121 protein-coding genes and 4 riboswitches (2 of these 125 only partly in view) are annotated in these 115,343 nt (G+C 50.4%); of the genes, 62 read left to right on the top strand and 59 right to left on the bottom strand.

Going from position 1 to position 115,343, the window contains the following annotated elements; all coding sequences use genetic code 11:
- The 7 genes from IZU99_01480 to IZU99_01450 all read right to left on the bottom strand — a co-directional run.
- Window positions 1–759, bottom strand: partial view of a hypothetical protein gene (locus tag IZU99_01480; protein UOO37968.1) — the 5' portion only. It extends 99 nt beyond the left edge of the window; the window shows 759 of its 858 coding nt (coding positions 1–759); the start codon lies at window positions 757–759; the stop codon falls past the left edge of the window.
- Window positions 759–1,733: a hypothetical protein gene (locus IZU99_01475; GenBank protein UOO37967.1), complete on the bottom strand. Its 975-nt coding sequence runs from the start codon at window positions 1,731–1,733 to the stop codon at window positions 759–761. Before IZU99_01475 ends, IZU99_01480 begins: the two co-directional genes overlap by 1 nt.
- Window positions 1,726–2,121 (bottom strand): hypothetical protein, encoded by a 396-nt coding sequence (locus IZU99_01470; protein ID UOO37966.1) that lies wholly within the window; start codon window positions 2,119–2,121, stop codon window positions 1,726–1,728. The genes IZU99_01475 and IZU99_01470 overlap by 8 nt, the downstream gene beginning before the upstream one ends.
- On the bottom strand, window positions 2,118–2,933 hold the full coding sequence (locus tag IZU99_01465) for a hypothetical protein (protein UOO37965.1): 816 nt from the start codon (window positions 2,931–2,933) through the stop codon (window positions 2,118–2,120). The genes IZU99_01470 and IZU99_01465 overlap by 4 nt, the downstream gene beginning before the upstream one ends.
- Entirely contained in the window at window positions 2,926–4,830 is a 1,905-nt protein-coding gene (locus IZU99_01460) for a recombinase family protein (GenBank protein ID UOO37964.1), read from the bottom strand. The genes IZU99_01465 and IZU99_01460 overlap by 8 nt, the downstream gene beginning before the upstream one ends.
- Window positions 4,823–5,425, bottom strand: a complete 603-nt coding sequence (locus IZU99_01455; protein ID UOO37963.1) for a recombinase family protein — start codon at window positions 5,423–5,425, stop codon at window positions 4,823–4,825. The genes IZU99_01460 and IZU99_01455 overlap by 8 nt, the downstream gene beginning before the upstream one ends.
- Window positions 5,426–5,572: 147 nt before the next feature.
- Window positions 5,573–5,929: a helix-turn-helix transcriptional regulator gene (locus IZU99_01450; protein UOO37962.1), complete on the bottom strand. Its 357-nt coding sequence runs from the start codon at window positions 5,927–5,929 to the stop codon at window positions 5,573–5,575.
- Window positions 5,930–6,073: 144 nt separating this feature from the next.
- Here IZU99_01450 and IZU99_01445 point away from each other — a divergent pair, with 144 nt between their 5' ends.
- The 6 genes from IZU99_01445 to IZU99_01420 all read left to right on the top strand — a co-directional run bounded on the left by IZU99_01445 (window position 6,074) and on the right by IZU99_01420 (window position 9,979).
- A complete protein-coding gene (locus IZU99_01445; GenBank protein UOO37961.1) occupies window positions 6,074–6,436 on the top strand; it encodes a helix-turn-helix transcriptional regulator in 363 nt (120 codons plus the stop codon).
- Window positions 6,437–6,614: 178 nt separating this feature from the next.
- Window positions 6,615–7,331 carry a metallophosphatase family protein gene (locus IZU99_01440; protein ID UOO37960.1) on the top strand — a complete coding sequence of 239 codons (717 nt, stop codon included), beginning with the start codon at window positions 6,615–6,617 and terminating at the stop codon, window positions 7,329–7,331.
- Complete coding sequence (locus IZU99_01435; GenBank protein ID UOO37959.1) at window positions 7,328–8,485, top strand: hypothetical protein; 1,158 nt, start codon at window positions 7,328–7,330, stop codon at window positions 8,483–8,485. Before IZU99_01440 ends, IZU99_01435 begins: the two co-directional genes overlap by 4 nt.
- A 21-nt stretch (window positions 8,486–8,506) precedes the next feature.
- The gene (locus IZU99_01430; GenBank protein ID UOO37958.1) at window positions 8,507–8,893 is read left to right on the top strand and encodes a type II toxin-antitoxin system RelB/DinJ family antitoxin; all 387 of its coding nucleotides are present in this window, start codon (window positions 8,507–8,509) and stop codon (window positions 8,891–8,893) included.
- Window positions 8,883–9,215: a hypothetical protein gene (locus IZU99_01425; GenBank protein ID UOO37957.1), complete on the top strand. Its 333-nt coding sequence runs from the start codon at window positions 8,883–8,885 to the stop codon at window positions 9,213–9,215. The genes IZU99_01430 and IZU99_01425 overlap by 11 nt, the downstream gene beginning before the upstream one ends.
- A gap of 128 nt (window positions 9,216–9,343) precedes the next feature.
- Window positions 9,344–9,979: a hypothetical protein gene (locus IZU99_01420; protein UOO37956.1), complete on the top strand. Its 636-nt coding sequence runs from the start codon at window positions 9,344–9,346 to the stop codon at window positions 9,977–9,979.
- A gap of 351 nt (window positions 9,980–10,330) precedes the next feature.
- On the opposite strand, the gene IZU99_01415 is transcribed toward IZU99_01420, so the two are convergent.
- Window positions 10,331–10,702 (bottom strand): helix-turn-helix transcriptional regulator, encoded by a 372-nt coding sequence (locus IZU99_01415; protein ID UOO37955.1) that lies wholly within the window; start codon window positions 10,700–10,702, stop codon window positions 10,331–10,333.
- A gap of 114 nt (window positions 10,703–10,816) precedes the next feature.
- Here IZU99_01415 and IZU99_01410 point away from each other — a divergent pair, with 114 nt between their 5' ends.
- From IZU99_01410 to IZU99_01390, 5 genes are all read left to right on the top strand, one after another.
- Window positions 10,817–11,191: a hypothetical protein gene (locus tag IZU99_01410; protein ID UOO37954.1), complete on the top strand. Its 375-nt coding sequence runs from the start codon at window positions 10,817–10,819 to the stop codon at window positions 11,189–11,191.
- Between the two features lie 83 nt (window positions 11,192–11,274).
- On the top strand, window positions 11,275–11,622 hold the full coding sequence (locus IZU99_01405; GenBank protein ID UOO37953.1) for a hypothetical protein: 348 nt from the start codon (window positions 11,275–11,277) through the stop codon (window positions 11,620–11,622).
- A gap of 546 nt (window positions 11,623–12,168) precedes the next feature.
- Window positions 12,169–12,726: an SLATT domain-containing protein gene (locus IZU99_01400; GenBank protein ID UOO37952.1), complete on the top strand. Its 558-nt coding sequence runs from the start codon at window positions 12,169–12,171 to the stop codon at window positions 12,724–12,726.
- Window positions 12,727–12,728: 2 nt separating this feature from the next.
- Complete coding sequence (locus IZU99_01395) at window positions 12,729–14,036, top strand: nucleotidyltransferase domain-containing protein (protein ID UOO37951.1); 1,308 nt, start codon at window positions 12,729–12,731, stop codon at window positions 14,034–14,036.
- A gap of 45 nt (window positions 14,037–14,081) precedes the next feature.
- Complete coding sequence (locus IZU99_01390; protein UOO37950.1) at window positions 14,082–15,203, top strand: hypothetical protein; 1,122 nt, start codon at window positions 14,082–14,084, stop codon at window positions 15,201–15,203.
- Between the two features lie 285 nt (window positions 15,204–15,488).
- Here the strand turns inward: IZU99_01390 and IZU99_01385 are convergent, their stop codons facing one another.
- Window positions 15,489–15,806, bottom strand: coding sequence for a recombinase zinc beta ribbon domain-containing protein (locus tag IZU99_01385; protein UOO37949.1), 318 nt, complete (start codon window positions 15,804–15,806; stop codon window positions 15,489–15,491).
- Between IZU99_01385 and IZU99_01380 the strand changes: the two genes are divergently transcribed.
- A complete protein-coding gene (locus IZU99_01380; GenBank protein ID UOO37948.1) occupies window positions 15,787–18,441 on the top strand; it encodes an S-layer homology domain-containing protein in 2,655 nt (884 codons plus the stop codon). The genes IZU99_01385 and IZU99_01380 overlap by 20 nt on opposite strands.
- A gap of 160 nt (window positions 18,442–18,601) precedes the next feature.
- Here IZU99_01380 and IZU99_01375 read toward each other — a convergent pair whose 3' ends face one another.
- Window positions 18,602–20,050 (bottom strand): GGDEF domain-containing protein, encoded by a 1,449-nt coding sequence (locus tag IZU99_01375; GenBank protein UOO37947.1) that lies wholly within the window; start codon window positions 20,048–20,050, stop codon window positions 18,602–18,604.
- Window positions 20,051–20,312: 262 nt separating this feature from the next.
- Window positions 20,313–20,552 (bottom strand): hypothetical protein, encoded by a 240-nt coding sequence (locus IZU99_01370; GenBank protein UOO37946.1) that lies wholly within the window; start codon window positions 20,550–20,552, stop codon window positions 20,313–20,315.
- Between the two features lie 142 nt (window positions 20,553–20,694).
- On the opposite strand from IZU99_01370, the gene IZU99_01365 reads away from it, so the two are divergent.
- Together IZU99_01365 and IZU99_01360 are read left to right on the top strand one after the other, a co-directional pair.
- Window positions 20,695–21,012 (top strand): helix-turn-helix transcriptional regulator, encoded by a 318-nt coding sequence (locus IZU99_01365; GenBank protein UOO37945.1) that lies wholly within the window; start codon window positions 20,695–20,697, stop codon window positions 21,010–21,012.
- 778 nt (window positions 21,013–21,790) lie between these two features.
- Window positions 21,791–23,824 (top strand): hypothetical protein, encoded by a 2,034-nt coding sequence (locus IZU99_01360; GenBank protein ID UOO37944.1) that lies wholly within the window; start codon window positions 21,791–21,793, stop codon window positions 23,822–23,824.
- A gap of 725 nt (window positions 23,825–24,549) precedes the next feature.
- Here the strand turns inward: IZU99_01360 and IZU99_01355 are convergent.
- From IZU99_01355 to IZU99_01345, 3 genes are read right to left on the bottom strand one after another with little or no spacing between them, the layout of a single operon-like run.
- Window positions 24,550–25,146, bottom strand: a complete 597-nt coding sequence (locus IZU99_01355; protein UOO37943.1) for a hypothetical protein — start codon at window positions 25,144–25,146, stop codon at window positions 24,550–24,552.
- A 59-nt stretch (window positions 25,147–25,205) separates the two neighbouring features.
- On the bottom strand, window positions 25,206–25,730 hold the full coding sequence (locus tag IZU99_01350; protein ID UOO37942.1) for a TIGR02391 family protein: 525 nt from the start codon (window positions 25,728–25,730) through the stop codon (window positions 25,206–25,208).
- Window position 25,731: 1 nt separating this feature from the next.
- Window positions 25,732–26,457 (bottom strand): DUF5343 domain-containing protein, encoded by a 726-nt coding sequence (locus IZU99_01345; GenBank protein ID UOO37941.1) that lies wholly within the window; start codon window positions 26,455–26,457, stop codon window positions 25,732–25,734.
- Window positions 26,458–26,984: 527 nt separating this feature from the next.
- On the opposite strand from IZU99_01345, the gene IZU99_01340 reads away from it, so the two are divergent.
- The 5 genes from IZU99_01340 (at window position 26,985) to IZU99_01320 (ending at window position 34,351) form a co-directional block, all read left to right on the top strand.
- Window positions 26,985–28,856, top strand: coding sequence for a sulfite exporter TauE/SafE family protein (locus IZU99_01340; protein UOO38708.1), 1,872 nt, complete (start codon window positions 26,985–26,987; stop codon window positions 28,854–28,856).
- A gap of 39 nt (window positions 28,857–28,895) precedes the next feature.
- Window positions 28,896–31,409: a cadmium-translocating P-type ATPase gene (gene cadA, locus IZU99_01335; GenBank protein UOO37940.1), complete on the top strand. Its 2,514-nt coding sequence runs from the start codon at window positions 28,896–28,898 to the stop codon at window positions 31,407–31,409.
- 301 nt (window positions 31,410–31,710) lie between these two features.
- Window positions 31,711–32,403 carry a response regulator transcription factor gene (locus IZU99_01330; GenBank protein ID UOO38707.1) on the top strand — a complete coding sequence of 231 codons (693 nt, stop codon included), beginning with the start codon at window positions 31,711–31,713 and terminating at the stop codon, window positions 32,401–32,403.
- A 1-nt stretch (window position 32,404) separates the two neighbouring features.
- Window positions 32,405–33,796: a HAMP domain-containing histidine kinase gene (locus IZU99_01325; protein ID UOO37939.1), complete on the top strand. Its 1,392-nt coding sequence runs from the start codon at window positions 32,405–32,407 to the stop codon at window positions 33,794–33,796.
- 78 nt (window positions 33,797–33,874) lie between these two features.
- On the top strand, window positions 33,875–34,351 hold the full coding sequence (locus IZU99_01320) for a permease (protein UOO37938.1): 477 nt from the start codon (window positions 33,875–33,877) through the stop codon (window positions 34,349–34,351).
- 140 nt (window positions 34,352–34,491) lie between these two features.
- Here the strand turns inward: IZU99_01320 and IZU99_01315 are convergent, their stop codons facing one another.
- From IZU99_01315 to IZU99_01260, 12 genes are all read right to left on the bottom strand, one after another.
- Window positions 34,492–35,577 (bottom strand): hypothetical protein, encoded by a 1,086-nt coding sequence (locus tag IZU99_01315; GenBank protein UOO37937.1) that lies wholly within the window; start codon window positions 35,575–35,577, stop codon window positions 34,492–34,494.
- 23 nt (window positions 35,578–35,600) lie between these two features.
- Window positions 35,601–36,077, bottom strand: a complete 477-nt coding sequence (locus IZU99_01310; protein UOO37936.1) for a hypothetical protein — start codon at window positions 36,075–36,077, stop codon at window positions 35,601–35,603.
- 24 nt (window positions 36,078–36,101) lie between these two features.
- Window positions 36,102–37,190 (bottom strand): hypothetical protein, encoded by a 1,089-nt coding sequence (locus tag IZU99_01305; protein UOO37935.1) that lies wholly within the window; start codon window positions 37,188–37,190, stop codon window positions 36,102–36,104.
- Window positions 37,191–37,211: 21 nt separating this feature from the next.
- Window positions 37,212–37,538, bottom strand: a complete 327-nt coding sequence (locus tag IZU99_01300) for a DUF192 domain-containing protein (GenBank protein UOO37934.1) — start codon at window positions 37,536–37,538, stop codon at window positions 37,212–37,214.
- A 28-nt stretch (window positions 37,539–37,566) separates the two neighbouring features.
- Window positions 37,567–38,508: a type II secretion system F family protein gene (locus IZU99_01295; protein ID UOO37933.1), complete on the bottom strand. Its 942-nt coding sequence runs from the start codon at window positions 38,506–38,508 to the stop codon at window positions 37,567–37,569.
- 23 nt (window positions 38,509–38,531) lie between these two features.
- Window positions 38,532–39,476 carry a type II secretion system F family protein gene (locus IZU99_01290; GenBank protein UOO37932.1) on the bottom strand — a complete coding sequence of 315 codons (945 nt, stop codon included), beginning with the start codon at window positions 39,474–39,476 and terminating at the stop codon, window positions 38,532–38,534.
- Window positions 39,477–39,485: 9 nt separating this feature from the next.
- Complete coding sequence (locus IZU99_01285) at window positions 39,486–40,841, bottom strand: CpaF family protein (protein ID UOO37931.1); 1,356 nt, start codon at window positions 40,839–40,841, stop codon at window positions 39,486–39,488.
- Between the two features lie 19 nt (window positions 40,842–40,860).
- Window positions 40,861–42,111 carry an AAA family ATPase gene (locus IZU99_01280; protein UOO37930.1) on the bottom strand — a complete coding sequence of 417 codons (1,251 nt, stop codon included), beginning with the start codon at window positions 42,109–42,111 and terminating at the stop codon, window positions 40,861–40,863.
- Between the two features lie 54 nt (window positions 42,112–42,165).
- Entirely contained in the window at window positions 42,166–42,858 is a 693-nt protein-coding gene (cpaB, locus tag IZU99_01275; protein UOO37929.1) for a Flp pilus assembly protein CpaB, read from the bottom strand.
- 125 nt (window positions 42,859–42,983) lie between these two features.
- The gene (locus tag IZU99_01270; GenBank protein ID UOO37928.1) at window positions 42,984–43,397 is read right to left on the bottom strand and encodes a pilus assembly protein; all 414 of its coding nucleotides are present in this window, start codon (window positions 43,395–43,397) and stop codon (window positions 42,984–42,986) included.
- Between the two features lie 220 nt (window positions 43,398–43,617).
- Window positions 43,618–43,788 (bottom strand): Flp family type IVb pilin, encoded by a 171-nt coding sequence (locus IZU99_01265; GenBank protein ID UOO37927.1) that lies wholly within the window; start codon window positions 43,786–43,788, stop codon window positions 43,618–43,620.
- A gap of 141 nt (window positions 43,789–43,929) precedes the next feature.
- On the bottom strand, window positions 43,930–44,592 hold the full coding sequence (locus IZU99_01260) for a prepilin peptidase (GenBank protein ID UOO37926.1): 663 nt from the start codon (window positions 44,590–44,592) through the stop codon (window positions 43,930–43,932).
- 208 nt (window positions 44,593–44,800) lie between these two features.
- Window positions 44,801–44,884, bottom strand: a riboswitch (cyclic di-GMP riboswitch).
- Between the two features lie 224 nt (window positions 44,885–45,108).
- Between IZU99_01260 and IZU99_01255 the strand changes: the two genes are divergently transcribed.
- A complete protein-coding gene (locus IZU99_01255; protein ID UOO37925.1) occupies window positions 45,109–45,435 on the top strand; it encodes a helix-turn-helix transcriptional regulator in 327 nt (108 codons plus the stop codon).
- Window positions 45,436–45,782: 347 nt separating this feature from the next.
- Here the strand turns inward: IZU99_01255 and IZU99_01250 are convergent, their stop codons facing one another.
- From IZU99_01250 to IZU99_01230, 5 genes are all read right to left on the bottom strand, one after another.
- Window positions 45,783–46,241, bottom strand: coding sequence for a DUF2680 domain-containing protein (locus tag IZU99_01250; protein ID UOO37924.1), 459 nt, complete (start codon window positions 46,239–46,241; stop codon window positions 45,783–45,785).
- A 170-nt stretch (window positions 46,242–46,411) separates the two neighbouring features.
- A complete protein-coding gene (locus tag IZU99_01245) occupies window positions 46,412–47,758 on the bottom strand; it encodes a HAMP domain-containing histidine kinase (protein ID UOO37923.1) in 1,347 nt (448 codons plus the stop codon).
- Window positions 47,755–48,441 carry a response regulator transcription factor gene (locus IZU99_01240; GenBank protein ID UOO37922.1) on the bottom strand — a complete coding sequence of 229 codons (687 nt, stop codon included), beginning with the start codon at window positions 48,439–48,441 and terminating at the stop codon, window positions 47,755–47,757. The genes IZU99_01245 and IZU99_01240 overlap by 4 nt, the downstream gene beginning before the upstream one ends.
- A 62-nt stretch (window positions 48,442–48,503) precedes the next feature.
- Entirely contained in the window at window positions 48,504–48,794 is a 291-nt protein-coding gene (locus IZU99_01235; GenBank protein UOO37921.1) for an SHOCT domain-containing protein, read from the bottom strand.
- A 15-nt stretch (window positions 48,795–48,809) separates the two neighbouring features.
- Window positions 48,810–48,989 (bottom strand): hypothetical protein, encoded by a 180-nt coding sequence (locus tag IZU99_01230; protein ID UOO37920.1) that lies wholly within the window; start codon window positions 48,987–48,989, stop codon window positions 48,810–48,812.
- A 127-nt stretch (window positions 48,990–49,116) separates the two neighbouring features.
- Between IZU99_01230 and IZU99_01225 the strand changes: the two genes are divergently transcribed.
- On the top strand, window positions 49,117–49,587 hold the full coding sequence (locus IZU99_01225; protein ID UOO37919.1) for a cupin domain-containing protein: 471 nt from the start codon (window positions 49,117–49,119) through the stop codon (window positions 49,585–49,587).
- Window positions 49,588–49,700: 113 nt separating this feature from the next.
- On the opposite strand, the gene IZU99_01220 is transcribed toward IZU99_01225, so the two are convergent.
- From IZU99_01220 to cbiD, 7 genes are read right to left on the bottom strand one after another with little or no spacing between them, the layout of a single operon-like run.
- Window positions 49,701–50,333: a precorrin-8X methylmutase gene (locus IZU99_01220; GenBank protein ID UOO37918.1), complete on the bottom strand. Its 633-nt coding sequence runs from the start codon at window positions 50,331–50,333 to the stop codon at window positions 49,701–49,703.
- A gap of 15 nt (window positions 50,334–50,348) precedes the next feature.
- On the bottom strand, window positions 50,349–51,551 hold the full coding sequence (gene cbiE / locus IZU99_01215; GenBank protein UOO37917.1) for a precorrin-6y C5,15-methyltransferase (decarboxylating) subunit CbiE: 1,203 nt from the start codon (window positions 51,549–51,551) through the stop codon (window positions 50,349–50,351).
- Entirely contained in the window at window positions 51,552–52,310 is a 759-nt protein-coding gene (gene cobK / locus IZU99_01210; GenBank protein UOO37916.1) for a precorrin-6A reductase, read from the bottom strand.
- A complete protein-coding gene (gene cobJ / locus IZU99_01205; GenBank protein UOO37915.1) occupies window positions 52,307–53,038 on the bottom strand; it encodes a precorrin-3B C(17)-methyltransferase in 732 nt (243 codons plus the stop codon). Before cobJ ends, cobK begins: the two co-directional genes overlap by 4 nt.
- 2 nt (window positions 53,039–53,040) lie before the next feature.
- Window positions 53,041–54,042, bottom strand: coding sequence for a cobalt-precorrin 5A hydrolase (locus IZU99_01200; protein ID UOO37914.1), 1,002 nt, complete (start codon window positions 54,040–54,042; stop codon window positions 53,041–53,043).
- Entirely contained in the window at window positions 54,039–54,797 is a 759-nt protein-coding gene (gene cobM, locus IZU99_01195) for a precorrin-4 C(11)-methyltransferase (GenBank protein UOO37913.1), read from the bottom strand. The genes IZU99_01200 and cobM overlap by 4 nt, the downstream gene beginning before the upstream one ends.
- Window positions 54,794–55,939 (bottom strand): cobalamin biosynthesis protein CbiD, encoded by a 1,146-nt coding sequence (cbiD, locus tag IZU99_01190; protein UOO37912.1) that lies wholly within the window; start codon window positions 55,937–55,939, stop codon window positions 54,794–54,796. The genes cobM and cbiD overlap by 4 nt, the downstream gene beginning before the upstream one ends.
- 118 nt (window positions 55,940–56,057) lie before the next feature.
- Window positions 56,058–56,247: riboswitch (cobalamin riboswitch) on the bottom strand.
- Window positions 56,248–56,337: 90 nt separating this feature from the next.
- Window positions 56,338–56,518, top strand: a riboswitch (cobalamin riboswitch).
- 107 nt (window positions 56,519–56,625) lie between these two features.
- Window positions 56,626–56,789, top strand: a riboswitch (cobalamin riboswitch).
- Window positions 56,790–56,889: 100 nt separating this feature from the next.
- Between cbiD and IZU99_01185 the strand changes: the two genes are divergently transcribed.
- Genes IZU99_01185 through IZU99_01135 form a run of 11 tightly spaced genes read left to right on the top strand, consistent with a single transcriptional unit; the run spans window position 56,890 to window position 67,073 of the window.
- Window positions 56,890–57,636: an energy-coupling factor ABC transporter permease gene (locus IZU99_01185; protein UOO37911.1), complete on the top strand. Its 747-nt coding sequence runs from the start codon at window positions 56,890–56,892 to the stop codon at window positions 57,634–57,636.
- 16 nt (window positions 57,637–57,652) lie between these two features.
- Window positions 57,653–57,940 (top strand): energy-coupling factor ABC transporter substrate-binding protein, encoded by a 288-nt coding sequence (locus IZU99_01180; protein UOO37910.1) that lies wholly within the window; start codon window positions 57,653–57,655, stop codon window positions 57,938–57,940.
- Entirely contained in the window at window positions 57,937–58,713 is a 777-nt protein-coding gene (gene cbiQ / locus IZU99_01175) for a cobalt ECF transporter T component CbiQ (GenBank protein ID UOO37909.1), read from the top strand. Before IZU99_01180 ends, cbiQ begins: the two co-directional genes overlap by 4 nt.
- Entirely contained in the window at window positions 58,710–59,567 is an 858-nt protein-coding gene (locus IZU99_01170; GenBank protein ID UOO37908.1) for an ATP-binding cassette domain-containing protein, read from the top strand. Before cbiQ ends, IZU99_01170 begins: the two co-directional genes overlap by 4 nt.
- A 9-nt stretch (window positions 59,568–59,576) precedes the next feature.
- Window positions 59,577–60,287 carry a precorrin-2 C(20)-methyltransferase gene (cobI, locus tag IZU99_01165; protein ID UOO37907.1) on the top strand — a complete coding sequence of 237 codons (711 nt, stop codon included), beginning with the start codon at window positions 59,577–59,579 and terminating at the stop codon, window positions 60,285–60,287.
- 3 nt (window positions 60,288–60,290) lie between these two features.
- Window positions 60,291–62,009 carry a glutamyl-tRNA reductase gene (hemA, locus tag IZU99_01160; GenBank protein UOO37906.1) on the top strand — a complete coding sequence of 573 codons (1,719 nt, stop codon included), beginning with the start codon at window positions 60,291–60,293 and terminating at the stop codon, window positions 62,007–62,009.
- Window positions 62,006–62,893, top strand: a complete 888-nt coding sequence (hemC, locus tag IZU99_01155; GenBank protein UOO37905.1) for a hydroxymethylbilane synthase — start codon at window positions 62,006–62,008, stop codon at window positions 62,891–62,893. The genes hemA and hemC overlap by 4 nt, the downstream gene beginning before the upstream one ends.
- 22 nt (window positions 62,894–62,915) lie before the next feature.
- Window positions 62,916–64,427: a uroporphyrinogen-III C-methyltransferase gene (cobA, locus tag IZU99_01150; GenBank protein ID UOO37904.1), complete on the top strand. Its 1,512-nt coding sequence runs from the start codon at window positions 62,916–62,918 to the stop codon at window positions 64,425–64,427.
- Window positions 64,428–65,411 (top strand): porphobilinogen synthase, encoded by a 984-nt coding sequence (gene hemB, locus IZU99_01145; GenBank protein UOO37903.1) that lies wholly within the window; start codon window positions 64,428–64,430, stop codon window positions 65,409–65,411. It begins immediately after the preceding gene.
- Window positions 65,411–66,691 (top strand): glutamate-1-semialdehyde 2,1-aminomutase, encoded by a 1,281-nt coding sequence (gene hemL / locus IZU99_01140; protein UOO37902.1) that lies wholly within the window; start codon window positions 65,411–65,413, stop codon window positions 66,689–66,691. Before hemB ends, hemL begins: the two co-directional genes overlap by 1 nt.
- Before the next feature lie 13 nt (window positions 66,692–66,704).
- Window positions 66,705–67,073, top strand: a complete 369-nt coding sequence (locus IZU99_01135; GenBank protein ID UOO37901.1) for a CbiX/SirB N-terminal domain-containing protein — start codon at window positions 66,705–66,707, stop codon at window positions 67,071–67,073.
- 108 nt (window positions 67,074–67,181) lie between these two features.
- Here IZU99_01135 and IZU99_01130 read toward each other — a convergent pair whose 3' ends face one another.
- The gene (locus IZU99_01130) at window positions 67,182–69,056 is read right to left on the bottom strand and encodes a DUF2207 domain-containing protein (protein UOO37900.1); all 1,875 of its coding nucleotides are present in this window, start codon (window positions 69,054–69,056) and stop codon (window positions 67,182–67,184) included.
- Window positions 69,057–69,161: 105 nt separating this feature from the next.
- Window positions 69,162–69,710 (bottom strand): LemA family protein, encoded by a 549-nt coding sequence (locus tag IZU99_01125; protein UOO37899.1) that lies wholly within the window; start codon window positions 69,708–69,710, stop codon window positions 69,162–69,164.
- 224 nt (window positions 69,711–69,934) lie between these two features.
- On the opposite strand from IZU99_01125, the gene IZU99_01120 reads away from it, so the two are divergent.
- The 11 genes from IZU99_01120 to IZU99_01070 all read left to right on the top strand — a co-directional run bounded on the left by IZU99_01120 (window position 69,935) and on the right by IZU99_01070 (window position 80,925).
- Window positions 69,935–71,584: a DEAD/DEAH box helicase gene (locus tag IZU99_01120; GenBank protein ID UOO37898.1), complete on the top strand. Its 1,650-nt coding sequence runs from the start codon at window positions 69,935–69,937 to the stop codon at window positions 71,582–71,584.
- Window positions 71,585–71,669: 85 nt separating this feature from the next.
- Entirely contained in the window at window positions 71,670–71,996 is a 327-nt protein-coding gene (locus IZU99_01115; protein UOO37897.1) for a winged helix-turn-helix transcriptional regulator, read from the top strand.
- Between the two features lie 54 nt (window positions 71,997–72,050).
- The gene (locus tag IZU99_01110; GenBank protein UOO37896.1) at window positions 72,051–73,064 is read left to right on the top strand and encodes a permease; all 1,014 of its coding nucleotides are present in this window, start codon (window positions 72,051–72,053) and stop codon (window positions 73,062–73,064) included.
- Window positions 73,065–73,075: 11 nt separating this feature from the next.
- Entirely contained in the window at window positions 73,076–73,657 is a 582-nt protein-coding gene (locus IZU99_01105) for a DUF2703 domain-containing protein (GenBank protein UOO37895.1), read from the top strand.
- Between the two features lie 18 nt (window positions 73,658–73,675).
- The gene (locus IZU99_01100) at window positions 73,676–74,029 is read left to right on the top strand and encodes a thioredoxin family protein (protein UOO37894.1); all 354 of its coding nucleotides are present in this window, start codon (window positions 73,676–73,678) and stop codon (window positions 74,027–74,029) included.
- Between the two features lie 21 nt (window positions 74,030–74,050).
- Complete coding sequence (gene arsB, locus IZU99_01095) at window positions 74,051–75,145, top strand: ACR3 family arsenite efflux transporter (protein ID UOO37893.1); 1,095 nt, start codon at window positions 74,051–74,053, stop codon at window positions 75,143–75,145.
- Window positions 75,146–75,150: 5 nt separating this feature from the next.
- A complete protein-coding gene (locus tag IZU99_01090; GenBank protein UOO38706.1) occupies window positions 75,151–75,558 on the top strand; it encodes an arsenate reductase ArsC in 408 nt (135 codons plus the stop codon).
- Window positions 75,559–75,663: 105 nt separating this feature from the next.
- Window positions 75,664–78,006 carry a xanthine dehydrogenase family protein molybdopterin-binding subunit gene (locus IZU99_01085; GenBank protein ID UOO37892.1) on the top strand — a complete coding sequence of 781 codons (2,343 nt, stop codon included), beginning with the start codon at window positions 75,664–75,666 and terminating at the stop codon, window positions 78,004–78,006.
- Entirely contained in the window at window positions 77,993–78,841 is an 849-nt protein-coding gene (locus IZU99_01080; GenBank protein UOO37891.1) for an FAD binding domain-containing protein, read from the top strand. Before IZU99_01085 ends, IZU99_01080 begins: the two co-directional genes overlap by 14 nt.
- A complete protein-coding gene (locus tag IZU99_01075; protein ID UOO37890.1) occupies window positions 78,822–79,295 on the top strand; it encodes a (2Fe-2S)-binding protein in 474 nt (157 codons plus the stop codon). The genes IZU99_01080 and IZU99_01075 overlap by 20 nt, the downstream gene beginning before the upstream one ends.
- A gap of 349 nt (window positions 79,296–79,644) precedes the next feature.
- Entirely contained in the window at window positions 79,645–80,925 is a 1,281-nt protein-coding gene (locus IZU99_01070; GenBank protein ID UOO37889.1) for an HD domain-containing protein, read from the top strand.
- A 147-nt stretch (window positions 80,926–81,072) separates the two neighbouring features.
- Here IZU99_01070 and IZU99_01065 read toward each other — a convergent pair whose 3' ends face one another.
- Window positions 81,073–82,470: a PLP-dependent aminotransferase family protein gene (locus tag IZU99_01065; protein ID UOO37888.1), complete on the bottom strand. Its 1,398-nt coding sequence runs from the start codon at window positions 82,468–82,470 to the stop codon at window positions 81,073–81,075.
- Between the two features lie 111 nt (window positions 82,471–82,581).
- Between IZU99_01065 and pdxS the strand changes: the two genes are divergently transcribed.
- Window positions 82,582–83,457: a pyridoxal 5'-phosphate synthase lyase subunit PdxS gene (gene pdxS, locus IZU99_01060; GenBank protein ID UOO38705.1), complete on the top strand. Its 876-nt coding sequence runs from the start codon at window positions 82,582–82,584 to the stop codon at window positions 83,455–83,457.
- Window positions 83,454–84,032, top strand: coding sequence for a pyridoxal 5'-phosphate synthase glutaminase subunit PdxT (gene pdxT, locus IZU99_01055; protein ID UOO37887.1), 579 nt, complete (start codon window positions 83,454–83,456; stop codon window positions 84,030–84,032). Before pdxS ends, pdxT begins: the two co-directional genes overlap by 4 nt.
- Before the next feature lie 102 nt (window positions 84,033–84,134).
- Here pdxT and IZU99_01050 read toward each other — a convergent pair whose 3' ends face one another.
- From IZU99_01050 to IZU99_01030, 5 genes are read right to left on the bottom strand one after another with little or no spacing between them, the layout of a single operon-like run.
- A complete protein-coding gene (locus tag IZU99_01050; GenBank protein ID UOO37886.1) occupies window positions 84,135–85,199 on the bottom strand; it encodes an ATP-binding cassette domain-containing protein in 1,065 nt (354 codons plus the stop codon).
- On the bottom strand, window positions 85,189–85,887 hold the full coding sequence (gene modB / locus IZU99_01045; GenBank protein ID UOO37885.1) for a molybdate ABC transporter permease subunit: 699 nt from the start codon (window positions 85,885–85,887) through the stop codon (window positions 85,189–85,191). Before modB ends, IZU99_01050 begins: the two co-directional genes overlap by 11 nt.
- 21 nt (window positions 85,888–85,908) lie before the next feature.
- Window positions 85,909–86,721, bottom strand: coding sequence for a molybdate ABC transporter substrate-binding protein (gene modA / locus IZU99_01040; GenBank protein ID UOO37884.1), 813 nt, complete (start codon window positions 86,719–86,721; stop codon window positions 85,909–85,911).
- Window positions 86,718–87,782 carry a hypothetical protein gene (locus IZU99_01035; GenBank protein ID UOO37883.1) on the bottom strand — a complete coding sequence of 355 codons (1,065 nt, stop codon included), beginning with the start codon at window positions 87,780–87,782 and terminating at the stop codon, window positions 86,718–86,720. The genes modA and IZU99_01035 overlap by 4 nt, the downstream gene beginning before the upstream one ends.
- Window positions 87,772–88,395, bottom strand: coding sequence for a hypothetical protein (locus IZU99_01030; protein ID UOO37882.1), 624 nt, complete (start codon window positions 88,393–88,395; stop codon window positions 87,772–87,774). The genes IZU99_01035 and IZU99_01030 overlap by 11 nt, the downstream gene beginning before the upstream one ends.
- A gap of 306 nt (window positions 88,396–88,701) precedes the next feature.
- On the opposite strand from IZU99_01030, the gene nifH reads away from it, so the two are divergent.
- From nifH to IZU99_00980, 10 genes are read left to right on the top strand one after another with little or no spacing between them, the layout of a single operon-like run.
- On the top strand, window positions 88,702–89,523 hold the full coding sequence (nifH, locus tag IZU99_01025) for a nitrogenase iron protein (GenBank protein ID UOO37881.1): 822 nt from the start codon (window positions 88,702–88,704) through the stop codon (window positions 89,521–89,523).
- Between the two features lie 42 nt (window positions 89,524–89,565).
- Window positions 89,566–89,889, top strand: a complete 324-nt coding sequence (locus tag IZU99_01020; protein ID UOO37880.1) for a P-II family nitrogen regulator — start codon at window positions 89,566–89,568, stop codon at window positions 89,887–89,889.
- 14 nt (window positions 89,890–89,903) lie between these two features.
- Window positions 89,904–90,290: a P-II family nitrogen regulator gene (locus IZU99_01015; protein ID UOO37879.1), complete on the top strand. Its 387-nt coding sequence runs from the start codon at window positions 89,904–89,906 to the stop codon at window positions 90,288–90,290.
- A 19-nt stretch (window positions 90,291–90,309) separates the two neighbouring features.
- A complete protein-coding gene (locus IZU99_01010; protein ID UOO37878.1) occupies window positions 90,310–91,905 on the top strand; it encodes a nitrogenase component I subunit alpha in 1,596 nt (531 codons plus the stop codon).
- Complete coding sequence (locus IZU99_01005; GenBank protein ID UOO37877.1) at window positions 91,905–93,269, top strand: nitrogenase molybdenum-iron protein subunit beta; 1,365 nt, start codon at window positions 91,905–91,907, stop codon at window positions 93,267–93,269. Before IZU99_01010 ends, IZU99_01005 begins: the two co-directional genes overlap by 1 nt.
- A gap of 21 nt (window positions 93,270–93,290) precedes the next feature.
- The gene (gene nifE, locus IZU99_01000; protein UOO37876.1) at window positions 93,291–94,646 is read left to right on the top strand and encodes a nitrogenase iron-molybdenum cofactor biosynthesis protein NifE; all 1,356 of its coding nucleotides are present in this window, start codon (window positions 93,291–93,293) and stop codon (window positions 94,644–94,646) included.
- A gap of 5 nt (window positions 94,647–94,651) precedes the next feature.
- Window positions 94,652–97,243, top strand: coding sequence for a nitrogenase cofactor biosynthesis protein NifB (gene nifB, locus IZU99_00995; GenBank protein ID UOO37875.1), 2,592 nt, complete (start codon window positions 94,652–94,654; stop codon window positions 97,241–97,243).
- 17 nt (window positions 97,244–97,260) lie between these two features.
- Complete coding sequence (locus IZU99_00990) at window positions 97,261–97,569, top strand: (2Fe-2S) ferredoxin domain-containing protein (protein UOO37874.1); 309 nt, start codon at window positions 97,261–97,263, stop codon at window positions 97,567–97,569.
- An 18-nt stretch (window positions 97,570–97,587) separates the two neighbouring features.
- Entirely contained in the window at window positions 97,588–98,547 is a 960-nt protein-coding gene (locus tag IZU99_00985; protein ID UOO37873.1) for an isopropylmalate synthase, read from the top strand.
- A gap of 9 nt (window positions 98,548–98,556) precedes the next feature.
- Entirely contained in the window at window positions 98,557–99,357 is an 801-nt protein-coding gene (locus IZU99_00980) for a homocitrate synthase (protein ID UOO37872.1), read from the top strand.
- A 101-nt stretch (window positions 99,358–99,458) separates the two neighbouring features.
- On the opposite strand, the gene IZU99_00975 is transcribed toward IZU99_00980, so the two are convergent.
- Together IZU99_00975 and IZU99_00970 are read right to left on the bottom strand one after the other, a co-directional pair.
- On the bottom strand, window positions 99,459–100,883 hold the full coding sequence (locus IZU99_00975; protein ID UOO37871.1) for a HAMP domain-containing histidine kinase: 1,425 nt from the start codon (window positions 100,881–100,883) through the stop codon (window positions 99,459–99,461).
- On the bottom strand, window positions 100,880–101,563 hold the full coding sequence (locus tag IZU99_00970) for a response regulator transcription factor (protein UOO37870.1): 684 nt from the start codon (window positions 101,561–101,563) through the stop codon (window positions 100,880–100,882). Before IZU99_00970 ends, IZU99_00975 begins: the two co-directional genes overlap by 4 nt.
- A 77-nt stretch (window positions 101,564–101,640) precedes the next feature.
- Here IZU99_00970 and IZU99_00965 point away from each other — a divergent pair, with 77 nt between their 5' ends.
- Genes IZU99_00965 through IZU99_00955 form a run of 3 tightly spaced genes read left to right on the top strand, consistent with a single transcriptional unit; the run spans window position 101,641 to window position 104,441 of the window.
- The gene (locus IZU99_00965; protein ID UOO37869.1) at window positions 101,641–101,781 is read left to right on the top strand and encodes a hypothetical protein; all 141 of its coding nucleotides are present in this window, start codon (window positions 101,641–101,643) and stop codon (window positions 101,779–101,781) included.
- Window positions 101,782–101,796: 15 nt separating this feature from the next.
- Window positions 101,797–103,950: a glycosyltransferase family 39 protein gene (locus IZU99_00960; GenBank protein ID UOO37868.1), complete on the top strand. Its 2,154-nt coding sequence runs from the start codon at window positions 101,797–101,799 to the stop codon at window positions 103,948–103,950.
- 23 nt (window positions 103,951–103,973) lie between these two features.
- Window positions 103,974–104,441 carry a GtrA family protein gene (locus tag IZU99_00955; GenBank protein UOO37867.1) on the top strand — a complete coding sequence of 156 codons (468 nt, stop codon included), beginning with the start codon at window positions 103,974–103,976 and terminating at the stop codon, window positions 104,439–104,441.
- Here IZU99_00955 and IZU99_00950 read toward each other — a convergent pair whose 3' ends face one another.
- From IZU99_00950 to IZU99_00930, 5 genes are all read right to left on the bottom strand, one after another.
- Entirely contained in the window at window positions 104,442–105,875 is a 1,434-nt protein-coding gene (locus tag IZU99_00950; protein ID UOO37866.1) for an MFS transporter, read from the bottom strand.
- A gap of 28 nt (window positions 105,876–105,903) precedes the next feature.
- Window positions 105,904–106,101 carry a hypothetical protein gene (locus IZU99_00945; GenBank protein UOO38704.1) on the bottom strand — a complete coding sequence of 66 codons (198 nt, stop codon included), beginning with the start codon at window positions 106,099–106,101 and terminating at the stop codon, window positions 105,904–105,906.
- A 145-nt stretch (window positions 106,102–106,246) separates the two neighbouring features.
- A complete protein-coding gene (locus IZU99_00940; protein ID UOO37865.1) occupies window positions 106,247–107,233 on the bottom strand; it encodes a WYL domain-containing transcriptional regulator in 987 nt (328 codons plus the stop codon).
- A gap of 63 nt (window positions 107,234–107,296) precedes the next feature.
- A complete protein-coding gene (locus tag IZU99_00935) occupies window positions 107,297–107,485 on the bottom strand; it encodes a hypothetical protein (GenBank protein UOO37864.1) in 189 nt (62 codons plus the stop codon).
- 364 nt (window positions 107,486–107,849) lie between these two features.
- On the bottom strand, window positions 107,850–108,029 hold the full coding sequence (locus IZU99_00930; protein ID UOO37863.1) for a TraY domain-containing protein: 180 nt from the start codon (window positions 108,027–108,029) through the stop codon (window positions 107,850–107,852).
- 111 nt (window positions 108,030–108,140) lie between these two features.
- Between IZU99_00930 and IZU99_00925 the strand changes: the two genes are divergently transcribed.
- The gene (locus IZU99_00925) at window positions 108,141–108,293 is read left to right on the top strand and encodes a hypothetical protein (protein UOO37862.1); all 153 of its coding nucleotides are present in this window, start codon (window positions 108,141–108,143) and stop codon (window positions 108,291–108,293) included.
- 70 nt (window positions 108,294–108,363) lie between these two features.
- Here IZU99_00925 and IZU99_00920 read toward each other — a convergent pair whose 3' ends face one another.
- A complete protein-coding gene (locus IZU99_00920) occupies window positions 108,364–109,200 on the bottom strand; it encodes a deoxyribonuclease IV (GenBank protein ID UOO37861.1) in 837 nt (278 codons plus the stop codon).
- A 139-nt stretch (window positions 109,201–109,339) separates the two neighbouring features.
- Between IZU99_00920 and IZU99_00915 the strand changes: the two genes are divergently transcribed.
- The 3 genes from IZU99_00915 to IZU99_00905 all read left to right on the top strand — a co-directional run bounded on the left by IZU99_00915 (window position 109,340) and on the right by IZU99_00905 (window position 111,666).
- A complete protein-coding gene (locus IZU99_00915) occupies window positions 109,340–110,182 on the top strand; it encodes a fumarate hydratase (GenBank protein ID UOO37860.1) in 843 nt (280 codons plus the stop codon).
- A gap of 94 nt (window positions 110,183–110,276) precedes the next feature.
- On the top strand, window positions 110,277–110,816 hold the full coding sequence (gene raiA / locus IZU99_00910; protein ID UOO37859.1) for a ribosome-associated translation inhibitor RaiA: 540 nt from the start codon (window positions 110,277–110,279) through the stop codon (window positions 110,814–110,816).
- A 112-nt stretch (window positions 110,817–110,928) separates the two neighbouring features.
- Entirely contained in the window at window positions 110,929–111,666 is a 738-nt protein-coding gene (locus IZU99_00905; GenBank protein UOO37858.1) for a MerR family transcriptional regulator, read from the top strand.
- 32 nt (window positions 111,667–111,698) lie between these two features.
- Here IZU99_00905 and IZU99_00900 read toward each other — a convergent pair whose 3' ends face one another.
- From IZU99_00900 to IZU99_00880, 5 genes are all read right to left on the bottom strand, one after another.
- The gene (locus tag IZU99_00900; protein ID UOO37857.1) at window positions 111,699–113,048 is read right to left on the bottom strand and encodes a PAS domain-containing sensor histidine kinase; all 1,350 of its coding nucleotides are present in this window, start codon (window positions 113,046–113,048) and stop codon (window positions 111,699–111,701) included.
- A 24-nt stretch (window positions 113,049–113,072) separates the two neighbouring features.
- Window positions 113,073–113,750 (bottom strand): response regulator transcription factor, encoded by a 678-nt coding sequence (locus tag IZU99_00895; GenBank protein ID UOO37856.1) that lies wholly within the window; start codon window positions 113,748–113,750, stop codon window positions 113,073–113,075.
- Window positions 113,751–113,955: 205 nt separating this feature from the next.
- Window positions 113,956–114,501 (bottom strand): AbrB/MazE/SpoVT family DNA-binding domain-containing protein, encoded by a 546-nt coding sequence (locus tag IZU99_00890; protein ID UOO38703.1) that lies wholly within the window; start codon window positions 114,499–114,501, stop codon window positions 113,956–113,958.
- Between the two features lie 206 nt (window positions 114,502–114,707).
- On the bottom strand, window positions 114,708–115,049 hold the full coding sequence (gene rplQ, locus IZU99_00885) for a 50S ribosomal protein L17 (GenBank protein UOO37855.1): 342 nt from the start codon (window positions 115,047–115,049) through the stop codon (window positions 114,708–114,710).
- Between the two features lie 26 nt (window positions 115,050–115,075).
- Window positions 115,076–115,343: the 3' portion of a DNA-directed RNA polymerase subunit alpha gene (locus IZU99_00880; protein ID UOO37854.1), read on the bottom strand. 683 nt of this gene lie beyond the right edge of the window; 268 of the gene's 951 nt are visible here — the last part of the coding sequence; the start codon falls outside the window, past its right edge; the stop codon is at window positions 115,076–115,078.

The following is a 115,343-nucleotide window of genomic DNA, read 5'->3' as shown; positions in this document are numbered from 1 at the left end:
TGCCAGAGGGTATTTACACTTTCGGTTATATGATACAAGCATGGCTTCGGAAAAGCCGAGAGAACCCGGACGTCGTTCTTTGGCTGTGCGGGTAAGCTGTTTAACGGACATGGAACCGACACGCTCCTTAAACATCTCGTCCCTCAGTTTATCTCCATAGGCATGGACAAGCCGCGCTACCCCATTCAGATAATTGGCGGACAGAGAATTCATGTCCCCCTCCCATGTCCCAGCGCAGAGACGAAGGGTGCGATCTAAGACATGATATCCAAACTTATCATAGATACCTTCCAGAGAGGATACAGCGCATATGACTCCGAAGTTCTTAACCTGACCAATGGTTAGTGAATAGGATTCCACCAAATCCTTTATTATAAGTTGCTTGTCGCTGCCAGCCTCAATGTTTGCCATAAAGACTTCATAGGGTTTCAATGGCTTCACAAACTTCATCTGATTGGCAAAGACATACGCCTCATTTTCATAGTTCAAATCGTCATAGATCATGCACCAGACGGGCGTATCACGGGAACCGGAAACGAGTGCGACAATCTCTATGGTATGCTGCCCATTAAAGACATAATTCGCTCCCTCGCGGCAGCTTACCTTCACGGGGTTAATCTGATAAAGGTCAAAATGCTCGGCCGCATTTTTCACATGGCCCCAAGAGAGGGTGCGTTGGTACTCCTGATTGGAAACCAAGTTTTTTATTGGAATCAGCTCAAAATGAACATTTGGGACGAACCTGCTGTAGTCTGGCATCAGGAGTCCTCCTTTATTGAGCGGATCATTTCCTGAACTTTGCTCTGCAGCAGTCCCAAAGCTGATTCAAGCTGATCCTTTGCAGCCAATGAAACAGTACTCAAGTCTGCCGTGACTCTTGTCCGCTCAATAGAACTCGTCCAAGAGGGGATCGTAAGGGTCAATCTGGTAACCTCCGCGTCGGGATCAAAAGCGGGCATGATTTTGATGACAGGTATTTCTGGAGGCTTTGGCCCTGGCTTCATTGCAGGTTCATCAGAGAAATCCTTCCTCGACTCGCTGTATCGAATGAATGGGGTGGCTCCATGCCCTATCTTTGTACTCAGTTTCTGCACTTCCTCCGCCTCCATCATTGACAGCGCAACAACATTGTTATGCGAAATCTTATAATTGCCGGACAGGATCTGTGGGACCAAATCCGGCGCTTTTTCCGCAATCGTATCCAGAGCCTCGCTGTACTTCCCATACTTTTGGACAGCCCCAGAGGAAACATGATATTTTTTACCGAGACGGTTTGCGGTGCGCCGGCCGCTTTCCCTGTACTCTTTGCCGCTCATATCATGGGGATCATCTATCTCGTCAAGATCGTCTGATCTCGTGTACTGATTATGCCCATCAGTGTTTCTGCGATAGCCGACGAGCTTCTCAGCTTCATATTGCCGGCCAATCAGATACTTGCGGGTTTCCTCCGTAATGTTACGGCGGCCGAGCTGATTATTGCATATCCAGACGATTGCCTCTTCCCGACTGTCGAACTCGATTTCCTGAACAGCATACGGAATATGAAGACGGTTGCATATCTCATAGCGATTATGACCATCGACTATGGTTTCATGCCATGTGATGATAGGTTCTCGGCATCCACCCAATACGAGATTTGCCTCAAGCTGTGCATATTCATCCCGGCGCAGCGGCCTTATCAACGTCTTAAACTCGGCGTCTATATTGAGTCGCTTATACCCCTTGTCAGTCATTGAGTTTCCTCCGCTCGATTCGCTTGAGTGTTTGCATAGAGAAATACGCAACCCTGTTGATCTGATCAATCTCACCAGTAAGGCAGTAGTTATACTGATGATCCAGCACCCCAAACACGTTATAAATGCCATCAAGCAGAGCGGCGCTGTAAAACTCTACAGATAGCTTCCCATCCAGGCGCGTGCTTGGTATCTTTACCCTGTTTGCAGTCCCCCCGGACAACGGTATCTCTGAACCAAGGATGGCGATGTAAAGGTCTTCCGGATTTATCAGGAACTGAATATATGTAGGATCACCAAGAGCGCGAAGCGTTGATCTATATATGCGAACCCTGTTTCGCTTCATATCAAGGGTGAGATTCGCTACCAGTTCTTTCTTGTCACTCATACATCTGATCCTCCCGGAGCATCGTTGTTTGCCGCTTCGTCTGGTCGGTTATCAGATGACCCACCCTCGTTATCAGCAGTTGGAGTGACACTGTTTTCCTTAATGCCATATACGGCGTATCCCTCAAAGATATTGACCTGCATCGAATTGCGATGCTCCTTGAACGGCAACCCGAACTGATTCTGCCAGCCCTCGGGGAAAACAGGTGTGCGGGAGGTCTTCGGCTTTTCACCATCCTTGAACACGCGCTGATATACCTCTGTGGCCGACAGGTCAAAGGCAATTAAGTATTCATCGTTTGCGTGGATGACCTTTCCAAGCAGCTTGTATCGGTAATCTGTGTTCCAGTCCATGAGAGAAAACACCTTTGCAAAGAACAAACGGCAGGTGATCTGCCGGGGCTTTCTCCGTGCAGAACCTGGAGCACACCAGGAAAAGGCATCGCGCTCCTCCTCCCTGCACGGACGGATAGCAAGGATCTTGCTGTCGCTGTTTACCAGAACCTGCACATAATCAACTGCTGAAAACCTGTTCAGACATGCGGCATTGACATACACCTTGAAATTATTGAATGTGATAGACGGCTCATTGGTGTGTGCAAAGTACTCGCGGCGAACCACCTGATATCCCTCATAATCGAACTCGCCGCCCAGTTCAATCACTTCGCCGTCAGCGGGGGCAGAGTCGACAGACTGATCGTCAGCATCTTCCCTCAAGGAGAATGCCGTGTCGCTGTCTGGCGCAGCTTCTTGAAGATGCTGAAGCATATTCGCAAGAATTCCTTGCGTCTGACCATTATTCAAATCATCCATTTACTTTCTCCTCCATTTCACCTCGACTCAGTTCCTGCGTGATGAAGCTCTTGAGCTCATCAAATCCCGTTACATTGATTTTTTCGCCTGTGTCATAGAGCTGACCCTCCAAGCGGATTTTCCAGTCGGTTTCGCTTTGCAATTCTACGGGTGGGAAAATGTGCTGGTGCAGATAGTATTGATTCCCAAAGGAACTCATCCACTCCTGCGGCACAGCTCTCACTCTCGTGCCGGATACCGAGAGAGGCTTTACCTCTTCCTCCGGAGAAGCTGCTTCCGCGCTGCCCGTCATCAGATACGGTTTAATAAAGGCCTCGGCATCGTTTATGTTGAACAAATAAACGGCCTCGTTTTCCTTCTGAAAGAAAGTTCCGGCAACGCGATACTTGAAATCCGAGTTCCATCTAAATATCTGGAACAGCGTAGCTATATAAGCCGCGCTGGGGATGGTCTTTGGATAGTAGATACCATTTGAAACCCGTGAACAGGGTACGGCGTGGCGGCTGTCCTTTGCGGCTGTTCTGACGGCAAACTTCATCTCTCGCGGGTTTACAAGAAACTCCACCATATTATTTTTGCCAAGCTTCCGAACACAGTCGGTGCTGAATTTGATTTGTTTATCTTGGAAGGTCACATATGGGCGGCGGTGGGAGTCGAAAAACTCAGAACGAGCGATTTCAAACCCGCGCATATCAAAGTCGCCGGCCTCCACAGTAACATGGATCTCCGGCTCCTCTTCAATATAGCCCCCGGTATCGTTCTCGACATTGGCCGGATTCAAGCTGGCAGCAGCTTGGAAGTAGTCAGGAGCTTTAAACCCCGCCCAACGCGGATTGACCGTGACATAACCTCGCAGAAGGCCGCTGTCAATGACCCGCAGCTCGGGGAGAATGGACTTGTTCCCGTATTTCGCATTGTTCAGCAGGTGTTGAACCGCTATGTAATCATCCCTCGACACAATAGCCTCGTGGTGATTGCGATAGATGCTCTGCATTCTGTCCCCGCGGTTCTTCTTGGATAAGTGATTTAAGTAGTTTGGAGTAAAGGTCTTCCTCGTCAGGACATCCCCACAATGCCGTTCATTGCGAAGAACCTGAACAACAGCTCCGGCTGTCCAAGTGACATTGCCAAGGTAGGTCTTTCGCCCCAGCTCCGTAAGAGCTTCCGCGATTTCAGCGGTCGAATAGCCGTAGAGGTACATGTAGAAGATGAGCTTCACCGTTGGCGATTCGTCCGGATTGACAATGAGATTGCCATTCGAGTCGTGGGAATAGCCCAGCAATTTGGGCGTCAGCGGAAGCCCGCCGTCGAGCCTCATATGAAGTGAGGTCTCCATACTTCGGCTCCTGATGTGAGACTCCTCCTGGGCCATGGTTGCTTGAAACGACAGTGCCATCTGAGAGTCATCCTTCAAGGAGAAGATGCATTCGCTTTCAAAGAAGATTCCGACCGGATGCGGCAGCTCTGCCAAGGATTGAACCATACGGAGGAAGTCGACCACATTACGGGCAAAGCGCGAAACGCTCTTGGTAATGATCATGTCAATTTTGCCGGCTCTACTGTCGGCAATCATTGCAAGGAACTCGTCCCGGTGAGCCATTGAAGTCCCGCTTATGCCCTCATCTGCGTAGATTTTCACCAGAGTCCAGTTGGGGTGGTGAATCACAAACTCCTCGTAATACTTCTTTTGGAGCTCGTATGAGGAAGTCTGCTGAACATTGTCCGTCGAAACACGAGCGTAGACTGCCACTCTTTGCGGAATATCGTTGTCGTAATAATCGATCTGCTTTTTCGCGGGGATGAACTCATAATTCTCCGGATCAATTTTGGTATATACCCGTCGATGGATTCTCTGCTTCTGCTCGGTTTCCTTTTGCTTTTTGGACTGATTAATCATGAAGCACACCTCTTAACTCGAGGTCATCATCGGGAAGAAGCTGCCAATCAGGTGATGGATAGAAAAAGGGATCTTTCAAGTCTTCCTGATAGTATGAGGCAAGTGTGAAGATGTCCTCAGAAATGAAATAGATTCCCACCTGATGCGCCGCCAGTATTCGGGCGCAGAAGGTGATCTCGGACTGCTTCTTCGATACATTGCTTACCTTTTGCGTGATAATCAGATCGACCTTCCCGTCAAAACAGTCCTGAAGCAGCCGAGTCCATTCCTTCGCATTTTCCATGTTGGGAGCAGTTCCGCCCTCGTCAATGTAAAAACCGACGAACTGCCAATTGGGACATAGACCAATGGTGTCAAGAAACTGCTGCTTGTGATATGAAAGGTAATCCTCGTACTTCGTCTGGTTGAAGTAGCGGATATAGACTGCAACCTTGTAGTGGTGCTTCGGCAGAGGGCGCTCATGCTTGATGCTTTTGAGCCAGGCGCGATGCTCCGCTACTTGCGTCTGCTGCTCGGCCTCCTTTTCTAATACGAAGTTGAAGGACGGCATGACCTCCAGATCAGCGTCCTCGCTCTTTTTTATCAAATCAGACATGAAACCCCTCCGGAAGAAAATACTTACCCCGAAATTATATAAACCGACCGCTAAGAATGAAATAAACCAGAAGTCAAGTAGTTGACCTCTGGTTTAGATTTGAAATAAAAAAGCGGGTTGGACCACTCCAACCCGCTTTGATAGATTCTATTCTTCGCCTTTTTTACACATGGTTTGCTTCAGTTCCCGAACGATTTTCAGGATGGAGTCCATCTGCGAAGGCGTACAGTCGTTGAGGATCTCGGAAAACTCGCTCCCATAGAGGCTTGTCACACCCGGCACATTCGGGCGGAGCAGCGAGTCAGAGGATACCTGTAAGGCTTCAGCAATCCGAATGAACGAGGGGAGCATCATATTGCTTTTCCCAAGCTCTATATCGCTGATATGCGGGAGGGAGATGCTGGACTTAACAGCAAGATCAGCTTGGCTCATGCCGTTCTTGATTCGTGCCTCTCTGATCCGTGAGCCGATTGCCTGACTCTCCGTAGTATCTCGCCCTGCCATCGTCTCACTCCTCTTTACTTAATCCGCAGGCTATTTTATAATCTGAATTATATCAACTGCGTGCTAAATTGATATAATGAGAGGATTATCATTTAGCCTTGACTTTATAATGGAATCGACAATATTTTTTTGGAGGTTCTTATTATGAGTCTAAACTATCAAGCAATCGGGCATCGCATCATGGTCATCAGGAAACGAAACCGTATTTCCCAGTTGGATTTCTCGGAGCGGATCGACAAGTCGCCCACCTATGTCAGCTACATAGAAAACGGCAAAAAGAGAATGAGCCTTGAAACCTTCGTGCAGATTGCAAATGCTCTGGATATACCGGCAGACATCCTTCTCGCTGAGCAGCTCACCGGCTCCGTCATGGCGGCAAGTCAAGAGGTCACCATGCTGCTGGAAGATTGCAGCGGTTATGAGAGAATGGTCATAACCGACACAGTAAAAGCGATCAAGGCGTCACTCCGCGACCGCAAGTCAGCGCTGCCACACACGAACCGATAACAATTTTACTGCGCTTTGTATGGAAAACAATCTACCGGGAGTCATTGCTTTGACTGCTGGTTTAATTTTGTGCGGTTTTAAAGTGAATATGATTTCGGAAAAGTGATTATGTTTTCTGTGTGTCCAACTATTCGGGCAGATAGGCTGATATAATGATCGCGGAAAGGTGGATATCCAAATGGTTTACTTTACTGGGGACACTCACGGTTCGGCATTCGAGGTCGTGCGGTTCTGCAAACGGTTCAAATTAACGGCTGACGATACCATCGTGATCCTCGGCGATGTTGGAGCCAACTTCTGCCTCGACGAGCGTGACACGGCGATGAAGTCGGTGCTGCAGAGGCTCAAACCGACCATCCTCTGTATCCACGGGAATCATGAAATAAGACCGGCCAACATCCCGTCCTATATCACGAAGGACTGGAACGGCGGCACGGTCTGGTTTGAGGAAGCGTTTCCCAGTATCCTGTTTGCGCGGGATGGCGATATTTATATGCTGGAAGGGCTTGAATACATGGTCATCGGCGGAGCATACAGCGTGGACAAGTTCTACCGGCTTTCACGCGGGTACGGATGGTGGGAAGATGAGCAGCCCTCCGACGAGATCAAGGCGTATGTGGAACGACTGATTGCAGAGAAGCACTTTGATGTGATCCTCTCGCATACCTGCCCTTTCAAGTATGAGCCGACAGAGATGTTCCTCCCTATGATTGACCAGAGCACCGTGGATGCCAGCACAGAACACTGGCTTGACAAGATTGAAGAAGTGGCCGAATACAAGGCGTGGTTCTGCGGACACTGGCACATCGATAAGCGCATCGACAAGATGCACTTCCTGTTCCACGGCTATGAATCCGCCGAACAGTTCGATTCGGGGGGTGAGCATAGCTCATGAGGGACAGATTCAAGAATCCACTCTACACCAGAGAAATAAAGGCGTACAGAGATCATCGCTTCTGCTATGTCGAGAGCGATGACGGTACCCTGTACTCCGGACACAACAGGACGAAGATTCTGGCGCAGGATCTGCCGGAATGGTATGTCTTCGGGCGGTACTATAAGTGCTGGGGCTATATGTCCACAAAAGGCATCACCGATCTGCTCTACGTCCCGAATAAGTGCTTCAATCACTTTCTGAAGGACGATTTCCTGTACGTTTCATACAGCGGCAAGATAACAGAAACGGTGCCGCCGGAGGACGGTTCCTTCTATGACCGATGCACGGGCTACGATGAGGTCGTATGGGGCTCGGAGATCATCGACATCTTACAGGGCGCTCGGCTCTACTCAGACTACGATATAAGCGATATCGTCCGGCAGATCAAAGAAAAGAAGGAATGGCTGATCCGCGAATACCCGGATGAATTCGGCCCGGAGCGCTGGAGCTTTGATGTGGACAAGCGGTTTGCCACGCCGTTGGAGAACGGTCATCCGCCGAAGTTCTATGCGCTGACGCTGGACAACTACTTCAGCCCGAGCTTCGTCTCCGGCACAAAGCGCTATTACGGCACGCTGGATATGATCAAGGCGTTTATCGAATCACTGGACTATGAGCAGCACAAGCCCACTGTCGACGCATTTCGTGAGTTCAACGAGGGCAATGACGCTGCGCTTCACTATGTGGCGTATGTTGAACAGCCGCTGCTCCAGCCCGTGACGGTGATAAAGAGCCGCTTCCTCTACCTCGCAAACGAGGAATGGGAGTTTAAAAACATCTGGGACTGCGTTTACAGGATGCGCGTCAAGGACGCCACAGCATCGGCCTATCTGATAAAGGACGGAGAGAAGTACATTCGGTGCACCTGCCCCCGAATAGAAGGGCTGTGCTACCAGAGTGAGCTGATCGACGGCGACCGTTGGAATCCTGTACGCGGCTCATGGGGACATCCCGGCATTCTCCAGTTTGATAAGGAGAAAGAAGATGTCATCCACAGCGCGCTCTACTTCCCGGAACGGCAATATGACGATGTGAAGAAAGCAGTCGCCGCGCTTGACAGCGAGAAAATCAGCTTGGATATGGTCTGCGAGGACATCTTCGCAGACGGTTAATAACGGATTGGAGGAACAAACGTGGAACAGTTCAAATACTTACAACCCCTTGACCAGATGGAGCGAATCAGCCGCATAGAACTTGGCGAAAAGCTCGACGAGATACTGGACAAGGTCGATAAGGACAATGTGGGCTTCGTTATCACCGATGAGGGGAAGGACGATTTAGTCCTCTGTCCGATACGGTGGATTGAGTGTGCCTATGAGACAGTTAAATTTACGATTGACTACGATTTATATGAGCAAGTCGGGGAAGTCCTCAAGCGTTATGGCCTGACCCATGAGGAAGCAATCCGGCTCTTTTTCAAAGAAACTGTCCGGCTTGGCCGAATCCCATTTGAGCACACACAAGAAGATCTTGAGGCAGCTAAGCGACTCGGCGATGAGGTAGACATCGGTGGAGAATAAGCCCGCTTTGCTGACAAAGACCACCTTTTGCCAAGCTCTGCGGATGATTAGAGAGCAGGACGCTATCAATGAAGAAGTCGCGGCAGCGCTCGGCAAGGTCTCAGACGGTTGTTGCACGTTCGGCTGTGATAACAAATGGCTTGATGCCCTGCTGATGGTTCTCAAGGAAGCAGTCAACGATCAGTACAATTACATTGAATGGTGGCTTTACGAGGCCACAGATGACTTTAAAGTGTGGGAAAACGATGAGGGAGGCAGGGAATGGTGCCTGAAGGAACCCGAAGCACTCTATGATTACATCGTTATGGAATGCCAGGGCTGAACCATCAAATCTCGTGTATTGTGTATGGATAAAGAGGTCGAACCCAATTAAACCAGCGGTTCAATGACACCAGGCGCACCCCGCGCTACAATATGATCAGATCATATGAAACGACAGGAGGGGAAAATATGAACCTGAAAGAGGCGTTCAGATACCAGAACAAGCTGCAGGCCCTCATGGAGGAGGCGCAGAATCTGCTGGGCAGAGATTCCAATGTGACCCGTGTGCAGAACACCTATCTTCGCAAGAAGGTTATGGCCGAGGCCGAAGATGAAACCACGGTCGATGTTCCCGCCACTGAATACTGTGAGCAGATCACCGATGTGGTCGGATTTCTGCTGTATCTCCTTGATCAGCACGAAGCACTTGCCAAGAGCATCCGCACCGCCAAGAATGGCCTTCCCATTGATATGGACAGCGAGGTCAGCCTGAACAGCAGGCGGCAGCGCATCGCCTCCACTCTCCAGCATATGTCCGAGCTTAGAAGCTCCGAGGTGATCGTGCCCCACGGCGGGGTGGGCTACCGCTTCAACACCGATGGCAATCAGGTTTCCTACAAGTGTGACTTAAGGCGCGTGACCACCATCAACTTTGATCGGAACGCGGTTCGTAAGCATCTGGCAGGGATGAATCGGAAAGCCGACGCCGTCTCCGCGGAGTTGGATCGCTACATGGTTAACGCTGAAGTGGACTTCGAGTCGCCCTTCGGTGTCAACGACAGCTTCGCGGATGTTTTCGCCGCGTACCTCGGGAAGCGGGAATAACCTGCTCCCGTGGTGCAGACCGACTGTTTTGGGTACGGCAGGATCAGGATGCGCTTAAGATCGGTTCAGGTGCAGATGAACTATAACGCTGCATAATGCGTATTGCTCCATCTACGGAGCTTCAACTACAAGGATGAAAACTGATTCTTGTCAAATCAGATATACGATCAGGCATCCTTCGTTTTGAGCTTCAACCGACGCTCCGTCACGCTTTCGCTTTTCGTGAATCCGTTTTCCCCACCTGCCAAACATACATCTCCATAAATGGCCTAATAAGCCGATATGAGATATTTTCTATTGCCTTCGGGCAAACATTCTGGGTAACTGCCACTGCGGGCCGCGTCATCGGACTTACGCCTTAAGCGCAGTTGTCCGAAAAATGGTCGAAGCAATTTCGGACCTCTGCCGTATCCAAAACAGCCGGTCTATATAAATAACTGAGCAGCAGGCGTCAGCCTGCTGCTCAAGAACGATCATGTTCAGTTGCGGCCTTGCTGATATCAGGATCTCATCCATGGGCACATCCAGCAAAGCACCAAGAGCGTACAGGTTATCAACAGAAGGAAGGCTTTTGCCGCGTTGCCACTTGTAAATTGCTTGCGGCTCTTCAAAGCCAAAGAACGCTTGCAGATCCCGAACAGACAGGCCGCGCTCCTGTCGGAGCCTGACGATGTTCTCGCCGGTCGCCACGGGATCAATAACGGGGTATTGATTCTCTTGCATCGCTTTCGCCTCCAAAATTGTAGTTTCCCAAAGGAAGTATTTCAGAATAACGGAAACCAGTCGAAAAATCAAGCCCTTTTGGAGATTTGTAACATAATTGTTGGGGGAGCCGCCATGCAGGAAGAACTGAAGAACTGTCTGAGACTTGAACGCTTTTCCCTCTGGCACAAGTATTTTGCGTTTCTTGATGTCGGCGACTACCTTGCAGACAGCCTGTTCATCAAGCATCAGGTGACCGTAAAATTCATGCAGGAATATGGCCGGGAGGCCTTGCCGTGCCGCATGATCTTCTGCCGAATCAGAAAGCAGGATGAGAGCGCATTTCTTGAAGCCCTGCGAGAATTGCCGGACAAGATGCTCCTGTGCGGTTACCCTGACTACCCGGCGCGGTGCAGGGATTTTATGGAGAAGGTCGAACACCAAAAACCAAAGGAAAGGATGTGTTCACATGATGCGGATGACACCGCTGCGAAAACAAAACAAGCGTGAGCAAAAGGAATACCACGCAAAACAGCGCGGCAGTTGGAATGGCCTGTGCCCTGTGACGCGGACCGTTCCAAACGGAAAGGAATATGACAGAAACAGAGATAAACGATGCCTTGCAGAGGATCGAGCAGCTTCCGTTGCCCCCCAAGCGCAGAACCGGCGCTCAATACCGGCGTCAAATGCGCTTCCACAAGAATGACCAGCTGATGGAGATCGTCACCCGGCACTATATCCCTCATGCCGGATATATCGATTGGGGCTTCGACGGCAGGACACTTCTTCATTCTGGCAAGTACATCAAGTATCCGAAGAACAGCAACTGCCAGAAGTGGATGAAACGGGAAACGGGCCACCGTATCCGGAAATGCGAATACGCGCCAAGGAAAGGCAACTTCTACCGTCGCCTTTTTGATTACTGGTGGACACTGTACTGAATTACCAGAGTACCTTCTATGCGTGTGTACATCTTCGTATATAGAAAGCACTATATATCCAGTGTCTACACCATTGGATACGCGATATATAGTGATGTCCTCTTGCATACCACTATAAATTGCAGTATAATGGATAATAAACATAAAAAATACAGAAGTGTAGGGAATGACTTATAGTGAGCGCCAAAACGATATCCTGAAAACTGCATCATCTTTAGATATATTACCTTCAATGTTCGCGGACGTAAAAGATAAATATCAGAATACCACGACTATTATATGCTCGCACTGAGTAAACCGGCCATCAGTTCCCTTGTGTTGCTGGATAGCATCAGTGGCAAAAATGATCAAATCGGACAAGCTGTCCAATTCACTACAGGGGTGTCTTAGTAGCGGTGTAAAGAAGGTCTGGTTTCCGATGGCTTCTGCAGCTGATTTCGGTAGTGTGCCTGTAGAACTGGTTGGGTGTTTCAGCGTGATTTCCTATCAAACTGCAGAATACGCAGCGGTTAAGACACTGGAGATGGAAAATTGGAGGCACAGAGTATGGATAAAACATATTCAATTCTCGAATCGTCCGTGAGGGAAACACTCGCAAGCGTGGTGTGGTCCCATAAAATTCAAGAGAAGCAGGCTGACATTTGTTCAGGCCAGTTTAAAATCATGGAAACAGCGAAGGTCGTTTCTGCCTCTATGACATCTGTGGGCATCGTTTCCTTGATTTTTACAGATCAGTTGTGGCTTAAAATTGTGTCTGCTTTACTATCATTCATTTCCATCTTTGTAAGTGCCTTTTTCAAATCATTTGATCTGCAGACGATGGTCAGCCAACATAAAGCTGCGGCAAATAATTTGTTGGCAATACGAGATGAACTCAAACTAATTATATTACAGATACACCTTGAGAAAGATGAGCCAACAGCTCTCTACGAAAAATATGAGGACACTGTTCATCAACTTGACAAGATCTATGCAGATGCACCGAACACTTCCGATAAGGCAGTCGCTATGGCACGGATTGCGCTGAACATCACCCAGGATAATACATTTTCTGATGAGGAAATCGACCGTCTTCTTCCAGATGAATTAAAGAAAGGAGTTTAATCTTGTCTCTCAAACAGGATTTCGAAACATTTTGCGATGACATTCAGCTTGACAACAAAGCAGATATGGAATCAACTGCAGGAGAAATCGCAAAAAAGTTAAATGCTCACTATTATGGCCTCGATAAGGATACTTCCTCACACATGTACATAGTTGGCTCCGTTGGCAGAGAAACTGCAATTAAAAACAGCAGTGATCTTGATCTCCTTTTCGATTTGCCACAAAGTGTATATAAAAAATACGATGATTATCAAAGCAATGGCCAGTCAGCACTTTTGCAAGACGTAAAGGATGTTCTAAAAGAGAGGTATCCAAACACGAAAATGCGGGGCGATGGGCAAGTGGTCGTGATCGAATTCACGAAATACACAGTTGAACTTGTTCCGGCATTTATTCAGTCGGATAACCGTTTTAAGTATCCAGATACACATGATGACGGCAAATGGAAATATACCGATCCGTTAAGCGAACAAGAGGAATGTAAAAAATGCAACGATAATTCGGATGGCATATATTTTAATTTTTGCCATATCATACGGAGCTGGAAAAATACGATTGGTTTTGAATTTGGTGGCCTGCTGATAGACACTTTGATCTATAATCACTTTTCAGAAAATGATGATTATAGCGATTACGGATACGGCGATTACTTGAATATTCTCCAAAATGTTTTCGAATATCTAAAATCTCAAGATAAAAATCGAAGTTATTGGTTTGCAGTCGGAAGCAATCAGCAAGTCGATAATTCCGGGGGCGGAGTTTTTGTATCAAAGGCCAATAAGGCATTCAAGAGGATCGCCGATGCCTTGGAATCCGGCGACGACATTAATTCCGTTCTAAGAGAGCTGCTTGGAAATAGCTTCCCTGCGAGTGCAACCACAGCTAAAAACTCTTTTTCTACGGCAAGCTACAGCTATCGAAATACGGAACAGTTCATAGAGAACCTGTTCCCCGTTGATATCCGGTACGCACTACAGCTTGACTGCCGAATATCTCAGGATGGTTGGCGCGATTTCTTTCTCCGGGCGTTCCTGAAAGATAATGGAATTTTGCGTCGCAACAAGAGCTTGGACTTCTTTATTTATAAAACGGATTGCCCTGGTCCATATTCAATTTATTGGAAGGTTAGAAATGTCGGCCATGTGGCTGAGGAGAGGGACAATATTCGAGGGCAAATTAAAAAGACAGATTCCACGCACCAAAAAGAACATACAGATTTTCAGGGTTCGCACTTTGTAGAATGTTATCTGGTTAAAAACGGTGTGTGTGTTGCCAAGGACAGGATAGACGTTCCTATTGGTACGATATAACGTTAAGATATTTGTGATACTGCTTGTTTTTGGAGGGGGTGCTGTGTGGAACTGAAAAACCCTTTTGCATTGAGGAGCGGCGTAATCATTACAATAGCCGATCTCACGCCGGATGAGCGTGGACGCAATTGCCAGTGTATATGTCCTGAATGTAAAGGCCATTTTATAGCGGCAATGGGTAAAATCAGGCAGCCGCACTTCAGACACGATGGTGAATCGTGCGACTCCATAAAAGCCCTTATGACTGCCCTTTATCGCCTTCTCGGTGAAGCTATTGATGAGCGCCCCTGCTTCGCTTTTTCGGCTTGCTATGGTTTGTATTATGGAGTTCCCATTCAGCGACAAGCCACAATTGAGGATATACGCAAGGCCGTAAAACTGATGGATAACGATTTTGAAGACTCCGAATTGATTATCAAGGCAAAGACCTTTGATGTAGAAAAATACGAAATTCACAGCAATACAAAGGGAATCCCGGATGCAATTCTCCTTACGGATAATGTCAAACACCACCAACTTGCAGTATCCCTTGTGCCGCCACCAACGTTTTGCAAAATATCAGAGCCAAAGCCGTTTCAGGATATCCCAACAATTGCAATCCATATGGGTGCCGATTTTGATTTGCATCACATGAAGTCGGATGAAGTGAAGATTCGCTTGCGTGATAAGGCTGATGACAAGAAGTGGATCAGCAGTCCCGCAATTGAAGCTTGGCTACTGAAAAACCTTGCGCGTCAGCATGAATATTACGAGAAACACCTTGCAGAGGAGCAAACTCGCAAACAAGCTTTGGCAAAGGAAAACGCAGGACGCGAAAAGATACGCGCAAAGGCCATGTTGTTACAGGATGAGCGGCAAAAAGCCGATAACGCTCAAATCACGCACCTGCATCAGATAATGACCGAATATCGTAATCGCAAGCAGATAGAACATCCCCAATCTGCACTTCAATTAGTAAGCGAAGAACTACAAAAGATATCTCAGATGCTGGAAGCAAAGTATCCCATTATCCCCAATGAAATGGTTGTCGATGATGGTGGCAGACGATGGTGTTTTTGCGATACATGTCATTGTTGGAAGCCTGATGTTTTTATGGCGTCCTACGGCGGTACTGGTGATAGAGTGAATCGCGGGCTTTGCAGCGAGTGCTCACGAAAACAGAGTTAAACTATGTGCTTTCAGAATAAGAGGTATATCTTTTCTGCCCAGACTTGTTTTCCCTTCAACTTTGTTTTCTGCTCAGAAATAACAGCAAAATTAGGAGAGCCAAAACCCGAAAACCATTCTGTTCTCGTTCAAAGGGACAAATTGTGAACCGGGGTTGTTATGTATGAGGCGGATGGCGCAAGCTGTCCGCCTTGTGCTGTTATGCGATGTTTTCGTGTTCCACATTTTCCGCATCTTCTGTGTTGACCTGCGCTACGCAGGTCGTCAAGGATAATCTGAACCAGATCACACTCCCGGATGTAGTGGGATGAGCAGACCTCCTTGCCCCTTTTTCTTGTAGGTATAGCACATGAAGTCGTTTTTGACCGCCTCCATCGTGTGCGCCCGGTGCAGGACAAGGGGCTTTCCACAGTCGGTGCAGAAGACCAGTCCAGAGAATAAATTGGGTTCCTCCATCTGCTTCGGCACGCGCTTTTTCCGCTGGCGGAGCTCCTGCACCAGATCCCACTGCTCCTGCGTGATCAGCGCTTCGTGGGTGTCCTTTACCAGAATCTGCTCGGACTCATCATGGTGAACAGTTTTCTTGGTCTGCCAACTCGCCAAGGTAATTCCGCAGTACAGCTATAGAATCGGCATTTTTTTCTGCCCCATATGTCTTTTCGCCAATGATACTTTTCAGGAAATCCCAGAATGCGGCGGTCATATTACTTTCGTTTATAGCCAGCACAACCGGCGGCTGAGAGGTCTTTGCCACAATGACACCGAACTCCTCCCGCGCATAGACAGTGTAACGATCTTCCGTTGGTTTATCGATCAAATGAATGTGATAATTTTTAAAGGATTCAAGCAGCGCAAGAATGTGCTTCAGATGGGCGACAAACTCCTCCGGTGTGTAGTATGGATTGACCGGCCGGTACATGTCAAAGGGCTTGGTGATGATGTAAACCTTTCAAGGCACTCCTCCCTTACCGAATACGGGAATACGACAACTACGATCACTGCACCGATCGTTACCCTTGAAAAACTTAATTTCAGTAATGGAGATATGGGCATTACGTTTGATAAATTTTCAAAATACGCGTATTCCAGCTATCCGGATTTTTATAAGATATTGGGCTGCAACTTTACCAACTTTACTCAGATCGCTATCTATGAACCGGGATATACAATTGATGGTTACGAAACCGTTCCCGGCAGTACCACCGAAATACGAAACAATATTATTTCGAGAACGACAGATGCGCCAAACGGTTCGGGGGTACATCTTATCAATCAGTCGGAAAACCTTTATTTTTCCAACAATACACTTTCTGGAGATTACAATTATGGAATCACCCTAAATGGGCAAAATATTTATACAACAGATAATAGCATCTCTGTCAACAGCCAATATAATGAGTTTGCATTTGAGATTAATAACACGAAAAACCTGGAATGCGCCGATAATGTAATCTCTAATAGCGGTGTCGTTGCAGACGGATCAGGTACCTCAGGATTAATCTTATATTTTAATGACACAGAGGGTTCCTCAAGTAAAGAAATTTATCAAAATCATATCCACGGATTTAACTCTGGAGCTATACTTATTGGAAACGAGATCTCAGAAATTTATGATGTCACAATCGGTGGGACTGCTTCCAATGCAAATGATTTCAGTGACAATGAATTTGGGCTGACGAGTTCATTGAGTAATTTCAATTCATCACCCACTAATGCCAGCTACAATATATGGGGGCGAGCAGATGATTTGCTTCCTGGTTATATTAAAGGCAGCCACTATAGCGCGGATTATCAACCTGTAACTTATTTGCCTACTGCATCCATGACGCTTTCAGATGATGCAACCTTATCCGGACTATCAGCTTCAGGCATTACACTCTCACCCGTCTTTGACAGCGCAACAACCGGCTATACTGCAAATGTCAGCAATAGTACCAGCAGCACAACCGTCAGCGTTGTTACGTCTGATGATTCAGCTACAGTAACCATCAACGGCACGGCTGGTTCAAGCAAGGCGGTTGCGCTGAATGTCGGAAGCAATACCATAACAGTGCAAGTGACTGCTGAAGATGATACGACAACCACCTATACAATCGACATTAGCAGGGCTGTCAGCGATGGCGGTGGTGAAAATGGCGGTGGTGGTGGCACACCGACTGACACAGGTACTAAGGTCACCGTCACAACCACCGACGGTCAAGTCTCTGTCACAGGCACCCTGACTCAAACAAACGGAGGTACACAGGTTGTTATTAAGAACGATGATTTCAATAAAGTAAATACTGCCGACAAACCAGTTGCTGTCAATGCACATTTAGCCACAGTAGCCTTTGATAAAAAGGCTATGGATACCATCGGCACGGCGGCCGGCTCCGGCGATGTGATACTGACGGTGCGTCAGGTGCCTGCCACCGAGCTGTCGGCAGCCCAGAAGGCGCTGGTCGGTTCCCGACCCGTTTATGACTTTACGGTTACCGGAGGTGGCAAGACAATTTCTAATTTCAACGGCGGACACGCAACGGTCAGCATTCCGTATACCTTAGGAACGGGTGAACATCCCCACGCCATCGTCATCTGGTATCTCAGCGACAGCGGTAAGCTTGTTGGGATGCGCGGGCACTACGATGCCGCAACAAAATCTGTGGTCTTTAGGACACCGCACTTCTCAAGCTTTGTCGTTGGATACAATCCTATCGGCTTTCAGGATGTACCTGCAGGCGCTTGGTATGAGAGCGCAGTGACCTTCCTTGCGGCACGGGACATCACCACAGGCACCGGGGATGGGAATTTTAGTCCTGATGCAGCTTTAACCCGCGGTCAGTTTATCGTGATGCTGATGCGGGCATACGGCATCGAGCCGGACGCAAACCCTGTAGATAATTTTGCAGACGCAGGTAACACCTATTATACGAATTTTATAGCGACAGCTAAGCGGCTTGGCATTACAAATGGCATTGGAAATAACCTGTTCGCTCCCGACAGGGAAATCACCCGACAGGAGATGTTCACCCTGCTCTACAATGCGCTGACGGTAATTGGTGAGCCCCCTGAAGGAAATGCCGGCAAGGAGCTTTCGGACTTCAGTGATGCAGACAGAGTTGCTTCCTGGGCTAAGAATGCAATGACATTGCTTATTGAAACAGGTTCCATCAGCGGCAGTAGTGGAAAACTCTTTCCTACCGAAAGTACAACTCGAGCGGAAATGGCACAGGTGCTATATAATTTATTGATAAAGTAACTTCGACATAAAAAAGAAGAACCAGAAGCAGAAAGTCAGTCACTATAAAAGGTGACTGACTTTCTGCTTCTGGTTTGCCCCGTGCCGGTTGCCCCTCGGTCCAATGAATATTCCTGTGATCAATAGCCCTTAACGAAAACCTTTATGCTGAATCTCACATTTATAGTTCATGCGCTTTATTTCTGCCCCCGGCTTTTGATTGATACATGGCACGATCCGCCCGGTTGATCGCATCAATAAAGTCCCGGTCATCCTCATTGAAATAGGATATGCCAACGGATATGGTTGGATTTATCGTTTCTGCGCCAACTTCAATCGTCTGATCCGATACAGTATTCAGCAGTTTTTTTGCAAAGGGCAGGGCACTTTCCTTGCTTAGTCCGCCAAAGATTCCGATAAACTCATCTCCGCCCCAGCGCAGCAGCATATCTCCGCTGCGGATATTCGTCTGTACTGCTTCCGCGATAGAGCGAATAACCCGATCTCCCACGGAATGTCCATAGGTATCGTTGACTTTTTTGAGGTTGTCAATATCAAACAGCAAAATGGCAGGAGATGGTTCTCCTTGCCTAAAACGCTCAAAGGCTGATGTGAGAAATTCGTCTCCAAACCTCCTGGAACCCGCCTTTGTAAGGGGATCCAAGTTCGCTTCCGTCACGGCATCTTTTAACGAACGGCGGATATCCTCAAGATTGACCAGCTCGCCTTTTGCGTATCGAGCGACAAAAATGTAAACTGCAATCGTAAAAGCGAGCAGAATGCTGATTCCGGCCAGCAAGGTCTGAAAGCTCAGTCGGTAAACCGGTTCTAATAAAGAAGCTCCACTTTGCTTGGAAATAAAATAAGCACTGTCTCGCATGCAAAATGCTTGGTAATAAAAGTCCTCTTTATAAAAAAGAGAGGAAATGGCATCGCTTCGCACCGTGTTTGCGGTTGAGGACAAACTCTCAAATTCATCTTGATAAATAATCTCCAATTTAATTGTATCAGTAGAGAGCGTCTGAATCTGGTCACTCAAGTCAAAAACAAGCTTGTCATAGCCAATCACCCGTCCTTCCGAAAGAATGGGTGATAGCATGGCGAAAAAGGTATGTTCATCCGTCAGGCAAAGAGCGGAAGAAACCTCGCTGTTTTCCGCCAGCCGGTCTTCCGTTGTGCAAAAATGATCTTTATAATCCGCAGAGAGATACTCGGCGATGATCGTGTCGTCTACAAAACGCTCAGCCCTGATTAAGTGCTCGAGCGCCTTGGCCCCATCTTGATACTTTGGCTGCGTATATGCAATAAGCTCAGCCATGTCTATTTCGCCGTTTTCATATTCGAGAATTGCGTTTCGTATCACGGTTCTGCTGGACATACTCCTTGCCCCTTCAATCCCGCGGTCGATGCTATTTTGCAGGGAAGCATAGCTGATATAAGACATCCGGTCAAAATTATCTATCAAGCTTTGTTGCAGCTCGGTTTTTAACGGCAGATAGATGAGAAGAATAACAGCAACCGAAGAAACGGCAACTAACGCAGTAAGCGTTATGATGACCCGCTTAATAAATATTTGTATTGAGTAGGTGCGGTTACCCATCCCCGGCGTTTTCTTTGAACCAGGCTGCATATTATTTCCTCCGAGCTATCCTGCATACTTAGTAAAGTGCCGCACAAAAGAAAATGCTTCACGCTGTACGGCACCCGAATAGATTTATATCACCATCGACACACCGTATTTTGCGCTGTAGGAATCAATATTCATCCTGCGGCAACTCGATAATATAGTACTGCAAATATTATACCACCATATGGAGATTTTGCATCCGCTTACCGACATTCTATGAGGCTTTTTATCGAACGCTGTAACACAATGTCGCCTGTTCCTATTGTCATGTCGCACCGCGATGCCTCACTGTTTCGGCGAGATGCACTATCAATTCTTCCGGGGTTGGAACTTCACCCTCGCATGGGATGCTATTCCAATACATTTTAACTTGAGGGTCGGTACTGCACAAACCGTTCAGCATGGCCAATTGCATATGCTTTCTCACATAATCAACACTCACACCGTCTCGTTCGGCAAGCTTCTTAATCGTATTTCGCGCATTTATAAGATCGGGTTTATTCATAACGACTGCCTCCAACAGTATAATTCCTGATAATTATACCACTGATGGCGGCATATATCAACATATATAGACACCATCCGCGTGCGGATTCATGCTGTAAAAAGTATAGAATTATATTTGCACAGATAGCGAGGTGGAATCTATGGACTATAACTTTATCCGGCGGAGAATAACAGAATTGCGCCTTAAGAAGGGTGTATCGGAATATCAGATGAGCCTTGATCTTGGTCATAGCAGAAGCTACATACAAAATATAGCCTCAGGACGTTCAAAACCTTCTATTGAGGAATTTCTGTATATGTGCGAATATTTAAGCGTAACCCCTAAGGCCTTTTTTGATGAAAGCGAAGCGGAACCCATTTTGATACAGAAGGCACTTGATGGTATGCGCACTCTTTCTGACAAGGACATGCTCACCCTGATTGGATTGATTGACAGACTCAAAGAAGAAAAACGATAGAATTGTATAACGGTGCAACAACAACGGCTGATTAAATAATCGGTCGTTGCTTTTACTACCACCATTTTTTCACAGATGTTTTTATTGGGAAAGCTACTGTGCAGCCAATGTTCAAACTCTTCTTCAGAACACCCATTCCTGCCCGGCGGGCACACACGGCGCGGCCGAAAAGTACTATATCATTGCATATAAACAGAGATTAACTCTACGATGTCATTTCCTCTGATATCTGTTGTTCAGTATCCGCAGATATTAAAACAACGAAACCACAAGCATTGATAAGAGCATAGCCGGACAGGATTTTCTCCTGTCCGGCTATGCTCTTCCGTACCTGTTTGCCATAGGGGTTCACATCATATCCCTATGAATGCTATCCCTTGATAATAAAGGATTTTCAGCCATTATCTTAATCACTGCAACCCGCCACAGTAAAATCAAGGCTTTGAGACACTTCTCGAAGCCTTGATTTTTTGCGTTTTCCTTCATATTTTCCTTAATACGGCGCTTGTTATTGGGTACTATCACGTATTGATACACAGTAATAAAAATGAATTCAATAACATCAAATATATGAATTTCGAAAGAAAATATTGACAGGAGGTTACTCCTGTAGTATTTTGTTTCTATAAGACATCTTGACTCAGGTGACGAACTTCGAAAACGTCGCTGTTTTGCCAAGTTGGATTGGCCTCTTCGGACAGGCTGAAATACACTCCAAATATTGTTGGGGCGTGGCCTGCGGGGCTGCGCCCCAATTTTTATTTTTGGAGGATAAAAAATGGCAGAGTTTTTTGAAAGTATGATGAAAGACCCAAAGTTAGTAGATGCATTGTTTCACAGACAGCAAAGTGCAGATACTATCGCCCTTATGGGACCCACTAGTAGCGCAAAGTCAACTGTGCTCACTGAACTTCTTCCGCCAGCAAGCAACAAACTCTTAGGTCTCAATGTAGGAGACACAGCACAAACGACTCTTATTCCACCGTTCCTTATGCTTAATAGTCGTTTGAAGGAGAATCAGGTCATTATCAGGTGCATACCCAGGCAGAGGGAGTTATACCCGGATTTTGTTGATCAGATCAAATTTATACTTGCCGAAGTGTTATATGCAGAACGCGATGAATTAGAAGATTTCGAAATATCAGAAGGAATTATAAGAAAAGTGCTCGATCCTATTGATCGCCGATTCCATGCCTTTGAATTTGCAAAACATAACAAGCTTATAGATTCGTTTGCTGACATATTAAATAGGATGTCTGAAAAGATAATTGAGGAGCCAGAGCCACTTGCAGAAGCAGCTAATGCCCGTTATAAGCAGATTAAAGGTAAAGATCAACGTGTTAAAAAGTATGATGCTTTTGAACAGTTGATTGACGAACGATTCTCAACTAATTTAGAAGAAGAACAGATTATAAAAAAATGGTATGATGAACTTGTTGAAGCAGTAAAAAATGATCTTTCTCACCTCTGGACTTACCCAGATAGACTAGTACTGCTTGGGAACCCGACTAGTCAAGATATTTCAGAGCTAATAGGAAAACTTTACTCGAAAACCAGTGCCTGCTCCCTTGCATTTGAAGAAGTCCAGTATATGACTTGTCCATCTGAAGCAGTCAAAAATGAATACATATATTTAGACGATAAATATATGGATAGAACCATCAAACTTTCAGTTCGCGACAGTATAGGATTGACACAAAGTTCTCAGGAGCGAGATGAAATTAGCACTAACATCGATGCTGTTCTTGCAAATGACAGTGATGCCATTTTATTCTTATGTGCATCAGATGAACAACCCATCATATATGATATGTGCGTAGAGCTTTTGAAAGAAAAGACAAAGAAGTTAGATGATAAGCCGTTAACCATTTGTAGAACTAAAGCGGATGTTCGTATACGTAACATCATGGTTGACAATTGGCGTCAAGAGCATGGTACTAACTCAGTGGATCCAGATAAATATGACGAATACATAAATCGAGCTTTTTATACTTTTTGCGAAATATTAGAACAAGACAGAGAGAAAGCGCCTGAGAATACAAAAATGGAGTTCCTCAGTTTAGCAACGGATAATACCGAAAAAATGAATGCTCACTTGGATAACGAATTGCGAAACACGCGTATCATACAGATTTTATTTGATTTAAGTATGAGGGTTGATAAGGCGTTCGATGGAGGCCGCCCATGGTTGCAAAGCCATAGTTGGGTAGAATATCCTATAAAGGTTGATGGGACGCTAGGTGATTTGGGCCAGACAATTGCGATTGCTATGGTTGGAAAAAATCATGAACAAAAGAAGCAATATGTTCAGTATATTGCTCAAGACGGGACATATCATGGACGTTCGGTAAATTGCTTCCGGAGTAAGTTGAGTTACGGTGAAGGGCATGAAACCAACGCTTCAATATATCTAAATTTTAGACTTTTCCTTACAAATATGGTCGCTCGCTGGTTACGTGAGACGCTTCCAATTCATGATATAATGAGAGACATCTCAATAGATTTTGGTAACTTGGAAGAGTCTCCTAGTGCAGAAATCGCAAGGCGAGAATTTTTGGAAAAGCTTGAAGAACGGTTACGTAAAAATTGGTCTAGTATTATTGATCAATTAGCTCGTGCACTTTCATACAATTGTTTACGTAAACCATTTGCTAATGCTTTCAATTACAAAACTTGGAGCGATGGATTTCGCGAAGCCCTCAAGGTAATCGAAGGTAAGTTTTCCTCGGTCGACTATTGGAACGAGAATATCCCTAAGTTGCTAATGTTCTTGGCCGACAAACAACTTCAAAGTATGTATATATTTGATTAATTACTATTTATTTAAGGGCATTTCATTTGATGAAATGCCCTTAAATAATTTATGTTTTGAACCGCAGAAAATTCAGGCTTTGAGCAATTTTAAAATTAATTAATTCGACTTTTTAAAAAATTATAATAGTAACATTTTGAATTTAAAGTGTTACATTGGAAATTTGCAGAATATTTGAGCGCATAAACAGTGGGACACTCTAAACGAGTGTCCAAATAACTACCGTTAAAACGTAATTGAGGCTTTTTTTCAAATTTGAGACGGCAAGGTTGCCACCCATTTTGCCGTTGAATAGGAACAACGCTATTTGTTATTACAAACGTCCCTAAATTTTTCAATCATGTCTCCAACGGCCTTTTCGCCATTTTCGTATTCAATTCCAATCGTTATTCCGTCAATAACCTTTTCTGACGATTCAAATGACAGCAATACGTCAAGGCTCATATCACAGAAAAAATAGAATTCTTCAACGAATTTTGTTATTTCCGATCTTTTAACAGTATTGGCAGTTGCATAAATACACACAAGGCCGCAAGTCATAGCTGCATAAGGGTGCTTCCTTTGTAATCTGAATTGACTATTCCGCCAAAACCGAATCTCTCACAATCAAAAACATTACGAAGGATAAGTTCAATACTCACAGCATTACTTTGTGCATGTGCTCCTATCATACAAGTACCTACTTTCTTATAATATTCTTCTTTTTCATTGATTGTTCCGATATACTAAGAAATCAAGTTTTCGCCGGAGTATTGACTAATTTCATTAAAAATATTCGCAACATAGTCTTTTGCTTCAGGCTCATTTGCATACCACATATATCTTCCTATGCCAAAACCATGCGAACGGCTTTTAGGTACACCCCATTTTGGACTTATTATCTCAGCGAATGGAAAATGTACACAGGTTGTCTTTACTGCTACAACGTTATAAACATAACCGTTTTCCGGACTGCCTCTACCCGGGATTTCTCCGAACGGCAAGACCTTCACCCTGCGGAACACCTCGGCATTTGTATACCAACCAACAATCGCAGTTCTTCCAAGCGGCTTTATTGAAGAACACCATACTACAGTTAAACCTGTGGCAGAATTTACGTTTTTAAATGCATCATCGATTTTCTCAATATGTACATGACGGGATTTGCCGTGTTTATTTCCACCTTGTGTATAACCGGCTTCAAAAAAGCCCAGACAAACTTTTTTGCCATCTACTAATAATGGGTCAAAATTGTATTTTTCGCACGCATCGCCTGTTTCGCGTACATACTTAAAGTAACCTTGCAGTTCACCGTTGAAACGGTAGGAAATATTTGCAAACAATACTCTATGGCTTATTTACATCACCGCTTAACTTCAAATAAGAGAATTATTTTACTTTCTTAGGGAGCTGTTTTCTTAGGAATACACTCTGCTAAATGAATTCTTTCAACAAGATGATTTGCTAATACTAATAACTGCAGCGCTCTTTGCTCAGCATCTTCCCAATCACATTCATGCGCACGAGGGTTTCGTATTCCAATCATGCATCCAGATATTATTTGCATATAACCATTCTGTTCATCAATCTCCGAGGTAGTTCCACCTGAATTAAGTTTGAGAATAGGTGAACTCGGACTAAAGGCAAAATTCATCAGTTTTGCTCCGGTTAATCCTTCATTCTCTGGTTTTGACAATTTTTTCACTAAATTATCAATGTACTTGTAAGCCTCTTCAACAGCTCGTGCATGATGCCCATCTCGAAATAGCTGTTGAACAACTTTTCTTAGTCCCACGTCTGTGACTAACTCATCAAACAAATCGTGTTTAGGTTGCTCATCGGCCCGCTTATCAGGTACAGAATTAACCGCTGGATTAGAGGATAATTCTTTACTAAGCACCTTTATTTTACCAAAAATATTGTTCATATTAGTTTTTACTATATAAATGCTTTGAAATACTGGAAAAAATACTATCTATTTGTTGAGGAGAAGCATCCGGAGAGATATGTATTTGTAAATCAATATGTAATGATGGTTGAACCAATGAAGCTGTGTTTCCCAAAGGATCTGAATTCAAATTGTTGTTTTTGTCCACATCTTGCGTATTGTTATTTGCATTATTTTCAGAGCCGCTATTTTGAACTGTTTTTACGCTTGATAGCTTGGGCTTAATTACTTTTTTGTCAGAAGCATTTTTTGTAGGTTTCGTTGATTTTGATAATTCGTCGGTACTTTTTACATTCCCATCTTTAAGCAGAAGAAATGTCGCAGTTACCTTTTTTGCTGCGCTGTCGCCTAATTGGCCAGTATGCATAAACCAATCAGTAGCCTTTTTTGCGTCGACTGTTTTATCTGGAAACAAATCTTTAAGTTCGACTGGATATAATTCATCAACAATTGACGAACACACATTTGTGTATTGAGCATCTGTTCTCCAATCGTTTGCTCTGGACGTTGGTTTGTTATTCTCATCAACAATTTTCATTTGTCTTAAAGGAGCAAGAATATTTCTTGCAGATTGGTCGGAAGTAAGACTTAATAAAGATTTCAAATAGCTAATACTTACAACAGATGGTACAGTTTTTTTAAACTGCTCTCTTAATGTCCACCAGCTAGTCTCAGCAATCATAGGATAATACTGCTTTTCTGCCAATTCTGTCACTCCCCTAATCATTTTAGAAAATTATAACTCTATTTGGCAAAGATTGCAATATTATGGGGTTGCTAACATGTTCTCATTAATATCTTCCTTCATATTAAGCAAAAACATAATAGCAAACAGTATAACATAACTTCAAATTACAGCGATATAATGCTGTTATTAAAGCGAAATAACACATAATAGCGCACGTTACCATATATTGTCAGTAACGCATAACCCGAAGGTCGTAGGTTCAAATTCTGCCTCCGAAACCAGGAATAGACGTCACTTTGAGACAATTTTAAAGAACAAAAAACCCCTTATTCAAGGGGTTTTTTCTATTGAACTGCCGTCAAATAATCGGTTAATGATTTTTGAGTCAACACCGTTACTGGCTCAGGAAATATGACGGATTTGTAAATTTAAAATTTTGTCGGCAATCTTCATCAAATCTTCAAATCCAGCGGATAGACTTTGACCATCGATACCCAACCGAAATAGGACTCGAGCAAAGGAGATATTTCATGGCAAAACAATGGATTTCTGAAGAGATGAAAATTGATGGCATGTCCTGTCCAAGCTGTGAGATGAAGATCGAGAACAGTCTGAAGAAAAAGGCAGGCATCCGTGACGTTAAGGCTAGTTATGCTAAATCTTCTGTGACGTTTTCTTACGATCCCGACATAATATCTTTGAATGAAATAAGGGATTCGATCGAGAAACTGGATTACAAAGTCAGTAAAAGTTCTGAAAACGTAAACCTGACAACCGGCATAGCGGCGCGCGAGTCCAGTAAGTTCAGCGCGACGCAGCTCGTTGCCATCGGCCTTATCATATTCGCGCTGTACTTTATCATCCAGAATACAGTCGGCTTTAACTTTATCCCGCAGGTCTCTCAAAATATGGGCTACGGCCTCCTGTTTGTCGTCGGCCTCATCACGTCATTGCATTGCGTTGCGATGTGCGGCGGGATTAACCTTTCGCAGTGCGTGTCATATAAAGAACCTGAAACCGACTCCAAGGCGTCAAAGCTGAAGCCGAGCCTTCTGTACAACACGGGTCGCGTCATCTCTTATACTGTTATCGGCGGGATCGTCGGCGGAATCGGCTCTATCATCAGCTTCTCCAATACTGCCAAAGGCATCGTCGCTATCCTGGCCGGTTTATTTATGCTGATCATGGGTCTTAATATGACGGGTCTTTTCCCGGGGCTGCGGAAATTCGTTCCTCATATGCCTAAGCGGCTTGCAAACAAAGTGCAAACTAGCGGAACTTATGGCCCGTTCATCGTTGGCCTTCTGAATGGTCTCATGCCTTGCGGTCCCCTTCAGGCCATGCAGATTTATGCCCTCGGTACGGGAAGTGCCCTGGCCGGCGCGGCGTCAATGCTATTTTTCAGCCTCGGAACAGTCCCTCTGATGTTCGGGTTTGGAGCCGCCAGCTCCTTCTTGAGCAGCAAATTTACAAAGAAAATGATGAAAATTAGCGCCGTCCTCGTCATATTCTTGGGCGTCATTATGCTCACCCGCGGCTTCGCGCTCTCCGGCTTCACTGTGCCGAGTATCGGCTCGGCGAATGTGGCAGGTTCCGCAAACAAAGCCACCATCAGCGGCTCAGAGCAGGTTATTACGACAACGCTCCAATCGGGCAGATACACACCGATTACCGTCCAAGAGGGGATTCCCGTTAACTGGACAATTAAAGCTGACACCAATTCATTGAACGGCTGCAACGAGACAATTAAGATTCCACAATACAATATCACGCAGAAGCTGCACCCGGGTGACAACGTCATCCGCTTTACACCGGATAAGGAAGGTACGATTCCGTATTCCTGTTGGATGGGTATGATTCGCAGTACCATCACGGTCGTTTCAGACCTTGGGGCAGCAACAGCTTCGACAGGCAGCCAAGCATCTTCTGGCTCTTCTTCCTCCGGCTCCAGTGTGTTGGGGGGTGGCTGCTGCGGAAACACACCGGCTGCTTTTGCGGGCGGCAAGATTCCAACAGATAACATCGGTATTGCGAAGATCAATGGGGACGAGCAGGATGTGACGATTGACGTTGGCGCCCAAGGTTATTCCCCGGCGGTGGTCGTTGTACAAAAGGGGATTCCTGTTAAAATTACCTTCACGACAAGCGGCCTCAATTCCTGCAATAGCACGGTATTTTTCCCCGACTACGGCGGCGGATTGAATCTCCGCACAGATAAGGTAACGCCGCTCCTTCCAGTGACAAAGGATTTCACATTCCAGTGCGGCATGAATATGATTCACGGATATGTAAAGGTCGTGGACGACATCACCAAGGTTGACATGAACGCAGTCAGGCAGGCCGTCCAGAACTACAGGCCCGCTCCCGGCAGTGGCATCAGCGGTGCCGGATGTTGTGGCGGCGGCACGGTGCGCTGACAATCTTCATTTTGCTAAGTTTAGATATAGGAGGAAACTATGACTCGTAAAGAAACGATCCGACTATCGGGTATGTCCTGCGCGGCTTGCGCGGCCCGGATTGAGAAGGGGCTTGGCGCGCTCGCCGGGATTAGCTCGGCAAATGTCAATTTTGCATTGGAGCGCGCAACATTTGAAATAGATGATACCGTCACAAACCTTCAGAAAATCGAAGAGTCCATCAAGAAGCTGGGTTACGGCGTTATTAAAGAGGATTTCAACGGCGAAGACAGGGAAAAAGCGGCCCGTGAAAAGGAGATTAGAAAACTCCGGCTAACGCTGATAATTTCAATTCTTCTGAGCTTTCCTCTCGTCCTGTCGATGCTCCTGTCACTTGTCGGCATTAACATGCCCCTCCTGCACAATCCATTCCTGCAGCTGGCTATTGCAACGCCGATACAATTTATCATCGGTTTCAGGTTTTATAAGCACGCTTTTCTGGCGCTCCGGGCCAAAAGCACGAACATGGACGTCCTCATTTCACTCGGTACGTCGGCGGCCTATTTCTACAGCCTGTACAACGTTTTCTTCGAGCCGGCGAAAATGGGCGGCATGAAAGACCTTTACTTTGAGGCCGCTGCCGTGATTATCACGCTGATCCTATTGGGCAAGTATCTTGAAGCTGTCGCTAAAGGCAAGACCTCGGAGGCTATTAAAAAGCTGATGGGCCTCCAGGCCAAAACGGCTAGGGTGATCCGAAGCGGCGCTGAAATTGATATCCCGATTGAAGAGGTCGAGACGGGAGACATCGTCGTTGTTCGCCCCGGAGAAAAGGTTCCGGTGGACGGGAAGATTATAGAGGGTAATTCATCCATCGACGAATCCATGCTGACGGGCGAGAGCCTCCCTGTCGAAAAGAAGCCCGGCGATCTCTGCATCGGCGCCACCATTAATAAATTCGGCACATTTAAATTTGAAGCCACGAAAATTGGCAAAGACACAGTCCTCTCCCAGATCGTCAAGATGGTAGAGGACGCCCAGGGTTCTAAAGCGCCCATTCAAAAAATCGCAGACAAAGTCGCAGGTATCTTTGTTCCGGTCGTGGTCGGAATTGCTCTTACAACATTTTTCATATGGTTCTTTGCGACCGGCGATGTGACAAAAGCCATTATCAGCGCCGTTGCTGTCCTTGTCATCGCCTGCCCGTGTGCCCTCGGGCTGGCCACGCCGACGGCCATCATGGTTGGGACCGGCAAAGGTGCCGAAAACGGCATCCTCATCAAGGGCGGCGAGCACTTGGAGACGGCCTACAAGCTCAATACCGTCGTTTTGGACAAAACGGGCACCGTCACAAAGGGTCAGCCCGAGGTGACAGACATCATTCCGTTTGGCAAAATGAACCCTTCCGATATCCTGAAGTTGGCCGCCGTCACGGAGAAGACGTCAGAGCATCCGCTGGGCTGTGCCATTTATGAGCGCGGCAAAATGGACTTCGGTCCAATAGCAGACCCCGATAAATTTGAAGCGATCCCAGGAAGAGGGGTGAAAGCGCTCATCAACGGCAACGCAGTCCTCATCGGCACCAGAAAGCTGATGCAGGAGACAGGGCTCGAAACCGCGCAAATCAATCAGACCCTTGAAACGCTCGAGGATAACGGTAAGACCGCCATGATCATGGCGGTGGGCGACAGAATCGAGGCCATTATTGCCGTTGCCGACACCTTGAAGGAAACCTCGAAAGAAGCAATCGACGATCTCAAGCAAATGGGCGTTGACGTGTATATGATTACCGGCGATAACAAACGGACAGCAAGCGCCATCGCGCGGCAGGTCGGCATTACGAATGTTTTGGCGGAGGTCCTGCCGGAACACAAGGCCGAAGAGGTCGAAAACCTCAAAAGAGCCGGCAAGGTTGTGGCCATGGTGGGCGACGGCATCAATGACGCCCCGGCGCTGGCCACGGCGGATATCGGCATGGCTATCGGCACCGGCACGGACGTCGCCATTGAAGCGGCAGACATTACGCTGATGCGCGGTGACCTGAGGACAATTCCGGCGGCCATTCGCTTGTCCAAAAAAACCATGCGCAAAATCAAGCAGAATCTGTTCTGGGCGTTTTTCTACAACATAATCGGCATTCCGTTCGCCGCACTGGGCTTTTTGAACCCGATGATCGCCGGTGGCGCGATGGCATTTTCCTCCGTCTCCGTTGTCTCGAACTCCCTGAGCCTTAAAGGCTATAACCCGAGTAATGTCCGCTCGGCAACCCTTCATCCCGAATGGATTCTAGAAAAGCCGAAAGATAAATTGAAGAAGTCTGTTGCTCCAATTGCGTCTAAAATGAATTGCGGAGAGAAATCTATGTCACGAGTACAAGAGATACTAAGCGTTAACGGCATGTCCTGCAGCCACTGCGAGCGGGCGGTCATTAAGCACGTCGGCGCGATTGACGGTGTGGAAAACGTTCTCGTCGATCTGGCTGGGAAGAAGGTCACAGTCGTTTATGAATCTGGCAAGGTCTCGCTCGATCAGATCAAAGAAACCATTGCAGAACAAGGATACGAAGTTGCATGATTGCCTCCATGATGGGTTTTATAATATTCAAATAATCTTCATATAATCTTCACGGTTTCATGATACGATAAAATCAATAAAGCAGGAGGTGATTTCGTGCTCGGCCAACTTATTTCAAGCTGTATTCATGAATGCGGCGTCCATGGGCAAAATCTTGCCGGTTGCATTTTGATGATGCTGGGGCATTAACATTATACAAATACACCGCAGCAAGAGAGTCCGGACACGGACTTTCTTGCTTTTGACAGAACTGCGCATGGATGGCATAATGGACGAAGGAAAACAGCGAGGGGTGACAGCCTTGAAGCAAAGCACAAAAAGAATCCTTGTCGTCGACGATGAGATCAAAATAGTTGAAGTGGTGAAATCTTATCTCGAAAAAAGCGGTTACGATGTGATAGAAGCGTTTTCGGGTGACGACGCTTTAAAAAAATTCAAACTTCAACCGCCGGCACTCGTCATTCTGGATTTAATGCTCCCGGATATCTCCGGAGAGGAGGTATGCAGGAAGATGCGCGAGAATTCTGACATCCCTATCATCATGCTGACGGCAAAGGTCAATGAAGAGAATGTTCTTCATGGGCTGAATCTTGGGGCAGACGACTATGTGACGAAGCCGTTTAGTCCCCGGCAGCTGGTCGCACGGGTTGAAGCGGTGCTGAGGAGAACGTCCAAGGAAACGTCGGATATCCTGTCGTTTAATAATAACGATCTGCTCATAAATCTGCAAAAGTATGAAGTGATGAAGGCCGGTAAACCTGTCAGTCTGACGCCAAATGAGTTCAAAATTTTATGTGCGATGTCTCGTCATCCAAACAAGGTTTATAGGCGCGATGAGCTTATTTACCTCGTGAGTGGCGAGGATTTCGAAGGGTTTGACCGAATTATCGATACACATATAAAAAACATCCGCCAAAAAATTGAGACGGATACAAAAAATCCTAAATATGTCCTCACCGTTCACGGTGTCGGCTACCGATTCGGGAGCTGCTAAGATGAAGCGAAGCCTTCGTACACAACTGTCTCTTTCATACGCCATCATGGCACTGCTGCTTGTCGCGGTCATAAGTGTCATGATCAATTACCTTTTTCAAAATCAGTTTAAGAACTACGTAATCAGCCAGCAGCAGCAAAAAAACCAGAGTCTTGTGAACCTGCTGGAAAATCAGTATCAGACTTCAAATAATACCTGGGATATCACTACGATCCAGAATGTCGGCATGGAGGCTCTTGAGCAGGGCATCATCCTGAAAGTCAGGGATGGCAATGGGAACATGATTTGGGACGCGACGGTCCATAACAGCGGCATGTGCGTCCAGATGCTGCAGGACATCGCCGCCAATATGCAGAGGTACAACGCTAATTTCAAGGGCGGCTATGTTCAGAACGACTACCAGGTCGTTGTTGGCTCGCAGGTTGTCGGGAGCATGACGGCGGGTTATTTTGGCCCATATTATTTTACTGACAATGATATATATTTTCTGCAGAACATTAACAGAATCCTGATCATAGCTGCGGTCTTCGCCCTTGTCACAGCCTTGGCGCTTGCAACCTATATGGCCCGTCGCATCAGCAGGCCGTTATCGAAAGCCGTCAGCACCGCAAGGGAAATTGCAAAAGGCAATTACAGCGAGCGGATTGAGGAAAAGCACGGAACGCGGGAGATCGTCCAACTCACTGAAACCGTTAATAATCTTGCTGACTCCCTCGAAAAACAGCAAGGCCTCAGAAAGCAAATGTCGGCTGACGTTGCACATGAATTGCGTACGCCTCTTGCCACGCTTCAAAGCTCACTTGAAGCCATGATAGACGGCGTTTGGCAGCCGGATCAAAAGCGGCTTATGAGCTGCCATGAGGAAATCCTCAGGATCAATAGGCTTGTCGGTGACCTGGAGAAGCTCGAACGTCTTGAGGCGGAAAACAGCGTACTGAATTATTCTGAATTTGACCTTACCAAACTAATCGCCCAAATCGTTGCAAACTTTGAGCCGGAATATCGCAAGAATAATATAAGCCTCTCCTTTTCTGGTGACACGGTCAGCATTTGCGCCGACAAGGATAAGCTCAGTCAGGTTGTGATTAATTTAATATCAAACGCCCTCAAGTATACGCTCGATGGGGGCGCTGTGGACGTGCAGCTAGAGGATTCAGGAAAGTATATTAAGCTTTCCGTCAGCGATACCGGTGTCGGTATCCCTGCTGAAGATATTCCTTTTATATTCGAGCGGTTCTATAGAGCAGACAAATCGCGTACGCGCCTGACAGGGGGGCTTGGTTTGGGGCTGACGATCTCGAAGGCCATCATCGATGCTCATAACGGCCGGATCAGCGTCTCAAGCGACGTGGGCAAAGGAACAAAATTGACGGTATTCCTACCTAAAAAGTAAGAATAAGATCAAATCTTCATAATATCTTCACGACCTCACGATATGATCATGGTGCAATATCATTGAAAGGAAGATAGTATGACACATTACATGGAACTCCTGGCAACAAGCCAACCCTGGCATCTGCTCATCTTTATGGCAATCCCCGTGATCTGTGCGGAAACACTGGCTATTTCGGAACTTGTTATTTTGTTCACGAGAAACCTCGCGGGTACTGCGAAACGGATCAGTAAGGTCACCGGCATTTTTGCGGGCCTGTATTTTACGGGAATATTCATTTACCTGCTTATCAATGCCGTCATTCCCTTGACAGCCACCGGCGGATGGCGGGGCCCCTTTGACGTGATCGCCGTTGGTTTCTATCTCGCCGGCGTCATTCCGTTTGTCGGGATGTTCCTCCTGGACACCGGCATCATCGGGAAGAAAAGGGACGAAGTCTCCCGATTGAAGCTTCACGCAACGTTCGTCGGGATCTTTTTAGTGGTGGCGCATATCGCGATGATCTTTGGCATGCTCAACCCTGCTCTGCTTGGCAGCGGAATGCCCATGGCATAATGTTATAACTCATCTAAGCGGCAATAGTCAAACAGCCAAGAAAACAGAGCCGAAGTGACTGCGAAAGCAGACACAACGGCTCTTTCTTTGTTCAAAAAAGCAGGTCGCCATAATAAAAGCGCTTTGAAGAGAATCTTTAACTATTCCACAAGCATGATTTTTGTATCCGGGACGCTGTTTTTGGCATCCGGATCATAGTGTATATACAGACCGCCGTTGCCCCTTATGACGTTACCGATCACGCTGCCGTTAATGCTATTTATTTGACCGTTAAAATTAATTTCTCCTATTGGCGCATAGAGAATTCCGTTGAACTCACCGCCGCCGCCGTCAAAATTGATGTCGCCGTTCAGCGAAGCCATGCACATTTTATCGCCGGCACCCATATTGACGCCGCTGCCGTTGAATGTAATATCGCCAGATACGATCAGACAGCCGGTTGCGCATACGCCTGAACCATCAATCGTTACATTGCCGTTAATGTAGATCGTTTTACCGGAAAAAGCCGCTATAATCGCGTTATACTGGTCAGGCGACATCGTATACGTTCCGTTTTTAAAGGTAGCCCCATAGGACAATAAGGTGGACTGGCTCACCTCCGCCGTCAGATCCATAACCTTTGAAAAGTCCGGCATTGCGAGAACATTATATCCAGGCACCTTGTCTGTGGCGTTAATCTTTCCGTCAATAATTCCGGCTGCTGTGACCGTGCCGTCAACGGTGGCACTGTTTTTCACGCTGTTATTGGAATGAACGTCTCCAAAAACATAGTTTTGACCTGTAAACTGGAGTAGATCGATATCGCTGCCTGAGAACAGGGCGTAATCGAAAGGACCGAATACATTCGTTTTAACAGCAGAAGCTGCTGCTGTTACCGTCGTACTGGCATCACTCACAAAAGCCCTCGCCATCTCATATTCGACGTCGATTGTCGCCGTAACCGTTATCTTTTTATTACTATTTGTAAAAACAACGGATTTTAATATGGCGCTAGGGGCATTTGCAGTCAGATATTTTACGGCGGCATCTTCAGCCGCGGACGTGTTATTAGGCAGCTCCTGCGCAGCGGCCAGGCAGGCGGCATCAACAGCGTTCTGCAGCGCTCTTTTATGGACGGCGATATTGCCGTAGTCTATAACAATCGCGGAAAAGCCGATCAAAACGACCATAACAAGCGCGACGACTATAGCAACGGCGCCGGATTCATTCTTGATTGATCGTAACACTTTAAACACATCCAGCTGTTATTTCAAGCAATCTCCTTGGCGCTTGCATCTTTGGGCATTTCTGTTTTTTCGGATAGTATGGCGGCATATTCCGTTAATTTGTTGTTGGCCTCTTCAAGCCTTCTCGTTAATATCAGCTTTTCTTCATTTTCTGTCGTTATGACGTTCATAAGCTCTAGAACCCGCTCGTGCTCTTCTTTAAGTGCCAGCGCCATATTTTTATTCGAGGTCAGGAGCTTTTCATTTTGAATAAGCATTTTGTCCAAAGACTCTGACATGAGGCCCATGTTTTGTCTCAGGGATTCGTTTTCTGCTAATATCGCTTCAATTTGGCTGTCAATGGCGGCAATCCTATCCTTATTTCTCAACTTTCTCTTATGCAGATAGCTCTCCAGGCTGCCGTTGCCAATCGCGACAACGGAAAAGCCGATCAACGCGACGGCCGTAATTGTTATCAGTGCAGCGGCTGAACTTGATTTGTTTTCAGTTAACTGTTTCATATCAGTACACCTCCCATAATTGATCTAAGCAATGGATGATTGAGAGCCTGCGTCTTTTGGCCTTTCATTCTTTTCAGCTTGACACGTGCTGTTTTCCGCCAAGGATAAATGACTGATGGTCTCCTCCAGCTTCCGTTCCAAAATAAGCTTTTCAACGGTTTCCTCCGATATGTCGTTAATAAGCTTGACAACCTTTTTGCTTTCATCTTCAAATGCCTGCGCCAAAGCATTATTGGCGGTCAGGAGTTTTTCGTTTTGTATCGACATAATATCGAGAGAATTTGACATGAGCTCCAAGCTTTTCATCATCGTGACATTTTCATCTAAAAGGGTGTTTATTTTATTGTCTTTGTCAGCCGTCTGGTTTTTCAAGTGTAAGATCATTTCGTCCTGCTGCTCAACACTGGCTGTTAAGTCGGAAATCTGCTTATTGAGTTTTTCAAGCGTATCCTCCGAAAACTTTTCCTTCAAACATCTAAGTTCTTCCCCAAGCGCCTGTGAGACAGCAGAGAGCTCCGATATGCGTTCCCGCTGCTTCTCTGCTTCAAGCCTTTCAAATGCGAGAAGCTCATGCTGCTTTATGATTTCCTGCCTAGAATTTTCAAGTTCGGATTCTTTGTCGGAAATTTCGTTTTTAAGCGCTTCTATCTCATTTTCAAGATTAATTTCCTTCTCGGAAATTTCGTATTTCTGAGTCTCTGGCTCATTTTCAAGCGCGTTGATTGCGTTCTGTGGATTCATATTTGACGTTTCTGATGCCGGGACGCTACTTTTCAGATATACAATGTTGTCATTTACCGTCTCCGCTTTTAGCTTTTCCTGCTGCTTTTTGGCTTCTGCAAGACGCAAAAAATCAGCTTTGGCCTGTGCTATTTGCATTAACAGCTTTTCGTTTTCTGTCTTCAGGTTCTCTTTTTCTTCTAATAGGGTTTGCAAATTCTGGTTGAACGTTTCACTTGAAGATTGCTGGCGCTGACGGAGTTCGGATAGGTATTCCATGACCGAACTTTTTGTATATCCACCGACTGTTGTTTTCAGATATTGCTTAAGCTCTTCCTCCTCGGTGCGCTGCCTGAGCATCCCGAGTAAATTTTCTTTTGAGTTAACCGCCATACTATTCACTCCTTTTTCCGGTTAAAGTTCCAATATCATGCGATCGCCGACGGAAACGGTCGCTGCCGCGCCTTTTTTCAGCTCTAGGATGTATTTAACATCGCCGAACCATTTGCCGACCCGCCAGGGGCTTAATGTCTCTTTGCCAAGCACGGTTAAGTTTTTGGATATGTAGACGGTGTCAATCGTTAGCTTCATGAAAAAGCAATGAATTGATGCGGTGTTTAATAAAAGCCCTTCGCCGTCTTCAAGTGACTTTTTTCCCATAAGGCCCTTAAATCTTTTAAAAAAGCTGTCCGCCAGAATGATCTTATCGGCCAGAACAGTATCTCCACAAATAACTTTCATAGTTTTCTCCGTTTTAGTCGGGGCGTTCTCAGCCTGCGAAAATCTTGAGAACATTAACGATTGCCGGACCCAGCAGCATAATAAAAATCACGGGGAAAATAAACGCGACCATCGGGAACAGCATTTTAACAGATACCTTCATGGCTTTTTCCTGGACCCTTGCTCTTCTCGCCTGCCGCATTGCCGAAGCTTGGGATCTGAGGACATTTTTAATCGATATTCCAAGCTGCGAAGCCTGAGCAAGCGCCCCTGCAAAGCTTTTGATCTCCTCTATTTCGCACCGTTCGCCAAGAAGCATCAAAGCATCCCGCCGCGGCCTTCCCATACTCATCTCTCTGGAGGTAACGGTGAATTCGTCAATGAGCGGCCCTTCCATATTGCTTATAATGTGGCTTATGGCCTGTTCAAAGCCGAGACCGGCTTCAACGCTGACGCTTAAGAGATCCAACACGTCTGGGAGCTGCCGCTCCATCAGACTTTTTCTTTTTTTTATTGAACTGGTCAGGAAAAACCGCATGCCGGTATAACCGATAAAAAGTCCCGCAGCGGCTCCCAGCAGTGCGTTTTTCGGCGATCTGCTTAACGCAAGTATGATTAAAGCTAGAAGAATGGCGGTCCCGCTGATGACTAATAATTTAATTATTCCGAATTCTGCCGGTGTAAACGTGAAGCCTGCCTGGTACAGCATTTTCTTTTGGAGATTTGCCTGGCGGTTTTTTTTCGCATCCGCAGACGTATCACTGCCGATCTTTTTGGCAAGAGAACGGATTATTGGCTTGAGGAATCTCTCCGAAAACGGTTTACCCATTTCTTCATCTGGAGTAAATTTCGCGTTTGTCTTGCAATCGATCATGTCTATTCTGCGCCGGAGTATGTCGCGCTGCTCTCCGGATCGGGAAAACAGGATAATGATCAATAAGTAAATCACGATTCCCACTGCTACAGCAAACAGGATATTCAAAACAATCATTCCTTTCTGCTGACTAAGTTGTTTTAATACTTGATATCGACGATTTTTTTTATTGATAAAAATCCGATTATTTCAAGAAATATTCCAACACCAATCATGACCTGACCTAGAACGCTGTTGAAAAAAGCCATAATATAACCCGGATTCATCAGCATCAGCATCAGTGTAATAAAAACCGGCAGCAAACCTATAATCAGGCCGGACATTCTGCCCTGCGCCGTCAGCACGCGGACCTCATCTTTTATCTTGATTCTGTCTTTAATCGTTGCGGAAATGTTGTCCAGTATATCGGTGAGGTTCGCGCCGACCCGGCTTGTCGTTATGACGGCGGAAACCAGAAGGGACAGATCCGGATTTTGAGTTCTCTCCACCATGTTGATCAGCGCGTCTTCCATCTTAACGCCGTAGCGGATTTCACGAATCGTATTGGAAAATTCAATTGAAATGGGAGGCTGCATATCTTTCGCTATACTTTCCATAGCCTGTTGAAAAGAATATCCGGACCGCATACAGTTACCCATGACAACGAGTGTTTCTCCGAGCTGTTTATTAAAAAGCTGCTGCCTTTTTTTCTTGGCTCGCTTGACGAGCAGCGGCGGTATAATAAAACCAATTATGCCGGCGCTGAAAATTGTTATAAAACTTTTGCCGAGCAGTGCCAGCAGTAAGACGGGAATCGTAGAGGCGCATATCCATATGATGAGGTATTCCCTGGCGTTGAGCGTGATACCTGATGCTGTGAGCTCTTCTTCAAATTTCTTGCTTATTATGGCATTGGTTTTTTTGTTTTTGGCGTTTTGGCGTTTTTCACGCATCACGGCGTCTTGAATTTGGTCGATATCGTTTTGATTTATCAGATTTTTTATTCTTTTTTTGACTTTTTTATCAGCCGTTCCGGCACTGAAAAAAGCGATAATCATGATGTAGACGGTAAATGCGCCTAATGCCGGTAATAATATTACTTCCATGTTTGCACCTCAATTAGAGAACCAATCATCTCTGACAAGAATACCTGAACCGGCTAGTTTTTCAGTAAAACCCGGCCTGATTCCTGTTGCGATAAAATTACCTTTCAGCATACCGAGCGTGTTCATGCCATCCGGGTTATAGACGAATATGTCCTGAAGGGTAATCGTATCTCCCTCCATACCGACGATTTCCGTAATATTGGTGATTTTTCTGGAACCGTCCTTGAGGCGTGCCTGATGAACGATTAAATCAATCGCGGAAGAGATCTGTTCTCGTATTGCTTTAATCGGAATCTCCATTCCTGACATCAGCACCATCGTTTCTAGTCTTGAGACCAAATCTCTGGGCGTGTTTGCATGGGCTGTTGTCAAAGAACCGTCGTGACCGGTATTCATCGCCTGGAGCATATCCAGCGTTTCGCCGGATCGAACCTCTCCGACGACAATCCTGTCAGGGCGCATACGCAGGGAGTTTCGTACAAGGTCGCGGATTGAGATCGCGCCTGCCCCTTCAATATTTGCCGGCCTGCATTCAAGCGTGACGACATGATTTTGCCGGAGCTGCAATTCTGCCGCGTCTTCAATTGTGACGATGCGTTCGTTATCTGGAATATAGCCTGATAGAATGCCTAAAAGCGTTGTTTTGCCGCTTCCTGTTCCTCCTGAAACAATGATGTTAAGCCTACCTTTGACACAGGCTTCGAGGAAAGACATCATTTTTGGGGAAACGGAATTGAATTTAACAAGGTCGCTTACCGTCAGTGGGTTCTTGGAAAATTTTCTGATCGTGATTGTCGGGCCGGTCAGCGCGAGAGGCGGGATAATAATATTGACGCGCGAGCCGTCAGCAAGCCTTGCGTCGACCATGGGGCTTGATTCGTCGATTCTTCTGCCGATAGATGTGACAATCCTTTGCACGACGTTTAGGACGTGGTCATCGTTTTTGAATTTTACCGGTGATAACTCAATTTTTCCTTTTCTCTCGACATAAACGTTATATGGGCCGTTGACCATGATTTCACTGATATCTGAGCTGTCAAGAAGGGGTTCGAGGGGGCCCAGACCAATGACGTCGTTATATACGTCACGTATGACCCTTGATTTATCGGCACGGGTTATGCTGACGCCCTTGTTGCTGATCAGAGAATCAAGCGCGTTTATGATGTATTGCTCTTTATCCGCTCCGTTATTGGTGCTGTTTGAAGAATCATTGTTAATGAATTCTATGAGTTCCGCGTGCAGCTTTTCTTTAAGCTCGGAGTATTCATCCGTATTTTGGGGCATGGATTTGGCGGCAGAGCTTTCATTGTTTTCCGTCTGAACCTGAACGGTCTTTGTCTTTTCAAGTCTCTCAAGCAAACTCATATGTATTCACCAATAATTTTTAATTCGCCGAAAAAGCTTCACTGCCCGTCACCTTTTTTTGTTTGCGCACTGCTCTGCGGTCTTTAAACAGCTTTTTCTTTTTCTTCATAGATATCTTCTGGGCATCGTTACTTTCGTTTCCCTGAAGAAGCTGCTCCGTTATCTCTGAGAGGGACTGTGTCAGCTTTGTGTTCGGGGCCGCGGTCACAATAGGAATTCCGCGGTTCAATGCCGATATCGCCGCTTTATAATCAATTGGTACTTTAGCCCAGATGGGGCAACCGAGTATATTCTGAACATCGTCCAACGTAATCGTGTTCCCATCGACCATCCTGTTTACAATGACGTTGATTTTCTCCTTCTGCTGAAGCGAATCCAATATCGTCATGGATAGCTTGGAGTTTTTTAAGATGGAGATGTCAAGTCCTGTGACAAAAAGGACGGTTGAGGAACTCTCTATAGCCGTTAAAGTCACTTCATTGAATGACGGCGCGGTATCGATAATGACATAGTCAAAATATGTCCTGAGCAGGCTCAGTAGATTCTGAACTTTTTCGGCGGTGACAACCTCCGCGTATTCCGGGCTTTTTGGCGCGCACAGAACATGAACACCATTTGAGTGCACAACCATATAGCTCCGTACAGAGTCAATATTGGGGGTATAGACCTCCTGTACTAGTTCGGCGATCGTATCTTTAGGGTCAAGGTCCATAAAAATATGTACGTCTCCGAATTGAAGATCAAGGTCGATAAGCGCGACCTTTTTCTTCTTTTCCGCCAGCTTGGCTGCAATATTGACAGCGATGGTTGTTTTTCCTAAACCACCTTTTGAACCGAAAACGGTAATAACCCTCGACATCCAAGTGAGGTCCGTTTTTTCATTTAACGCTTTTAATCTCGTTGTTTCGCTTGCATATACCGTTTTTATATAATCGGAAAACTGCTTGGCGGAGGTGGGGAATTCCATGATATTATGTGCACCCACACGGGTGGCCTCTTGCAGGGTTTCGATGTTCATTTGCTCCAATAGCAGAATGATAAATGTTCTGGGCCTTTGCAGCAGTATTCTCTCAGTCAGGCTGAGGACATCCGGTTCTCCGGTTCCGAGCGTTATAATAATAATGTCAGGAGACAGATTCTCGATTTTATCCAGCGCCTTCACGCCGCCGGGAGATTCGCCCACTATCGAAATCTCTTCATCCTGAATGAGCTGCCTCAAATTTTGCAGTGTGCCGTCAAGTTTGCTGACAAGCAAAACGTTGATTTTCATTCCCGGTTCCTTTCCGCCGATGATATCGTATTTTAATAATCGCTTTGCTTTTAATCAGCCGAGGATTTGTGTAATCGTTATTACCGGTACATAGACGTCGTTTTTATCAAGCGGTGACCTGAGTATTGCTCTCAACAGCCCGGCGTTTTCTGAATAGCTGAGTTCTACGGCCTGCGTCGGCGTAACTTCAAGCGTTAATGTCGTATATTTGTCTGATCCGGATTTCTGCATGACCTGATCAACGGCGAGCACCTTGATATTCTGCATGAGAAGCTTTGCGGTGGGTATTGCTTTGTTCTCCGCTTCAACCTGATATTGGGCAACGATGTCTACCGTGTCATTGGGCCTGATCATATATTTCAGGCTTGAGGTATCTCCAACGCCGATTGTAATAGCACGCATACCGGGCTTAATGGCATAAGCCAGCGTCCCGCTTTCCGTGCTCCCCACATCCACAAGCCTGATGCTGAGAATTTGTTCTCCTGCTATGATTTTGGCGCTTGTGGTTTTTCCGACGATATCGGTTGCCTTGTCATATGAATTGGGAAGAATGGTGTCGGTGGGAACCGAAACAAGTTTCAGCATATCCGCCGTCATGACAGTATTTTCAGGAATGTCGTCTGCGGCGACAATAACGTTTGATTTGGGTGTGTTTTTTGTTAAATTGCCTGCCAGACTGAGATAGTAAAACAAAGCGCCGGCTGTGATCACAGCCAGGATTAAAGCCAACAATCTTATTTTTTTCATCTTATCTCCATACATTGCAGCTTACAAAATGCCGCTTAAATATACATAACTTGTAGTGCTGCTGCCGTTTTACCGGCGAACGGCGGGCCGAAATCAGATCTATTAACAGACAGTTTTCAGTCTTATTATTCAAATTTCATGATGCTGGTGGCGGAAATCGTGATGGCGCTTTTTCCTAAAATCATTGATGTCAAACCTGTAAGCAATTGAATTGGGGTGGTTACTTTGATCTGTACTGATTCTTGAATGCCGTCGCTGTCCGTATCAAGGCTTAAAAGCTCAATTTGCGTTGAGCCGGCCGGTAATTGCGGCGCGTCTTCCAGAACGATGCTTTTTGCCTTTGACAGGTCATCGTCTGCGCTGCTGTCATAGTAATGGACGGCAGTATATCGCGCGGCTTCTCTGGCCGCGTTGGTGGCCGCGATATCACAGCTGTAAAGCCATCCGAAGTCGATGATGCCGCAGAGAAGGACGATCAGGATCGGTAAAACGAGCGCAAACTCAACGGCGGATTGTCCTTCTTCGCCTTTAAGCCCCATGCCAAACACCTCCTCAATAGCTGGTGAAGCCAGACCCCGTCCCGGGGGTCGGAGTCTGGCTCAATGACAGAACCTTGATAAAACTTCATTAACCTTACGGATGGGTTGCAACCATTAATGCAAGAGCGATACCCGCAATGAGAAGCGCGTATTCAACGATGCCCTGCCCGCTCTCTTCTCGCGTTAACCAACGAAGTTTTTTCATCAAAAAACTTGCTGATTAGCCGCCGGAAAGCGCGGTGCCAACCTGGGTGAAGAGAGCGCTGATTTGCGGGCCCAACGCGAAAATAGCAACCATGACAACAATAGCGATTCCGGCAATAATCAGTCCGTATTCGACCATGCCCTGCCCGCTTTCTTCTTTTCCCAGCCAATTGATAATATTTTTCATTAATTTTTCCTCCCTTTAATTTTGTGTGTTGACGATTGACCTGTTTAAGGTTTTGCTCTGATCAGTTACTCTGTAGAATGCTGTTCATCACGCTCCAATCCTTTTATCATTTTTCTTCGTAACCAATACTGATGTCTATTTCTAATAACCGGGAACACTGGTAATGATTGCAAATGCCGTTCCCGCCATCATAAAAGGGGCAAAGGCAAACATGCTTTTCACAGTGAGTTTCCTTGTGATCAAACCGGTGGAACACCAAACCAGCATCACGGCGCTCATACCAATCATTCCATACATAATGTGCGGGTAACCGAGTATGAGACCCATTGCCCCGGCCAGCTTAACATCTCCCGCCCCGATGGCGGTAAAGCCTAGCATCGAGCCTAAAGCGATGAAGACTGCCATGACGACTATCATCGTTATGATTGCAGCGATTAAGGATGTCGCACCACCTAAACTGATCTGCATGATGAATCCCGCCAGCAGCATCGTAAGCACAGCCTCGTTCGGAATTAGTCTGATTCTGATGTCGATAATGGTGATGACTTCAGCATCAAACAGGATAACTGCCAGTAATGCAGCGTGCAGTAGGTTTTCTGCAAACAACCCTACCGCCGCCCATAATGCGCCGTTTACCAAGAGACATAAGAGCTTCAGCAGCCGCGATGTAAACCGTGTGTCGGGAATAAGCGCGCGGCTGCTCTTCTTCAGCTTATACTCTGCGATTTTAAAAGCGATAAGCGGTATAAACCAGCCGGACGCCATACCGAAAGCGCCCATGAAGAGAGCCAGTGTAACGTTCATTTATATACTCCTTACAGCGGCCGCCAGCAAACAGCGATTAGAATAAAAAAGACTCTACCGGAAAATTTCCGAATAGAGTCCAATTGCCATCTCTGCCAGTCAAAAACCAGCGGAGACGTAAGCCAAAAAAACTCTATTGGAATTCCCAATAGAGTCTCAAGGTCATGATTTTACCGGGAAAGCCCGATAGAATCTATAACCTTAACAAAATGGCAACTGGCTGTCTTAGTCAGAAACTTTAGACCCTTTAGCTTTGCGTCCTTATCTTTCGATAAGTTTGCTATTAACATTTTAAGTTTCAATTATACGCTTTAGAAAAATAGATCTTCCATCAGGACACACGATGGACAAAATAGCGCTTTGATGATACTATAGCAATTGACCAGGTTCGAATATTGATCTAATAATTATCATTATGTCCTAATGTGTTTATAATAATACTAGTATGACCTGCTGTCAAGCGCCAATACGTCCTATTTAGATGATTTGTTTCAACAATTAATTGGTGGTGTTTTTGTGTTTATTGACAATTACATGAAAATATGCATGTTAAAAGGTATTTCACCAACCAGATTATTAAGCAATTTAAAAATCAGCAAAAGCTCATATTCGCATTGGAAATCGGGAGGAGAGCCGCTCAACGAGACCAAAAAGAAGATTGCGGATTATCTGCATATATCCATCGAGGAACTTGAATCCGGTCAAATAAAAAGAGAGCCCACGGATGAAAACCGTGAGCTTTCGGAAATTGACAAGCGCATTATTGACGGGTTTATGAAATTGTCAGATCACGAGAAGCGTCTTGTTCTCGCTCAGATAGAAGCTTGGAAATCATTGAATTAAGCGCTTGCTTTTGTTCGCTGCTAAGGTCTTTTAATATCTCTTTAATTGAATCCTCATTCATGCTGCGCCTCCATCATAAATATAGGCTCCACCTATAATACGATTGACAAAGCGAATTTTGGATTATTTTGTTGAAAAATTTTTTTACCCGCTTTTGAAATCATGCAATATCCTGTCATTTTTGCGCTTAAATTGTATCGTATCGTAAAAACATATAATTATAAATGAAATTGTCACATACGCCAAACCCCCCTTGCTCAAGGGGGGTTTGGCGTTTTGATCTGGTAATCTCTCACTACATGGGCATGGGCATGATATGTTAAACCTTACAATCCCCTGTATGACTGTTATTTACTATAGACACAGCCATACACGCCGTGCTGGCCATACTGACCGTCGTATCCTCGACCAGAACCCTTTCCAAAGCCGACGCCGTATTGCTGGCCCAGCATTGCCCCACCGGTTCCGTCACAGGTTGCCATGTTTGCTTGGATTGCCGCAAAAATTTTATCTGCCTGCGCCTGTGTCATATCGCCTGATGCTACACGTGCGTCCAAAACGTCCTTTTTCAATTCCAGTATGGCCGATTTGAATTCGTCGAGCACACCTGCTTCGCTGGCAATTGTCCCGTAGGTATTTCCGGTATCCTGTCGCTCTTTGACAACGCTGTCAACCGTTCTGCCAGTCAGCCCAGCGACAGCCTCGGCGGGGCTGCTGTACACCGACGCCGCAAGAGCGGTTACGGATACCGCACTCAATGCAAGAACCGCAACGCCGACTGCCAAGAGCTTTTTAAATAAAGACATGTTTTTGACCTCCTAAGTTTTTACCGTTTCCGGCTGTGATGGCTTTATCTTAAAAGAAAACTATGGCAAAAATATGTTAACATCATTTTTTTGCGAAGCATTGAGCGTGTGATTGTCTGAATAGGAAAATCCCGCATCCAATAAACAGGAGGCGGGATTTTTGTGTATGGTTATTGAACGGGAACTGTTATGGTGAATTCGCTGCCGACGCCCGGTTTTGACGAAACGATGACCGAACCGCCCATCTGCTCCAGATTTTCTTTGACAACGTATAACCCAAGTCCATCCCCCGTGATCGAAGCGGTATTACGGCCCCGGAAATACGCGTCGAACAGGTGCGGCAGGTCTTCCTCCGCGATACCGGTGCCGGTATCCTTTATGATGATTGCAACTTTTGAATCCGACGCCTGATAGGATACCTCGACTCTCCCACCGGGCGCTGTAAACTTGTATGCGTTTGTCAACAGATTGTATACACTCTGACTTAATTTATATTTATCTGTCTTAACCCGAACTTTCTGGCTGCTCAACAGCTGAAGGCTTATTTTCTTTTTCTCAAACTGCACCTTCAAGCCGCTGATGATCTGGCTGATCAGCGAATGCAGGTCAAGTTCTTCCGAGGAGACTATTTCCGACGGTTTGTCGGCGTCTATCAGCTTGCTCATGTTTGTTATGATGGATGAAATGTTGTCAAGCTGCGCCTGACAGACTTTAATTTCGTCGTCCGTCATTTTTATGACGCCGTCCTCAATTCCCTCCAAATGCGTTTTCATAATCGTCAGGGGTGTTCTCGTCTGGTGGACAAGCTCGTCGACAACTCTTTTTCTGACAATCTGCTTGATTTTAAGCCTGTTTTGGAGTGTTTCAAGCCCCGATTGAATAATCCTGATTTCCCGAACCTTTGACGGTTTATAATCCATAGAACCGCCCATATCAATACGCAGCGCCTGCGCTGCCGTATTGGACAAATCCCGGCTCAGCGTTCTGCTGATGAATATGCCGATAATAATGAGCACAAACAGGACGACGACAAACGAAATGGCGCTGTTTCGAAGCAGCGCAACTCTGAACAGCACAGAAACCTGTGAATTTCCAAGAGAGCTGTATCTTGTGATATTCAGGACACCCAGGTTGTTGCCGCCGTCTGTCAGCTGGTAGGTGTCCACCTCTTCGGAATTATTCCTGTGCATCATCCCATTCATCATGCCGTAGCCGCCGCCCGGTGTGTTATCAGCGCTCGCCACGAGCTTTCCCGATGCATCATACAGTTTGATACTGATGATCGGGTCATCAAGATGCGATTCAAGCTGGACAGATAGCCGCTGCTCAGAGATACTGCCGTCTTGCAGCGCGCTGACCGCCAACTGTTCGATTTGGCTGATATGATTATTATAAGAATCGGTACTGTATGACATAAAGTATTTGTTAATGAGGGAGGACAGGATGAACGAATTGACGCAGATGGCCAAAACTGCCGTCACCGTCAGGACGAGAAGCCATTGCCTTCTGATTGTCAATTCCGTGCACCTCCCAGCACATATCCCGCACCGTACTTTGTCAGGAGAATTTGCGGATTCCTCGGATCGTTCTCTATTTTCTGACGAAGTCTTTTTATGGCGCTGTCGATATTCCGGTCATAGCCTTCGTAGTCGTAGCCGTATGCCGAACTGATCAGCTGCTCCCGCGATAAAACCTGTCCCTGATTTCTGAATAACGCCTGCAAAAGTCCAAACTCCGCCGCTGTAATTGGGATTTCCTTACTGTCCTTATACAGCTTCATGCTTTTGGTATGGAGGCTCAGATCGGCGAATTTATACACGAGTTCTTCAGAATTATGGTAGGTCCGCCGGATAAGGGCATGCACTCTTTTTACAATCTCCTTAACGCTGAAGGGCTTGACGACATAGTCGTCAGCGCCCGTGTCGAAGCCCTTGAGTCTGTCGATCTCTTCGGTCCTTGCTGTCAGCATGATGACTGGGATATCCGAAATCTCGCGGATTTCTTTGAGCACGTCAAAACCGTCGATACCCGGCATCATGATGTCAAGCAGGGTGAGGTGAATTTCTTCCTTGTTGAAGATTTCCAGGGCTTCAAAGCCGTCTTGAGCAACGAAGGTCTTAAACCCTTCATTTTCAAGGTATTTAGCAACGACGCCGCTGATTTCCGCCTGATCTTCAACAACAAGTATATTATATACCACAATGATCACCCTGCTCTATTATACCTTCCGCAACGTGCCAGTACAATAATTCTAAGGACGCGTTATTTGCCCGTCAGAACTTTTTTCATTCTGATATAGTCTTCCTCAGAAATCTCGCCTTTGACAAAACGCGCGTTCAGAAGCTCCAGACTGTCATCGCTTTGATTGACAGGATGATGCCCCTGCCCTTTCTTGACGAGCGCGACGATGGCAACAACGACCAGCGCGGTGACTACAAGCGCAACACCCATCATGACAAGGCCCCAGCCGCTGTGCATAAAGTTACTCATATAGCCAAACCCGTCACTAAAGCAGCGACCCAGTCCGCCTTCTCCTCTGAAATACATCATCATAAATACCTCCTATTTTTAACTTCTCAGTGTTTGAAGCATCTTTTTATATGTTTCTTCGTCAATCTCTCCGGATACAAAACGTTTTTTCAGAATCACTTCAGCGTCATTGGCGTCAGACGGGGCATAGCCATGATAACATCCAGGCTTGACTATGAAATAGACGATCGCTGCGATGACGAGTACAAATAATAACATTTTTTCGCCTCCCTTGGTTTGTTTGCATCTAGATTATCAGTCCGAATTATGGCACAAATATGGCATTTGTTTAAGATCTCAACCGTTTTTTACATTGTACATGTATTGATCATAAAATGGACTGTACATGACACGAAAGGAGCTGAACATCATGACGAATCGGAACGATATGAGTTCCGAGTATGTCCTGAAAGACTATGGTCCACGACCGTTAGTCATAAATATTGATAAGGCAACCAAGCAGAACAATACATTCCGCACAGCACTGTGGACAGGAAATCATCTTCAAGTAACCCTGATGAGCATCAACATCGGCGAGGAAATCGGCGCCGAGAGCCACCCGGAGCTTGACCAATTCCTACGGATTGAGCAGGGTCAGGGTCTTGTGAAAATGGGTTATCGCCTCGAAGACATGAATATGCAGGCAAAAGTTGCTGACGGTGACGCAATCCTCGTGCCAGCAGGGACATGGCACAATCTCATAAACACGGGGAGCATACCGCTCAAGCTGTACTCCATATATGCGCCGCCCCAGCATCCCCCCGGTACCGTTCACAGAACAAGAGCAGACGCGATGGCTGCCGAGCATAGCCACTGACTAACGGAATCAGTCAAAAAGAAGTACCGTCACGAAGTATAACGTCGTGGCGGTACTTGCTTTTTTATTGGTATCACGCAGCTTGTTGAATGGCAGCGCCCTTTTTTCGTTGTTTACGCCCGCGTTCCGAGCGTGTATAAAAGGGCGTTGCATATGGCAGCGGCAACGTTGCTGCCGCCTTTTCTGCCAAGCGATAGGATACAGGGAACGCCAGATGCTTTAATAATCTCCTTGCTCTCCACCACATTGACGAAGCCGACAGGCACGCCAATGATGAGGTCAGGCCGGATACGTCCTTCCGAAATGAGCTCATCAAGGCGAAGCAGCGCCGTTGGCGCGTTGCCCACTGCAATAATCAGCGGGCCGCTCAATGCACAGGCTTTTTCCATGCTGACGGCCGCGCGCGTCACGTTTCGCTCTTTTGCCGACGCGGCCACGTCGTCATCGGCAATAAAGCAGTGAATGCGGCCGCCGAGCTTATGCAAGGCAGCTTTGCTGATCCCGGCCTCGGCCATATGCGTGTCCGTCACAATCTGCGCGCCGCCTGACAGCGCCGTTTTCCCCGCTTCGACGGCACCCGGCGAAAAATAGAGTGTGTCGGCATAATCGAGATCCGCCGTCGTGTGGATGACGCGTTTGATAACAGGTGCAAGCGACGGGTCGAGCGTTTTTTCGCCCAATTCCGCTGTAATAATTTCGAAGCTTCGTTTTTCAATGTCCATTGGCGCAAGCGTATGCCAGTCCATTTTATTTCCTCCCGTTCACGCTGGAGACCCCGTACCGCTGATAACATACACGGGATTCTGCGCGATCATCATATGATATCCGCCCATGCGCCGCGACCGGCTGACGGCAATTTGCGAAACCTCAACGTCAGCAAGCGGTAGGCGAAAAAATGCGGCTGTCGCCTTTCCCAGCGTCTCCAGCGCGACGGCGCTGACGACAAGTCGGATTTTCGGATTGCGTGCCAATAAAAGCTCTAAAATCTCTTCAAGATTACCGCCGCTTCCGCCGATAAACGCCGCGTCCGGCACAGGCTGCCCTTCAAGCGTCTGCGGGACGTCACCTTCGACGACGGTGATGTTCGTTACCTTCATTTTCTGCGCGTTTTCAGCAATAAGCTGGCAACCCTCACGCGCCCTCTCAAATGCAAAGACATGGCCTTTTTTCGCCAGCAGGGCCGTCTCCACGGTAACAGAGCCCGTCCCGGCGCCGATGTCATAAACAATATCGTCTTCCCGCAGACATAGTTTTGAAAGGATGACGCTGCGGACTTCGCTTTTTGTCATCGGGATATCACCGCGGGTAAACGCTTCGTCTGCGAAGCCGCAAGAAACGAGCCGGCGCGGGGTCGGATTTTCAACCAGCATGACGGCAAGCTGCGTCGTCTCGTCTTGTGCCAAGTCCTGTGCTGTTTTTCTTATGATGCGCTCGTCGTCACTGCCGAGTCTCTCGCCGACAGTGACCGTGCACCCGCCAAAACCGGCCGCACATAATTCGCGGCAGATCGCCTGCACCGTCAAAGCGCCGCCTGTCAAAAAAAACGTTTCGGCGTTGTCGCGCACGGGTGTGACAGCGTCGCACGATTTCCCATGGGCACTGACGAGTTTCCACGCCTGCCATGGACGGCAGAGCTTGGCGGCGAAATATTGAACGCTGGAGAGCCCGGCAATCAGCGCATAGTCATGATCACCCAACGCCTCTATGAGCTTTTTTGCGCCGCTGTAAAAACCAACGTCCCCGCTCATCAGGACACAGATATTCCGCCCACGGTTTTGCTCAATCACCCGAAGGATATCCGCGGGCTGTATCGCCGCGTGGCGCACAGCCGATGTATGAGCGGTCGCCGCAGCTAAAAGCCTCTCGGCACCAATGAGGACGTCCGCTTCCATCATGGCCTGCTTGCCTTCTGCAGTCAGGGTATTCTCGCCACCCATTCCCACACCGACAATATGAATGCCCATTTAATCCCCCTCCAAAAGCGCTGTGACACCTAAAACCACGTCTTCAAGCGACAGCCCGGCGTCGTCCGGCCGGCTGACAACGATAAGCCGTGCGCCAAGCGCCGCCGCCGCTTCCTGCTTTTCCGGAAAACCGCCCGTCGTACCGCCATCTTTTGTCACCAGCGTTTTGATCTGAAACTGTCGCATAAGGGCAATATTCAGCTCTTTTGAAAACGGCCCCTGCATGGCAATGATGTGCTCGGCCGGAAAACCAGCTATAAGGCAGGCCTCAATCGATGACGCCGTCGGCAGAACGCGTGGGTAAAGCCGCTTTTCAAAATCCCTGACGGCCGTAAAAGCCGAAAGCTCCTTGCTCCCTGTTGTCAACAGCACATTGTCGGCCGTCTCGTTTAAGCATATTGCCGCGTCCGCCATCGTTTTAACGATGACAGCACCGGCGCAGGTGCTTTCTGCTCTGAGCAGCCGGAAACCCGGCACCCCCGTTTTTGAAAGGGCAGCCCTGATATTCTTCGTAACCTCAAACGCGTAGGGATGCGTTGCGTCGATGACACAGGCGTATCCACCGCTGCGGAGCAGCTCTTCGATTTGCGCCGCGTTCAAGCGGCCTGTTTTGACCGTCAATCCCGCCAAATTGCCGGGGGCTGTCAGGCGTCCGTATTCCGTCGCGACGCAGAGTGTTATGTCAAGCTTATACGGCGCAAGCGCCCTGAGCAGCGGGGGCGCGTCACCTGTTCCCCCGAAAATGAGGAGCTTTTTCATTTTTTGTTCTCATACCCGCGCGGTGTAACCATTTTGCCGTTCACAAGGCGCGTTGTGCTGTTGCCAATAAAAACGGTTGTAAACATATCAACCGCCGTGTCGCGCAGCTTTTGAAGCGTCATCGTCGTGCTCGCCTCGCCGTCGCGCCCGATATTGCTCGCGATACCGCAAACCGTATCCCCGCTGCGGCATTCAAGCAAAATATCACACGCCCTTTTCAGATGATCTTTTCTTTTATGACTGGCCGGATTATATAAAACAACGGCAAAATCCCCCACGGCAGCGGCGCGCAGGCGTTTTTCAATAACCTCCCAGGAGACCATCAAATCCGACAGGGAAATGACGGCGTAATCCTGCATGAGCGGCGCGCCGAGAATGGCGCCGCCGCTCTGCGCGGCTGTCACCCCGGGGATAACGATGATCTCCACGCCCGGTGTCTCGGCGGCTAACTCATACAAAAGGCCTGCCATACCGTAAACACCGGCGTCACCGCTGCAGACCATCGAAACCGTTTTGTCCGCCGCCTCTGAAAGCGCCATGCGACAGCGCTCAATCTCGCTGCACATGCCGGTTGACTTATAAGTCTTTTCGGGGTAAACCGGTCGGACAAGGTCAACGTAAGTCGTATACCCGCAAATGAGTTCAGAGCAATCAAGTGCCGAGTGCGCTTGTTTTGTCATGCCCGCAGCATGCCCCGGCCCGAGACCGACAACGTATAATTTTCCCATTTTTATTCCTCCAAAAAGCGCACCGTATAGGGCGCGACTGCAAATGCCATGGTGATGCCGTTTCCGGCGTCCTTTTTCGTCAGCAAAGTTCCGCCGCTGCCGAGCACGGCACTTCTTTCGCAGACGTTATCAACGCCCGTTGTTTTACGGACAAACTCTGAAGCAGTAAAGCTCCCTTGAACGTCGGCCAGCGCCAAAGCGGAAAACGTTCGAAACGGCAAATTGCGCGACCGGCAGAAAGATAAAAGGCCCGCCTCTTCCGCCTTTAAATCGATGCTACAAACCTGGCAGACCGCTTCTTCGTAAAAGCTGGACTTTTTAAGAATCATATCAAAAGCCCGGTCTAAATCCTCCGCCGAAACGCCCCTCCGGCAGCCGACGCCGAGCGTCAGAACAGGCGGTACGAGGCGCAGCGCCGCATGACTGCCCTTCGTTTTGATCGTGATGGCGATGTCGTAATTTTTTTTATCCTCTGAAAAGCCCTCCGGCAGCTTGCCTTTGATCGGGAAAAGGCTGCGAAACGCGATTTTCTCACCGGCCAGCAGGCGCGCGGATATCCATTTAATCCGCTCGGGATTGAGAATACACATCTGTTTTCTGCTTGCCCAGGCGTCGACGGCAAAAACACCGCTGCAATCCGTTGCCGTCGTAATAACGGGGATGGCCCCATAAAGGGCCCCGATGGTCCGTGCCAGATCGTTAGCCCCGCCGATATGGCCGGACAGAATCGGGATAACGAACCGGCCAGTTTCATCGAGCACAAGGACGGCCGGGTCGCTCGTTTTTGATTTGATATACGGCGCAATTGCCCGGACGGCAATCCCGGCGGCACCAACAAAAACAAGCGCGTCATCTGTTGCAAAACGGCTTTTCGTCCAGTGATCCAGCGCGCCGTTCGCGCACCGGTTGAGCAGCACATGATGGCCTGCCCCCTCCAGCGCCGCACACAGGCGTTCACCCAGGTCAAAGCCCCGCGCCGTAAAGACAATCATGCCGATGTTCATGTCGAAACGCCCTCGCGAAAAAGCGTTGTAAAGGCGGGATCATACAGCTTCGAGCGGTTGTATTCATTTCCCAGAAAGCCGCCAACTGTAATCAGCGCCGTATTCTTGATGTTGTTCTCCGTCATGGTCTGATGAATCGTTGAAACGGTGCACCGATAAACCTTTTCATCGGGCCATGTCGCCTTATAGACGATGGCGGCGGGCGTGTCGCCCGGATAGCCGCCCTCAAGCAGTTCCCTCTGGAGCGATTCTGTCAGCCCGGAGCTTAAGAAAATCACCATCGTGCAGCCGTGCGCGGCAAAGCTGCGGATGCTCTCCCGCTCGGGCACCGGTGTGCGACCCGCCATTCGGGTAATGACGACGCTTTGGCTGACGTCCGGCAGCGTGTATTCGGCGCGAAGTGCCGCCGCCGCGCCGCAGAAGCTGGACACGCCCGGTACGCTTTCATAAGCGATATCACAAGCGTCAAGCCTGTCCATCTGCTCGCGGATGGCGCCATACAGGCAAGGGTCGCCCGTATGCAGGCGGACGGTGTCTTTGCCCGCCGCCTCCGCCGACGTCATCACGTCCAGCACTTCTTCAAGCGTCATTTTAGCGCTGTTATAAACGGCACATTCTGATTTCGCGTATGATAAAAGCGCCGGATTGACTAGGCTGCCAGCATAGATAATGACATCGGCCTGCTTGAGGCGCTCGGCACCGCGAATGGTAATAAGATCTGGCGCGCCGCTGCCGGCCCCCACAAAATAGATCATTTGTTTTCCTCCCAGCCGAATGATTCGATCAGAGATGCCGCCGAAGCCGTCTGACCGAGAAAGCCATATGTATTTGAAAACAGAACGGCACCGATTTCTGTTGCTTCTCCCGTTTTTCTTTGAAGCTGCTCTTCAATCTTGCTCAGGAGCGATTTGAGCACCTCGTCCCGGATACCGGCTTGCATTAATATATCGACACACGCGTCCGTTGCGGCGCTGTCCATAATGGCGCGCACGGTCAGCTGCCCGGCGCCGCAGAGTGCAGCATGCGCCGCGAGGATTTCCGCCCGGCAGTCCGCTTCACCGGAATGCGTATTCATTATGCCGCCCGCCAGCTTGACGAGCTTGCCAAGATGACCGACGACAAGGATTTTTTGAAAGCCGCTCTGCACCGCAAAGCGCAGCGCCTCGCCAATAAAATTTGAAAATTTTACAGTTGGGGCTGCGCGGAGCTTTGGAAAACGGGACAAAAACGCCGTGCCGTAGTTGCCCGGCGTGAGAACAACGCTTCGATGTCCTTCGGCTGCCAGGGCGCGCAGTTCCAGCCCGATACAATCAATCAGCGCCTGCGTGCTCATCGGTTCGACGATACCGCTTGTCCCCAAAACTGACAGGCCGCCTTTAATGCCGAGCTTTTCGTTAAACGTCTTCTTCGCGCGATCTTCCCCCTCGGGAATACTGATGACGACCGTCAGGCCGCCTGTGTATTGCACACGCTGGCAGATGTGCGCCACTTCCTCGGCGATCATTCGCCGCGGCACCGTGTTTATCGCCGCCGCGCCGACCGGCTGGTTCAGGCCCGGCTTTGTGACGCGGCCAACACCGATACCGCCGTCAATCATAATGCCCGGCTCGTCCACCCGGCTGACAAGGGCGCAGACCAGCATACCGTCGGTGACGTCCGGGTCGTCACCGGCGTCTTTTCTGACGGCGCAAGCGGCCTGTTTGTCATCAAACGACGCGCCGAGCACTGGCACCGTCACGTCGAGGCCCTTCGGCGTCGTCAGGCTGATGGTCTCTGCCATCAACCCCGTCAGAAGCATTTCGGCGGCCGCTTTCGCCGCGAGCGCGGCGCACGTCCCCGTTGTGTAGCCGAGGCGCAGCTTCTGCGCACCTTTTTGAATATAATGCTCGAATGACAAAAGCGCACCCCGTCTCGTCTTTGTGGTTTAAAAAAATAAATGCCCTTCCCGGACGGAAAGGGCAATAAAAGCAAAGAAAACTTTGCAATCGTTACACCGGCCAAAGGTCCGTCAGCCCGTGATGAAATAATCGCAGCGCAGGTATTCTGGCTCTGGCGTCATCGCGTTGTTTCGTCTTCCCATGACAGGCGTCACAGTGACTTCTTGAAACACGCTGGTACCATTACAGCGGCGGCTCCGCGTGGGATTTTCACCCAACTTCCGTCGCGCGGCGAATCAATTTGCGCCCATTGTACCCGGCGGTCACCGTTTTGTCAAGGCTCATCTTTTACCCGCCGGTTTTGAGTGCGCCAAGACAGATATTTTTCAAAGACGCTTGACTCTCCGGTGACTTTATGTATAATGAAATCAAAATCGACAAGTTAATAAACGAATTTGACGTCAGGAAGTCGGGTGAAAATCCCGCACTGTCTCGCAACTGTAAGAGCGGAGCAACGGCCAATTTGCCACTGGGAAACCGGGAAGGCGGCCGGAGCGAAGATGCCCAAGTCAGGATACTGCGTTGAGTTTTTTCCAGACCAGACCTTACGATGTATAAGGGGGGTATTCCGAGGCCGAATGAATATCGGCACGGTTTAACGCGCCTTTTCGAAAAGGTGCGCATTTTTTTGTCGAAATATAAAAATTGAATAAGAAACAAATCTGGCACGCAGGAAGCTGGGTGAGAATCCCGCACTGTCTCGCAACTGTATTTGCCGAGCGACGGCCATCATGCCACTGGGAAACCGGGAAGGCGGCCCGAGCGATGACGCATCAGTCAGGATACTCGGCCGGATCTGGAAAACCATACCTTACGAAGCATAAGGAGGGGTTATTTCTATGGGCAGCACAGGGCATGCCGGTCGAATGCACCTTTCATCGAAGGGTGCAAATTTTTTTGGAGGGGTAACATGAATAAACTGCTATGCGAAAAAAATGCCTTAAAAGCATCCGTTATCGTATCCATCCTGCTGGCCTTTCCAACAATGACCGTCGGTGCCATGCACATTATGGAAGGCTTCCTGCCGCCCCTCTGGTGTATCGCCTGGGGTGCGTTATGCATTCCGTTTATCGTGAAGGGCTTTTTCTCGATCAAAAAGAAAGTTGCCGGTAATTCAAAAACGCTTTTACTGCTGGCAATGTGCGGCGCTTTTGCATTTGTTCTGTCGGCGCTGAAGCTGCCGTCTGTTACGGGCAGTTGCTCACATCCAACGGGCGTCGGTCTTGGTGCTGTATTATTCGGGCCGACATCCATGTCAGTGATCGGCATCATTGTTTTATTATTTCAGGCGATTCTGCTGGCCCACGGCGGTCTGACCACCTTGGGTGCAAACACGTTTTCCATGGGCATTGCCGGGCCTTTCGCGGCTTTCGGTGTCTACTGGCTTTTTAAAAAGCTTAAAACGCCGGTCGGCGTTGCCATTTTTCTTGCCGCTTTCCTCGGCGATCTGTTTACATATGTCGTTACATCCTTTCAGCTTGCCTTTGCCTTCCCGGACCCGTCTGGCGGCGTTATTGTTTCGGCTGTCAAGTTCCTGGGCGTTTTTGCCGTAACACAAATACCGCTGGCGATTTCAGAAGGCATCCTTACCGTGGTCGTCTATCAGGGCATCAAAAAATACAGCCGTCCGGAGCTTGAAGAACTTCAGGCCATTTGAGGGGGATAAGACAGCGATGAAACTCTGGCAGAAAAATATTTTTCTTATCATTCTTGTCGTAATAATTGCCGCTATCCCATTGGTGTTTATACGCGGTGAATACGGCGGATCAGACGATCAGGCCCAATCTGTTATCGCCGAAATTGACAAGGACTATAAACCATGGGCGCACGCACTTTTTGAACCGCCGAGTGGCGAAATCGCGTCTCTTCTCTTTGCGCTGCAGGCATCTATCGGCGCAGGGATTATTGGTTTCGGCTTCGGCAGACTGTCAGCCAAATACAAAGCGGGCGACAAGAATTGAGCCATATTGATCAATACGCCTATCAGTCAAAGCTGGCGCCGGTCAAAGCCGGCACGAAACTCCTGTATGCGCTGACCGTCATGGCTATCTGTCTCTTTTCCGGCTCAGAGCTCGTCAGCGTGTTAACGATTATCATCATGTCGGCAGTTACGCTCCTCTTGGGCGGCTGTCGATGGCAGCGCTACCTGCGCCTTTTAGCGATCCCCCTGACTTTTCTCGTAACAGGGACAATAACCGTTCTCATCACCCGCCTTCGTCCGACGGACGTCTCCATTGTCTCCATCTCTCTATTCGGCGGAATATACGGCATCAGCGCCGCGTCGCTCGATACCGGGATTATGATTTTTTTACGAGCGCTTGGCGCTGTCACCTGCCTTTATTTCTTTTCGCTGAATACACCGATGAACGCTTTTTTATCGCTGCTGCGGCGAAAAGCCCCCGGCCTTTTCGTCGAACTGATGGAGCTCATTTACCGCTTTATTTTTGTCATTTGGGAGGAAGCGGGGAAGATTCATACGGCGCAGGCGTCCAGGCTCGGGTATGACGGTTTCAAACGGAGCATGGCGTCTTTGGCAGAGCTTGTGACGAGCGTTTTCCTCCGTGCCTTCCGGCGTGTTGACCGTGTGAATGTGGCGCTGGCGTCACGCGGCTTTGACGGCAATTTTGAGCTTCTGACCGAACGAGAGGCGCCCAGCCGGATATTAACAGCGCTCACCCTTGCCACCGTCACCGTCCTGACGGCAGCCGCTATCCTTGAAAGGCTTTATCTATGAACATCATTGAAGTCAGAGACCTTTGCTACAGCTATGAGGACGATGAAGCGGCGCTTGACCACGTCAGCCTCGACATCAAAGCGGGGATAACAACAGCCGTTCTCGGCGGCAACGGTGCCGGTAAGTCAACGCTGTTTCTCAATCTAAACGGCGTTCTGACGCCGAAAAGCGGGCGTGTCTTCTTCGAGGGCCATGCGATTGATTATGGTAAAAAGAATCTCCTGGACATCAGGCGAAAGATCGGTATTGTCTTTCAAGACCCGGACGACCAGCTCTTTTCCGCCAGCGTCACAAAAGATATCTCTTTCGGCCTTATGAAGCTTGGTCTCACGCGTGCGGAGATAGAGGCGCGGATTGATCGTGTCGTCCGCCAAACAGGCATTGGGCACATCATTTCAAAGCCTACGCATGCCTTGAGCTTCGGGCAGAAAAAGCGCGTGGCTATCGCCGGCGTTCTCGTCATGGAGCCATCTGTTATCATCCTTGATGAACCGACGGCCGGGCTTGACCCGCAAGGCGTGAGCGAAATATTAAACCTGCTCCGGGAAATCAGGGCAGCTTGCGGCATCACCATCATCATCTCCACACATGACATTGACCTCGTCCCGCTCTATTGCGACGAGGCGATCGTTCTCGACCGGGGGAAGGTGATCTTCAGCGGCACGCCGGAACGGCTGTTCACAGAGCCGGATTTTCTCCGGGCGCACAATCTGCGCCTGCCGCGTATCAATCATTTGATGAACATCCTGCACAATAAGGATAACCTCGACGTCGACACGACGGCCTCCACCATCTCGCAGGCACGCCGGAGCATCAAAGAGCTTCTCGGCACGGAGCCTCATAACCATCAGTAAGGAGCAGTTATGCCAGGAGTTTTATATGGCGTGGGCGTCGGGCCGGGTGACCCGGAGCTCATCACCCTCAAAGCCGCCCGCATTATCAGAAAATGCCCTATTATCGTCGTGCCGAAATCGGGAGACGGTGAGCGCGTTGCCCTCAGCATCGCGCGGCAGGCCGTGCCCGAGCTTGTCGACAAGCAGCTTGTTGAGCTGGACATGCCCATGACGCGGGATCAGGCGCTCCTGCGCGCCTGTCATGAAAAAGCGGCTGAAACGATCGCCACGTATCTTGACGGCGGGGCGGATGTGGCGTTTCTCACGCTTGGCGACCCGTGTATTTATTCAACGTATATCTACGTAGACCGCCTCATCCGGCGAATGGGCCATACGGCGGAAATTATTTCCGGTGTACCGTCATTCTGTGCCGTCTCGGCAAAGCTTGGTGACGCGCTTGTCGAGACGGCTCAGCCGCTGCATATCATCCCGGGATCTTACGGCAGCCTCCGCGAAAATCTTGCCATGCCCGGCACAAAAGTTTTAATGAAGAGCGGCAAAGCCTTTCCCGACGTAAAGGCGGCGCTGTCAGATTTGGGTCTCACCGCAAACGCCAATATGGTTGTCAGCTGCGGGATGCCTGACGAGAAGGTCTATGGCACGTTGGAGAACGTTTCGGAAGTGCCTGGTTATTTCACAATAATCGTTGTCAAAGAAAACGAATCAATGGGCGGAAAGTGAACTATGAACATCTGCATGGCGGGCATTGATTTCAATAAAGCCTCAATTGAATACAGAGAGCGCTTTGCGCTGACGAAAACGGCGCAGGCGGCGATGCTGGGCCGCGTCGGTTCATACACCGGCGTTTCCGGCTGCGTCATCATCAGCACGTGCAACAGAATGGAGCTTTGGACGCATCATACGGGGGCACCCAAGCACAACCCGTTTGATATCCTTTGTGAACTCTTTCACATCGACGCTGCCAACTACAAAAAATTCTTTACCTGCCGGGTGGGCAAGGAGGCTGTCCGTCATCTGTTTGAGCTTGCTGCGGGTTTAAAATCCCTGATTTTCGGTGAGGAACAGATTTTATCGCAGGTCAAGGAAGCCATCGATTTTGCCCGGGCAAGCCGGTCGTCAGACTCGGTGCTCGATTCTCTCTTCCGCCGCGCCGTCACCGCCGCGAAGAAAGCGAAAACAGCCGTGCGTTTGACGCCGGTTGACTGCTCCGCCGCGATGACGGCCGTCGAAATCCTGAAAGAAAAATTCAGCGACCTGAACGGCCTGCCCTGCCTCGTCATCGGCAGCGGTGAGATGGGCCGTCTGGCGGCAGAAAGTCTTGTTGGCGAGGGTGCCGATGTCACCGTCACGCTGCGCCAATACAGCAATGGCGCGACAACGGCTCCCCCGGGCTGCCGCGCGATTGATTATGAGGCGCGTTATAGCCTGCTTGGCGCGAGTGCGGTCATCATCAGCGCGACGAGAAGCCCGCACTATACGCTCTTGTACGACGATGCCAAAACGCATTTCACCGGTTCGGAAAAAATGCTGTTTGATCTGGCCGTACCGCGTGATATTAACCCACAAATCGGCGTGCTGCCGCACATAACGCTTTACGATATAGACCATCTCGGCGGGAGCATGGCGCTTGACGCCGAAAATGCGGCTGTTGGACAGGTTTTGTCGATTCTTGATGCGGAAATCGCGGAATTTGACCGCTGGCGCCGCGTGCGCTCTCTCATGCCGAAAATCACAGAACTCGGCGTCGCCGCGTCGACAGAGGTATCAGAACGGATACGCCACAATCTGCGGCATGTGTCACTTGACGACAGCGCCCGCCGGCTTGTTCACAATGCGGCTGGCCAGGCTGTTTCAAAGGTCGTTGAGAATATTCTGCTGAGTCTTGAGAAAAACGCCGACGATGAGCTGTTCGCCAGCTTTATATCCGATATGCAGGATGAAGCGGCTCTCAAACCGATGGACAACGACTCGCCCAATTTGCCGCCGCGCTTTCCACTCTTTCTGGATCTCTCCGGTAAAGAAGTCGTCGTTGTCGGGGCTGGCCCGGTAGCCTGCCGCCGCATTAAAACACTTTTGTCCTATCCATGCCGGATCACCGTCATCGCCCCTGACGTCCATGAGGAAATCAACGGTTTTCATCAGCGAAAAGAAATTACGCTGTACCAAAAAGCGTATGAGCCCCGTGATCTTGAAAACGCCTTTTTAGTTATTGCGGCGACCGACAGCAGATCGCTCAATCATCAGATTGCGCTCGATGCCGAAAAGGCCGGCCAACATTGCAGTATCGCCGACTGCAAAGAAGAGTGCAGCTTCTTCTTCCCGGCAACGGTTCATTATAACGGCGGGGTTATCGGCATTTGCGGCACCGGCGACAATCACACCCGGACGAAAAACATCACAGACGATATCCGCGAATTTATTAAAACAAGGGAACAGCTATGAAACGATTGATTAAAGTCGGCAGCCGGGAAAGCGCGCTTGCCGTTATTCAGGCAAAGCTCGTTATCGAACAGATCAAGCATCATCACCCGGAACTTGATTTTAAGCTGATCACCATGAAAACAAGCGGTGACGTCATTTTAGACAGAAATCTTGACGAGGTCGGCGGAAAGGGTCTTTTCGTCAAGGAGCTCGATATCGGCCTGCGCGGCGGCCAAATTGATTTTGCCGTTCACAGCCTGAAAGACATGCCCATGCAAACACCGGACGATTTGCCGATCATCAGTTATACAAAACGTGAAAATCCGTTTGACGCCCTTGTTTTGCCAAAAGGGGCAAGCGTCGTTGATTTATCAAAGCCCTTCGGCTGCTCAAGCGCCCGCCGGAAGCTTCAGCTCGAAAAATTGTACCCGGGCGTGTCGGTTAATGGCATCCGCGGCAACGTCTTGCTCCGGCTCAGCAAGCTGGACGGCGGCGACTATGCCGCTACGGTGCTGGCCTGTGCAGGCCTCAACCGCATGGGGCTTTCCGGGCGCATCACGCGTGTTTTTACTGAGAGCGAAATGATTCCGGCAGCCGGCCAGGGAATTTTGGCTGTACAGGCCAGAGCGGGCGACGATCATTCCTATCTCCACTGCGTTGACGACCGCGAAGCAAGGCTCGCGTCAACGGCCGAGCGCGCCTTTGTCCGCCGTTTGGACGGCGGCTGCTCCTCCCCCATTGCGGCGTATGCGAAAATTACGGGGAAGACGATTCGGCTTTTCGGCCTTCATTATGATGAAAAGAGCGCCCGGCATATGACCGGCGCCATGGAGATGTCGGCAGACTGCGCCGAGCAGCTTGGGGTCACCCTTGCCGAATTGCTTTTAAAAGAGATAAAGGCCTGACGCGCCTCAAAGGAGAATGAGAATGAAAAAAGGGAAAGTTTGGCTCGTCGGTGCCGGTCCGTCCGACATCGGTCTTCTGACACTGAAAGCAAAAAGTCTCCTGGAGGAAGCCGACGTTGTTTTATATGACAGCCTCGTGGGTGATGCGATACTGGGCCTTATCCCGGAAAGCGCCAAACGTATCAATGTTGGCAAGCGCGCCGGGCACGCCGTCATGAAGCAGGAGCGCATTAACGAGGTGCTGCTTAAAGAAGCGCAGAAAGGGCAAAACGTCGTCCGCCTCAAGGGCGGCGACCCGTTCCTTTTCGGCCGCGGCGGTGAAGAGCTGGAGCTTTTGAATGCGCACCGTGTCCCGTTTGAAATTGTCCCCGGCGTCACCTCGGCCATCGCGGTGCCCGCGTATGCCGGTATTCCCGTGACGCACCGGGATTTTTGTTCATCCGTTCACATCATCACAGGCCATCTTAAAAATGACGATAAGCCTGACATCGATTTCGACGCGCTTGTGAGGCTCAACGGCACCCTGATATTTTTAATGGGCGTCGGGGCGTTGGATTATATCTGCAATAGCTTGATCCAATCCGGAATGAGCCCGCACATGCCGGCGGCTGTTTTGGAAAAAGGGACGACAGCCGCCCAGCGCCGCGTCGTCTCGACACTGGAAAAATTGCCGGAGACAGCTCGCCGTGAAAACATCTCAACGCCGTCCATAATCATCATCGGCATGGTCTGCAGCCTGTCCGAAAAATTCCACTGGGCGGAGGACAGGCCCTTGGGTGGGGCGCGCGTCGTCGTGACGCGCCCGCAGGAGCTAGCCTCCAAGCTGACGAAAAAACTTCGGGCGCTCGGTGCCGAGGTTCTCGAAATCCCGGCGATCAAAACGGCGGCGATTTCTCAAAACGCCCCCTTCCAATCGGCTCTTGAAAATTTGAAGGATTATGCGTGGGTGGTCTTGACAAGTCAGGCGGGTGTCGAAATTTTCTTTGATACCCTCCGAAAAAATAAAACTGATATTCGGGCGCTCGGCGCTATGAAATTTGCAGCCATCGGCTCGGCAACGGAAAAAGCGATCAACAGCCGCGGTATATTCGTCGATTGCGTCCCGGCTGTTTACGATACGGCCCATTTAGGCAAGGCGCTGGCCGCTGTCGTCAAGCCCGGCGAAAAGCTCCTCATCCCGCGTGCTAAAATCGGCTCCTCGGAATTAACAGCGGCACTGGACGACGCCGGTATCGTTTACGACGACATTCCGGTGTATGACACGCTGTATCCCAACAATATGCTTTGCCGCGATATCCTCGGGAAGAAAAAAATCGACTTCGTCGCTTTTACGAGCGCCTCCACCGTCCGTGGCTTTGCGGCGCTTTATGAATCGGCTGATTTTTCCGAAATTACAGCCGTCTGCATCGGTGAGCAGACAGCGCAGGAAGCCCGAACGTTCGGCATGAAAACGGCCGTCTCCAAGGAGATTTCAGTTGAGAGCCTTGCAGAGAAAATCGCCGAGCTCCATCAATCTGTGCGGGAGGGCGCGTAAATGGACCTTGTTCACAGACCGCGCCGTCTCCGTGGCGCTCCGGCGCTTCGGGAAATGGTTCGGGAAACGCGGATTTCGAAAGCCTCCCTCATTTACCCGCTATTCATTAAAGAAGGTAATCAAATCGCAGAGGAAATCGCCGCCATGCCGGGTCAGTTCCGTTACAGCGTTGACCGCCTTCCGGCGGTTATAGAGCCGTTGTTGAAGGCCGGTATTGACAAAGTTCTCCTCTTCGGCATTCCGGACGGCAAGGACGCGCTGGCAAGCGGCGCTTATGCAGACGACGGCATCGTCCAGAAGGCGCTTATTAAAATAAAAGCGGAATATCCGTCCGTTTACTGTGTCACAGACGTCTGCCTCTGTGAATATTCCTCGCACGGTCACTGCGGCGTGATAAGCGGTCACGCGGTGGATAATGACAAGACGCTGCCGCTTTTGGCCAAAACGGCGCTCTCACAGGCCCAGGCCGGTGCCGATATGGTCGCTCCGTCGGATATGATGGACGGCCGCGTCGCCGCAATCCGGGCGTGCCTCGACCAGAATTCCTATTCACATATCCCCATCATGAGCTACGCCGTCAAATACAGCTCTGCCTTCTACGGCCCGTTTCGCGACGCGGCCGGTTCCGCACCCGCCTTTGGCGACCGACGCGGTTATCAGATGGATTATCACAATAAAAAAGAAGCCCTCAAGGAGGCCGCGCTTGACCTTCAAGAAGGCGCCGATATCTTAATGGTCAAGCCCGCGCTCTCTTACCTCGATGTGATTGACCGTGTTTCCGCCGCCTGCAACGTCCCCACGGCGGCTTACAGCGTCAGCGGCGAGTATGCAATGATCAAGTCGGCAGCTCGCGCGGGGTATGTCGACGAATCGTCCATGATCTGCGAGACAACGGCGTCCATCTTCAGGGCTGGTGCCGATATTTTGATTTCCTATTACGCGCCGGAAATCGCCGGTTTGATTGACGCGGGGAGGCTTGGCTAATGACAGAATCAGAGCGCCTGTTTGAGCAAGCGAAAAAAGTAATCCCCGGCGGCGTCAACAGCCCGGTGCGCGCGTTTATGTCGGTTTCCGGCACGCCCCGCTTTATTAAAAGCGCCGATGGTGCCCTGATAACAGATGTTGACGGAAACGAGTATGTCGATTATATCGGTTCCTGGGGGCCGATGATTCTCGGTCATAACCATCCCGTTATTTTAGAAGCCGTTATGAAGGCCGCCCGAGACGGCCTGAGCTACGGTGCGGCGACGGCGCGGGAAGTGACAATGGCGGAGCTCATCTGTTCGATTTTCCCATCCATCGATATGGTGCGCATGGTCAACTCGGGCACCGAGGCTGTCATGAGCGCCATTCGCGTGGCCCGCGGTGCAACCGGCCGGGACAAAATTCTTAAATTTGAGGGCTGTTATCACGGCCATTGCGACGCGATGCTGGTGAAGGCGGGCTCCGGCCTGATGACGGCCGGTATCTCCGGCAGCGCCGGTGTGACAGCAGGCTGTGCCAAGGACACGTTGACGGCGCCCTATAACGACCTCGAAATAACAAAAGAAATCTTCGAACGCAACAAAGGCGAGATTGCGGCCGTTATCATTGAGCCTGTCGCCGCAAATATGGGCGTTATCCCGCCACGGGAAAATTTCCTTACAGCTCTGCGCATGCTGTGCAATGAAAACGGGACGCTTTTAATTTTTGATGAAGTCATTACAGGCTTTCGTCTCGGGCTTGGCGGGGCGCAGGAGCGCTTCGGCGTCCGCCCGGACCTGACGGCCTTTGGAAAAATCATCGGCGGCGGGCTCCCTGTCGGGGCTTATGGCGGCCGGAGAGACCTTATGGCGCAAGTCGCGCCGCTCGGTGCCGTCTACCAGGCGGGCACGTTAAGCGGCAACCCGATTGCAATGGCGGCAGGTATCGCCCAGTTGACTTATCTAAAGGAACATCCGGCGGTTTACGCACACCTGGAAGCATCAGCCGAAAAGCTGTTTAGCGGGTTGCAAGAAATCGTTGACCGCGCCGGTGTGCCCTGTGCGTTAAACCGCGTCGGCTCGCTGGGCTGCCTTTTCTTTACGCCCGGCCCTGTCGACAATTTCAATGATGCCCAACGCGCCGATACGGTAGGCTTCTCCCGGTATTTTATGCACATGCTCCAAAGCGGCGTTTATCTGGCGCCGTCGCAATTTGAAGCGATGTTTTTGTCAGACGCGCATACCAACGAGCAGCTTGATAAAACACTGGCGGCAGCGGCACACTATTTTAAAAACATATAACAGGAGAGTTCAAATGACTGGTATTCTGCTCTTAGCGCACGGCAGCCGTGAAGGCGACACAGAAAAGACCATGGCGCAAATCACGTCTTTCGTCAAAGAAATTCTTGTCAGCGATATGATTGAGGAAGCGTATCTGCAGTTTCGGGACAAAAACCTTGAAGCGGGCATTAAAAACCTCATTGATAAAGGTGCCGACAACATCGTCGTTATCCCTTATTTCCTCTTTGCCGGAATTCATATAAAAGAAGATATACCGGGAGAAATCGCGGCGCTCAACGAAAAATACCCCCATGTCAAAATGACGATGGGGTCAACGCTCGGCACGGATCGGCGGCTGGCTGAAATCGTGTCCGACCGCGTCAGGCAGGTTATAGCAATTTAAGTTACAGCGCTTCGAATCTCAAACAGGCGCCCCGACGAGTCCGGAGAAGCCGCCAAAAAAGACCGTCACCGTTAATCGGTGGCGGTCCTTTTTCAGATAGTCAATATTCTACCAACTGCCGCCGCCGCCACCGCCGCCGCCGCCGCCGGAGAAGCCGCCGCCGGAAAAGCCGCTGCCGCCGCCCGAGGAGGACGGGCGCGAGACCATCGTCGACTGCACGGCATTCATCGAGCGGTTGAGGTCGCTCATGAACATAACGGGATAGAAGGCGCCTCCGTGGCCATAGTACCAGTCCGGCGGCTGAATCGCGATCGTCTCGAACTTTTTAGCCCATTTGTCCGACACGTTGAGCACCCAGGCGTAGGGCAGGATGTTGTAGAAATACTTCGGGTCCTGCTCGACAAGGGTGACGAGCTTGTCGCGCTCGGCAAGCTCCAGGAAATCGCGAAAGCCGCTGATTTTGCCCATCCACTCCGTTCCTTTGGGCGTGCGCTTGTCGATAAACGCGGCAATCAGGCCGAGCAGCACCGTCCCTAGGGCGGCGCACCAGGGCAGCGCCGGGACAAACACGGAATCCGCTGTCATCACGAGGAAAAATGTCATGGTGATAAAAGCCAGAAGTATCCCGGCGATGAGCGAAGCAACCCGGCTGACCGGGCCCTTGCCGCGCCACCGGCGGAGCGTGCTGACAAGCAGCATCACGGGCAGCATAATGAGAATGCCAAAAATCGCCGTTGTGATCAAGGTGTCTGTAAAATCTTGCGACAGACGGAAATTCGTCAATAGGAGCGTCAGCATAACGGGCAGCGCCGTCATGAAGCTGACAAGCGGCCGCAACGCAGCGGACGTTTTTGTAAACACGCGGCGCTTTTCATGATCAAACGAATTGCTGACCATCGTCTTGGTGCTGTTGACGGTTGTATAAAATGTGTTCGTCAGACTCGCTGACGTCACGAGTGCACCGGTTGCAAAAAGATTTTGGAACATATGTTTTTCAAATAGTTGGGCATCATCATCCGGTTCGCGGAGCTTTCGGAATTGGAATTTTGACCCGCCGGTGTCTTCGATCGTCAGATAGCCGCGGTGCGCCCAGTAAATAATAAGCGACACGACATCCCGGTTGTCAACGACGCCGTCAATGATGTACCCCACCTCGGCAGGGGTGAGGCCGTCCGGTGCGTAAAACTCGACGGTTTTGACAACCTTGCTGTCCCTGCCGTAGAGCAGGAAGAGGACGAAGGCCAACAGCACAAGCAACGCGATACCGACGAGGAGGGCAACGTCCGGGCCGCCCTGATTGGGAATGGCAAAGTAACCCTGCGGCAACTCCAGGCGCATTGTGACGCCCTGCCCGCTGGCAAGCGGCCGGCTGACCTCGCCTGTGATTGTGTTGCCGACCACCTGATACGTCAGCGATGCGGTGTCATAACCGGAAGTCCCATACGTACCGGTCGAGAAGCCCAGCGTCGCGGGGTCAAAGCTCTTCGGCAGCGTCACGGAAAAGGAGGCGTGATCGATCGTTGTATCCCATTCTGTGCCGATGATGTTGTAGTAGACTTCGTCCATATTCGGCAGCCCATCGTCATAAAACTGGATGCTGTAGGATATCCGGTAGACCTGCGTGCCGTCCACATATTTGTCGGCGTCGCCGATTTTGATAACGACGTCGCCGCCACTTTTGCTGACGGAATAATTGTCCCCGTCCACACGGATATTCGATATTTTGGCCCGCCAGTCTGTATTGCCGCCGTGGTCCGCGTCTCGCAGCCATGTACCATTATAGGGGATGTTGCGATAGATACCGTGCCGCGGCTCCGTAAATTTGACGGTAATGACCTCGGTCACGTCATATGTATTCTTCTCAGAAATGTTGACGTTTACTTTATAGTTGGAGATCGTGAAATATTCCGCCGCTGCCGCCGGCATGATGAGCAGCGCCGCGAGGGCGGCGATTAAGATGACAATGGCAAAAATCTTCTTCATAGGAATCCCCTTCGCTCAAATTGTCCATTCACGTTATAAAGGATAGCATCAGCAGAAAGCGGCGGCTTGCTTGCAATGCTATCCTTTGTATACGCTGTGTCAGATTTAGAATTGAACCTTGACGTTCTGGCGTTCTGCGCCGTCGATCTCGAACATGGGCTTCTTCTCAAGATGCATCATGTTGGCAACGATGACGCTCGGGAAGGCCTCACGCGCGATGTTGAATTCACGGACGATGGCGTTGTAATACTTGCGGGAATTCATAATATCGTTTTCAATGGCCGCCAGCTGCCCCTGCAGGTCAAGAAAGTTCTGATTGGCCTTGAGTTCTGGATAATTTTCTGCAAGGGCGAACAGTGATTTAAGTGTGCCTGTCAGCATGTTTTCGCCCTGCGCCCGCTCCTCAAGCGACTGTGCGCCCATGGCCATGCTCCGGGCTTTGACGATGTTTTCAAACGTCGTGCTTTCGTGTTTGGCGTAACCCTTAACGGTCTCAACAAGGTTGGGCACGAGATCATAGCGCTTTTTCAGATAGACATCCATCGTGGAGAAGGCTTCTTCAACGCGGTTGCGCAGAGAAACGAAACGGTTATAAGCGCTAATAAACCAGATGATGAGGATAATGACAACGATGCCGACAATAATCCAACCCATGCAAAAACGCTCCTATCCTAACAAAACTTTATTTAATAGTATCAAAATAGAATGGCCGCTGTCAACATGCCGCCAAGTCAAATCTGTCCCAATAGCCTGCTAAACAACATTGTATTTGACAATATACAGTGAATATGATAGTTTAAACGGCGAATCATACAAATTAATCGTTTATTGAAACGAGGCATTCTGTCTCGTTTTTTATTTTAGAATTGAGGAAATAAATGACAAAAATTCCGTTTTCGCAGCTGAACCTGACCCCAAAAATTGAAAGAGCCATTGTCGAGATGGGCTTTGATTTCGCCACACCTGTCCAATCCGAGGCTATTCCTCTTATCAGAACAGGCGCGGACGTTATCGCGCGCTCGCAGACTGGAACAGGAAAAACAGTCGCTTTTGCAATTCCGGCAATTGAGAAGGTTGACAATCATGAGGAGAAGCCGACGATTCAGGTGCTTATTCTCTGCCCGACGCGTGAGCTGGCGATGCAGGCTGCCGACGAAATTCGCAAAGTTGCACGCTTTAAAACGGGCGTCCGTCCCGTTGAAATATATGGCGGCGCCGCGATTGACAAGCAGTGTATTCGCCTGCGACGGGCCAACATCGTCGTCGGCACGCCCGGCCGGGTGATGGACCATATGCGGCGGAAAACCATTAAACTGAACAATTTGAAAATGGTCATTCTGGATGAGGCCGACGAGATGCTAAATATGGGCTTCAAAGAAGATATCGAGACAATTCTAAGAGATACGCCGGAAGACCGGCAGACTGTTCTGTTTTCCGCAACGATGCCACCGGCGATTTTAAAACTGACAAACGAGTTCCAAACGAACCCGCAAATGATTGAGATTAATAAGGATCAGGTGACAATCGCCGAGATTGAACAAAATTTCGTCGATGTGCCCCATAACAGAAAGAAAGACGCGCTCGTTGCCCTCCTGGATTTTCATGCGCCGGCCAAAGCAATTATTTTTTGCAATACGAAGAAGATGGTCGATGAGCTTACGGAGCTGCTGGCTTTTCGGAATTTCAGCGTTGAGAGTATTCACAGTGATATTAAGCAATCCCAGAGGACAGCTGTCATGCATGGGTTTAAGCAGGGCAGAACCGCCATCCTCATCGCAACGGATATTGCCGCCCGTGGCATCGACGTCAGCGATGTGGATATGGTGATCAACTTCGATATTCCGGCTAATTCCGAGTACTATGTGCACCGAATCGGCCGCACAGGCCGTGCCGGAAAATTCGGCCGGTCTGTCACGCTGTGCAGCGGCAATCGCGAGGTTTACGCCATGCGGAATATCGCGCGCGAAGCAAAGTCTCAGATTACGCGGATTGAACTGCCGACGACCGACGAAATCAAGAAGGTGAATCGTGCAAAAATAACCTCGGCCATGGAAGAGGCGCTGCAAATTGAGATAACACCTTACTTTTCTGAAATGGCGGATCAATTGGCCATGCGTGGTTATACCTATCATCAGATTGCCGCAGCAGCGATGCAGCTGAATTTTGAGCGCGATTTGGCACCGGCCATTATCCCTCATGTGCAGCAGCCTGTTAATGATGCCATGCCGAAAGAACGCAAGCGCCCCGCCTTGCCGAAAGCGAAACCGTCCGTCTATGAAACGATTCTGCTTGATGTCGGCTCAAGGCATCGCGCCGCCGTCAATCACATCATCGGCGCTATCGTCGATCGCACATCCCTCACAGTCCGTGATATCGGCAAAGTGGAGGTTTTTCCGGAACAGACAGTCGTTGAAATCCCGGTAGGCCGCAGTAACGAGATCATTGGCAATATGACCGACTGCAAAATATGCGGGCAGCCCGTCAAAATGGAAAAACTGTCGGCGCCCTTCGGCAAGAAAAGAAAATGACAATTTTTCATAAAACACATTGACAAATTTGAATGTGACGATTATGCTATTATATATCGATTATTCTCGATTTGGAGTGAGGGGCATGGAATTGGCGCATCGGGAAAACGCGCGTGTTTTTAAAGCTTTTTGCGATGAAAACCGTCTCATGATTCTCCAGCTTTTACGCAGTGGCGAAAAATGCGCCTGCGTCCTGCTGGAGAAGCTTCTAATCAGCCAGTCGACGTTATCGTATCACATGAAAATCTTATGTGATTCCGGTATTGTTGACAGCCGGCAGGACGGAAAATGGACGCACTATCAACTCAGCGAGAGCGGCAGCCAGCATGCCTTGGACCTGCTGAAGAGACTGACAAGCCTTGATATAAAAACTGTCAATACAAACTGCTGCCTGAAAAAGCCGTCAGCCTGATGGCTTTTATTCGGACAAATATATCGAAATTTTTAAATGTGAAGGGGTGTTACTATGACCGCTATCGAGTCCATATGGGTCTTTTTTCAAACACAAATATTGGGGATGAACTGGCTGCACGCGCTTATCGGAACAGCAATTACGTCACTGGGCCTCGATTTAAACACACGGCTCTGGGGCAGCGTTCAGTTTTTCCTGTATGACGCCGTCAAGATTCTCGTTTTACTCTCCGTTCTCATTTTGATCATTTCCTATATCCAAAGCTATTTTCCGCCCGAACGGACTAAGCGGATTTTAGGGCGGTTTAACGGCCTTATCGCTAACGCGCTTGCTGCGCTGCTCGGCACGGTGACGCCGTTTTGTTCCTGCTCCTCGATTCCGCTCTTTATTGGTTTCTCCAGTGCCGGTCTGCCCGTCGGTGTCACATTTTCGTTTCTGATTTCGTCGCCGCTCGTTGATTTGGGCTCCCTTGTCCTGCTCATGAGCATCTTTGGCGGAAAAGTTGCCCTCGCCTATGTCGTCGTCGGTCTTGTTCTGGCCGTTATCGGCGGGACGCTGATTCAAAAACTCGGTATGGAAAAGCATGTAGAGAGCTTCATTAAATCTGCCGCCAGTGTCGATCTCGAATCACCCGAGCTGACAAAGCGAGATCGCCTGCAATATGCGTGGGAACAGGTGCAGGCAACCGTCAGAAAAGTCTTCTGGTATGTTCTCATCGGCGTTGGCATCGGCGCTATCATCCACAACTGGATACCGGAGAGCATCATCCAAATGATTCTTGGAAATAAAAACCCGTTTTCCGTCATTCTGGCGACGGTTGTCGGCGTTCCGATGTATGCCGATATCTTTGGCACAATCCCAATTGCAGAAGCACTCTTTTTGAAGGGCGTCGGCCTCGGAACAATCCTGTCGTTTATGATGGCGGTCACGGCGCTGTCGGCACCCTCCATAATTATGCTGCGTCGCGCCGTCAAACCGAAACTGCTGGCGGTTTTTGTTGCGATTGTCACTGTTGGTATTATCATCATCGGGTATTTGTTCAATGCCCTTCAATTTTTGTTGGTATAGGAGGCTGAAATATGTCACGCATTCATCTTGGCCAGAAAAAAACTGCCCGAGGCTGCTCGTGCAGCAGTGATGTCGTCACCAAAATCGTTCTGCCTGATAAAAAGCTGGTCGTAGACTTTTTGTTCCTTGATCTTCAGACATGTGACAGATGCCTTGGGGCCGACGACGTGCTTAATGAGGCAATACAGGATGTCGAGCATGTCTTGTCTCTGGCAGGATATGAAATTGTACTCCGTAGAATTGAAATCACAGATGAACGGATGGCCGAAAAATATAAATTTCTGGCGTCTCCGACCATTCGTTTGAACGGCACGGACATCTGCCTGGCGGTCAAGGAAAATGCCTGCCGCTCCTGCGGGGACATCAGCGGACAATCGACAGACTGCAGAGTTTTTGTTTTTGACGGGAAAGAATATGAAGTCCCGCCTAAAGCAATGCTTATCGACGCACTTCTCCGCGCAGTCTACGGGCCGGAAAGGCATGCGCACCGACCAAATCAATATGTACTGCCGGATAACCTAAAACGATTTTTTGAAGGAAAAAGGAATAAAGCGGAAGGATTGTGCTGCGGCATCACAAAGTGCAGCTGCTAAAACTGAAAGGAGTTTATAATGTCCATTATCAAATTTATCAGAAAAAAAGAAACATCGTGCTGCGGCAGTGGAGACGCAGATGGAAAGTGCTGTGAGAAGCCTGCCGAAAAAACTGTTAACAGTAACGCGCGCTTCGTCGTTTTGGGCGCTTGCTGCCAAAAGAGCACAGATACCTTCAATAATGTCAAACAGGCGGTCAAAGAGCTCGGATTTACCGATGATGTCGTGAACGTTGGGGACGCGCTTGAAATCGCTAAATACGGCGTGATGCAAACCCCGGGTCTTGTGGTGGACGGCAAAGTCGTTTCGTACGGCAAGCTTCTCAAAGTCGACGATGTTAAGAAAATCTTCGCAAAGCTCGGCGTGAAATAATCTTTGTGAAAGGCAACGTCTATGAATCATCAAAAAAGGCAATCACGGCTGTCGTTTCTCGACAGATTCCTAACGTTATGGATTTTTATCGCTATGGGTATCGGCGTCCTCGGCGGATTCTTATTCCCCAGTCTGGCAAAGAGCCTTGAGGGGCTGAGCACCGGGACGATCTCGTGGCCGATTGCCATCGGCCTCATCGTGATGATGTACCCGCCCCTGGCGAAAATCAAGTATGAGGAGATCGGCAAGGTCGCCCGGAATAAAAAGGTCCTCGGGCTGTCTCTCATCCAGAACTGGATCATCGGGCCCGTTCTGATGTTTGCTCTTGCCGTCCTTCTGCTGCGCGATATGCCGACCTTTGCCGTCGGCCTTATTATCATCGGCCTGGCCCGGTGCATCGCCATGGTCATCGTCTGGAACACGCTGGCCAAGGGCGACAATGAGACGTGCGCGGCTCTGGTGGCGCTTAATTCCATATTCCAGATCCTGTTTTATTCAATTTATATCTATGTTTTCGTGACAGTTCTGCCGACATGGCTCGGCCTCGATTGGGGCGCGCATGTTATAAACATCTCCATCTGGGATGTCGCGAAAAGCGTACTCATATACCTCGGCATACCATTTGCCGCCGGCTTCTTAACGCGTTTTATCCTGCTCAAAGCCAAAAGCCGGGAATGGTACGAAAAAAACTTTCTCCCGAAAATTTCTCCTCTCGCGCTTTTCGCGCTTTTGTACACGATCATCGTTATGTTCATCCTGAAGGGGCATGTCATCGTCTCCCTGCCGCTCGTCGTTGTCCGGCTCGCCATCCCCCTGCTCCTTTACTTCGCCGTCATGTTCCTTGTGAGCTTTTACATGTCTTACAGGCAGAAAATCCCGTATGAGCAAACGGTGACGCTCTCCTTTACCGCGGCCAGCAATAACTTTGAACTTGCCATCGCCGTCGCTGTGGCCGTGTTCGGCATCGGCTCGGATCAGGCGTTTGCCGCCGTCGTCGGGCCGCTGATTGAGGTGCCCGTCATGATCGCGCTTGTCAACCTCGCCTTGTTTTTCAGAAAGAAATTTTTTAAGCCGGACGGCAACGTTCAGAATAATAATGCGGAGGGCACCACATGAACAATATGTCAAAGGTTGCTTTCATCTGCGTGCATAATTCCTGCCGGAGTCAGATCGCCGAGGCGCTGGGGAAAAAGCACTGTGCCGATGTCTTTGAAAGCTTTTCCGCCGGAACCGAAGCAAAACCGGAAATCAATAAAGACGCCGTCCGCTTGATAAAGCAGCTGCACGGTATCGACATGGAACGCACGCAGCGTCCCAAGCTGCTCGAAGCGCTTCCGCCCGTCGATATTGTCGTCACGATGGGCTGCGGCGTCGGGTGCCCCTATCTCCCCTGCTATTACCGGGAGGATTGGGGGCTTGAGGATCCTACCGGAAAATCCGATGAAGCGTTTCAAGCGGTCATCTGCCAGATTGAACAAAAAGTGTTGCAGCTCAAAGACAAAATCAAGTCCGGTGAAATAGCCCGATAAAATAACGCATCCGGCACCAATGCCGTTCTCTTTCTCGCTGAAGTTTGGTATATAATACCTTTCTGCTGCCAAATATAAATACATCGCTATTGAAGGGTATTTAAAATGGAGCAGAAAATCGGCGCAGGCGTCGTCCGGAAAGACGCTTGGCTCAAAGTAACCGGGCGCGCAAAATTTAATGATGACGATTATTCACCCGCCTGCCTAGAGGCGCGCCTTTTGACGAGTGTCTGCGCTCACGCGAAGATAACGTCGATCGATGCGACGAAAGCCCTGGCCTTGCCGGGCGTCCGCGCTGTTGTAACGGGCGCTGACTGCGGGGTTCTGACCGGCCCTGTTTTGCGGGACATGCCCGTTTTGGCGACCGGCGTCACGCGCTATTTCGGAGAGCCGGTCGCCATTGTGATTGCCGACGAGGAAAGGCAGGCCGCGCATGCAACAAAGCTTATAGAGGTCTCCTACGAGATGCTTCCGGTGACCAATTCCATTGACGACGCAATGAACCCCGCTTTGGCACCGATTCACCCGGAGCTTGGCGCTTATCAGCACATGACACCGTCCGTTTATCCGCAAGCGGGCACAAATATTGCCAATCACACAAAAATCAGAAAAGGCGATATGGGAGACGGCTGGCGGAAGAGTGAAATCATCATTGATGGTGAATACAACATCCCGCAGGCTAATCACGCCTATATTGAAACACGAAACGCAAGAGCCGAAATTTTCCCGAACGGGCAGATTATCATCCATTCATCGACGCAGGCGCCCCACGCCACCCGCGCGCTGCTCGCCACATACTTCGGCTTAAAGGAGACAGATATCGTCATTCATGTCCCCTTCGTCGGTGGCGGTTATGGCGGCAAAGTCTGTCCGCACCCGGAAATGCTGGCGTATCTCGCGTCAAAGACTGTGGGCGGTCGGGCAGTCCGTTTGGCTCTGACACGGGAGGAGAACTTTTATTCAAGTGCCTGCAAAATCGGCGCGACATCAAGAATTCGCCTCGGTGCCGATAAAACGGGCCGAATCTGGGCGCTTCAGGCCGATTACTTCGTCGATGCCGGCGCCTACGCGGACACATCGCCCGTTATGGCACGCGCCATGGCAGTCAGCTGCTGCGGCGCTTATCATGTGCCGAATATTCAATGTGATTGCCTCTGCCTTTACACCAATCACGTCTATACAACCTCGTTTCGCGGCTTTGGGCACGGTGTCTCCACCTTTGCCATCGAGCGGACGCTTGAAAAGCTGGCCGAAGTCCTGCAAATGGACCCTGTCGACCTCCGCCTGAAAAACGCACCCGAAAAGGGGGCCTATACAGCCACACAGGATGATATAACGCTCAGCAACACAGGAAATCTCACGGCCTGCATCACCCGGCTTAAAGAACTGATGGACTGGGAGCGCGGCACACGTCTTGTGGTCAGTGACACCATCATTCGTGCCAAGGCTATGGCATGCTTTTCAAAGACCTCCAGCTCGCCGACCGACGCGTCTTCCTCAGCAATTGTTACCTTCTGCTCGGACGGCAGCGTTAATCTGAATTGCGGCGTTGTCGAATGCGGGCCGGGCATGACGACGTCGCTCCCCCAAATTCTGGCGCAGCGGCTTAAAATGAACGTTGGCAGTATCACGATGAATATGCAGGTCAATACGCACGACCAGCCGGAGCATTGGAAAACAGTTGCGAGCATGTCGCTTTACATGGCGGGCAACGCGATCATCGCCGCGGCGGATGACGCCGTCAGCCAAATCAAATCAAACGCCGCCATTGCGCTTCGCTGCGCACCGGAAGACCTCGATTTCGATCAGGAAACCGTTTTCCTCGCGGAAGATCCCGCCCGCTTTGTCAAGCTCAAAGATGTTGTGTTTGGCGTCAAATATCCCGGAGGGAACGCCGCGGGCGGGCCCGTCGTCGGCAGGGGCAGCTTTATCATGAAGCATTTGTCTCTTCTTGACCCGGAAACAGGCAAAGGCCGATCAGGGCCATACTGGACAGTGGGTGCTCAGGCCGTCGAGGTGGAATACGATGTGTCCGAGCACACTTACAGGCTCGTCAAGGCTGCAACAGTGCTTGACGCCGGAAAGGTCATATCCCCATTATGCGCGGCCGGTCAGGTACTCGGCGGCATGAATACGGGTCTTGGCATCGCCACGCGGGAAAAAAATCATTATAAACCAAACGGCGAGATTCTCGACACAAGCTTTCGAACCTACAAACTGATGCACTATGCCGAAACGCCTGAATTCGTCGTCAGCTTTATCGAGACACCGAATTTGAGCGGCCCGTTCGGCGCGCGCGGTCTCGGCGAACATGGCGTTCTGGGAATGGCCCCAGCGCTCGCGGGCGCCCTGTGCAAGGCCACGGGCAAACAGTTTGATACTCTGCCGGTCACGTTTGAGTCGGTCTGGAAAGCGGTAACGGGCGGAGAAGCATATGCTGGCATTTGATTTTGATTATTATCGGCCTGATACCGTTTTGGAAGCGACAGCACTCTACGCAGCGCTGTCAGGTACCGGAAAAAAGCCATACTATTACGGCGGCGGGACGGAGATCATCAGTATGTCCCGCGTTTATAATTTAAAGCCGGATGCCGTCATCGATATCAAGAACATCCCCGAATGCCGCGCTCTCGGACCTGACGGCAAAAAGCTTTATTTCGGTTCGGCCGTCACGCTCAGCGCCCTTGCCGAATCCGGTCTGTTTCCCCTCTTAAGCCTCGCGGGCGGGCGCATCGCCGACCATACGATCCAGTGCAAGCTGACGCTTGGCGGCAACCTGGCCGGCACGGTTTACTACCACGAAACGCTGCCGCCTTTATTGGTCTGCGACGCTTTGATTACCATTGCCAGTCCTAGAGGCGATATCAGGCGAGAGCCGATAAGCACTGCACTGGCCACGGGCAAAGGCCTCAAGCCCGGGGAATTGATCATAAATGTCAGCATTGAAAAAGATTATGTCAGCCTTCCCTATGCGCATATTAAAAAAGTGGAGATCGAAAAAATCGGATATCCGCTGATTTCTGTCTCCTCCGTCTGCAAGGCGGGGGTTGCGCGTTTTGCCGTCTGCGGCCTGTGCGCCTATCCAGTCCGTTTGGAGGACATCCCGCTTGACGGGCAGGACATGGCCTTGCTTGAGCAGTCGCTCCAACGCCTCTCCAAGCCGGTGCTGGACGATATGTCCGGTTCTTCACAATACCGCACTTTCATTCTTAAAAAAACAATCGAGAAAATAATGCTGTATTATCGTCAAGGGAGAAGCGGATATGCTGCATTTTCACGGTGAAAACGTGATCGATCTGCGCGTCAACGGACGAGACGTTTCCGTCAAGGTCCGCCCTGCCGATATTCTGCTGACGGTCTTGCGCCGTCAGCTGGGGCTAACCGGTACGAAAATCGGCTGTGAAAACGGCGACTGCGGCGCGTGTACGATTCTCCTTGACGGCTGGCCTGTCAAGTCCTGCCTGATGCTCGCTCTCGAGGCCGTCGGCCACGAGATTACGACAATCGAGGGCCTAGAGAATACACCCATACAAAATGCCTTTGTCGAAAAAGAGGCGTTTCAGTGTGGGTACTGCACGCCCGGTTTTATCATGGTCTGTCACGCGCTGCTGCAACACCATCCCAATCCGGGTGACGGCACCATTGAATCCTGGCTGCAGTCGAATCTATGTCGCTGTACGAGCTATCAGGAAATCAAGGATGCCGTTTTATCCGCCGTTAATGGCAATGCTCCCTAAAAACACAAAAAGAGGAACCTGAAGGAAAGGTTCCTCTTTTTGTCTAGGTAGGAGATTGGAGTAAGCAATGAAATAAGGATTGCGGAGGGGAAGACGCTTCATGTCAGAAAGTGATTTTTTGATAGGGGCTCAATCTATCAAAAATCTACACTTATCATATTGGATGCATATGATAATGGCACTTGCTTCTTGTTACAACTTTCGCGCTTTTTATGTTTGAATTCGTTGCTTTTCGTTGCTTCATGTAGAATTTTGTCGATTTATTAAGCCTGTTCATGAAAGACTTACTATTTGAGATACAAAAAATTTCGATATAATAATCGATTATTCTTTGTTATTACGGTGGTATATGAACAGTATTAAAGTCAACCTGAAGGACTTGCTCAGTTGTTTATCTCAAGCTCAGGATCTTGTCAGTTCAGATTTGTCCGCTCATCATCATCAGGTGGCCTATCTTGCATATCATATTGCAAGGTATCTAAAGCTATCCCCTGATGATCAAAACAATATTATATTAGCTGGTCTTCTTCATGATATCGGCGCATTAGCCCAAAATGAAAACCTTGAAAACATCGATGATGAATCGCCTTCCGCTTTATCCCATGGGTATATGGGCAGCCGCCTGCTCACGGGTTTTAAGCCGCTTGAAAAGGCGGCTGAAATCATCACTTTTCATCATCACCCATGGAAATATAACGGTATCGTCAATGCGCATATTCCGCTGGGAAGTCACATCATTCATATTGCGGATAGAACCTGTGTTTTACTCGACAAGAAGAAAGATGTCCTACCGCAGATTCCGGATATCATCAAAAGCATTTCCTCGAGAGGAACCGCATTTATGCCTCAGCTCGTTGATTGCCTTTGCGCTTTAGGTGAAATAGAGTACATATGGCTTGATCTGGCATATGAATTGCCTTTAGACCGGCTGGCGAAGGTTCCTTCAGTGGAATTAGCCATACTGGACCTCGATCAGATCTTGGATTACTCCATCATTTTTTCTCGTATCATAGATTATCGAAGCTGCTTCACGGCCAAACATTCTGCCGGTGTTGCAAAAGCAGCCGAAAAACTGGCGCAACTTTTTGGTTACTCGGAGAATGAATGTAAAATGATTCGGATCGCCGGTCACATGCATGATCTTGGGAAGCTAGCCGTCAGCAGCGCAATCCTTGAAAAACCCGGTCTGTTGACAGCTGATGAGTTTAGCATCGTCAAATGCCATCCGTATTACACATACCGCTTGCTTGAAGTCGTCAGCGGTTTCGAGACCATCAGCAAATGGGCAGCTTATCACCATGAAAAGCCAAACGGCCAGGGATATCCGTTTCACCTTGATAACAATAATCTCCCATTGGGTGCGAGAATAATTGCCGTATCAGATGTTTTTACCGCAATATCAGAAGATCGCCCTTATCGGAAAAGCATGCAGGAGACGCAGATCAAAAATATCTTGATCAGTAAGGCAAAGGAGCATGCTCTTTGCCCGAACGTCGTCAGTGTGCTTTTGAATCATTTCACGCTGATAAATAATGTCCGCAAAGAGGCACAGGATCAAGCGGAAAACGATTATAAAAGCTTCAAGGCCGATACACTCAAAACACAATCTCTTTGTCTTCAAATACTTTAAAAAATAATTGATTAACGTCCAGACATCAGGAGGACCCTATGACCGCAAAGCATAGGGTCCTCCTTCTATCATCCGGGCAAGCCTTGTCGTGGCTGATGACGGCGGGTTGACTTTGACAGGCGATTCACCTCAGAAAACCGCCAAAATTTATCGCTCCCATGCGCTTTTGAGCCGGGAAACGGCGTCATAAATATCGTCATATTTGATCGCCGCAAAACCAAGCAGCAGGGCGCTGTCCATGTCGGGCCTTTGCTCGAAATAATATTGGGACAGGCCGTATACTCGAACCTTTTGCGTTTTGGCAGCCTCAATAAGCGCCTGTTCGCTCAGCCCGTTATCGAGTTTCAAAACAAAATGCAGCCCGGCGCTCGCCCCTTCAATGACCGCGTTCGGCAAAAGTAACTGGATTGATGATACAAGCCGTTCCCTTTTTTGTTTGTAGAGTGTTCTCATTTTGTTGAGATGCCGCTCAAAATGCCCTTCCTGAATAAAGCGATAAAGTGTTTTTTGCTCAATGGTCGGGACGGGGCACATATAAAAATTCAGCTTTTCATGGTAGCTTTGCAACAGACGCTCCGGTAAAACCATATAGCTCACGCGCAATGCCGGCGTCAGAGATTTTGAAAACGCGCCGAGGTAGATAACCTTGCCGCTCCCATCCAGCCCCTGAAGGGACGAGATGGGTCTGCCGTCGTATCGAAACTCGCTGTCGTAGTCATCTTCAACGATGTAGCGCCCCTCTTTGCCGCGCGCCCAGTTCAACAGCTGGATGCGGCGGCTGACCGGCATAATACGCCCCGTCGGAAACTGGTGTGACGGCGTGACGCACGCGATATCCGCCCCGCTTTTGAGCAGGACGTCCGGCCGCATGCCGTTTTCATCGAGGTCGACCGTTTTGTACGATGCGCGGCTGCTTTTGAAAATGAGATTGAGCTTCTCATAACCCGGGTTTTCAATGGCGTAAACAACATTTTCGTCAAACAGCTGGATGAGAAGCTGCAGCAGCAGCTCCGTCCCAGCGCTGACGACGATCTGTTCCGGCGTGCAGACAACGCCGCGGGACTGATATAGATAAGAAGCGATGGCGGCGCGCAAATCCGGATGGCCTTGGCGGTGTCCCGTTTTGAGCAGCTCCTCATCCCATTCGTTGATGACGTCTCTTGTGATTTTCCGCCACGATGCAAAGGGAAAATGTATTGGGTCAACGCCGTGATGGGAAAAATCATACTGGCAGGCTTCCTGCTCTTTTATCGGGCGCGATGGTTGAGCCTGGCCTTTCTCAAGCTGTGCCATATTGTCAAGCGCGTTAACATAATACCCGCTTTTCGGTCTGGCGGTGATATACCCCTCCGCCAAAAGCTGGCTGTAAGCCGTTAAAACCGTGTTACGGCTGCATGCTAGATGCGCTGCCAGTTGCCGCTTGGACGGCAGACGTGTGTTAAACACGTAAGCACCGCTGATGATCTCTTGTTTGATATGCGCATAAAGCTGCTCATAAAGAGGCACCCTTCCCTCTTTTTGCAGCGATACTGTTAATTCAATCATAGATGCCCCCATCTGGTACCATTGTATTTTGTTTATCTGATACTTTAAATAAGTCCAGTACGTCTCTATAATAAACCGTACAGTAGCAGAAAACAAGACTTAATGGAGACGATGAAGATGGATAGATATCAATTGAACAAAAACCTGGCTCAGATGCTCAAGGGCGGCGTCATCATGGATGTGACGACGCCGGAACAGGCGCGCATTGCCGAGGACGCGGGCGCCTGCGCCGTCATGGCGCTGGAGCGCATCCCCGCCGATATCCGGGCGGCGGGCGGCGTTTCAAGAATGAGCGACCCGAAAATGATCAAAGGGATTCAAGAAGCCGTTTCTATCCCCGTCATGGCAAAGGTGCGCATCGGCCACTTTGCTGAGGCCCAAATTCTGCAGGCTCTTGAGATCGATTATATTGACGAGAGCGAAGTCCTCTCCCCGGCGGATGATGTTTTTCATATCGACAAAACGCGGTTTGACGTCCCGTTTGTCTGCGGCGCCAAAGATTTGGGTGAAGCCCTGCGGCGCATCGCCGAGGGGGCATCCATGATCCGCACAAAGGGGGAGCCCGGCACGGGGGATATTGTCCAGGCCGTCCGCCATATGCGCCTCATCACGCAGCAGATTCGAAAAATCCAAAGCCTCAGGACGGACGAATTGTTTCATGAGGCCAAGCAATTACAGGTGCCGTATGACCTTGTCCGATTTGTTCATGAAAATGGCAAGCTCCCTGTCGTCAACTTTGCGGCTGGCGGCGTGGCGACACCGGCGGACGCGGCGCTCATGATGCAGCTGGGGGCAGAGGGTGTTTTCGTCGGCTCCGGCATCTTCAAGTCGGGCGACCCTGCCAGACGGGCGCAGGCGATTGTCAAGGCTGTGACGAATTTTAACGACCCGGTGATGTTGGCGGCGCTCTCAGAGGACCTCGGCGCGGCAATGGTCGGCATCAATGAGCAGGAGATTGAACTGTTAATGGCGGAGCGCGGGCAATGAAAATCGGCGTTTTGGCCTTGCAGGGCGGCTTTATAGAGCATGTCAATGCGTTGAAGCGTTTGGGGGCTGCGCCCTTTGAAATCAGGAATAAGCACGATCTCGACAGCCAAGATATGCGCGGGCTGATCCTTCCCGGCGGGGAGAGCACCGTCATCGGCAAGCTCCTTTTTGAGACCGGTCTTTTTGAGCCCTTAAAAAACCGGATTGACGGTGGCCTGCCGGTTTTCGGGACGTGCGCGGGCATGATCCTCCTGGCAAAAGAAATCGTCAGCGACCCCGCGGTTTACTTTGGCGCTATAAATCTCGCGGTTAAAAGAAATGCCTTCGGGCGGCAGCTCGGGAGCTTTCAGACGACAAGCGCCTTTTCCGGCATCGGCGAGATTCCAATGACGTTTGTCCGCGCGCCGTTTATTGAAAAATCCTGGGGGGCGGCGCGCATCCTCGCATCAGCCAGCGGGCATCCTGTGGCCGCGGAGCAAGGGAACATCCTGGTAACGGCCTTTCACCCGGAGCTGACGGACGATCTGCGCGTCCACGATTACTTCCTGAAAAAAGCGAAACAGTCTGCCGTTTAATCCACGGTCTGTCCCCCTCCTCTCAAATGATGTCAACAGGCCGCCGCTCTGCCGAGCGGCGGCCTGTTGACGCTGCAGAGGATAGTGAGGTACCGGCAGTTTCTATCGCCGTAGCAAAAGCAAATTCTCCGGTGGAAGGCGCATATAGCGCGGCAGCGTACTAGGCGCTTTCGCGTCCTCTCTGGGGACATCGAAGCGCAAGGCCTCGGCGCTGACATCTCCTTTCTTTCGAAGAAGCAGGATATCGCTAAACGTATCCTGCAGGCTTCCGGCGAGGTCATACGCAAACGTGTTTGCAAGCGTCTCATCCGCCGTCAAATGGATATGGTGCGCCCGGATACCGACAAATTGGGGCGTGCCGCAAGCCTTTATTTTGTTTATGTCAACCGATAGCGTTAATCCCCAGTCCTCGGCGAAAATACGGTTTTCAGACAGGATGCGCACCGGCGAAACATTTTTGCACCCGGTGAGCTGACAGGCAGCGAGTGTACCCGGGTCATTGAAAAGATGCCATTTTTCGCCTTCCGTTTGCACATTCCCATCAGAAATGACAAGGAGCCGATCGCACAAGCGGTAGACCTCGTCTCGATTGTGGGAAACGAAGAGCGCCGTGCCGCCGAACGTCTCAAGTGTTTGGCCGATTTCCCGCTCGAGCTGCCAGCGCAGGCTGCTGTCCAGCGCCGAAAACGGCTCGTCAAGCAATAAAAGCCGCGGCTCTGACAGTAAAAGGCGCACAAGCGCCGCACGCTGCTGCTGCCCGCCCGAGAGCGCATCTGGATATCGGTTTTCATAGCCGTCAAGACCGACGCGGCGCAGCGCCCGGCACGCCATTTCCCGTTTCTCACGCCTTTTTTTGCGCATCTGCTGGGCGCAGACAAGGTTTTGCCCCACCGTCATATTCGGGAACAGCGCGGCGTTTTGAAAAAGATAACCTGTCTTCCGCTTCTGCGGCGGTATGTTGTGCTTCTTTTCCGAATCAAAAAGCGGGAAACCGTCAAGGATGATGACACCCTCGTCTGGTGTTTCAATACCCGCGATGCATTTGAGCGTCATGCTTTTACCGCTGCCGGAAGCGCCAAGAATCCCAAGCGTCTCCTTATCCGCGTGAAAGCGGATATCGAGCTTGAAATCCGGCAGCGTTTTCCGGATATCTATTTCAAGGGCCAAGATAAGCCCCCCTTTTCGTCGGTCTTATGCCTTTTTTCGAGCTTTGTGACACAAGATTCATGACCAGCATCGCCAAAAGCGAAATGGCAAGGTCAATCAGAACCCATCTGTATGCCAGCGCGTCATTCCCCGCGGCCATGGCCGAATAGACAGCGACGGCAATCGTTGTCGTCTTGCCTGGGATGTTCCCGGCAAGCATAATTGTTGCACCGAATTCGCCAAGGCCTCTGGCAAAGGCCAGAACCGTCCCGGCAAGGACGCCGTAGCGGCAGTTCGGAAGAACAATCCGCCAGAAAATAAAGGTGTTGCCAAGGCCGAGCGTCTTGGCGGACTGGATAAGCGTTGTATCAAACTGTTCAAACGCGCCGCGCATCGTACGGTACATCAGCGGAAAGGCGACGACCGTTGACGCAATCACAGGTGCGTACCAGGAGAAGACGACACGCGCGCCGAAAAGCGCCTGAATGATGCTGCCGCCGGGGCCGTGCACGCCGAAAAAGACGAGCAGAAAAAATCCGGCAACGGTCGGCGGCAGCACCATGGGCAGCGTTAGGAGTCCGTCGGTAATACCTTTAAGGACTCTTCCGAGCCGGATGACATACCAGGCCGCCAAAATTCCCGTGACGACAGTAATGCCTGTCGCGAGTATTGCCGTCCGGAGCGAAATCCAAAGCGGGGAAAAATCCATTTCATCACCTTCGTTTTTCTGTTATGCAGCCGGATTAAAACCGTACTTTTCAAAAACCTTCATCGCGTCTGATGATTGCAGATACTTGAGGAACGCGGCGGCGGCCTCCTGATTGGCACTCGCCTTAATGATCGTCGCGGGATAGACAACCGGCTTGTGTGAACCCGCCGGTGCTTCAGCAACGATTTTGACATTCGCGTCCATCGCGGCATCCGTTTTGTAGACGACGCCGCAGTCAACATTGCCGGATTCAACCCAGGACAGAACCTGCTTGACATCGGTGCCGAGATTGGCCTTGGCGAGGATGGCGTCCCAGATACCAAGCGCCGTAAAAGTCTCCTGCGCGTACTGACCGGCGGGAACGCTCTCCGGATTACCGACAGCAATTGTTTTGACGGCATCCGTCGCGCAATTGTTAAAGCTCGAAATAGACGATGCCGATGACGCCGGTATAATCAAAACGATTTCATTGCTCAAAAGATTCACAAGCGAGTCGGCCGTTAAAAGGTCTTCCTTGTTCAGCGCATCCGTCTGCTTGGAGGACGCCGAAATGAAGACATCGCACGGTGCCCCCTGTTCAATCTGCGTCTGCAGCGTGCCGCTGGCGCCGGTGTTGATTGTCAGCGTCACGCCGGGATTGGCCACTTCATAAAGTGCCTTGATTTCATTAAGCGGGGCCGTCAGGCTTGCGGCGGCTGAAATGCTCAGCGTCACGGTCGCCGACGGCGACGATGCTGCCGTCGGCGTTCCCTCCTGGGCCGGTTTGCTCCCGCAGCCGGCTATCACAAAGACGGTCAGCAAAACGAGAATCAATGATACAAGTTTCTTTTTCATGGTGATCTTCCTTTCGTAATATTAAAACGAAAAATATCTTCGCTTTCTACTCTGTGAAGCAGCCTGCCTCTCGTCCCCTTATCCCCCCCCCGGTGCGCGCAGCGGCTGCATGCGTCGCAGCCTGTTGCGGGGCAGCCTGATATGCCGGCCGCCGCCATTTCGAACCGGCAGTCCGTCAAATTAAAGCGCCCGCCCTCGCCTTCCGGCGGTTTTATGGAAACCCATTGTCCATCCGCGTCGAACGAGAGCCGAAGCGGTAGGACGGTCAGCGTTTCCTCCTCTAAGAGGTCTCGAATGGCGGACGGTTTGAAGACATGCGTATTGCCGTCGCTGTCAGCTATCGTGATCGAATCCTGAGTCGCGGCGGCCCAAAGGTTTCCCGCCTCGTCAAAGATGAGAGAGCCGCTGTCTGCATTAATACCGTTGGCGCTGTCGTCAAAAACGTGCAGGCGGCCGATGCGTGTGTCAATGGCTGTCGGCTCGGCCGGTTCAACAGACCGAAGCTGCCCGCTTTCATATAGAGAAAAGCCGTATCGGACAGGGATAACAGCCCCCGTCGGCAGCGATACCGCAACCGTTTCACCCGGAAACAGCGTTATACTGCGGATATCGCCGCTTTTATAAAAGCTGAGGCTCACAAGCGCTGCCGTAAATGCCGTAAAGCCCAACTCAAAGTGAAGCGGGATGTTGACGGTGCGTTCGTCGCTTTCGCTCCAAAAGCCGCTGAGCTTTCCGTCCACCGGGAAGACGCGGGCCACTTCTCCCGTCTCATAAAATGTAACGCGTTCGGCTGGCATCTCACCGATGGGCGTTAAAACCGCCTGCTGCGTCTCCAGCATAACGGATTTGATCATACCGCTCCGGTGAAACGTCACGGCGGGCCCCTGCCGCCGTCTTGGCGACTCCGCGCCATATGCCGGAATGAGTTCACCGACATGGGTCACGATCACATTCCGCGCATCCAGCGTTAAAGAGAGCACCCTGCCGTCATCCGCGACCTTTTTTAATGTCACGCCCGCAAAAACGCCCCACGGCGTCATCAGCGTTTTTTCATCTGCCATCAAGCACACCGCCCTTCTTTTTTCGTATGACAGCGTCGATCAGCCCGCTTGAGGTGCTGTCGCACACAATGTCGTAGAGCGCGTTATCAATCCATGGCGGAACGTGCCGACAACGTAGGCGCAGTGCCGAAAACGGCGTGTCACTGAAAAAGCCGCGCAGCGCCGATTTCGAGGAGAGTGCGGGATTGTCCCGCTGCGCCGCGTCCAGGTCATATTCATAAATACCATTTACCGTGTCGACGCAAACGGGTATTGTCGGCGTTTTTATCGTGCCTTCTCTCCGGCTTTCTTCAACGTCCGACAAGACAGCGTTCAGAACCTCGTCCGTCACCGCCTCGATATCAAATATATGACAGCCGTTTTTGTTGAATTCGTTGTAGGCGACGCCGCCAAGGCTCCGTCCGGCAATCATTCGGCAGCCGCCAAGCCAGTCAACAATCTCTTTAACTTGCCGCCGAATATTTTGGGGTCTGTTCAGCCGTTCGCGATCTAGCGGATACGCCGCCACAGGGCACCAGCTATCAGAGAGGGCGTAAACAACGATTTTGTCTGATGATAAAAATGAATCTAATTGTCCATTTTCCTGCATATAGACCGCAATTTTGTTATTCATCGCATTCGCCTCCCAGCGTATTTTTTGGCTTAATTGCTTAATAAAGCTGTTTGTATCGGTTTTTTTGAGTCTATTCCGGCATCAATTATATGTCAATAGCGATTTATATATTTTATGTTTTGCAACTATCGATTTGTTATCTTGCATAAAAAACAAAAATAAAAGGTCCGATTTTTAAAGATCTGATGTATTGTTCTTTTATGCCCGCTCCTCTATACTCAAAGCATAACGAAACAAAAGCACTGAACAAAGGGGTTCTCCGGCGACAGCCGGAAGACCCCTTGAGTATTTTTTGGAGGTAATTTTATGAGACAGGTTGCTATTTATGGAAAAGGCGGCATCGGCAAATCAACAACAACGCAGAACCTCAACGCCGGTCTCGGTGAGATGGGCAAAAAAATCATGATCGTCGGCTGTGATCCGAAGGCGGATTCCACGCGCCTCTTGCTTGGCGGCCTGGCTCAGCAAACGGTGCTCGACACGCTCCGCGAGGAGGGCGACGATATTGAGCTCGATCTCGTGCTTAAACCCGGCTTCTCAGGCATCAAGTGCGTTGAATCCGGCGGGCCGGAGCCGGGCGTCGGCTGTGCCGGGCGCGGCATTATTACATCGATCGGACTTCTGGAGCGGCTCGGCGCTTATGAAACGGATCTTGATTATGTCTTTTACGACGTTCTCGGCGACGTTGTCTGCGGCGGTTTTGCTATGCCGATTCGCGAGGGCAAAGCGCAGGAGATTTATATCGTCTGCTCGGGCGAAATGATGGCCATGTACGCGGCTAACAATATTTCAAAAGGCATTATGAAATTTGCCAACACCGGCGGCGTCCGGCTCGGCGGCCTTATCTGCAATTCGAGAAAGGTTGACGGCGAGGCCGAGCTTGTCGAGGCGTTTGCCAAGGAGCTCGGTACACAGATGATTCACTTCGTCCCGCGTGACAACATGGTTCAGCGCGCCGAAATCAACAAAATGACCGTCATTGAGTATGACCCAACATGCAATCAGGCCGACGAATACCGCGAACTGGCAAAAAAGATTGACGGCAATGACATGTTCGTCATCCCCAAGCCGCTCAAGCAAGAGCGCCTGGAGCAAATTCTGATGGAACACGGCATTCTCGACATCTAAACACGCGTCGCACGTAAAAAAATGATTGAAGGAGAGAACACCATGCTATTAGTAAGAGCCATCATCCGCCCTGAGAAAACAGGCGACGTCATGTCCGAACTTGTGGCGGCCGGTTTCCCGGCCGTGACGAAAATGGACGTTTATGGGCGCGGCAAACAAAAGGGCATCACCGTCGGCGAAATCCATTATGACGAAATTCCAAAGGAAATGCTTCTCATCGTCTGCCGGGACGAAGATAAAGACGATATCATTCGGGTTATCATGCGCACCGCCCGAACAGGCAGCGGCACCTTCGGTGACGGCAGGATTTTTGTTTCCCCTGTTGAAGACGCTTATACGATCAGCACCGGAAAACAAGGTCTGTAGAAAGGAGCCATCTGATGAAAGAGGTTCTGGCAATTATACGGATGAACATGGTCAACGCCACCAAAAAGGCGCTTGAAAGCGCCGGTTATCCCGCGTTTTCTTGCCGAAAATGCCTCGGCCGCGGTAAAAAAAGCGTGGATGACACGGCCGTGATCGACTCAATTCTGGCAATCGGCGACATGCCCAGCACGGCGCTCGGTGAAAATCTTTCCGAATACAGACGGCTCATTGCCAAGCGGTTTTTTATGCTGATGGTGGAGGACGATCAGGTCGATGACGTCGTGAAAATCATCATCGACACAAATCAGACCGGCAATCCCGGCGATGGCAAAATCTTCGTGCTGCCGGTCGTCGAGGCCTACACCGTGCGGACGGGCCAGACGACAAAGGACGCATATTAAAAAGGGCAGGTGAATCCAAATGAACGAACGGGCAAGAATGCTTGATCAATACGCCTCGCGTGTTTACAAAAACCGCAAGGATCACGTCCTTCAGCTGGAGGACACGCCGGGCGTGCCGGAAATTACAGCCAACACGCGCACCGTCCCGGGCATTATCACGAACCGCGGCTGCTGTTACGCCGGGTGCAAGGGCGTCGTCGTCGGGCCGCTGAAGGACTGCTGCGTCATTACGCACGGCCCTATCGGCTGCGGCTTTTATAGCTGGGGCACGCGCCGCAACAAGGCGGCCGCCTCGGAAGGCGGGCAAAATTATATCCCCTATTGTTTTTCAACGGATATGCAAGAGTCGGATATCGTGTTCGGCGGCGAAAAAAAGCTGAAAGCAGCCATCAAGGAAGCCGTTGACATTTTCCATCCAAAATACATCATGATTTGCTCCACCTGCCCTGTCGGCCTCATCGGCGACGATGTCCATGCCGTTGCCAGGCAGGCCGAAGAAGAGTACGGCATTACATGCGTCGGCTTCTCCTGCGAGGGCTACAAGGGTGTTTCACAGTCGGCCGGGCACCACATTGCCAACAACGGCTTAATGAAGCATATCATTGGCACGGGTGACAAACGGCCGGCCGGGAAGTATTCGCTCAACATTCTTGGCGAGTACAACATCGGCGGCGACGGCTGGGAGGAGGAGCGCATTCTCAAGAGGATCGGCTATGACATCATCTCGGTCTTCACAGGAGACGGCTCGGTCGAGGCCATTCAAAACGCGCATACAGCAGACCTCAACCTCGTCATGTGCCATCGGTCCATCAACTATGTGGCCGAAATGATGAAGTCCAAATACGGCACAGACTGGCTCAAGGTAAACTTCATTGGCGTCGGCGCGACAATCAAGTCGCTCCGCGATATCGCGAAATACTTTGGGGATCCCGATCTCATGGCGCGGACGGAGGAAGTGATCGCCGATGAGCTCGCTGCCATTGGAGAAGATGTGGAGTACTACAAAAACAGGCTCAAGGGCAAACGGGCCGGGATTTTTTCCGGCGGCTCGCGCTCGCACCATTTTCAGGCCCTTCTCAAAGACCTCGGTGTGGAGACGATTATTGCCGGTTATGAGTTTGCTCACCGGGACGATTATGAGGGGCGTGACGTCATCCCGCAGATTAAGGAAGACGCCGACAGCAAAAATATTGAAAACCTCACCATTGATGCCGACCCCGAGCTCTATAAAACACGCTATTCCGACGAGGTCATGCACGCGCTGCGTGAACAGCTCCCCGTTGACAGTTATCCCGGCATGATCCCCGATATGAAAAGCGGCCATATCGTCGTGGACGACTACAATCACGTTGAGACGGAAATGCTCTTAAAGCTGTATAAGCCAGACATTTTCTTCTCCGGTATCAAGGATAAGTACATCATTCAGAAAAGCGGCGTACCGTCGCGCCAGATTCACTCTTACGATTACGCCGGCCCGTACGCCGGATTCAAGGGCGCCGTCAATTTCGCCCGGGACATCACGATGTCGATCACCGTCAACGCCTGGGGTCTCATCGTCCCGCCCTGGAAATCGGAACCGATGCTCGAAGGCGCACTGACAGGAGGTGGCGAATAATGCTGGACCTAACACCAAAAACAATTTACGAGCGCACAGCGCTGCGCATCAACCCCTGCAAAACGTGCCAGCCCGTCGGCGCTTTATATGCGGCGCTCGGCGTGCACCGCTGCATGCCGCACAGCCATGGCAGCCAAGGCTGCGCCTCTTACCACCGCACGTTTTTAAGCCGCCACTTCAAGGAACCGGCCATCGCCTCAACGAGCTCGTTTACGGAGGGGGCCTCCGTGTTCGGCGGTGGCAGCAACGTGAAGACAGCCGTTAAAAACGTGTTTGATATCTATGATCCCGACATTATTGCCATTCATACGACATGCCTGTCTGAGACAATTGGCGACGACGTCAACTCTTACATATCGGATATGGATATACCGGACGGCAAGCTTGTCGTCCAAGCGAGCACCCCAAGCTATGTCGGCTCGCATATCAATGGCTTTTTCAATATGATGTGCGGCTTTATCAACTATCTGACAGAAAAAACGGGATCGCCGAATGGTAAAACAGCCGTCTTCCCGGGCTTTATAAACCCCGGTGACATGCGGGAGCTCAAGCGGCTTTTAAGCCTGATGGAAACCCCCTTTACCATGTTCCCCGATACAAGCGCCGTGATGGACGCGCCGATGACCGGTAAATATGAGATGTACCCTGCCGGCGGAACGACGCTTGCGGAAATCAAAGCTCTCGGCGACTGCAGCCATATCGTCGCCCTCGGCCGTATCACAAGCGTTGAACCGGCCGAGCTGATGAAAAAGAAATTCAAGGTCCCATATACGCTTTTGCCGCTACCCATCGGCGTTGCGGCGACGGACAGCTTTATCACAACGCTCTCAAAGCTGTCGATGCGCGATGTCCCCGCCGAAATCGAAGAGCAGCGCGGCCAGCTGATCGACATTCTGCTCGACAGCCATCCGTACACGCATGAAAAAACAGCCGCCATCTACGGCGATCCGGATACCGTTCTCGGCCTTGCCGAGTTCTGCCTTGAAATGGGCATGATTCCGAAATACATGATCACCGGCACGCCGAAGGAAGAATTTACAAAGCAGGCCCAGGCGCTGTTTGCCAAATACGGCGTTGAAGGCTGCACGGCAAAAGCCAACGCCGACCTGTTTGAGCTCCACCAGTGGATTAAAAACGAGCCGGTCGATGTGCTCATCGGCACAAGCTACGGCAAGGCCATAGCCAAGGCGGAGGATATCCCCCTTGTCCGCGCCGGGTTCCCCATCCTTGACCGCTATGTCCATTCTTATTTACCGCTCGTGGGCTACGTGGGAGCCATGCGCCTTGCCGAGCTCATCACAAACGCCTTGATGGACCGGCAGGACAGAGACTGCGCGGACGAGGATCTCGAAACAGTTATGTAACCTTAAAAAGGCGGTGCGCTCATGAACGATACAATCAAAATTTTGAAAGACCGGCAGGGGGCCATCGCCGAGAAGGCAAGCTTCTGCTGCGGCGACGGCAAGGGCATCCGCTGTGAAAAAGAGAGCGTTTCCGGCGCCGTCACCCAGCGTGCCTGCGTTTACTGCGGCGCGCGTGTAGTCCTCAACCCGATTACAGACGCTTATCATATCGTCCATGGGCCCATCGGCTGCGCCAGCTACACCTGGGATATTCGTGGCAGCCTGACAAGCGGGGCGGACACGTTCCGTACCAGTTTTTCGACGGACCTGCGCGAGACGGACGTTATCTTCGGCGGCGAGAAAAAGCTCGCCGCCGCCATTGACGAGCTCGTCCTCAAAAAATCACCGAAGCTGATTTTTATCTACGCCACGTGTATCGTCGGCGTCATCGGCGACGACGTTGAAGCCATCTGCCGGGAAAAAGAGCGCCAGCATCAAATCCGCGTCATACCCGTCAAGTCGCCGGGGTTCTCCGGGACGAAATCGCAGGGCTATAAGCTGGCCTGCGACGCCATCATGCAGCTCATCCTCCCGAACGCTACAGGCAAAAAGGTTCACGGCGTCAACCTCATCGGTGACTTTAACCTGGCCGGCGAGATGTGGACGATCCGCCGGTATCTTGAGAAAATCGGCATCCCGGTCGTCGCCACGGCGACCGGTGACGCCTCCTTGGAAACGCTCCTGCGCCTGCCGACAGCTCAATTAAATCTCGTCCAGTGTGCCGGGTCTTCAGCGTATCTGGCCGCGCGCATGGAAGAGGCCTTCGGTATTCCGGCCATCAAGGTGAGTTTTTTCGGGACAGAAGACACGGAAAGCTCTCTCCTTCGGGCGGCCGAGGCGCTCGGCGACGCGCAGGCTATCGAAAAGGCGCGGGCGCTGACGACGTCGGAAGGCGCACGCGCTAAGTCGTTTATTGACGCCTATAAGCCGCAGCTGGCCGGGAAACGGGCCGCCATCTACGTTGGCGGCGGCTTTAAGGCTATCTCGTTGATCCGGCAGTTTAACGAACTCGGCATGGAGACCGTCGTCGTCGGCACGCAGACAGGCAAGGCGGAGGATTACGAGATCATCGCCTCGCTCGTCGGCGACAGTGCCGTTATCCTTGATGACGCAAGCCCGTCGGAGCTGGAGAAGTTTATGGTAGAAAAAAAAGCCGACATCCTTGTCGGCGGCGTCAAGGAGCGCCCGCTTGCCTACAAGCTCGGCATCGCCTTCTGCGATCATAACCATGAGCGTCGGCACCCCTTGGCCGGATATGAGGGCATCCGCAATTTCGTGAGGGAAATCAATCTCTCCGTCAACAGCCCGGTCTGGCAATACTGCAAAGCGGGAAGGTGAAGATTATGAGTGAAAATCTGGTTAATTTAAACGTCAACCCCTGTAAGATGTGTATGCCGATGGGCGCTGTCAGCGCCCTTTCAGGCTTAAAAAACTGCATGACGATTCTGCATGGCTCGCAGGGTTGCGCCACATATATCCGCCGCCACATGGCAACGCATTACAACGAGCCCGTCGATATCGCCTCCTCGTCGCTGACGGAACACGGCACCGTTTTCGGCGGCGAGGAAAACCTCCTCAGAGGCCTTGAGAATCTCGTCACGCTGTATCATCCCGAAATTATCGGTGTTGCCACGACGTGCCTGGCCGAAACAATCGGCGAGGACGTGGCGGCGATCATCGCCAAATACGAGGCCGCCCACCCGGAGCAGGCGGCTAAAATCATTAACATCTCCTCAGCGGGATACGGCGGGACGCAGGCCGAAGGGTTTTTCCGGGCGCTTCGGGCCGTCGTGTCGCAGACGGCCGTGGACGCATCGCCGCACCGGGGCATCAACGTTGTGACGCCAATGCTATCCCCCGCCGACTACCGCTATTTAAAAAGCCTGTTCGATCAGATGGGGCTCTCCTATACACTTCTGCCCGACCTGTCTGACACACTGGACGGCGCCCTCTCGCCGGACGGCCAAAAGCAACCCGAAGGCGGCACGCCGCTGGGCGACATCGAGCGAATGGCTGGTGCCCGGCACACGATAGAGCTCTCTCTTTTCGTTGATCCTAAGGATTCCCCGGCAGAATACTTGTTTGATACATACGGCGTTCCCTTCACCCGTCTTGCCCTGCCTGTCGGTCTGCGCGACATGGACGCGCTCGTTGAAACGCTTGTCTCTCTCGGCGGGCTAAAGCCGCCCACGCTTGAAAAAGAGCGCGGCCGCCTGCTCGATGCGATGGTTGACGCGCATAAATACTGCGCCGAGGGCCGGGCCGCTGTCTTCGGCGAGCCGGACTTTGTCTATTCGGTCACGCGCTTCTGCGCGGAAATCGGCCTCGTCCCGCGCCTTGCAGCGACAGGGTCCGTCTCTCCCGCGCTCCGAGAGCGCTTGCAGGAAGCGCTCGACGCGGCTGCCGCCTGGCTTCACCTGTCGCCCGGGGAAGTGATCGATGACGTCGATTTCGACACGATTGAGAAAAAGGCACTGGCGCTGGGCGTCAATCTGCTGCTCGGCAGCTCCGACGCGCGTCGTCTGGCGCAGAAGCACCGCATCGGCCTTGTCCGCTGCGCCTTCCCCATCCACGACAGACTCGGCGGCCAGCGCGTGCGCACGCTCGGCTACGACGGGGCAACGGCGCTGCTCGATCAGGCGTCCAATATTCTGTTGGGTGAGAAGGATGAGCATTTTCGCGAAGATATTTACAACCGCCATTTCTCCAAAGACGAGCCGGAAATCAAGGTGCAAGCCGCGCCCGCGCTCAAATCGAAAACGCACCCCTGCTTTAACGGCTGCGCCGGGAAATACGCGCGGATGCATCTGCCCGTCGCGCCCAAATGTAACATCCAGTGCAATTACTGCGTGCGAAAATTCGACTGCCCGAACGAGAGCCGCCCCGGCGTGACAACGGCCGTTTTATCGCCGGAGGAAGCGATTGAAAAATTCCGCCGTGTCAAGAAAGACGTCCAAAATCTCACCGTCGTCGGCATTGCCGGGCCTGGGGATGCTTTGGCGAATTTCGAGGAGACAAAAAAAACGCTACGGCTCATCCGCGCCGAGGATCCGGACATGACCTTCTGCATTTCAACGAACGGCCTCATGCTCCCGCAATACGCGCAGGAGCTTGTTGACCTCGGCGTCTCGCACGTGACGGTGACGATCAATGCCGTCGACCCCATGATCGGCGCGCAAATTTACCATCACGTCGACTATATGGGCACGCGGTATGACGGTGTGGCGGGCGCCGCGATCCTGCTTGCAAACCAGCTGTCCGGCATTGCGCTGCTCGTCTCTAAGGGCATCATCGTCAAGGCCAACACCGTGTTGCTCAAGGGGATTAACGACAATCATATCGGCGCTGTCGTCCAGAAACTCAAAGAGCTCGGGGCCGATCTCTCTAACCTCATGCAGCTCATCCCCGTCAAGGGCTCCGCCTTTGAAAACATTGGGCTTGTCAGCAACAAGGCGCTCATGGCACTGCGCAAGACTTACGAGCCGGATATCCGGCAGATGTATCACTGCCGCCAGTGCCGGGCCGACGCGATCGGCACGCTTGAAAATGATCGCTCGCTCGAGTTTTCACCCTGTCAGGCCGAAGCGGCCGCCCCGGAACCGGCAAGCAAAAAGAAAGTTGCCGTTGTTTCAAAAAGCGGCCTGCTCGTCGATCAGCACTTCGGCCACGCCGAGGAACTTTACATCTACGAAAGCGACGGCAAAACGGCGGCGTTTCTGGAAAAACGCCCCGTCTCAAAATACTGCGACGGCGGCGACACATGCGACGGGGACGGAAAAATGAATTCCATCCTATCGGCCGTTTCCGACTGCACGGCGATCATTGCATTGCGCATTGGCAACGCACCGTCACAAAAGCTCTCTCAAATGGGCATCGCCGTCCACGCGACATATGACAGAATCGAGGATGCCGTTAAAAAAGCGGCGTCGGAATAAGTAAAGGAGGCGCTTTTATGGTCAATCCCAAATATCACATTTTTGTTTGCACCAGCTGCCGCACGAACGGTGTTCAAAAAGGCTACTGCCATCAGAAGGACAGTGTCAAGCTTGTTGAAAAATTCATGGAAGAAATTGAAGACCGCGATTTGTCCGCCGACTGTATGGTGACGAACACGGGCTGCTTCGGCATCTGCAGCCGCGGCCCTGTCGCTGTCGTCTACCCGGAGGGCGTCTGGTATGGCGCACTCACGCCGGATGCCGTGACGGAGATCGTTGAACAACACATCGAGGGCGGCACGCCCGTCAAAGCGTATCAGATTTAAGCGAAAGGATGACGCGCCTTGAAACGCCTCACTGACATGACCATGTGTTGTCTTGGCGCCGCCTCGCCGTCCCCCGCGCAGCTTCAAAAGCTTTTTGAGCTACAGCTGTTAACGGGAGCCGACTATATCGAAATGCCGCGCGCGTATTACGAAACGCTGGCTCCCGTCGCGTCCTGCGATAAGCTAATACTGCGCCTGGCGTCACCCGGGGAGGCTGTCTTTTTTCCTGAAATTCGCCGTTTTATCTGTCGAATTCCCGAAGAGGGACAGGACGCGCGGGTCACGACGGAGATTCAGATTAACGACAGGCGTGAAATCCCGCTCCTGCGGCGTTATACAGCGCTTTCTAACGTCCGCCTCACGGGGCTTGACGATCTGATCCTGCACGATTATAAAAGTACCTTCTCGGAAATCCGGAAAACGCTGAGCGGCACTGTGACCTTCTGCCCGGAGGATAGCACTAGCTGTGCGACGGCATTAGCCATTGAATGGCTGCTCGGCGGCGGCGAGGCGGTGGCTGTTTCCTTCGGGGGGCTCGGCGGAAAAGCCGCCTTGGAAGAGGTGATGCTTGCCCTGCGTCTTCATATGCGATACCGCTGCAACGCCACCTATGAGGTTTTTCCGCGTCTTCTATCGCTTTTGGAGGAAATCTGTGCCGAGCGCTTCGATAGACGCAAGCCGATTATCGGCAGGGGAATTTTCGACGTGGAATCCGGCATCCATGTCGACGGTATTTTGAAAAAGCCGGAAATGTATGAGCCATATCAGCCGTCACTCGTCGGCGCACGGCGTGCTATTGTGATCGGCAAACATTCCGGTAAAAAAGCTGTCATCGCCAAACTCCTTGAACGACAGCTTTTACCGGAAGCGTACGATATCGATAAAATTCTCCGCGCCGTCCGGCAAAAAAGCCTTGAAAAGGCCGCGGGCCTGACCGACGCGGCGTTTTTTGATTTGGCTGAGCAATTCAGGAAATGAGGGGATGACGTGAAGCCAGTCAGGCATATCGTTGACACGACGCTGCGAGACGGCGAACAGAGCCCGGGCCTCGTCATGACGCCCCGGCAGAAGCTTGACGCTGCCCGGATTCTCGACGCGGCCGGTGTCTATCAGATCGAGGCCGGTATTCCCGCCGTCGGCAGCGTGGAGATTGACACCATCAGCGCTATGATGGACGACCGAAAAAACGCCCGCATCTCGGCCTGGAACAGGTTGCGTCTGGAGGATTTGCGCCTGTCCGTCTCTTGTCGGCCCGATATTCTGCACATCAGCACGCCCGTTTCCTATGTTTTGATTTACACAAAGCTGAAAAAGAACAAGAGCTGGGTTATAAAAAATCTCAGCGCCTGCGTCGAGTTTGCCCTTGAGCGCGACTTTGACGTCACCGTCGGCTTTGAGGATGCGTCGCGCGCCGACATCACATTTATGGTCACGCTGGCCCAACTGCTCCGGGACAAGGGCGTCAGCCGCATCCGCTTTGCCGATACCGTCGGCGTCCTCTCCCCTTCCGGGGCTTTTCAGGCCGTTAAAGAGCTCATTACCGCAACGGGCATTGACGTTGAATTTCACGCGCACAATGACCTCGGCATGGCTGTTGCCAATACGCTGACGGGGGCCGCGGCTGGCGCTGCGTTTATCGACACGACGATCCGCGGCATCGGTGAGCGCGCCGGCAACTGTGATTATTTTAAGTTTGTTCACGCAGCTGCCGATGTTTATGACCTCGGCATTTCAAAATTTGACGCCTTCGTTGTTGAGGAAAAAATCACGTCAATTCTCTCTCTTTGAAGATGCTGAAGACGCATCAATTTAACCGCCGTTTTCATACCGGAATTCAGAAACCCGGCTTTGTGTTTTTCACACGAAGCCGGGTTCGCTATTCCTTAACATTAATTTTCCGGCTCAACCGCGTCCAGCTCAAACCAGAATGTACTGCCACTCCCGACATCACTGATAACGCCGAACGCGGCGTTGTGCGCCGTGAGGATACCCTTGACGATCGACAGGCCAAGGCCCGTTCCGGCAATTCCGCGCTTGTGCGTTTTGTCACCCCGGTAATAGCGCTCCCAGATGTGCTGCCGCTCTGCCTCCGGGATCCCCGGCCCCGTGTCCTGAACCTCGAAGCGGGCTTTGCCGCCGTGTGTGGAAACGCGGATTGTGATCTTTTTGTCGTCGCCTGAATAGTTGACGGCGTTACCTATCAAATTGTAGACGGCTTGCTCAATCTGGCGCTCGTCGGCGCAAACGGCACAGCTGTCCGTGCAGTTGCAGTCAAACACATATCCATCCCGTTCAGAGAGCGCCTTGAAACGATTTAAAATGACAGAAACCTTATCGCAAAGGTCAAATGTTGTTCGGACCGTTGTCTCCGCGCCCGACTGGATTTTTGACAGGTCGAGAATATCCGAAATCAGGGCACTAAGCCTGTCTGCCTCTTCAATGATGACCTCTGTATGAGCATGCCGCTTCTCAGGCTTGTCGCCGGAGACATCACGGATGAGCTCGGCGTACATTTTCACCATTGTCAGCGGCGTGCGCAGGTCATGAGAGACGTTGGCGATAAGCTCCCGCTGCAGGGTATTTGTTTTTGAAAGCTCCTTCGTCGCGTAATTAAGCGCCCCCGCCAGCTGGTTAATCTCCGCATAACTGCCGCCTTCAAACGTCACGCCGTAGTCACCTCCGGCCAGCTGTTCGGCACTTTTCGTCAGGTTTGAAATCGGCCGCGACAGGCGAGAGGCAATCAGCAGGGAAATAACGGCTGATAAAGCAAGCGCCGCGGCCAGCACAATGAACAGCTGCACCTGTAGAAGGGCTGCCGGGGAATCGTCTAAATTAATCTGCGCGCTGACAACGAGATATTTGCCCGCGCCGGACTGACCGGGCAGTATGATGCCATAGTACAGAAGCTTCCCATTCCCGTGCGGCAGATTCTCGATATACGATTGTTTGCCGTCAGTACTGTTTTTAAGCCTTGTTACAAAGTCGGTGACACTCAATTCATCCCGCAGCGGGATTTCAGCGGGCTTGTTCATGGTATATTTCATCATACCGTTTTCATCAAAAAAACGGACCGATATCCCGGCGGCAAAATACTGCCCGCCGAGCGCGACGGCCAGCTCCCCGGCGGCATCGGCCGATGCAATATCCTCCGCCGCTTTTTGCAGCTCCTTCAGCTTCGTCTGCGTGTAAAAGCTGTTTAAAAAGACGATTTGCAATAGCCATAGCGCCGTCATAATGACGGCCGTAAAAACGATGAAATAGCCCCAAATCCGAACGCGAAGGCTTCCGGCCTTCCCTTTTTCAAATCGTCTCATCGCTCGTCTGCCTCAAATTTGTAGCCGACGCCGCGCAGCGTGACGATGAAGTCCTTATACGGCCCCAAACTGGATCGAAGCATTTTGATATGCGAATCTACCGTCCGATCGTCTCCATAATAGTCGTATCCCCAAACCTCGGTCAACAGCTTTTCCCTGGACAGGGCTATGTTCCTGTTGCGCACGAGAAAGAAAAGCAGATCGGTTTCCTTCGGCGTCAGCTCCGCTTTCTTCCGATCGACGAGGACGCAGCGGCCAGAAAAATCGATCTCCAAGCCCTTAATTATCACCTTCTCAACGCCGGGCTGTTCCTGATATCCCTGACGGCGCGTGATGATCACATGAACGCGCGCCATAACCTCCTTTGGTGAAAACGGCTTAACGACATAGTCGTCGATGCCGACCTCAAAGCCGAAGAGCTTATCGTATTCCTCGCCCCTGGCCGACAGCATCAGCACCGGTATGTCTTTATATTTCCTGATTTCCTTACAGGCTGAAAACCCGTCAAGCTTCGGCATCATCACGTCCATGATCGCAAGGTCGAAATCCTGCTCCCGGCACAGGCGAACAGCTTCCATCCCGTCAACAGCCTCGACAACGGTGTGATTTTCAAACTCGGCGTATTCACGGAGCCCTTCCCGAATTTTCTTTTCATCATCCACAATGAGAATATGCGCCATAAAACCCCTCTTTTCTGCGCTTGTGCCCACGATACGCTTCTCATGTGTGGGCCGTGTGATACCCCTGCGGAAGTCAGATGAAATTCGCTGCCGCCTGCTGGCATCACCGGCGTCAAGAAAGCCGCCGCGCAAAAGCGGCCACGACGGCCTTCACAAATATTTCAGCCGGTTTCCATGGTGTTTACACAGACGTGCACCATAATACGCTCATCACGTAAAGGGGTGCTGACACGATGACTTTACTGTCGCAAAACAACAGCTTTCCGGCATTTCTAAAGAAAAACTGGCATCTGCTCGCGTTGGCGCTTATCGCCCTGCTGTCCTTCGGGCTGAATTTTTATGCCATTTCCAAAGTCGGCTACGGCAACGCTTATTATGCCGCGGCCATCAAAAGCATGACGGAGAACTTTAAAAACTTCTTTTTTGTGTCGTTTGACCCGGCCGGGCTCGTTTCGGTCGACAAGCCGCCGCTTGGGCTTTGGGTGCAAGCCGTTTTTGTTCTCATTTTCGGCTATCACGGCTGGGCGATGCTTCTGCCGCAGGCGCTGTCAGCCACCGGCAGCAGCCTGCTCCTGTACGCCCTGATAAAAAAATATTTCGGGCGGGTGTCCGGTCTCATCGCGGCGCTCGTTTTCGCGCTGACCCCCGCCGTCGTCGTCGCGGCCCGGAACAACACGATGGACATGCAGCTCATCTTTGTCCTGCTCGTCGCCGTCTGGTTTTTGTTTAAGGCGATCGATACGTCGAAGTGGCGATTTCTGTTTATCTGCGCCGTTTTTGTCGGTCTGGGGTTTAATATTAAAATGTTGCAAGCCTATATGATTCTCCCCGCCGTCGTCATTGTCTATCTCGTCTTCGCCAAAGAGAAGTTTTTGAAACGTCTCGCCGCGGGCGTTATCAGTCTGGTCATTATGGCAGTAATCTCTTTTGCCTGGGTCCTGGCCGTTGATCTCACCCCGGCAGGCGAACGCCCCTATGTCGGCAGCTCCACGAACAACACCGTTGTTGAACTGATTATCGGGCATAACGGCACCGAACGGCTTTTTGGCTCAGGCGGCGGCAGCCGTCCTTCCGGTGCTTTTGGTGGCGATGACGGCGCTGTTCAGCGCCCGCAAGGCGCCATAAACGGGCCGAACGGCAGCCCCGGCAGCGCTTTGAACGGTAATTTACCCAATACCCAGTCAGGCGCGACGCTTCGTGACACAACAGCAGCAGGCAACGCCGGGCAAAACGCCAATGGCACGAGTGTCGCAGGCACTTCCCAAGCCGACGGCAACAGCCAAATACCGCCGGATGGTTTTGAAGGACAGCTAAACGGCCATAATTCTGTGAATGGCATCCCCATGGGCGGCGGCGGCAATGAAATCGGCACGCCCGGCGTTCTGCGCCTGTGGAGCACAAGCCTTTACGGGCAGGCCTCGTGGCTTATTGTCCTCACCCTGTTCTGCATTCTCGCAAAACTTGGCAAATTTAATGTAAAACAGTTGACGGCAAAACAGGCCATGCTCGTTTTCTGGATCATTTGGCTCATGACGATGGTCGTGTTTTTCAGCTTCGCCGGGTTCTGGCACCGGTATTACCTCTGCATGGTCGCGCCGGGCGTTGCCGGGCTTGTTGGAATCGGGCTGCCGGAAATGGTGCGCGCCTTCCGGGAAAAACGGGGCTGGAAGCAGCTGCTGCTACCGATTTCTCTCCTCGCCACATTTGCGCTTGAAATCATATTTGTCTGGCGCTATGAGGCTGTCAGAACATGGCTTGTCCCGATGATGCTTGTCCCGGCCGCGGGGGCTGCAATTGTGATGGCTGCTCATGCTATCCGGCCGCAGAAGCTGCTTGCCGTCATTTCCGGCGGCCTGACGCTCCTGTCGCTGCTTGTCGCGCCGTTTTACTGGTCGCTTACAGTCGTTCTCTACGTGGAGCAGAATTCAACGCTGCCGTACGCCGGGCCGGAGCTCGCTTCAACAGCGGAAATCCGCGGCATGACGCCCAATCAGGAGGTGCTGACAACGGGGGACAGCGGGACTCGGTCGCTTGAAGCGTATCTCGTTGCGCACTACAAAGAAGGCACCTATCTAGTCGTCTCACAGCGGGCAAATGACGTTGCGCAGTTCATCGTCGACACCGGCCTTCCGGCCGTCGCCTACGGCGGATTTCTGGGGTCGGATAACGCCATGACGCTTGAGAGCCTCAAAGCGCTTGTCGCGGAGGGCAAGGTCACCTATTTCCTGATAACCGGCCAATCAGGCGGTAATTCCGAGCTCACCTCATACGTGAAAGAAAACGCAACACTGATCGACGCCTCTTTATATCTGGGGTCAACACAACAGGCGACAGACGACAAAACATCAACCGGCATTTCCGGCGCAGCCCTCTACCTGTTTGGCTGAGCGCCTGCGAGGAGAAACATCATATGCTGCGAAAACTGCTTGGCAATACAGCGCTACGCCAATTTTTAAGCTACACGATCGTCGGCGGTACCGCAACCGTCGTGGAATGGGCGCTCTTTTGGTATTTCGTCTACCCTCTGAAATGGCATCAGAACGTCGGGCTTGCTGTCGCCTATGTTATCTCAACTCTCGTCAACATGCTTCTCGGCCGTGTTCTGACCTTTCGGCACGCACGCGTCGTCGGCCATAGCACAAACCGGGCCGTCAACGCCGCAAAGGAAACGGCGCTCATCTATCTCGTCAGCGCTGTCGGCTGCGTCTTGAATATTCTGTTATTAGATTTGTTTACCGATATCTTTCATATGCGTGCCATGCCATCCAAAGTCCTCGTCACCGCTATGATGCTGTTCGTCAATTTCTTTGCCCGAAAGCTTGGCATCTACCGCGACAGGCCGGGATTTGCCCCAGGCACGGGCGGTGCGCCTTCCTAGTTAGCCCGCATCATCAAGCCTTCGATCGTCAAGGCGGCAGCGAACGGCGCGCGTTAAGCTGATGATGGCGGCTGCCAATGTGCAAGCGGCGCTGAAAAGGAAAATGACAGACAGGCCGTGCACAAACACCCCTGCGTCAAAGGTGCCTGTCAGGTTGTTGATATTAAGTTTCGTGACGAACGAGAAAATTAAAACGGAAAATGTCGTCCCCGAGACAAGGCCAAGGTTACGAAACAGTGCGTTTGCCCCGCCCGCAATCCCAAGCTGCGCGCGCGGCACGCAGCCCATAATGCTTGAATTGTTGGGCGACTGAAAAATCGACATCCCCGCCCCAAGAAAAATCAGTAATACAACGATTTTAAGAACACTGCTTGAAGCATTCAGTGTTGTAAGCACCAGAAATGCGATCGTAGAAATCACAGTTCCGGCCACCGTCAGCGGCCTGTAAGAAATATGGTCGGACAGCCAGCCGCTGAGCGGTGCGACGACCGCCATTGTCAGCGGATAGGCGGAAATAACAAGCCCAGCCTTGAGCGGGTCAAACTTCAGAACATCCTGCAGATAAAACGGCACAAAAAGCATTGTGGCGTTAATAGCGATAAAAACGAGATAAGCGGCCGTTAAACCAAAGGAAAACTCGTGCAACCGGAACAGGCCGAGATCCAGCAAGGGGTTTTTTGCCCGCTGCTCCGTCCGGATAAAAAGCCATAGGCCAAATGCCGCTATCAAAACGGTTGGAATCAGCAAGATTGTTGGGATGCGGCCTTCCTGAACGAAAAGCAGCCCAAGAAATAATACGAGCAGGGAAAAGCTGAATAGCAGCGTACCTCTGACGTCAAACGTCACGGGCGATGGCTTGTTTTCAGACGTCGGAATAATAAAAATCGTCGCGGCGAACCCGAAGACCCCGATGGGAATATTGATTAAAAAGATGGATGGCCAGCCAAACATGCCGACGAGAATACCCCCGAGGCTCGGCCCGACGAGGCTGCCGAGCGCCACCATCGTTCCGACGAAGCCGAGAGCCCTGCCGCGCTCTGTCGGCGGGAAGGCCTCCGTCACGATGGCCTGTGAAAGCGCCATCATAGCCGACGCCCCGATGGCCTGTACGACTCTGGAGATGACAAGCAGCGTCAGCGTGCTTGAAAAGCTGCAAAATGCCGAGCCGATGGAAAAGACAATAAACCCGGCGGCGAAGATGCTCTTCTTGCCGAAGAGATCGGCAATTTTACCCCAAACGAGGAGCAAGATGGCAATGGTGAGGAAATAAGCCGTTACAACCCACTGAATCGCGTCGATTGACACATGCAGCTGGCTTGACATGATGGGCAGGCCGATGTTGACAATGCTGCCGTCCAGCGTCGCCATAAACGTCGAGACGGACGTGATGCCAAGAACAAGCCATTTTCTGTTATTGGATTCATTATTATTCAAAGGGTCGTCCTCCGGCGGTGTGCATTGTCTATGCTTTTTCCTGAATCAGTTTTTCAAGAAGCGCAATTTCTTCTTTAATTCCATTCAGTTCCCGCTCATATTTTTTAACAAGATTTCCGGGCAGGTGGATATTGCCCTGCCCTAAAATGATCATTCTCTCTTCCGCAACCTCTTCGAGCAATTCCCGCTTTTCCGACAGCTTCTCTCGGAGCTCATCCAAGCCCATGTTCTCGATATAAGACACAACAACACCCCTTTGGATATATTGTTCCTATCATAGCAAAAAATAGGCCGATTCACAAGAAACAGCCTACCAGAATTTAAAACCGGCGCGAGGTGTTTACCCGCGCCGGTTTACGACGATCGCTTTATCACCGATACTGCCGGGCAATGGTATCTAAATGCGCCGCCATTTTCTCAACAACGGACGGCGGGGACAAGATTTTTGCCTCGTCCCCGAAGCTGATGACCCAGGCCAGAAACTGCGGGCTGACGGCAACGCTTATCTGAAATTCAAACCGCTCGTCGTCTGACGATGTAACGATAATTTCCTTGCCGAAGCGGTCGATTACCGCGCCGATAAAACGGTTGGAAAACTGCAGGCGCACCGTTTCTTCTTGTCCACCGAACATGGAGAACAGCTTTTTTGCGTAGACGGCAATGTCAAGGTTTTTAAAATGCTCTTGTCCGAGCCGCATTGAATCCGTCACCAGAATGTCGGTCATTTTGTCAACCCTGAAATGCTTGATCCTGTCGGCCTTTGCGTCAAACCCGACCATGTAATAATTTTCGTCGTCCCAAGTTAGTGCGTAGGGGCTGATAACGTACCGTTCGCCGTTTCGCCTGAAAACGCGCTCTTTTGTGACGGTAAATTCAAAATACTTAAAGCTGATCATTTTATTGTCGCTGATCCCGGCGTGAATTTTGTCGACATTGTAGTAGATGCTCTCATTCATCGTCTTAATCCGGTTTGACACAAAAACCTGCCGCTGCAAAGACTGCCCCTCATAGGCGCTGCAGAGGCTTTCGATTTTTTTAATAAGCTCAATTGACTTTTTGTGTGTGATAAACTTGGAGGACTGGACGCTGTCGACAAGGAGCTTGAGTTCCGGCAGCTCAAACGTTCTGCCGGCAAGATAATAACCGGTTGTTTTCCCACGGACGCTGACAATATCAAGGCCGTACAGTTTGAGCGCTTCAAGATCATCATAGATACTTTTGCGCTCGGCGCTGACGTCGTAGAAAGCGAGCTCGCGAATCAATTCCTGAACGGTTAGCGCGTGATGTTCATCCGTTTTTTCTTCGAAGATGCTTTTCAGGTACAGCAGCTTCAGCTTTTGATTGGCGGATTTCGGCATTGTCACGCCCCCTTTTTCTGCCATTATACAAGATCGCGCCGCCTAGTACAACGCCGGAATCCTCTAAAGCCAAAAGAGGCAGACGACAACAGCCGCGCACAAAAGGATAAAAGCGACGTTCCAGAACGTATCGGTCTTCTTTTGCTTCTTGCCTCTTCTGTGGTCATCAAGATAGATAATCTTGTGATATGTCCTTGCTCCCTGTTCCGATGCCTGTGCCAAATCGTTAACTCTATAATTATATCGAACCATTGTGTCACTCCATTTCTTTCTCTCTATGCCGCTTCAATATCCCGGATTTCACTGAGCGCTTCCGCCTCACTGTCAGCCGAAAATAGAAAGCAGCCGTTTTCATCGAGAACCTCAACGTGTCCGCGCGCGTTTTTGATCGTATAACTCATTTGAAGCGCTCCCTTCTTTTAATTGTTCTTATCATACGGCATGATGTGTCCTATAATCCGGTCTCTGACCGTAAAATGCGAAGAAACACCGCGAAAACGGTGTCTCTTCGTCTCTTAAAGGCTGGAGGAGTCGCTTGCGGCCATCGCCGGATAACACAGGCAAGAAATCAGTAAAAAGCAGCAGGTGACGTTTACTAAAAAACGTCACCTGCTATTCATAATGGTTTTATTTGAATAATCACGCCATGCTCAGCTTCAAATTCATCAATTCTTTTTTTGATCAGGCGCTCTATCTCCTTATTCTTTGTCCGACCTTCAAATTCTGCTATGTAGCCTAATTTTTCTAATAGGTTTGCCGTTACACGGAGCGTATAACGCGACAAGTTATCTTTCACAACATCAATCTCCTTTGACGAAGTATTGACATTATTCTAGCGTCATATTATACTTTGAGCATAAATGACGCATTTTTGACGCACATTATTTTTAATGGAGGGTTTATAAACATGTTAAATTATGAAAAACTCTACAGGATTTTATTTAATGGTATCTCTGATGCAATAAATGCTCTTGATCTATTCAATTATGGTGTTTCCCGAGATATCCTTGTCAAGGCGCAACAATCCTCTGAAGAGGCGTATATAGAAGAAGCAGATTAGTTACCTTGCAGCGATATCCCGGATAGATTTAACGGGGGATTTATAATCCACTTATTAATCATATTTTCTGTTATGCGTTCCCATAGATACTGCGCAGCAGGGCAATTTCCCGCGCGTAACCGTCAACGTCGTTGGGCGTCTCCAGATAAAACGGCAGGTCTTTCAGGCGCGGATGATTGATAATGGTTTTAATGGCGTCAAGCCCTAAAGCGCCATTGCCGATCGTCTCATGCCTGTCCTTATGACTGGAAAACGGATTTTTGCTGTCGTTTAAATGAATGGCGCGCAGGCGCGTTAGGCCGATGACGCGGTCAAACTCGGCAAGCACCCCGTCGAGGTCATGGGCGACCTCATACCCCGCATCATAGACATGGCAAGTATCCAGGCAGACGCCCAGCTTATCGTGCAGCATCACCTTGTCGATAATCGCGCGCAGCTCCTCAAACCGGCCGCCGACCTCCGAGCCCTTCCCGGCCATCGTTTCAAGCAGAACAGTCGTTGTCTGCTCCGAGGTCAGAACATCGTTTAAAACACCCGCGATCAGGTCAATACCGATCTCCATCCCCTGACCGACGTGACTGCCCGGGTGAAAAACGTACAGGTTACCGGGGAGATATTCCATCCGGCGAATATCATCGGCCATCGTCTCGCGGGCAAACGTCCTCAAATTCGGTTTTTCAGCGCAGGCGTTGAGCGTATATGGCGCGTGTGCGAGCAGCGGCCCGATGCCATTCTCGCGGGCAAGCTGCGAAAAAGCGGCGATATCTGCCTCGTCAATTGCCTTCGCGTTACCGCCGCGCGGATTACGTGTAAAAAACTGAAAAACGTTGGCGTCGATTTTAACGGCGGTCTTCCCCATGGCCAGATAGCCGTTTGACGCCGACAGATGGCAGCCAATCTTCAACATACGTCTCTTCCTTTCGCTTTTGCGGGCCTGTCCCCGTCTGCTGTCATCGTACCATAAGCACGCCGGAAAGTCATTGTGCAATTGAGGCACCGATGATAAAATATGCAATGTAAGCAAATATGACTGCCTGGAGGACGCCATGAGAGAAATCCCCTGTCAAGAAATTGCCGATGTCATTGAAAAGCTTTGCATCGAGGCGGCCGTTTTCCTGCCGCCCGACGTCGGCGCGCTTTTAGAGGACGCAGCTAAAAACGAAGTCTCGCCCGCCGGGAAGGCCGCGCTGGACGATCTCGTCCGCAATTTTAAGCTCGCGGCGTCATCCGGCCTGCCCATTTGTCAGGACACGGGCATGGCGGTCGTTTTTGCCGACATCGGGCAGGATGTGCATATAACAGGCGGCCTTTTTGAAGACGCCGTGAATGACGGCGTCCGCCGCGGCTATCAAAACGGCTTTCTCCGCAAATCCGTCGTCCAGGACCCTTTCCGCCGCGTCAACACGTCGGACAACACACCGGCCGTTTTGCACCTTCGGCTTGTTGAAGGCGATGCCATTGCGCTGACCGTCGCGCCCAAGGGCTTCGGCAGCGAGAACATGAGCGCAATGCGCCTGTTCCTCCCGTCGGATGCTCTTGAAACGGTTGAGGATTTTATCGTCGGCGTCGTCGGCAGTGCCGGATCAAACCCCTGCCCGCCCGTCATTGTCGGCGTCGGCCTCGGCGGGACGATTGAAAAAGCGGCGCTTTTGGCCAAGCGCGCCCTTCTGCGCCCAGCAACGGCGCGCCACACTGATCCGTTTTATGCCGACATGGAATCCCGCGTCCTCACAAAAATCAACCGTCTTGGCATTGGCCCGCAAGGCTTCGGGGGCCGGTATACGGCGCTGGCCGTCAATATTGAGACGTATCCGACGCACATTGCCGGTCTTCCCTGCGTCGTCAATATGAGCTGCCACGCCACGCGGCACGCCGGGTGTATTTTTTAATTTAGCTGTCTTTTTTATATCGAAATATGGTATAATCATGATGTGAATATCCTGATGCAAAATCCATAAAAAACGATATAAGGGGATGACTCGAATGAAATTTACAGTTACGGAAAAGAAGGTTCAGGTTTCAGATGAGCTGCGCGATTACGCCCAGAAGAAGATCGGCAAGCTTGACCGCTTTTTTAAACTCGAGTCGGAGGCATTTATCACGTTTTCAATTGAGCGCGGCCGCCACAAAGCGGAGGTCACGCTGAACAATAACGGCATGTTTTACCGTGTTACGGAATCCACAAACGATATGTACGCCACGATTGACGCCGCCGTCGCCGCCATTGAAAGCCAGTTCCGCAAAAACAAGGCGCGCTTGTCCAAGCGCCTGCGGGACGGGGCTCTTGAGCGCGAGGTCAAACCGTCCGTCACATATGTGCCGGACGATGAGGAGCCGGACTTTCAAATCATCCGGACAAAACGGTTCCCGATTAAGCCCATGGCACCGGAGGAGGCCATCCTGCAGATGAACCTTTTAGACCACGAGTTTTTTGTCTTTAGGAATCAAGAAAACGCCGGCGCGTTTACCGTCGTTTACAGGCGCAATAACGGCGGCTACGGCTTGATTGAAAGTAACGATTAATTCAATAGCATCGGGGCGCAAACAGATCTGTTTGCGCCCCGAATTATTTTTCAAAAACTACTTGACTCTGACGTTGCGTCATCGTGTACGGTATCATCAAGGCGGTGAGAAAATGAAGCTGACGATCAGCCAAACGGCAAAACTAACGGGTATCAGTGTGCGCACACTGCATTATTACGATGAGATCGGGCTGCTCAAGCCGACTGAGACAACGAGCGCCGGTTACCGTTATTATGATGGCGATAATCTCGCGCTGTTGCAGCAGATTTTGTTTTACCGGGAGCTGGCGTTTCCGCTCAAAGAGATTATCGCGATGGTCTCACAGCCGGATCATGATCGCCAAAAAACCTTAAAAAGACACCGTCATCTGCTGATGCTGAAGCGGCAGCACCTTGACGAGCTTTTAAGGCTTGTTGACGAAACACTGGGAGGTGACACATCAATGACACAGCAAGAAGCTGCTTTTACCGACTATGAAGCGGCAAAAGCACAGTACGCCGCCGAGGCGAAAGCCCGCTGGGGGCATACAGACGCCTACCGGGAAAGCGCCCAAAAGGAACAGGGGCGGACAAAGGCGGAGACGGCTGCGATGATGGAAAAGGCGGGTGAGATTTTCCGCTCGTTTGCCGAAATGCGCGGCCGAGACCCGTCCGATCCGGACGTTCAAGCGCTCGTCCGCCGCTGGCAGGCGCATATCACGGAATTCCATTACCGCTGTACGGACGACATTCTCGCCTGTCTCGGCGAAATGTACGTTGAAGATGCGCGTTTTCGTAGCAACATCGACCGGTATGGAGACGGAACGGCGCAGCTCATGTCAGACGCCATAAAAATATGCTGTTCCCATTAAAAAGCGCGGGCTGCCACCGGCAGCCCGCGCTTTCATTCCGTTTTGAACGTCACCCGGATCGTCGTCCCCTCTCCGGGGGTACTGTCGAGCTCGAGTTTTGCGTTGTGATACGCTGCCCCGTGCTTGACAATTGACAAGCCGAGGCCCGTCCCGCCCCGCTCTTTGGACAGGCTCTTGTCAACGCGGTAGAAACGCTCAAAAACGCGGCTTTGTTCGTTATCCTGAATCCCGATACCCGTATCGGAAACAGCAAGCTCGACCTCATGATCCTTTTGTGTAACGGTCACCGTCACACTGCCGTTTTCTTTGTTGTACTTAATGGCGTTATCGCACAGGTTATAGATGATTTCATCAACGATCTGCTCAGCGCCGAAGATGACGGCGTGGTCTCCCGTCAACGTGACTGTCACGCCCTTGTCGTCCGCCGCCGGTTGAAGCGTTGCAATGACGTCGGCACAGGAATCGTACAAATCGACGCGGACTTTTTTGACCGGCAGCTCGTTATCATCAAGCTGAGATAGCTTGATGATATCACCGACAAGTGAAATCAGGCGCTGTGCCTCATCAAAAATATATCCGGCAAAGCGTGTTGTATCCTCATCCTTTACCATGCCGTTGCGCATAATTTCGGCAAAGCCGGATATCGAGGTCAGTGGTGTTTTCAGTTCGTGCGAGACGTTAGCCGTAAAGTCCCGCCGCATTTTTTCTCTGGCGAGATGCTCGGTTTTCAGTTCGTCCATCTGCTTTGAAATGATGCTGTTCTGCTGGGTGATTCTTGTTATCAGCGGTGTGAGCTCCGGATAAGCGATGCTGTTCTCCGGATGGTCAAAATCAATGGCGTTAATCGGCTTCATAATGCTTTTTGATATGCGCAGCGCTAAAAACAGCGACAGGGCAACGGCGACAATGAGCACAACGGCAAGCGGCCCAACAAGGCCCGGGAAAAGATCAAAAACCGACTTTTGTGTGATTGCCGTGCGCAAGACCGTCCCGTCCGGCAAGCGGACAGCATAATAGACCATGCGCTCGGCAAGCGTCCTTGAAAACCGGTCGCTTTTCCCTTCGCCCGTCTTTAGGGCGGCCTGAACTTCCGGCCGACCGGCGTGATTTTCCATCGTCGTGGCGTCGGCAACGCTGTCATAGAGCACGTTGCCGTCGGCAGCGATCCAAGTAATCCGCAGCGCATCCTGCTTCTTTAAATTGTTTAGATACTGCAGGCCATTTTCTCCGACGCCCTCGGCAATATAGGCCGACTCTTTTTCCATTTGATTTTCCAGCGCACCGGCATCATAGGTGTAGACGACGTTGAGAATCAAAATCAGGCTGGCAGAAAAGACGGCAATGGCGACGAGAAATATCCCCAGGAATATTCGTTTACTCATATGTACCCTCCACGGGCTTAAGACTCATAGCACGGCTGAATCAATTTTATAGCCGATCCCGCGCACTGTTTTGACATAGTCTCCCGCCTGCCCCAGCTTTTGCCGCAGAGTGCGGACGTGGACGTCCACCGTTCGGCTCTCGCCGTCAAACGCATATCCCCAGACCTTGTTAAGAATCTGATCGCGTGTAAGTACAATATCATGGTTTTCCAAAAGCAGGCATAGCATCTCAAACTCCTTCAGCGTCAGAATAACATTTTGACCGCCGACTTTGACAATGTGCTTTGACGGACAAACGTATAAAACACCCAGCTGATGTTCAACGGGGGAACTGCCTTCCTCCGTCCGCCTTAAAAGGGCTTTAATACGGGCCATCAGCTCGATCATCCCAAACGGCTTTGGAATATAATCGTCGGCACCCTGATCAAGCCCTAGCACCTTGTCGTATTCGCTGCCCTTCGCCGTCAACATAATTACCGGCAGTTTTTTTGTCACCGCTGAAGTCCGGAGCTTTCTTAAAATGTCAAGGCCGTTTTCTTCCGGCAGCATAATGTCGAGGAGTATGAGATTGGGCAGCGTCGCGTCCATTGCCCGCCAGAAGTCCGATGGCTTTTCAAATCCTGTGGCGTCGAGGCCGCTGTTATTGAGCGTATAGATGACAAGTTCTCGGATATTTTTATCATCTTCAATTAGGTAAATCATCGTTTGCCGCCTCCTGTGTCTGTTTATCAAATCATGATAAGACCAGATGATAAAATCTAACGCTTAGCCTCTGTTAAATATATGTTAACTTCAATTGTATTCTATCACAGTGTCCAACAGGGCGAAAGGGCGTTTTTGGCGTAAGAAGGGGACGGCGCCTATTCAAAAGGCAGCCGTCCCTTTAATTGATGATTTTGCGATAGCGCTAGCTTTCCATCTGCTTGCCGAGAAACCCCGCAACAGTCTGCGCCAGCTTATACTCAACTTCACCGAGAAGCTTTTCGCCCTCCGAAAAGAAGATAACACAGCCCATCACGTCGCCCTCGGAAATAATCGGCGCCGCTGTTTCAATGATATATTTTTCACTACTGTCAATGATCGGCAGCCCCTTTTCACCGCTTTTTCGCTGGTACAGGCGCCGCGCTTCCATCAGCTGTTCCAGGTCACTGCTGATATGCTTGTCCGTGAGTTCTCTTTTTGGAACGCCGCAGACAGAGATATACGAATCCCTGTCGGCAACGGCGGCAAAGCAGCCAGCCGTTTTAAACAGCGTCTCGCAGATTTGGTTGGCGCTTTCTGACCATTCACCCATTGGTGAATACTTCTTGAAAATGACTTCGCCGTCTTTTTCCGTATATATTTCCAGCGGGTCGCCCTCGCGGATACGCATCGTCCGGCGGATCTCTTTTGGAATAACAACGCGTCCCAGATCATCGATTCGACGCACGATTCCGGTTGCTTTCATATATATATGACCCTCCCTTGTTTTACAACAATAGTATCCACAGTATTATTCTGACTATTCAGCAGCATTTCGTTTGCCTCTATTTGCCATATACGCGCTTCATTCTAGATTTCGAAAAACAAAAAATAAGCGCCCGTTTAGGCGTTTATTTTTGTGCGCGGCGTTATACCGCAAAAATGAGCAGGGGGCTCTTCGCCCCCCGCTGTGCTTTATTAAACAAGCTCTACAATGGCCATCTCGGCCGCGTCGCCGCGCCGGGGGCCGATTTTGGTGATGCGTGTGTATCCGCCGTTGCGTTCGGCATAGCCGGGCGCCAGCTCTTTAAAAACCTTTGTCACAATGTCTTCCCGTGTCATGAAAGACATCGCCTGGCGTCTGGACGCCAGCGTGTTCTTTTTGCCGAGGCTGATCATTTTCTCGGCAAGCGGCGCAATTTCCTTAGCGCGGGCAACCGTTGTCTCCATCCTGCCTCTGTCGAGAAAGTCGGTGACCTGCTGCCGCAGCATCGCAAGACGCTGGTCCGTCGTTTTGCCGAGTTTACGTATTCCAGGCATGTCGTTTGCCTCCTTAAACTGAAATATTAACTGTTTTCGTCGCTCGTCAAGGACAGGCCCATCATGGCCAGTTTATGAACGACTTCTTCAAGCGATTTACGCCCCAAATTGCGGACCTTGATCATCTCCTCCTCGGATTTGGAGATCAGGTCTTCAACCGTATTGATGTTGGCGCGTTTGAGGCAGTTGAAGCTACGGACGGACAGGTCAAGCTCTTCAATCGTCATCTCAAGCACCTTGTCTCTCTGTGTCTCTGCTTTTTCAACGACGGTCGATTTACTGCCGATTGTCTCC

The sequence above is a fragment of the Oscillospiraceae bacterium CM genome, from assembly GCA_022870705.1.
Taxonomy (GTDB): domain Bacteria; phylum Bacillota; class Clostridia; order Oscillospirales; family Oscillospiraceae; genus Sporobacter.
This window is presented reverse-complemented; position numbering and strand designations above follow the sequence as displayed.

Coding starts and splice junctions, on each gene's coding strand:
- IZU99_01475 (UOO37967.1), bottom strand. CDS start 1,733: ATGACTGACAAGGGGTATAAGCGACTCAATATAGACGCCGAGTTTAAG.
- IZU99_01470 (UOO37966.1), bottom strand. CDS start 2,121: ATGAGTGACAAGAAAGAACTGGTAGCGAATCTCACCCTTGATATGAAG.
- IZU99_01465 (UOO37965.1), bottom strand. CDS start 2,933: ATGGATGATTTGAATAATGGTCAGACGCAAGGAATTCTTGCGAATATG.
- IZU99_01460 (UOO37964.1), bottom strand. CDS start 4,830: ATGATTAATCAGTCCAAAAAGCAAAAGGAAACCGAGCAGAAGCAGAGA.
- IZU99_01455 (UOO37963.1), bottom strand. CDS start 5,425: ATGTCTGATTTGATAAAAAAGAGCGAGGACGCTGATCTGGAGGTCATG.
- IZU99_01450 (UOO37962.1), bottom strand. CDS start 5,929: ATGGCAGGGCGAGATACTACGGAGAGTCAGGCAATCGGCTCACGGATC.
- IZU99_01445 (UOO37961.1), top strand. CDS start 6,074: ATGAGTCTAAACTATCAAGCAATCGGGCATCGCATCATGGTCATCAGG.
- IZU99_01440 (UOO37960.1), top strand. CDS start 6,615: ATGGTTTACTTTACTGGGGACACTCACGGTTCGGCATTCGAGGTCGTG.
- IZU99_01435 (UOO37959.1), top strand. CDS start 7,328: ATGAGGGACAGATTCAAGAATCCACTCTACACCAGAGAAATAAAGGCG.
- IZU99_01420 (UOO37956.1), top strand. CDS start 9,344: ATGAACCTGAAAGAGGCGTTCAGATACCAGAACAAGCTGCAGGCCCTC.
- IZU99_01415 (UOO37955.1), bottom strand. CDS start 10,702: ATGCAAGAGAATCAATACCCCGTTATTGATCCCGTGGCGACCGGCGAG.
- IZU99_01410 (UOO37954.1), top strand. CDS start 10,817: ATGCAGGAAGAACTGAAGAACTGTCTGAGACTTGAACGCTTTTCCCTC.
- IZU99_01405 (UOO37953.1), top strand. CDS start 11,275: ATGACAGAAACAGAGATAAACGATGCCTTGCAGAGGATCGAGCAGCTT.
- IZU99_01400 (UOO37952.1), top strand. CDS start 12,169: ATGGATAAAACATATTCAATTCTCGAATCGTCCGTGAGGGAAACACTC.
- IZU99_01375 (UOO37947.1), bottom strand. CDS start 20,050: ATGCAGCCTGGTTCAAAGAAAACGCCGGGGATGGGTAACCGCACCTAC.
- IZU99_01370 (UOO37946.1), bottom strand. CDS start 20,552: ATGAATAAACCCGATCTTATAAATGCGCGAAATACGATTAAGAAGCTT.
- IZU99_01365 (UOO37945.1), top strand. CDS start 20,695: ATGGACTATAACTTTATCCGGCGGAGAATAACAGAATTGCGCCTTAAG.
- IZU99_01360 (UOO37944.1), top strand. CDS start 21,791: ATGGCAGAGTTTTTTGAAAGTATGATGAAAGACCCAAAGTTAGTAGAT.
- IZU99_01350 (UOO37942.1), bottom strand. CDS start 25,730: ATGAACAATATTTTTGGTAAAATAAAGGTGCTTAGTAAAGAATTATCC.
- cadA (UOO37940.1), top strand. CDS start 28,896: ATGACTCGTAAAGAAACGATCCGACTATCGGGTATGTCCTGCGCGGCT.
- IZU99_01325 (UOO37939.1), top strand. CDS start 32,405: ATGAAGCGAAGCCTTCGTACACAACTGTCTCTTTCATACGCCATCATG.
- IZU99_01320 (UOO37938.1), top strand. CDS start 33,875: ATGACACATTACATGGAACTCCTGGCAACAAGCCAACCCTGGCATCTG.
- IZU99_01310 (UOO37936.1), bottom strand. CDS start 36,077: ATGAAACAGTTAACTGAAAACAAATCAAGTTCAGCCGCTGCACTGATA.
- IZU99_01305 (UOO37935.1), bottom strand. CDS start 37,190: ATGGCGGTTAACTCAAAAGAAAATTTACTCGGGATGCTCAGGCAGCGC.
- IZU99_01300 (UOO37934.1), bottom strand. CDS start 37,538: ATGAAAGTTATTTGTGGAGATACTGTTCTGGCCGATAAGATCATTCTG.
- IZU99_01295 (UOO37933.1), bottom strand. CDS start 38,508: ATGATTGTTTTGAATATCCTGTTTGCTGTAGCAGTGGGAATCGTGATT.
- IZU99_01290 (UOO37932.1), bottom strand. CDS start 39,476: ATGGAAGTAATATTATTACCGGCATTAGGCGCATTTACCGTCTACATC.
- IZU99_01285 (UOO37931.1), bottom strand. CDS start 40,841: ATGAGTTTGCTTGAGAGACTTGAAAAGACAAAGACCGTTCAGGTTCAG.
- IZU99_01280 (UOO37930.1), bottom strand. CDS start 42,111: ATGAAAATCAACGTTTTGCTTGTCAGCAAACTTGACGGCACACTGCAA.
- cpaB (UOO37929.1), bottom strand. CDS start 42,858: ATGAAAAAAATAAGATTGTTGGCTTTAATCCTGGCTGTGATCACAGCC.
- IZU99_01270 (UOO37928.1), bottom strand. CDS start 43,397: ATGGGGCTTAAAGGCGAAGAAGGACAATCCGCCGTTGAGTTTGCGCTC.
- IZU99_01265 (UOO37927.1), bottom strand. CDS start 43,788: ATGAAAAATATTATCAATTGGCTGGGAAAAGAAGAAAGCGGGCAGGGC.
- IZU99_01260 (UOO37926.1), bottom strand. CDS start 44,592: ATGAACGTTACACTGGCTCTCTTCATGGGCGCTTTCGGTATGGCGTCC.
- IZU99_01250 (UOO37924.1), bottom strand. CDS start 46,241: ATGTCTTTATTTAAAAAGCTCTTGGCAGTCGGCGTTGCGGTTCTTGCA.
- IZU99_01235 (UOO37921.1), bottom strand. CDS start 48,794: ATGATGATGTATTTCAGAGGAGAAGGCGGACTGGGTCGCTGCTTTAGT.
- IZU99_01230 (UOO37920.1), bottom strand. CDS start 48,989: ATGTTATTATTTGTACTCGTCATCGCAGCGATCGTCTATTTCATAGTC.
- IZU99_01225 (UOO37919.1), top strand. CDS start 49,117: ATGACACGAAAGGAGCTGAACATCATGACGAATCGGAACGATATGAGT.
- IZU99_01220 (UOO37918.1), bottom strand. CDS start 50,333: ATGGACTGGCATACGCTTGCGCCAATGGACATTGAAAAACGAAGCTTC.
- cbiE (UOO37917.1), bottom strand. CDS start 51,551: ATGGGCATTCATATTGTCGGTGTGGGAATGGGTGGCGAGAATACCCTG.
- cobK (UOO37916.1), bottom strand. CDS start 52,310: ATGAAAAAGCTCCTCATTTTCGGGGGAACAGGTGACGCGCCCCCGCTG.
- cobJ (UOO37915.1), bottom strand. CDS start 53,038: ATGGGAAAATTATACGTTGTCGGTCTCGGGCCGGGGCATGCTGCGGGC.
- IZU99_01200 (UOO37914.1), bottom strand. CDS start 54,042: ATGAACATCGGCATGATTGTCTTTACGGCGCGGGGCTTTGACCTGGGT.
- cobM (UOO37913.1), bottom strand. CDS start 54,797: ATGATCTATTTTGTGGGGGCCGGCAGCGGCGCGCCAGATCTTATTACC.
- IZU99_01185 (UOO37911.1), top strand. CDS start 56,890: ATGAATAAACTGCTATGCGAAAAAAATGCCTTAAAAGCATCCGTTATC.
- IZU99_01180 (UOO37910.1), top strand. CDS start 57,653: ATGAAACTCTGGCAGAAAAATATTTTTCTTATCATTCTTGTCGTAATA.
- IZU99_01170 (UOO37908.1), top strand. CDS start 58,710: ATGAACATCATTGAAGTCAGAGACCTTTGCTACAGCTATGAGGACGAT.
- cobI (UOO37907.1), top strand. CDS start 59,577: ATGCCAGGAGTTTTATATGGCGTGGGCGTCGGGCCGGGTGACCCGGAG.
- hemA (UOO37906.1), top strand. CDS start 60,291: ATGAACATCTGCATGGCGGGCATTGATTTCAATAAAGCCTCAATTGAA.
- hemC (UOO37905.1), top strand. CDS start 62,006: ATGAAACGATTGATTAAAGTCGGCAGCCGGGAAAGCGCGCTTGCCGTT.
- cobA (UOO37904.1), top strand. CDS start 62,916: ATGAAAAAAGGGAAAGTTTGGCTCGTCGGTGCCGGTCCGTCCGACATC.
- hemB (UOO37903.1), top strand. CDS start 64,428: ATGGACCTTGTTCACAGACCGCGCCGTCTCCGTGGCGCTCCGGCGCTT.
- hemL (UOO37902.1), top strand. CDS start 65,411: ATGACAGAATCAGAGCGCCTGTTTGAGCAAGCGAAAAAAGTAATCCCC.
- IZU99_01135 (UOO37901.1), top strand. CDS start 66,705: ATGACTGGTATTCTGCTCTTAGCGCACGGCAGCCGTGAAGGCGACACA.
- IZU99_01130 (UOO37900.1), bottom strand. CDS start 69,056: ATGAAGAAGATTTTTGCCATTGTCATCTTAATCGCCGCCCTCGCGGCG.
- IZU99_01125 (UOO37899.1), bottom strand. CDS start 69,710: ATGGGTTGGATTATTGTCGGCATCGTTGTCATTATCCTCATCATCTGG.
- IZU99_01120 (UOO37898.1), top strand. CDS start 69,935: ATGACAAAAATTCCGTTTTCGCAGCTGAACCTGACCCCAAAAATTGAA.
- IZU99_01115 (UOO37897.1), top strand. CDS start 71,670: ATGGAATTGGCGCATCGGGAAAACGCGCGTGTTTTTAAAGCTTTTTGC.
- IZU99_01110 (UOO37896.1), top strand. CDS start 72,051: ATGACCGCTATCGAGTCCATATGGGTCTTTTTTCAAACACAAATATTG.
- IZU99_01105 (UOO37895.1), top strand. CDS start 73,076: ATGTCACGCATTCATCTTGGCCAGAAAAAAACTGCCCGAGGCTGCTCG.
- IZU99_01100 (UOO37894.1), top strand. CDS start 73,676: ATGTCCATTATCAAATTTATCAGAAAAAAAGAAACATCGTGCTGCGGC.
- arsB (UOO37893.1), top strand. CDS start 74,051: ATGAATCATCAAAAAAGGCAATCACGGCTGTCGTTTCTCGACAGATTC.
- IZU99_01090 (UOO38706.1), top strand. CDS start 75,151: ATGTCAAAGGTTGCTTTCATCTGCGTGCATAATTCCTGCCGGAGTCAG.
- IZU99_01085 (UOO37892.1), top strand. CDS start 75,664: ATGGAGCAGAAAATCGGCGCAGGCGTCGTCCGGAAAGACGCTTGGCTC.
- IZU99_01080 (UOO37891.1), top strand. CDS start 77,993: ATGCTGGCATTTGATTTTGATTATTATCGGCCTGATACCGTTTTGGAA.
- IZU99_01075 (UOO37890.1), top strand. CDS start 78,822: ATGCTGCATTTTCACGGTGAAAACGTGATCGATCTGCGCGTCAACGGA.
- IZU99_01070 (UOO37889.1), top strand. CDS start 79,645: ATGAACAGTATTAAAGTCAACCTGAAGGACTTGCTCAGTTGTTTATCT.
- IZU99_01065 (UOO37888.1), bottom strand. CDS start 82,470: ATGATTGAATTAACAGTATCGCTGCAAAAAGAGGGAAGGGTGCCTCTT.
- pdxS (UOO38705.1), top strand. CDS start 82,582: ATGAAGATGGATAGATATCAATTGAACAAAAACCTGGCTCAGATGCTC.
- pdxT (UOO37887.1), top strand. CDS start 83,454: ATGAAAATCGGCGTTTTGGCCTTGCAGGGCGGCTTTATAGAGCATGTC.
- modB (UOO37885.1), bottom strand. CDS start 85,887: ATGGATTTTTCCCCGCTTTGGATTTCGCTCCGGACGGCAATACTCGCG.
- modA (UOO37884.1), bottom strand. CDS start 86,721: ATGAAAAAGAAACTTGTATCATTGATTCTCGTTTTGCTGACCGTCTTT.
- IZU99_01035 (UOO37883.1), bottom strand. CDS start 87,782: ATGGCAGATGAAAAAACGCTGATGACGCCGTGGGGCGTTTTTGCGGGC.
- IZU99_01030 (UOO37882.1), bottom strand. CDS start 88,395: ATGAATAACAAAATTGCGGTCTATATGCAGGAAAATGGACAATTAGAT.
- nifH (UOO37881.1), top strand. CDS start 88,702: ATGAGACAGGTTGCTATTTATGGAAAAGGCGGCATCGGCAAATCAACA.
- IZU99_01020 (UOO37880.1), top strand. CDS start 89,566: ATGCTATTAGTAAGAGCCATCATCCGCCCTGAGAAAACAGGCGACGTC.
- IZU99_01015 (UOO37879.1), top strand. CDS start 89,904: ATGAAAGAGGTTCTGGCAATTATACGGATGAACATGGTCAACGCCACC.
- IZU99_01010 (UOO37878.1), top strand. CDS start 90,310: ATGAACGAACGGGCAAGAATGCTTGATCAATACGCCTCGCGTGTTTAC.
- IZU99_01005 (UOO37877.1), top strand. CDS start 91,905: ATGCTGGACCTAACACCAAAAACAATTTACGAGCGCACAGCGCTGCGC.
- nifE (UOO37876.1), top strand. CDS start 93,291: ATGAACGATACAATCAAAATTTTGAAAGACCGGCAGGGGGCCATCGCC.
- nifB (UOO37875.1), top strand. CDS start 94,652: ATGAGTGAAAATCTGGTTAATTTAAACGTCAACCCCTGTAAGATGTGT.
- IZU99_00990 (UOO37874.1), top strand. CDS start 97,261: ATGGTCAATCCCAAATATCACATTTTTGTTTGCACCAGCTGCCGCACG.
- IZU99_00975 (UOO37871.1), bottom strand. CDS start 100,883: ATGAGACGATTTGAAAAAGGGAAGGCCGGAAGCCTTCGCGTTCGGATT.
- IZU99_00970 (UOO37870.1), bottom strand. CDS start 101,563: ATGGCGCATATTCTCATTGTGGATGATGAAAAGAAAATTCGGGAAGGG.
- IZU99_00965 (UOO37869.1), top strand. CDS start 101,641: ATGAAATTCGCTGCCGCCTGCTGGCATCACCGGCGTCAAGAAAGCCGC.
- IZU99_00960 (UOO37868.1), top strand. CDS start 101,797: ATGACTTTACTGTCGCAAAACAACAGCTTTCCGGCATTTCTAAAGAAA.
- IZU99_00955 (UOO37867.1), top strand. CDS start 103,974: ATGCTGCGAAAACTGCTTGGCAATACAGCGCTACGCCAATTTTTAAGC.
- IZU99_00945 (UOO38704.1), bottom strand. CDS start 106,101: ATGGGCTTGGATGAGCTCCGAGAGAAGCTGTCGGAAAAGCGGGAATTG.
- IZU99_00940 (UOO37865.1), bottom strand. CDS start 107,233: ATGCCGAAATCCGCCAATCAAAAGCTGAAGCTGCTGTACCTGAAAAGC.
- IZU99_00935 (UOO37864.1), bottom strand. CDS start 107,485: ATGGTTCGATATAATTATAGAGTTAACGATTTGGCACAGGCATCGGAA.
- IZU99_00925 (UOO37862.1), top strand. CDS start 108,141: ATGTTAAATTATGAAAAACTCTACAGGATTTTATTTAATGGTATCTCT.
- IZU99_00920 (UOO37861.1), bottom strand. CDS start 109,200: ATGTTGAAGATTGGCTGCCATCTGTCGGCGTCAAACGGCTATCTGGCC.
- IZU99_00915 (UOO37860.1), top strand. CDS start 109,340: ATGAGAGAAATCCCCTGTCAAGAAATTGCCGATGTCATTGAAAAGCTT.
- raiA (UOO37859.1), top strand. CDS start 110,277: ATGAAATTTACAGTTACGGAAAAGAAGGTTCAGGTTTCAGATGAGCTG.
- IZU99_00905 (UOO37858.1), top strand. CDS start 110,929: ATGAAGCTGACGATCAGCCAAACGGCAAAACTAACGGGTATCAGTGTG.
- IZU99_00900 (UOO37857.1), bottom strand. CDS start 113,048: ATGAGTAAACGAATATTCCTGGGGATATTTCTCGTCGCCATTGCCGTC.
- IZU99_00895 (UOO37856.1), bottom strand. CDS start 113,750: ATGATTTACCTAATTGAAGATGATAAAAATATCCGAGAACTTGTCATC.
- rplQ (UOO37855.1), bottom strand. CDS start 115,049: ATGCCTGGAATACGTAAACTCGGCAAAACGACGGACCAGCGTCTTGCG.